The organism is Micromonospora marina (assembly GCF_900091565.1).
Lineage (GTDB): Bacteria > Actinomycetota > Actinomycetes > Mycobacteriales > Micromonosporaceae > Micromonospora > Micromonospora marina.
This window is the reverse complement of the sequence record NZ_FMCV01000015.1, coordinates 1-113,223: the sequence shown is the minus strand read 5'-3', so window position 1 is coordinate 113,223 and position 113,223 is coordinate 1. Positions and strand designations below refer to the sequence as shown.

Here is a 113,223-nt window from a genome sequence, read left to right as displayed (position 1 = left end):
GCTCGGCCGCAGCCGATGCGGGACCGAACCGTCCCGGCTCCGACACCGGACCAGGCCGCCCGGGTTCGGTCCACGCCGGGCCGGGCCGTCCGGACTCCGGCGCCGCCGGACGTGATGCAGTCGGCGGCGCCCCGGGACAGTTGGCGACCGGCTCGGGCGGCACCACGGGCAACCGGGCCGGGGATGACCCGGCCACCGGTGGCCGAGGTGCGGGAAGCCAGGCCGGGGGACCGGCGGGCCGGGCCGGTGCGGGTTCGCCGGACGCCTCGCACCGGCCGGCGGCGACCGCTGCCGCTGACCAGGCCGGCGAGGAGGACTGGCCGGAGCCGGCCCGGCCCGGTGGCGCGGCGACCGGCACGGCACCGGCGACCGGCACCGCCCCGGCCGCGAGCACCGGCGACGGGGAGGACTGGCCGGCGGCGGCCCGTCCGGGCGGGGGCACGGCGACCGCCACCGCGCCTGTCGTCGTACCCAAACCTGCCGCACCTGCGGCGGCGCCGGCGCCTGCCGGTGGGTCGAGGCCGGCGGGCGCGAAGAACAGCGCGATCGCGGCGGCGCGTGCCGCGGCTGCGGCGGCCGCTGCGGGCGGTGGTCCCGGCAAGGGGCCGCGCGCGGCGCAGCCGGCGCGGAAGACGGCCGATGCCGAGTGGGCGGGCGAGCCGCCCTACGACCCGGACTTCGACGGCCCGTTACGGGGCGGGGGCGCGCCGGCGGCGGCGCCCGCCTACGAGGGGTTCGATCCGGGCGACGAGCCGCTGGACGACGTGATCGACGAGCGGACGGCCCGGCAGTCGAGCGAGGAGCAGGCGGTGCAGCTGCTGCGCGAGACGTTCGGGGCGGAGAAGATCGACGAGGTGAACGCGCGCTGAGTGCGCGCCGGCCGCGGATCAGCGGTGCCGTGGCCCGACTAGGCTGGGCGCGGCCGAGCAGACGAGTGGAAGAAGGAGCGGTCCGTGCGCCCAGGTGGACAGCCGAACATGCAGCAGATGCTGAAGCAGGCGCAGAAGATGCAGCAGCAGATCGCCAAGGCCCAGGCCGAGCTGGCCGAGGCGGAGCTGACCGGCACCGCCGGCGGCGGCCTGGTCACCGCTACTGTCGCCGGTACCGGTGAGCTGAAGGCGATCAAGATCGACCCGAAGGCGGTCGACCCGGAGGACGTGGAGACGCTCGAGGACCTGGTGGTCGCGGCCGTGCACAACGCCGCCGAGGCGGCCCGCGAGCTGACCGAGCAGAAGATGGGCCCGGTCGCGGGCGGCATGGGCGGCCTCGGCCTGCCCGGGTTCTGAGCCGGCAGATGTACGAGGGTGCCATCCAGGATCTGATCGACGAGCTGGGCCGGTTGCCGGGCGTGGGCCCGAAGAGCGCCCAGCGGATCGCGTTCCACGTGCTGTCGGCGGATCCGGCCGACGTGAACCGGCTGGCCGGCGCGTTGCGCAAGGTCAAGGACCTGGTCCGGTTCTGCACGACCTGCTACAACGTGGCCGAGTCGGAGCAGTGCCGGATCTGCCGCGACCCACGGCGTACCGACGAGGTGCTCTGTGTGGTCGAGGAGCCGAAGGACGTGGTGGCGATCGAGCGGACCGGCGAGTTCCGTGGGCGCTACCACGTGCTCGGCGGTGCGATCAATCCGTTGGAGGGCATCGGCCCGGACAACCTGCGGATCCGTGAGCTGATGACCCGCCTCGGCGGCGGCGAGGTCCGCGAGTTGATCCTCGCCACCGACCCGAACACCGAGGGCGAGGCCACCGCCACCTATCTGGCGCTGATGGTCAAGCCGATGGGGATCGCGGTGACCCGGCTCGCGAGTGGACTGCCGGTCGGCGGCGATCTGGAGTACGCCGACGAGATCACGCTGGGCCGGGCCTTCGAGGGCCGGCGGGCCGTCTGAATTCAGTGGTGCCGTCTCCGGCGGGTGCCCTTCGGGGTGCCCGCCGGACGTGTCTGCGGGTCGGACCGGGACATCGGTCGATCTGACAGGAGCGTGCGTCCGGGACCGGATCGACGTAATAAATTCGCCCTTCAAACCGACGAAAGCTCGGCAGCGGAAGGGATTCTCCTTCGATTCGTATGCCTCGTTGCGGAACAGACACGATTCGATACCAACCCGCCCCCCGCCCGTTTCCGCGCCGTCCACCCGAGGGCTAAGGTCTGCGCACATCGGTGACCCTGTCACCACGTTGTCCGTACCCCCAAGGACGAGGTGAAGCACCATGCGTGCATCCAGGCCGAAGGTCGCAATCGCGGCCGTCGCGGTCGCGGCCCTCGCGGTTGCAGGCTGCGCCGAGAGCGACCGTGAGAGTGGCTCCGGAGATAGCAAGAAGGACACCCTCGTCTTCGGCGTCGCCGGAGACCCGAAGGTGCTCGACCCCAGCTTCGCCAGCGACGGTGAGTCGCTGCGCGTGGCGCGCCAGGTCTTCGAGACCCTGGTCCGTCCGGAGGAGGGCGGCACCAAGGTGACGCCGGGCCTCGCCGAGTCCTGGACGCCGGATGCGGCGGGCACGACCTGGACCTTCAAGCTCCGCTCGGGCGTCAAGTTCCACGACGGCACCGACTTCAACGCCGAGGCCGTCTGCGCCAACTTCGACCGCTGGTACAACGCCAAGGGCCTCATGCAGAGCCCGGACGTGACCGCGTACTGGCAGGACGTCATGGGCGGGTTCGCCAAGAACGAGAACCCGGACCTGCCGCCGAGCCTCTTCAAGTCCTGCACCGCCAAGGACGCCACCACTGTGGACCTCGCGTTCACGCGGGTCTCCAGCAAGATCCCGGCCGCGCTCATGCTGCCGTCGTTCTCGATCCAGAGCCCGAAGGCGATGGAGCAGTACGACGCCAGCAACGTGACCGGCACCGCCGAGGACATCAAGTACCCGGCGTACGCGATGGAGCACCCGACGGGCACCGGCCCGTTCAAGTTCAAGGCGTGGGACATCGCGAACAAGACGCTCACCATCGAGCGCAACGACGACTACCACGGCGACAAGGCCAAGCTGAAGACCATCATCTTCAAGACGATCTCGGACGAGAACGCCCGCAAGCAGGCGCTCCGCTCGGGTGACATCCAGGGCTACGACCTGGTCGGCCCGGCCGACGTCGAGCCGCTGAAGAAGGAGGGCTTCAACGTCCTCACCCGGCCCGCCTTCAACATCCTCTACCTGGCGATCAACCAGAAGGGGAACCCGAAGCTGGCCGACCTGAAGGTCCGCCAGGCCATCGCGCACGCGCTGAACCGGCAGGCCCTGGTCGACTCGAAGCTGCCCCCGGGCGCCAAGGTCGCGATGAACTTCTTCCCGGACACCGTCGAGGGCTGGAACGGCGACGTCACCAAGTACGACTACAACCCGGAGAAGGCCAAGGCCCTGCTGGCCGAGGCCGGCGCGTCGAACCTGACGCTGAAGTTCCACTACCCGACCGAGGTCACCCGGCCGTACATGCCGAACCCGAAGGACATCTTCGAGCTGCTCTCGGCGGACCTCAAGGCGGTCGGCATCAACGTCCAGGCCATCCCGCTGAAGTGGAGCCCGGACTACCTCAACGCCACCACCTCCGGCAACAAGCACGACCTGCACTTCCTCGGCTGGACCGGTGACTACGGCGACGCGTACAACTTCATCGGCACCTTCTTCGACCGCCCGAAGGACGAGTGGGGCTTCAACAACGCCCCGCTGTTCGAGCAGTTCAAGGACGCCGACACCACCGCCGACGCGGCGGCCCGGACGGAGAAGTACAAGGCACTGAACAAGACGATCATGGACTTCCTGCCGGGTGTGCCGATCTCGCACTCCCCGCCGGCGATCGTGTTCGGCAAGGACGTGACCGGGATCAAGGCGAGCCCGCTCACCGACGAGCGGTACGCGACCGCAGAGTTCAAGTGATCTGAAGGCACCGTACGCGGGCGGGCGCTGTGACCACAGCGCCCGCCCGCACCCCTCCGCACCCCCTCCGAGGCGCCCGTGTTCCGGTTCATCGTCAGACGCCTGCTACAGCTGATACCCACGTTGTTCGGGCTCTCCGTCCTGCTGTTCATCTGGCTCCGCCGCCTACCCGGCGGGCCCGAGACCGCGATCCTCGGCGAACGGGGCACACCTGAGACGCGCGCCGCCATCCGGCGTAACCTCGGCCTCGACGAGCCGATCCTGGTCCAGTACGCCCGCTTCCTGCGACGGATGATCCGGCTCGACCTGGGCACCTCGACCGGTACGAAGCGGGCGGTCACCACGGAGTTCGTGGAGCGGTTCCCCGGCACCGTCGAGCTGACCGTCATGGCCCTGATCCTCGCGGTCGGCATCGGTATCCCGCTCGGCTACCTGGCCGCCCGCCGCCGGGGCCGGTTCCTCGACCACGCCTCGGTCGGCGGATCGCTCGTCGGCATCTGCATCCCGGTCTTCTTCCTGGCCTACGTGCTCAAGGCGATCTTCGCGGAGAACCTGGGCTGGTTCCCCTCCAGCGGCCGGCAGGACCCGACAATCGGGGCGACCCGGGTCACCAACTTCTTCGTCCTCGACGGGATCATGACCCGCGAGTGGGACGCCGCCGCCGACGCGCTCTGGCACCTCGTGCTGCCGGGTGTCGCGCTCGCCAGCATCCCGCTCGCGATCATCGTCCGGATCACCCGGGCCAGCGTGCTGGAGGTGCTCAACGAGGACTTCGTCCGCACCGCCGAGGCCAAGGGCCTGACCGAGCGGACCGTCCGCCGCCGGCACGTCCTGCGCAACGCCATGCTGCCGGTGGCCACCTCGATCGGCCTCCAGGCCGGTCTCCTGCTCTCCGGCGCGGTGCTCACCGAGACCGTGTTCGCGTTCAGCGGCATCGGCGCGTTCGTCGCCGAGTCGATCAGCCAGCGCGACTACCCGGTGCTGATGGGCTTCATCATGATCATTGCGGTGGTGTACGTGCTGGTGAATCTCCTGGTCGACCTCTCCTACAGCGTGATCGACCCGAGGGTGAGGGTGCGATGACCATCACCGGTGGCAAGAAGCGCGAGAAGATCGACCGGCTCGCCGAGCTGTCCGCCCGCGAGGACGAGCAGGGGGTGAGCCTCTGGAAGGAGGCGTTCCGCCGGCTCCGCCGCAACCCGGCGGCCATCGTCGGCGTGGTCATCCTGGCGATCTTCGTCCTGGTAGCGGTCATCGGGCCGTTCCTCGTCCCGTACAGCCCGACAGACTCCATCGGCATCCGCGAAGGGCTGGTGAAGTCCGGCCAGGGCATCATCCCGGGCGCCTCCGCCGACCACTGGCTCGGCTTCGACCACCAGGGCCGCGACGAGTTCAGCCGGCTCGTCGTCGGGGCCCGGCAGACGCTGCTGGTCGGCGTGGTCTCCACGCTGATCGGCCTCGCGGTCGGCGCGCTGATCGGCGGCGTCGCCGGTGCCGCCGCGGGGCTCGGCGGGCGCTGGGGCCGCTGGATCGACACCACCCTGATGCGCTTCATCGACATGCTGCTGGCCATGCCGAGCCTGCTGCTCGCGGTGAGCATCGCGGCGCTGCTCGGCGCGAGCCTCACCACCGTGATGATCGCCGTGGGTGTGGTGTCCGTGCCGATCTTCGCCCGGCTGCTGCGCGGCTCGATGATCGCCCAGGCCAACAGTGACTACGTGCTGGCCGCGACGTCGCTCGGCGTGAAGAAGTCCAAGATCGCCCTCACCCACGTGGTGCCGAACTCGATCGCCCCGGTCATCGTGCAGGCCACGCTGACACTGGCGACAGCGATCATCGAGGCGGCCGCGCTGTCCTTCCTCGGCCTCGGCAACCCCGACTCGGCCATTCCGGAATGGGGCGTCATGCTCGCCGACGCGCAGCCGTACCTGGGCATCCGGCCGGGCCTGGCGATCTATCCGGCGCTCGGCATCATCATCACCGCGCTCGGGTTCACCCTGCTCGGTGAGGCGATGCGCGAGGCCCTCGATCCGAAGCTGCGGAAGTAGGTCAGTCAGTCATGTGTGAGTCGCGAGGAGTGAGCTTGCGAGCCCCGCAGTCGCGAACGGAGGGTCGGTAATGGCACTGCTCGAAGTGGACGACCTCTCCGTCACGTTCGCCCGTCGTGGGCAGCGCACCGTGCACGCGGTGGACGGGGTGTCCTTCTCGGTCGACACCGGCGAGGTGGTCGGCCTGGTCGGCGAGTCCGGCTGCGGCAAGAGCGTCACGTCGCTGGCGATCATGGGCCTGCTGCCGAAGCAGCCGGGCCTGCGGGTCGGCGGCAAGGCCGTCTTCGACGGCAACGACCTGCTCCAGCTCGACGACCGGTCCCGTCGCGACATCCGCGGCCGGGATGTCGCGATGATCTTCCAGGATCCGCTCTCCTCGTTGAACCCGGTCATCCCGATCGGGCTCCAGGTGACCGAGGTGCTCGCCCGGCACCGGGGCATGAAGGGCGAGGCGGCCGCCAAGGAGGCGGCCGACCTGCTGGACCGGGTGGGCATCCCGGACCCGCGCCGGCGCCTCAAGGAGTACCCGCACCAGCTCTCCGGCGGCATGCGGCAGCGGGCGCTGATCGCCATGGCGGTCGCCTGCCAGCCCCGGCTGCTGATCGCCGACGAGCCGACCACCGCGCTCGACGTCACCATCCAGGCGCAGATCCTGGAACTGCTCAAGGACCTGGTCCGGGACTCCGGCACCGCCCTGGTCATGATCACCCACGACCTCGGCGTGGTCGCCGGCATGTGCGACACCATCAACGTGCTGTACGCCGGCCGGGTGGTGGAGACCGCCACCCGCCGTCCGCTGTTCCGCCAGCCCCGGCACCCGTACACCGAGGGGTTGCTCGGTTCGGTGCCCCGCCTCGACGCCGGCCGCGGCGAACGGCTGAATCCCATCCCCGGCTCGGTACGTGACCTGCTGCCCTGGCCGGACGGCTGCGCGTTCGCCCCGCGCTGCGCCCGCCGCGTCGACGCGTGCGTCGGCGAACCGCCGGAACTGGTGCTCACGCACGACGCGCGCAGCTACCGCTGCGTCAACCCGGTGCCGGTTCCCGGCCTGACCCCGGAGGCGGACGCCCGCGCGACCGCGCCGACGACCACCGAACCGGGTGCGGTGCCGGCCCAGGCCGAGCCGGCCGACCCGCCCGCCGTGCCCGGCTCCGGACCGGCTCCGCGCGAGGAGGAGACCCCATGAGCGACAACGACATCCTCGTCGAGGTGCGCGACCTGAAGGTGCACTTCCCGATCCGCCGGGGCGTGCTCTTCGACCGGACCGTCGGGCACGTCAAGGCGGTCGACGGGGTCGACCTGAGCATCCCGCGCGGCAAGACGTACGGGCTGGTCGGCGAGTCGGGCTGCGGCAAGTCCACGCTCGGCCGGGCGCTGCTCCAGCTCACCCCGCCGACGAGCGGTGAGGTGAAGTTCGACGGCGTCGAGCTGACCACGCTGCCCGCCGGCAAGCTGCGCGCGACGCGCCGCCGGATGCAGATGATCTTCCAGGACCCGATGTCCAGCCTGGACCCCCGGCAGAACGTCGAGTCGATCCTGACCGAGGGCCTCCAGGCGCACGGCATCGGCGCGAACCGGGACGACCGGCGGCGGATCATCGGTGAGACGCTCGACGCGGTCGGCCTGCCGAAGTGGGCGCTGTCCCGCTACCCGCACGAGTTCTCCGGCGGCCAGCGCCAGCGCATCGGCATCGCCCGCGCCCTGGTCCTCGGCCCGGAGCTGATCGTCGCCGACGAGCCGGTCTCCGCCCTGGACGTCTCGATCCAGGCGCAGGTGGTGAACCTGCTCGACGAACTCCAGGACAGCCTCGGCCTGACCTACCTGGTCATCGCGCACGACCTGGCCGTGGTGCGGCACATCTCCGACGTGGTCGGCGTGATGTACCTCGGCGCGCTGGTGGAGGAGGCACCGAGCGACCGGCTCTACACCGAGCCGCTGCACCCGTACACCCGGGCGCTGATGTCGGCGGTGCCGGTGCCGGACCCGGACGTGGAGGACCGGCGCGAGCGCATCCTGCTCGCCGGTGACCTGCCGTCGCCCGCCAACCCGCCGTCGGGCTGCCGGTTCCACACCCGCTGCCCGTGGGCGCAGCCGACCCGCTGCGCGGACGAGCGGCCGGAACTGCGCCAGATCGGCGCCAGCCGGGTGGCCTGCCACTGGGCCGAGCAGATCGCCGCCGGTGAGCTGCGCCCGCACGAGGTGACCGCGAAGGTCACCCGGCCGGAGGACGAGGGCGAGGAGCCGGGCGTGGTGTCCGCGCCCAGCGAACCAGGATCGTACGTCTGACGCTGACGAGGCGCGTGCCCACCCGGACCGGGCGGGGACGCGCCTCGTCGTCCGTCAGCCCTCAGGGCGGTCGAGCAGGCCCACCGCGATGGTGTGCACGGCGTCCAGCGCGGCCGGGTCGGCCAGTGGCGCGGAACCGCCGGTGACCGCGTACCACTCGTCGGCGTCCTTGTACTGCACCCGCAGCGTCACCCGGCCGTCGGCGTGCTCGGTGCGCAGCGTCAACTCGCCGGTCACCACGCCCACCTCGTCCGTCATGACCCCGCCCGGACCCGCGGTGACGTCCGAGGTGCGGTCCGCCGGTCCGCCCGGTGCGCCCCCGGCCGGTGCGCCCGGCACCGCGTCGGCGGTCATGCCCGCCCCGGCGACGTCCGCGGACTCCGGCTGCCGGCCGTCCGCAGTCATCCCGGCCGAGGCCGGGCCGGCCGGTGCGGACTCCGGTGCGTCGCCTGCCTCCGGCGCCGGTGTCGCGTCCGGCCCGGTCACGGTTTGCTCGCCCATGTGCAGCCCTCCAGCATTTCGGTGAGAGCGGCCTTCTCGGCACTCGTCACAGCCAGCCGCCAGTAGTGCTTGACCGTCACCCAGTCGGCCGCGTACTGACACCAGGACGACCGGTTCGACGGCTTCCACTGGGACGGATCCTGGTCACCCTTTGCCCGGTTGGACCGCGCCGAAACCGCGATGAGCTGCGGCCGGGTCAGGTCGTTGGCGAAGTCACCGCGCTTCGAGTCGTCCCACTCCGCCGCGCCCGAGCGCCACGCCGCGGCCAACGGCACGGTGTGGTCGATGTCCACGTCCGACGGATCGTTCAGCACCATCCCGTCGTAGACGCTCTCCCACCGGCCACCCACCACGTTGCAGCCGGACAACTTGATGCCCTCGCCGTCGCGTTGCAGCACGCTGTCGCGTACGTCGCAGTTCTTACCGGTGTCCCGCCAGTGCGGGAAACGGGAGCGGCTGTAGCCCTTCATCGACCCGGCGGTCGCCACCGTCAGCTCACCGAGCTGCTTGTTGACGTTGCCGGTGGCACTCGGTGGCACCTCCGGCTCGGTGACCGACACGTCGCAGCCGGCCACGCCGAGGGCGAGCACCGCGCTCAGCGCGGCCGCCAGCCCGGCTCGGGCTCCTGATCTGGTACGCACAGACGACACCTCTCCAGCTTGCGTGCTCCGGGCGAGTCCGCACAGTACCCGGCGGCGGTTTACGTGATTCGTGGCGTCGAGGGTGGGCGGCGGGCAGAGTGGTGAGACGTGACAGCACCCGCTTCCGCGCTGCGTACCGGCTCCGCCGCCGGACGCGGCACGCTGCTCGCCGCGATCCTCGCCTCGGGCATGGTGTTCCTGGACAGCACAGTCGTCAACGTCGCGCTGCCACGCCTCGGCGCCGAACTGGACGCCACAGTCGCCGGTCTGCAGTGGACCATCAACGGCTACCTGCTCATGCTCGCCGCGTTCGTGCTGCTCGGCGGCGCACTCGGGGACCGGTTCGGCCGGCGGCGCGTCTTCCTGCTCGGCGTGGTCTGGTTCGCGGTGGCGTCGGTGCTCTGCGGGCTGGCCCAGGACACCGGATGGCTCGTCGCCGCCCGGTTCCTCCAGGGCGCGGGCGGGGCGCTGCTCACCCCCGGGTCGCTGTCAGTGCTGCAGGCCAGCTTCCACCCGGACGACAGGGGCCGGGCCATCGGCACCTGGTCCGGGCTGTCCGGGGTGTCCACGGCGCTCGGTCCGCTGCTCGGCGGCTGGCTGATCGACACGCTCTCCTGGCGATGGATCTTCTTCGTCAACCTGCCGCTGGCCGTCGGCGTTCTACTCGCCGCGCTGCGCTGGGTGCCGGAGAGCCGGGACGAGGAGGTCTCGCGTACCGGGGGCGGCCGGCGGTTCGACGTGGCCGGGGCGCTGCTCGGCGCGCTCGCGCTCGGCGGCGTCACGTACGCGCTGATCGACGCCCCGGCGCAGGGCGCCTCCCCGGCGGTGCTGGTCGCGGCGGTGCTCGGGGTGGTCGCCGTGGTGGTCTTCGTGCTCGTCGAGCGGCGGCGCGGCGACACCGCGATGCTGCCCACCGGGCTGTTCTCCAGCCGGCTGTTCTCCGTGCTGAACGTCTTCACGGTGGTGGTGTACGCGGCGCTCGGCGGGTTCACCTTCTTCCTCGCCGTCTACCTGCAGAACGTGGTCGGCTGGTCGGCGCTGCTCACCGGCCTGGCCACCGTGCCGATGACGGTGCTGCTGCTGTTCGGCTCGCCGCGGGCAGGCGCGCTGTCGGTCCGTATCGGCCCCCGGCTGCTGCTCGCCGTCGGCCCGGTGATCGCCGCGGCGGGTCTGCTGCTGCTGCGCCGGGTCGGGCCGGGCGCGTCGTACTGGGTGGACGTGCTGCCGGGCGTGGCGTTGTTCGGCGCCGGGCTCACGTTCGTGGTCGCGCCGCTGACCACGTCGGTGCTCGGCGCGGTCTCGGACCGGTTCGCCGGGGTGGCGAGCGGCTTCAACAACGCCGCCTCCCGGGCCGGTGGCCTGCTCGCGGTGGCCGCACTGCCGCTGCTGGTCGGGCTGTCCGGCACCGGGTACGAGCAGAAGGGTGCGCTGGCCGACGCGTACCGGGGGGCGCTGGCGTGGTGCGCCGGTCTGTTGCTGGCCGGGGCGGTGCTCGCCGCCGTGCTGATCCACCGCCCCGCACGGAAGGAAGGGCCCCTTCTTAACGCCTCCGGTAGAGGAAGGGACCCCTGTTAACACTCGGACCATTCGGGCGCGGATGTTAAGAAGGGCCCCTTTCTATGCGTGACGCGTTAAGAAGGGGCCCTTCCTTGCACCTCAGGCGCGGGTGCGGTTCACCGCGCTCGTGACCGCCTTGATCGACGCGGTGACGATGTTGGCGTCCACCCCGACGCCCCACACCGTGCGGCCGTCCACCTCGCACTCCACGTACGCGGCGGCCTGTGCGTCGCCGCCGGAGGACAGCGCGTGCTCGTGGTAGTCGAGCACCCGTACCGCCACGCCCAGCGACTGCAACGCGTTGACGTACGCGTCGATCGGGCCGTTGCCGACGGCGGTGAGCGCGCGCGTCTCGCCGCCGAAGCCGACGCGGGCGTCGATCTCGACCTTGCCGTCGACGGTGCCGATCGTGTAGCCGGCCAGCCTCACGGCCGGGTCGACCTGGTGGTCGACCAGGTAGTTGCGGGCGAAGATCTCCCACATGGTGGCCGGGTCGACCTCGCCGCCGTCGTGGTCGGTGACATGCTGCACCACGCCGGAGAACTCGATCTGGAGGCGGCGCGGCAGGTCGAGCTGGTGCTCGGTCTTCATGATGTACGCGACGCCGCCCTTGCCGGACTGCGAGTTGACCCGGATGACCGCCTCGTAGGTGCGGCCCAGGTCCTTCGGGTCGACCGGCAGGTAGGGCACCGCCCAGGTGAAGTCGTCGACCGGCACCCCGGCCGCCGTGGCGTCGGCGTTCAGCGCGGCGAAGCCCTTGTTGATCGCGTCCTGGTGCGAGCCGGAGAACGCGGTGTAGACCAGGTCGCCCGCGTACGGGTGGCGCTCGTGCACCGGCAGTTGGTTGCAGTACTCGACGGCGCGCTTGATCTCGTCGATGTTGGAGAAGTCGATCATCGGGTCGATGCCCTGGGAGAACATGTTCAGGCCCAGCGTCACCAGGTCGACGTTGCCGGTGCGCTCGCCGTTGCCGAACAGGCAGCCCTCGATCCGGTCGGCGCCGGCCAGCAGGCCCAGCTCGGCGGCGGCCACGCCGGTGCCCCGGTCGTTGTGCGGGTGCAGGCTCAGCACCAGGCTGTCCCGCCGGGGCAGACGCCGGTGCATCCACTCGATCGAGTCGGCGTAGACGTTCGGCATCGCCATCTCGACGGTGGCCGGCAAGTTGATGATCAGCTTCCGGTCCGGCGTCGGGTCGATCACGTCGATCACCGCCGAGCAGACCTCCAGCGCGTACTCCAGCTCGGTGCCCGTGTACGACTCCGGCGAGTACTCGTAGTGGATGTCGGTGTCCGGGGTGTGGATCTCCGCGTACTTCTGGCACAGCCGCGCGCCCTGCGTGGCGATGTCGGTGATGCCGTCGCGGTCCAGGCCGAAGACGACCCGGCGCTGCAGCGTCGAGGTGGAGTTGTAGAAGTGCACGATGGCCCGGTGGGCGCCGCGCAGCGACTCGAAGGTCCGCTCGATCAGGTGCTCCCGGCACTGGGTCAGCACCTGGATGGTGACGTCGGAGGGGATCAGGTCCTGCTCGATCAGCTGCCGGACGAAGTCGTAGTCGGTCTGGCTCGCCGACGGGAAGCCGACCTCGATCTCCTTGTAGCCCATCTGCACCAGGAGCTGGAACATCCGCCGCTTGCGCTCGGGCGACATCGGGTCGATCAGCGCCTGGTTGCCGTCGCGGAGGTCGACCGCGCACCAGCGGGGCGCGGCCTCGACGCGGCGGGTCGGCCAGGAGCGGTCCGGCAGTTCGACGCCGAACTCACGGTCGTACGGAACGTAGCGGTGGACCGGCATCCGGCTGGGGCGCTGGCGGGCGAACGGATCGGTCTCGGTGACAGGTTGAGCCATCTCGGAGTGCTCCCTGGAACATGTGGCGTCAGCAGATCGGAAAGGTGTCGGCGAGATGCCGGGCGACGGTGCGCGGCGGTGCCGAGAGGAAGATCGGATGTGCTGGACGGCGCGTTTCCACTCCGCGACGAGGTGCCGGCCGGTCAGGCCTCGTCGCGGCAGCCAAGGAGAAGGTACGCGTGCCACATGACAGGGTCACCCTACGTGGTGGGACGTGTCGTGGGAAGGCTGGTCCGGACTATGGGACCGGAGTCACCGAGTCGGAGGACTTCACCACGTCTGGTAGCCGGGGCGCGGGTCGGCCCGGCCGGTGGTACGACGTCGCGGACGGCGGTGCGGATGCTCTCTGGCCCCCATGACCGGTGAGCCGAGCCGGGCCGCACGGTACGCGACGTCGGCGTCGAGCAGTGCCCGTGTCCCAGCACCTCTCCGCGCTGCACGCCGCCGGTCTGGTCACCCGGTCCCGGTCCGGGCGGCACGTGCTCTACCGCAACACCGAGGTCGGCGCCGCGTTGCTGCGCGCGGCGCGGGGCGGCTGAGCGGGCCGCGTCACGGCGTTCCCGGGGCGTCCCGTCCGACCGGCTCGCCGTCGGTCACCGCTCCGGCCAGCTCGACGGTGCCCGGCGCGGCACCGGGCTCGCCGGTCAGCGTGAGGGTGCCGAATCCGGCCCGTACCGCCGCGGGTGTGCCGTCCTGGCGGAAGCAGTAGATGCCTACGTCCAGCGGCGCGTTCAGCGACGCGGAGGTGCTGTCGACCGTGTAGCAGGGGCCGTCGGCACCGGGTAGCGGCTCGGCGGGGGAGACCGCGAGCGGCGCGCGCCGGTCGGTCAGCACCTCCAGCCAGTCGGTGAACGGATGCTGCACCCGGGGGTCCAGCCGGCGCGGCACCGCGTCGTCGGCGTCGCCGAGGCGGACGCACGTCGCCGCCTGCGTCCAGCCGGCCGAGGGCAGCGCGCACTGGAACAGCCCGTCGGGGGTGCCGGCGAGCGAGACGTCCACCGTGCCGGCGTGCGCCCAGCCGGGTACGTCGACCCGCCAGCTGCCGTCGTTGGCGCTGGTCACCGACACCGTCCGGGGCGCGCCCTCGGCGGGGGTGAACGCGTACGTGGCGGTGAGGTGCCGGTCCTGCGCCGCGGCGGCCAGCCCGGCCAGTTCGTCGCGGGCGGCGTCGACCTGCACCGGGACCGGGTCGGCGGTGCCGGTGGGCGCCGCCTCGGGAGAGCCGCCGTCGCAGGCGGCCAGCAGTACCGGCAGGGTGAGCGCGAGCACGCCGGTCAGGCGGGCCGCACGTCGATGAGCGTGCACCGGCTCATTCTGCGTGGTGGGTGTGGTCCCGGTCAGCCCACCGTACGGCTGTACCGCTTGGCGTGTCGCGTACTCCCGGGCTGGTGAGCCGCCCCACGGCGGGGCCGGATGGTGGGATCACCCGACCCGGCCTCGCGGCCCGCCCGATAGGCTGAGGCGGTCTGACACGCGCCGCCGGACCGAGAGACCCGGCGGCGTCGGCACGCTCAGGGTCGTCGCTGGGAGGGAGTGCACCGTCGTGGCACTCGTGGTGCAGAAGTACGGCGGGTCCTCCGTCGCCAACGCCGAGCGGATCAAGCGGGTGGCCGAGCGCATCGTGGCCGCGCGCAAGGCCGGCGACGACGTGGTCGTGGTGGTGTCCGCCATGGGCGACACCACCGACGAGCTGCTCGACCTGGCCAACCAGGTCAGCCCGCTGCCGCCGGGCCGTGAGCTGGACATGCTGCTCACCGCCGGGGAGCGGATCTCCATGGCGCTGCTCGCCATGGCGATCCACAACCTGGGGTACGAGGCCCGCTCGTTCACCGGTTCCCAGGCCGGCGTGATCACCACCTCGGTGCACGGCCGGGCCCGGATCATCGACGTGACCCCGGGGCGGCTCAAGGGCGCGCTGGACGAGGGCGCGGTGGTCATCGTGGCCGGCTTCCAGGGCGTCTCGCAGGACACCAAGGACGTGACCACGCTGGGGCGGGGCGGCTCGGACACCACGGCCGTGGCGCTCGCCGCCGCGCTGCAGGCGGACGTCTGCGAGATCTACACCGACGTGGACGGGATCTTCACCGCCGACCCGCGCATCGTGCCGAACGCCCGGCACATCAAGCGGATCACCTACGAGGAGATGCTGGAGCTGGCCGCCTGCGGCGCGAAGGTGCTGCACTTGCGCAGCGTCGAGTACGCGCGGCGCGCGGGGTTGCCGATCCACGTCCGTTCGTCATACTCGACCAACACCGGCACGATGGTCACCGGATCGATGGAGGACCTTCCTGTGGAACAGGCACTGATCACCGGGGTCGCCCACGACCGCAGCGAAGCGAAGATCACGATCGTCGGCGTGCCCGACGAGCCGGGCGCCGCCGCGTCGATCTTCGACACCGTGGCCGGCGCGGAGATCAACATCGACATGATCGTGCAGAACGTGTCCACCGAGGGCACCGGCCGCACGGACATCTCGTTCACGCTGCCCAAGGCCGACGGCCCGACCGCGATGACCGCGCTCAGCAAGATCCAGGAGTCGGTCAAGTTCAAGGGCCTGCTGTACGACGACCACGTCGGCAAGGTCTCCCTGATCGGCGCGGGCATGCGCTCGCACCCGGGCGTCGCCGCCGGCTTCTTCGCCGCGCTCGGCGCGGCCGGTGTGAACATCGAGATGATCTCCACGTCGGAGATCCGGGTCTCCGTGGTCTGCCGCGACACCGACCTCGACAAGGCGGTCCGCGCCATCCACGACGCCTTCGAGCTGGGTGGTGACACCGAAGCCGTCGTCTACGCCGGCACCGGGCGGTAGCGCGTCATGGCGTCGCTGCCCACCCTCGCCGTGGTCGGGGCGACAGGTGCCGTCGGTACGGTGATGTGCCAGATCCTCTCCTCCCGGCGCAACGTGTGGGGTGAGATCCGGCTGCTCGCCTCCGAGCGGTCGGCCGGCAGGCGCCTGCGGTGCCGGGGCGAGGAGCTGACCGTCCAGGCGCTCACCGCCGACGCCCTCGACGGCGTCGACGTGGCGATGTTCGACGTGCCGGACGACGTGTCCGCCCGGTGGGCCCCGGTCGCGGCGGCGCGCGGCGCGGTGGTGGTGGACAACTCCGGCGCCTTCCGGATGGACCGCGACGTGCCGCTCGTGGTTCCCGAGATCAACCCCGAGCAGGTACGAAACCGGCCCAAGGGCATCATCGCCAACGCCAACTGCACCACGCTGGCGATGATCGTCGCGGTCGCGCCGCTGCACCGCGAGTACGGCCTGCGTGAGCTGGTGCTCGCGTCGTACCAGGCGGTCTCCGGTGCGGGGCGGGCCGGCGTGGACGCGCTGCACCTCCAGCTCGGCAAGATCGCGGGCGATCGGGTGCTCGGGTCCCGCGCCGGTGACGTACGGCAGGCCGTCGGCGACGAGCTGGGTCCGTTCCCGGCGCCGCTGGCGCTCAACGTCGTACCGTGGGCGGGCTCGCTCGCCGACGGCGGCTGGTCCTCCGAGGAGATGAAGCTGCGCGACGAGTCGCGCAAGATCCTCGGGCTGCCCGACCTCAAGGTGTCCGCCACCTGCGTACGGGTGCCGGTGGTGACCGGTCACTCGGTCGCCGTGCACGCGGTCTTCGCCACCGAGGTGGACGCCGAGGGCGCCCGCGAGGTGCTGCGCAACGCGCCGGGTGTGATCCTGGTCGACGACCCGGCGGCCGGGGAGTTCCCGATGCCGATCGACGCGGTCGGCACCGATCCCTCCTGGGTGGGCCGGATCCGTCGCGCGGTGGACGACCCCCGGGCGCTGGACCTCTTCGTGACGGGCGACAACCTCCGCAAGGGCGCCGCCCTCAACACGGCCCAGATAGCCGAACTCCTGGCCAAGGAACTCACCCGCCCGTAACCCCCGCCCAGAGTCGGTCGATTCAGGCGGCGGAGAGGTGGACGCCGTCCCGGCCGTGGCGCTTCACGGCGTACAGGGCCTGGTCGGCTCGGTGCAGGGTGCGTTCGAGGGACTCGCCGGGTCTCGGCAGGGCGACGCCGACGCTGATCGTCCGGCCGGTGTGGCGGGCCGCCTCGGTGAGCCGTTCGGCGATGCGGACCGCCTCCTCGGGGCGGCTCACCTCGATCACCGCCACGAACTCGTCGCCGCCGGTCCGGTACAGCTCGTCGCCCTGGCGCAACGCGCCCTCCAGCGCCCGGGCCAGCCCCACCAGCAGCCGGTCACCGGCCTGGTGGCCGTACGTGTCGTTGACGTCCTTGAACCCGTCCACGTCGATCGCCAGCAGCGCGGTACGCCCCGGCGTGGCGGTGGCGATCCGCTTCCCGAACGAGCCGGTGTGCCGCAGCCCGGTGAGCGGGTCCGAGCTGGCCTGCTCGCGCAGCCGGGCGAGCGTACGCAGCCGGTCCAGGCAGGTCCACGCCTGCCCGGCGAGCAGCTCGATCAGGTTGACGGTGGTCGGGTCGGGGCGCAGACGTTGCTCGTCGGCGACGAGCAGCACGCCGCCGGAGACCGGCGTGCCGACCGGCACCGCCACGAGCGTGCGTGCGCCGGCCCGGGTCAGCGGCAGGTACTCCTCGGTGGGCGGGTGGCCCGCCTCACCCAGCGTGTACGCCGAGCCGTACCGGTGGGCCCGGTCGATCATGCGGTCGAGCGCGGCCGGTCCGGCCTCGGCCAGCTCGGCCCGGATCCGCGCCTCCAGCTCGCCCGGGGTGCCGGTGGGTGCGCCGAGGCGGGGGCCCTGCCGGCCGGTGAGCACCAGCACGGCGGCGGAGAGCGCCGACACGTCCCGGGCCGCGGCGAGCGCGGCGGTCATCAGGTCCCAGTCGGTCGGCGCGGCGGTGAACGCGGCGGCGTGCCGGAGCAGCTTCTCGCTGCGGCTCTCGGCCGGCGGCCCGCCGAGCGCGGCGATCCGCCCGCCGAGGCGGTCGGCCACCAGTTCGGCGGTCTCCCGCCACGCCGCGAGCACGACCGGCTCGCTCCACTGGAGGTCGAGCACCCCGATCGGACGGCCGTGCGGGTCGCGTACCGGCACACAGAGTTCGGCGGTGACGTCCGGACGGACCGGGAGGTAGTCGGGGTCGGCGCTGACGTCGGGCACGGCGGCGGTGACGCCGGAGGCGTAGACCCGACGGACCACCGAGGGTTCGGCCCGGTGGCGGCCCGGCGGGGTGCCGTCGGCGGTGGCCGGTACGTGGGAGAACACCTGCCAGGCGCCGGTGGCGGCGACGCAGCGCAGACGGTCGTGGACGCGGAGCAGGACGGTGGCGGTCGCCGGTGTGTGCCGGGCGAGCGCGGCGACGGTCCACTGGCACGCCTCCGGAACGGTCGACGCCGTGGGGAGGCGCACCGTGACGTCGCGGAGGACTCGCTCGTGATCCACGTCGTTCCTGCTCGGAGGGGGTGGGGTCGCGATCAAGCGTACTCAGCGCAACCGCCGCCGACCTTCGTACACATGTGCTATCCACAGGCTGTGGACGGCGCCTGTGGGCGAGATCGGGCCTGCGCGGGGAGGCCGCGCGGCGATAGCGTGAGGGCCCGGGCACCCGAGGAGGCGGCCGATGCTCATCGCCCAGCTCAGCGACCCGCACGTGACCACCGGCCCGCTCGCGGCCGACCCGGCGTCCGGATTGCACCGGGCGCTCGGCACGGTGCTCGCGCTGCGTCCCCGGCCCGACTGTGTGGTGATCACCGGCGACCTCACCGCCAACGGCCGGCCCGACGAATACCTCGCCCTGCGCGAGATCGTCGGCGCGTTCCCGCTGCCGGTGCACCTGGTGACCGGCAACCACGACGACCGTGAGTCGCTGCTCGACACGTTCGGCGGCACGCCCTGCCTGGCCGGCGGTTTCTCGGCGCACTACCACGTCGATCTGCCGGACGCGACGCTCGTGGTGCTCGACTCGCTCACCCCGGGCAGTCCCGGCGGACGCCTCGGCGACGAGCAACTCGCCTGGCTCGACGGGGTGCTCGCCGGGCGTACCGACGCGCCCGCCGTCGTGTGCCTGCACCATCCGCCGGTCGCGGTGGGCGTGCCGGGCATGGACGCGATGGGCCTGGCCGACGCCGAGGCGCTCGCCGCCGTGGTCGGCCGTCACCCCCATGTCGTACGCGTCGCCGCGGGGCACCTGCACCGCCAGGTGACGAGCGCGTTCGCCGGTACGGTGCTGACCACCGCACCGAGCCTGGATCCAGGTGAGCCTGACCATGACCGGCGAGGAGGAGCCGGGGTTCGTCGCCGAGCCGACCGCCTTCCTGCTGCACCGCATCGCCGACGGTGGCTGTGTGACGCACACCGTCCAGGTCAGCCACGCCGCCGGGCGCACCTGCTGGTTCTGAGCCGCCGATGCTCTGGTACGTCGCGTACGGCTCGAATCTGCACGCCGCCCGGCTCGACTGGTATCTGCGGGGCGGGTGCCCACCGGGCGGGCTGCGCACGTACCCCGGGTGCCGGGACCGCCGGCCACCGCGCCGGACGCTTCCGCTGCTGATCCCCGGCGGCGTCTACTTCGCCGGGGAGTCGCGGGCCTGGACCGGCGGCATGGCGTTCTACGACCCGCTGCTGCCCGGCCGGGCGGCGGCGCGCGGCTACCTGGTGACGGTCGAGCAGTTCGCCGACATCGCCGCGCAGGAGATGTACCGGCCACCCGGCGCCGACCTGGCCGGGATCCTCGCCGCGGTCGAGACCGGACGGGCGACGCTCGGGCCGGGTCGCTACGAGACGCTGTTGCGCGTCGGCGTCCACGAGGGTCTGCCGATGCTCACGTTCACCGCGCCGCACCGGGCGGTGGAGGTGCGGTGGACCCGGCCCGCCCCGGTCTACCTCGGGATGCTGGCGCGTGGGCTGTGCGAGGCGCACGGCTGGGACGCCGCGCGGACGGTCGGCTACCTGGCGGGCCGGCCGGGTGTCGCCGGGCGGTGGACACGTCCGGCGTTGCGCAGGCTCGTCGGCACCGCCCACAGCGGATCTCCGACCGGCCCTGCGGGGCGTCAGTCGAGTTCGGACAGTTTGCTCGATATGCCGGGCCGTCGGACATGAACGACCGTTCGGTTCGCGATGGGTGTCCGGCAGGAGGTGATTCCGGCAAGGACGGTTGCCAGCGCAAGGAATTCCGCGTGACATGAGCGTCGGTGCCGGCTCCCTGTCCCTGGGAGCCGGCGCCTTCGACGGTGGCGGGCACCGACAGCGTGCGCCGCGCGGAATTTCATCTGACCGTCATGTCCGACTCGTCCGGCAGACCGGTGTGGGCCGCCCGAGACAGCGACGCTTCCTGATGCCGGCCCGTTCGACCTGGCGGCCGGTGGATGAGAAGCTACCCCGGCGAGGGCGGCGTTCCCCCGAGTACCGCACTCCGCGATCGACACCTGTCACGGCACGGATCAGGGTCGCCGGGCGAACCATCGCCCGGACGCCACGTACCGGCATCTCACGAGGAGTTCCATGTCCGTCACCGGGATGCGACGCCGGGCCGCCGTCGGCCTGGCCGCACTCGCCGCGACCGCCTTCACCGCGGTCGCCGTCACCCCCGACCAGGCCGAGGCCCGCCCGAAGCCGGTCGACGTCCAGTTGCTCGCGATCAACGACTTCCACGGCAACCTGGAGCCGCCCACCGGCTCCAGCGGCACCATCGAGGGTCAGCCGGCCGGTGGCGCGGAATACCTGGCCAGCCACCTGAAGTCGATGCGCGCCGCCGCCAAGCAGCAGGGCAAGGGCACCGTCACGGTCGCCGCGGGTGACCTGATCGGCGCCTCGCCGCTGCTCTCCGCCGCGTTCCACGACGAGCCCACCATCGAGGAGATGAACCTCGTCGGCCTGGAGTTCGCGAGCGTCGGCAACCACGAGTTCGACGAGGGCGCGGCCGAGCTGCTGCGCATGCAGCGCGGCGGCTGCCACCCGGTGGACGGCTGCGCCGACGGCACGCCGTTCGAGGGGGCGAAGTTCCGCTACCTCTCGGCGAACGCGTTCAAGACCTCCACCGGCCTGCCGCTGATGCAGCCGTTCGGCATCAAGATCGTCCAGGGCGTGCCGATCGGCTTCATCGGGATGACCCTGGAGGGCACCCCGAACATCGTCAGCCAGGAGGGCGTCGCCGGCCTGCGGTTCACCGACGAGGCCGACACCGCCAACAAGTACGCCAGGATCCTGCGCCTGCTCGGGGTCAAGAGCATCGTCGTGCTGCTGCACGAGGGCGGTGTGCAGAACGGCGGCGGCATCAACGACTGCACCGGGTTCAGCGGCCCGATCGTCGACATCGCCAACCGGATGGACCCGGCCATCGACGTGATCGTCAGCGGGCACACCCACGCCGCGTACAACTGCAACATCAACAACAAGCTGGTCACCAGCGCCAGCTCGTTCGGCCGCCTGGTCACCCAGATCGACCTGAAGATCGACCCGCGTACCCGCGACGTGGTCACCGCGTCCGCGAACAACGTGGTGGTCACCCGGGACGTCGAGAAGGACCCGGCCTCGACCGAGCTGATCAACCGGTACAAGACCGCGCTCGGCCCGGTGGCCGACCGGGTGGTCGGGGAGACCACCACCGCGATCACCAAGACCCAGGAGAACCTGTACCAGACCGGGGTCGACGCCAACGGCAACCCGACTTACCAGACCGGTGAGTCGCCGCTGGGCAACCTGATCGCCGACGCGCAGCTCGCCGCCACCGACACCGAGCAGAACGCGGTCGCCGCGTTCATGAACCCCGGTGGCGTCCGCGCCGACCTCGACGGCGGCCCGGTCACCTACGCCGAGGCGTTCACCGTGCAGCCGTTCGCCAACAACCTGGTGACGCTCGACCTGACCGGTGCGCAGCTCTACTGCATGCTGGAGCAGCAGTTCACAGTGGCGCGCGTGCTCTACGCGTCCTCGACCGTCAACTACGTCGTGGACGTCGACGGCACCACCGCGCCGGCCGGCACGCCGTGCGCCGGCACCCGCGTCGTCCGGGGCAGCCTCACCATCAACGGCACCCCGGTGACGGACACCGCCACCTACCGGGTCACCGTCAACAACTTCCTCGCCGGCGGCGGCGACGGCTTCAGCGTCCTGACCGGCGGCACCAACGCGGTTACCGGCCAGATCGACCTGGACGCCTTCACCGCGTACCTGACCGAGAAGTCGCCGGTCTCCCCGCCGGCGCTGGACCGGATCCGCACCACCACCGAGGTCGCCGCCGGCTGACGGCCGACCGCGCCGCCGACGGGCCCCGGGAGCGACGCTCCGGGGCCCGTCGGCGTGTCAGGCCCGCGCCGGCTCCGGCGCCTCGGTGGCCGTCAGACGACCGTCCTGCGCGGCGGTGAGCAGCGGGCGTAGCGACAGCGCGAGCACCGAGGCGGCCAGGCAGCCGCCCACCACGACTGCCACCCACACGCGGCCGTTCGCCGCGGCGATCAGCGGACCGGCGGTGACCGGGCCGACCACCCCGCTGATCCCGAAGATCATCGAGCTCATCGCGTTGTACCGGCCGCGCAGCTCGTCGGTGGCGAGCGCGTTGGTGATCGCGGGCATGACCGGCGACAGCATCGTCTCGCCGAACCCGAAGATGGCCGAGCAGGCCACCACGCCGAGCGCCGCGAGCACCGCGTTGGCGCTACCCACCACGCCGGCCGCACCGAGCACCAGCCACGCGCCGGCGAAGACCGCGCCGACTGTGGCGAGTGCACGGGTACGGCTGCGCCCCTCCAGCCGCCGGATCACCAGCAGCTGGGAGAGCACGATCATCACGGTGTTCGCCGCCAGCGCCCACGCCACCACCCGTGGGGTCACCTCGACCACCCGGACCGAGTACGCCGCGAAGCCCACCTCGATCTGCGCGTACCCGCAGGTGGTGAGCACCAGGCCGAAGACGACCAGGCGGCGGAACGGCCGGTCCCGCAGCACCGTGAGATAGCCGCCGGTCCTCCGGTCGTCAGCCTTCGTGCCCGCGGCCACGGCCGGGCGGCGTCCGACGTGCGGCAGCGTGAGCAGGATCAGCGCGGGCGTCAGGTAGCTCACCGCGTCCAGCAGGTAGATCACCTCGAAGGTGATCGGACGGGCCACGTCGACAACCGCGCCGGAGATCAGGCCGCCCATGCCGATACCGAGGTTGAGCAGCGCGAAGTTGAGCCCGAAGACACGCTGCCGCTCGCCTTCGCCGGTCAGCGAGGCGAGGATCGTGTTCTGCCCGGCCCAGATCGCCGAGCTGCCCACGGCGACGAGCGTCATCACGCCGAACGCCGACGCGGTCGAGTCGACCAGCGCCAGCGAGCCGGTACCGATCGCCTCGATCACCAGGCAGGGCAGCACCACGCGGCGCGCGCCGAACCGGTCGATGAACGTGCCGGCCAGCGGCGAGAGAGCGAGTGTGACCGCGCCGAACCAGCCGATCACCAGCCCGGCCCGGGTGTCGGTCAGACCGCGTACGTCGGTGAGATAGATGAACAGGAACGGCAGGGTGAGGCCGCGCCCGACCGCGGAGAACAGCGTGCCGAGCAGGATCCGGCGGGCTTCGGGACGGGCGGGCAGGGCGCGGCGCAGCATGCCAGGGATTCTGTTCGGGGGGTACGACTCTCACGACCCGTTTACTCCTTACACACGCGGTGCCGGGCCGGAAGGTGAGCGATCACACGTGCTCTGCCATGCTGACCCGGTGACGACGACCTGGCGGCACCTGCCCGCCCCGGCCCGCGAGATCGCCGAGACGGCCACCGACGCGGTGAACGCCGCGCAGGCCCACGACGCCGAGGCGTACGCACCGGCCGTCGAGCGGCTGGCCGCCGCCGACCGGGCCGGGCTGGTGCTCGGCGGCGTGGTCCGGCTGCTGATCGAGGAGGGGCATCCGGACGGGCTGGACGGCGACGACGTACGGCAGGTGCTGGAACAGTGCGTCCGGTCGGCGGCGCCGTGGTGGCCCGATGTCGACCCGCACGTGCTGCTGGTGCTGCTGGCCGGCGCGCTCGGCGTCTACGACCCGGGCGACGACGAGAACCCGCCCGGCCCGGCGGCGATCGCACGGCACGCGCCGCTGCTGGTGGCCGATCTGCTGGCGGTCACCGGTCGCCCGTTCGCCGAGTACCTGACCGCCGCGTTCGCCGAGGTGGCGCGTACGGAGACGCACGACTGACGGTCTCTGCCGGCGCAGCGGCTCACGGGCTGGCGGCCAGGAAGACGAACGCGGCGAGCAGCACCAGGTGCACCCCGCCCTGGAGCACTGTCGCCCGCCCCGGCACCACGGTGAGCACCGCCGCCACAGCGGTCAGCGCCAGCAGCGTCATCTGGGTGCCACCCAGGCCCAGCATCAGCGGCCCGTCCAGCCAGATCGAGGCGATCGCGATGGCCGGGATGGTCAGGCCGATGCTGGCCATGGCCGAGCCGAGCGCGAGATTGAGGCTGATCTGCACCCGGTCCCGCCGCGCGGCGCGGGCGGCGGCGAGCGTCTCCGGCAGCAGCACCAGCAGCGCGATGACCACACCGACGAACGCCTGCGGCAGGTTCGCCGCGCTGACCGCGCTCTCGATCGCCGGGGAGATCGTCTTCGCGTCGCCGACCACCGCGACCAGCGCCACCACCAGTAGGGCCAGGCTGGCCAGCGCGGTACGCGTGGACGGCGGCTCGGCGTGCCCGTCACCGTCCTTGTCCTCGGCGAGGATGCTGCCCTCCTGGGTGACCGGGAGGAAGTAGTCGCGGTGCCGGCCGGTCTGCACCATGACGAACAGCAGGTAGAGCGCCAGCGAGGCGACCGCCGCGAAGGCGAGCTGCGCCGGGGAGAACTCCGGCCCCGGCCGGCTCGTGGTGAACGTCGGCACCACCAGACTGAGCGTGGCGAGCGTGGCCACGGTGGCGAGCGCGCCGCCGGTGCCCTCCGGATTGAACACCGCGACCTGCCGCCGCAGCGCGCCGAGCAGCAGCGACAAACCGAGGATGCCGTTGCAGGTGATCATGACGGCGGCGAAGACGGTGTCCCGCGCCAGCGCCTGCGTCTTGTCGCCGCCGCTGATCATCAGCGTGACGATCAGACCGACTTCGATTACGGTGACCGCCACCGCCAGCACGAGTGACCCGTACGGCTCGCCGACCCTGTGCGCGACCACCTCGGCGTGGTGCACCGCGGCGAGCACAGCCGCCGCGAGCAGGGCCGCCACCACGAAGATGAGTGGGCCGGGCAACTCCCGTCCCCAGGTCATCACGAGCACGAGCACGGCGACCAGGGGCGCGACGGTGGTCCAATCGGTCAGGCGGGATCGGATCATCGGCGACATGCGCATACTGTGCCAGGAGACACTGTCAACCGCGCGTGGCGGGGTGCATCCGTCTAGTCGGTCGAGCTGGGAATCGGGGCCGGTTCCTCCAGGCGGGCGGGCAGGTCACGCAGGTTCGCGATCACGGGTCCGGCCCAGCCGGCATCGGTGTCCTGGTGTTCGGTGGTCCGGAGCACCGTCATGCCGACCGCCGCCGCGCCGGCCAGTTCGCCGTCCGCGCCGTCGCCCACGTACACGCAGTCGGCCGGCGCGACACCCAGCCGCTGCGCGGCGGTGCGGTAGATCGCCGGGTCCGGCTTGGCCAGCCCGACCTCGCAGGAGAAGACCGCGACGCCGAAACGCCGCGCGAGCGGGCCACTCGCCCACGCCTCGGCCGTCTCGGACGTGGCGTTGCTGATCAGGGCCAGCCGGTGCCCGCGCCCGCGCAGCGCGTCGAGGACGTCCAGGGTGGCGGGCGAGACACGGCCCAGCACCCGGCGGGCGAGGGCGCGTCGGTGCGCGGCGGCCCGCGCAACCTGCTCGTCGGTCGGCGAGCCGCCCAGGCGTCCGGCGAGGATCCGCACTGTCTCCTCCACGTCCCACCGGACGAGGCGGTCCCGCCAGGTCGCGTGGTACGCGGAGACGAGCGCTGCCGGAGCAACGCCGACGACGAGCGCCATCTCGCCGACCACACGGTCCCGCTCGTCGTCGGCGCCGTGGACCAGGGTGTGGAAGAGGTCGAAGACCACCGGCCGCGGCATGCCGGGATCCTACTGCGACAGTGATCGTCCTGCCGGTTCCGTCGCTACACGTCGCCACCCGCCTTGTCACCTGGCTGCTCCGGGCCTGTCGGCTGCGCGAAGCGCAACACGTTGCCGTACGGGTCGGTCACTTGGAGCGTGGGCCCGCCGGGCGCGTCCGCGTCGATACCGGGGCGCATCGAAACACCAAGAGGGCACATCCGGTGACCGGATGTGCCCTCTTGCCTCTGGTCGGGGTGGCCGGATTCGAACCGACGACCTCTTCGTCCCGAACGAAGCGCGCTACCAAGCTGCGCCACACCCCGAGGCGTGCCGACAAATAGTAGCCCACCCTCCCGCACGGTCAAACTCGGTACCCCCCGCCCCGCCCACCCGGCAGATCTTGGTGCGGATCAGCCCCGGGAGGGGCGGGCGCGTACCAAGATCTGCCGGCCGGGCAAGCCGAACGAGCGGTCAGCGGGGGATCAGGGTGAGGATGCTGGCCTCTGGAGGACAGGCGAAGCGGATCGGTGCGGTGGGGTGGGTGCCGAGGCCGGCAGAGACGTGCAGCCAGGAGTCCGAGCCGGGCCAGCGGTGCAGCCCGCGCGCCATCGAGCGGGGCAGCCCGCAGTTGGTCACCAGCGCGCCGTACCCGGGCACGCACACCTGGCCGCCGTGGGTGTGCCCGGCGAGCAGCAGGCCGAAGCCGTCGGCGGCCATCCGGTCCAGCACCACGGGCTCGGGGGAGTGGGACACCGCGATCGACAGCGCCGCGTCGCCACTGACCGGGCCGGCCTCGGCGTCGTAGTCGTCCCGTTCGATGTGCGGGTCGTCCACGCCGGCCAGCTCGATCTCCCGTCCGCCGGCCTTGAGCGTGGTGCGCGCGTTGTTCAGGTCGGCCCAGCCGGCGCCGGTGAAGATGTCGCGCAGCTCCTCGTACGGCAGCGGCACGCCCTCGGTGTACTCCCGGTCGGGCAGGAAGTAGGTGAAGGGGTTCTTGATGACCGGGCCGGTGTAGTCGTTGGAGCCGAAGACGAACGCCCCGGGCAGGTCGAGCAGCGGTTGCAGGGCGCGCAGCACGCCCGGCACCGACTCCGGGTGCGCCATGTTGTCGCCGGTGACCACGACCAGGTCGGGGTCGAGCGCGACCAGCGACGCCACCCAGTCCTGCTTGCGTCGCTGGTCGGGCATCATGTGCAGGTCGGAGAGGTGCAGCACCCGCAGCGGTTCGGCGTCGGTCGGGAGCACCGGCACGTCGTACCGGCGCAGGGTGAACATGTTGCGCTCGACGAGCGACGCGTACGCCAGGGTGGCCGCGCCGACGGCGACGGTTCCCGCCGCGAGCCGGAATAGTGTGCGCTTTCGCATGGCGTTCAGGGTAGTTTCACCGTCCATGAGCACGCTGAAGGACCGTCTCACCGCCGACATGCGCGCCGCTCTCAAGGCGCGCGACGAGCTGACCACCTCTACACTGCGGATGGCCCTGGCCGCCGTGGGCAACGCCGAGGTCGCCGGCCGGGAAAAGCGCGAGCTCAGCGACGACGAGGTGCTCGCCGTGCTGACCAAGGAGGCGAAGAAGCGCCGCGAGGCGGCGGTGGCGTTCGCCGACGCGGGGCGCGCCGAGCAGGCCGGCAAGGAGACCGCCGAGGGCGAGGTGCTGGAGCGCTACCTGCCCAGGCAGCTCTCCGACGACGAACTCGCCGAGCTGGTCTCGGGGGCGCTCGCCGCGGGCGGCTTCACCGGCAAGGCGCAGATGGGCCCGGCCATGAAGGCGGCCCAGGGCGCGGTGGCCGGTAGGGCCGAGGGTGGCCGGGTCGCCGCCGAGGTACGCCGCCAGCTCGGCCTCTGATCCGGCGCCGAAGTAGCGCGGAAACGACGACGGCCACCTCCCGCGCGGGAGGTGGCCGTCGTCGTACTGGATCAGTTGCCCGGTCGTCCTGGTCGGCCGTTACCCGGGCCGCCCGGCCGGTCCGGTGTCGCGGTGTCGTCCTGCTCCGGGGTGCCCTTACCGGAGCTGACCTCGATCATCACCACGCCGCCCTTGATGGTGCGCCCGTCGGGGCTGGTGCCGGCGGCGGTGCCGGCCGGGCACTCCGACGGCACCTTGTTGCTGGAGACCACCGGCTCGAAGCCGGCACCCTTCAGCCGGGACTTCGCGGTCTCGACGGACTCGCACTTCACGCCCGGGATCGAGCGCTGGTCACCAAGGACGATCTTGCCGCTGGGCGGGGTGAAGTTCTTCCGCTCCTTGCCCTTCATGGCGTCCCGCAGCGTCTGGTAGACCGCCGGGTTGATGCCGGTGGGTGTGTCGTGGCCCATCTTCTGGTTGGTCTGCGGCCAGTCCGGGTCGGCCATGATGCCGGCCACCGCGTACTGCTTGGTCATCGCGACCAGGGAGGAGGTCTTCTCCGAGTCGGTGGTGCCGGACTTGCCGGCCACCGGCGCGTCGACGATGTTGCGGACGTTGCCGGCGGTGGCGGTACCGCACTTCGTGGTGGAGGAGCGGTCACCGACCGGGCAGCGCGCGGCGTCCACGGCGGCGCGGGCCACCTCGGTGCTGACCCGCTGCTCGCAGCGGGGGTTGGCGACGTCCAGCTTCTCGCCGTCCGGGCCGCGGATCTCCTGCACCGGGATCGGCTCGCAGTACGTGCCGTCGGCGGCGAGCGTGGCGTACGCGTTCGCCAGCTCCAGCGGGGTGGTCTGGGAGACGCCGAGGCTGAACGCGCCCCACTGGTGCGGGTTGGCGGCGAGCTGCGCGTCGCTCGACGAGCGGAACGTGATACCGAGCTTCTGTGCGGCCTTCACCACGTTCTCCGCGCCGACCCGCTGCTGCAGGTCGATGAAGAACGTGTTGACCGAGAAGCCGAAGCCGCTCCACATGGTGTGCGGGCCGGCCATCGCCGGGTTGGCGTTGGTCGGGCAGTACTTGCTGGTGCCCTTGCAGGCGGCCGGCGAGTTGAACTCGACCGGGTAGTCCGACTTGAACTGCTGGGGCGCGTTGATGTTGTAGCTGAGCGGGTAGCCCTTCTCCAGCGCGGCCACCAGCGTGAAGATCTTGAAGGTCGAGCCGGCCTGGTAACCGGCGATGCCGGGGCCACCGGTGACCAGCGGGTTGACCGTGTTGGGGTAGTTGCCCCGGATCTTCTTCTTGGCCTTCTTCGGGTCGCTGGAGATCTTGTTCTGCGGGTCGGCCGGGTCGTCGAGCTTGAAGTTCCGGTTCACCGCCACGGCGCGGACCCGGCCGGTGCCCGGCTCGACGGCGGCCACCATCCGGGCCGCCTTGCTGCTCTCGCCCAGCTTGTTGCGGACGGCCTTGTCGGCGCCCTTCTGGGCCTGGACGTCCAGGGTGGACACGATGGTGTAGCCGCCGCTCTTGAGCCGCCGCTCACGGTCGTACGAGGTGGCGCCGAACGTCTCCTGCTGGAGCCACCAGCGGTAGAGGTAGTCGCAGAAGAAGCCCCAGGAGCGGGTGGTGGTCTGGGTGCAGCCGTTCGGGGTGCGCTTGCCCTTGACCTGGAGCTTGATCTTCTTGGCGGCGTCCGCCTCCTGCTGGGTGATCGCGCCGATCTGCACCATGTTGTCGATGACGTAGTCGCGCCGGCCGACCGCCTCCGGGTAACCCGCCTTGGTGGTGGGATCGAACGCGGTGGGGGCCTTCACCATGCCGGCGAGCATCGCCGACTCCTGGATGTCGAGCTTGCTCGGCGGCTTGTTGAAGTAGACCTGGCTGGCCGCCCAGATGCCGTACGCGCTGTTGCCGAACGCGGCGATGTTCAGGTAACGCCGGAGGATCTCGTCCTTGGAGAGTTCCTTGTCGACCTGGAGCGCCAGGCTCATCTCGCGCAGCTTGCGGCCGCTGGTGTCCTCGGTCGCGGCGACGACGTCGGCCGGGTGCGTGGCCGAGTAGGAGATGGCCAGGCGGACGTACTGCATGGTGAGCGTCGACGCGCCCTGCCGGGAGGCGCCGGCGGCCTGGTTGTTGACGAAGGCCCGCGCCACACCGTTGATGTCCACGCCGTTGTGCTTGTAGAAGTCGTGGTCCTCGGCCGCGATGATGGCCTTCTGCATGTACGGCGAGATGTCCTTGAGCTGGACGTCCTTGCGGTTCTCGTCGTACATCGTGGCCAGCACCGTCTTGCCGTCGGCCGCGAGCAGCTTGGTGATCTGGGGTGCCCGGGCGACTGTCAGCTCCTTGGGCAGCGCCTCGAACGTCTCCGCCCCGGCCTTGGCTGCGAGTCCGGACATCGCCGCCACAGGGAAGGCCGCCGCGGCGACCACCACCCCGGCCAGGAGGCCGCAGATCAGCAGCGACGCGGCGTTGGTCAGCACGTTGTGGTCACGTTTCCGCATCCAGGTCACCTCGACAGGGTACGCGAGCAGGAATCGGTGGGCGCGCGGGGAACTTTCCCCATTTCCTGCACGCGCCGGCCTCGTTGTGCTAAACGCACGAGCCCTGGTCCGAGGTTGCGTGGATCCGGCGGAAGTCTCGCCGAACTCCGGGAGTGGCGCAGCGTTTTCACGTAGTCGGGCGGGGTAGTCGCGGGGCGAAAGCCCGGGAAGCCGGGAGTGTCCGGAATGATGGATTTCGCCGACAACGTTGCGTAATCGGGCGACTACACAGCATGATGGTGGCGGCGACCGCAGCCATGAGTCGTTTGTGCCGCCCTGGGGAGGCCGGCGCGAACGACCGGGGGGAAGTACGAGAGCTGCGCGCGCGAAGTCGGTAGGTACTGCAAGGGGGGACGTGTACAGATGGGCATGATCACTGACTGGCCGTCACTGGCGGCGTGTCAGAACGGAGACCCGGACGCGTTGTTCGTACAGGGCGCCGAACAGAACGTGGCGAAGAGGATCTGCCGGAGCTGCCCAGTTCGGTACGAATGCCTCGCCGACGCGCTCGACAACCGGATCGAGTTCGGTGTGTGGGGTGGCATGACCGAGCGCGAGCGCCGGGCGTTGCTGCGCCGTCACCCGCAGGTCGCCAGCTGGCGCAAGATGTTCGAGGCGGCCATGAAGAAGAACGCCAAGGAGAAGGCCGGCAAGGACAAGATCCTGGTCACCACGGCCACCTGACCGGACCGGTCAGCGCCGGCTGATCGCCTCGCCGATCGTCCGCAGCCCGTCGACGTCGTGCACGTCGGCGGGCTGCGCCGTCACCGACACCGCCGGCACCGCCGGGAACGCCTCGGTGAACCGGGCCGCCACCTGCTCCTCGCGTACCGCCTGCTGGGCCAGCGCGGCGTGCGCGCGCAACACCTCGACGGTGTTCTCGTGCCCGCCGACGCCGGACAGCCGCTCCGCGGCGGCCAGGCTCTCCGCGGCGGAGAGGTCCGCCGCCGGACGGTGCACCCGGTTGAGCACCAGCCCGGCCAGCGGCATCCGCTCGGAGCGCAGGCGGCCGGCGAAGTAGGCGGCCTCCCGGACCGCGTCCGGCTCCGGCGCCGCGACCAGCAGGAACGCCGTCTCCCGGGCCTGGAGGATCCGGTACGTCTGCTCGGCGCGCTGCCGGAAACCGCCGAACATCGAGTCGAGGGCGGCCACGAAGCCGGACAGGTCGGTGAGCAGCTGGGCGCCGATCACCTTCTGCACCACCTTGGAGAACATCCCGAAGCTCGCCGTGACCAGGCTGAACATGCTCCGCCCGCCGCTGCGTGCCGGAGCCAGCAGCAGCCGCAGCATCCGGCCGTCGAGGAACCGGGACAGCCGGGCCGGCGCGTCCAGGAAGTCGAGCGCGGAGCGGGACGGCGGCGTGTCCACCACGATCAGGTCCCACTCGCCCCGGGCGTGCAACTGGCCCAGCTTCTCCATCGCCATGTACTCCTGCGTGCCGGCGAAGGTGGAACTCATGGCCTGGTAGAAGGGGTTGGCGAAGATCTCCGCCGCCTTCGCCGGTTCGGTGTGCTGGAGCACCACGTCGTCGAACGTGCGCTTCATGTCGAGCATCATGGCGTGCAGTTCGCCACCGCTGGCCTCGACGTCGATGCCCTTTACCTGCCGGGGCGTGTTGTCCAGCTCGGTCAGGCCGAGCGACTGGGCCAACCGGCGGGCCGGGTCGATGGTGAGCACCACCGTCCGCCGGCCGTGCCGCTCGGCCGCCCGCAACGCCAGCGCCGCCGCCGTGGTCGTCTTGCCCACACCGCCCGCCCCGCAGCAGACCACGATCCGTACGCCGTCGTCGGCGAGGATCTGGTCGACGTCAAGCGGAGGCGCCGCGTCTTCGGAAGGCACCAATCGAGCGTATCGGGCCCGAGGGGCACTCTGCTCCGTGCCGGCCTCAGGTGTGAGTCAATCCGCCCGGACGAGGGTCTGCGCGAGCGTCTCCAGCCCGGCCCGGTCGACCCCCTCGGGCAGCAGGGGCAGCTCGACCAGGGGCAGTCCGAGATCCACCAGGTCAGCCCGGAGGGAGTCCTCCAGTTCACGGCGTACCTGCTGGTCACGCGCCTCCTCGACGAGCCCGGCCACGGTCGGGCCGTCGGCCGGCAGGCCGGCGGCGGCCAGCCCGCGCTTCAGCTCGGCCGCGGTCACCGCCCGCCCGGCCGGCACCGGCGGGCGGACGCCGTTGACGACCACCCGGCCGACCGGGAAACCGAGCTGGGTCAGCTCCGCGACCGCGTCGAGCGTCTCCTGGACCGGCATCTCCTCCAGCAGCGTGACCACGTGCACGGCGGTCATCGGCGACCGGAGCAGCGCGGAGACACCCTCGCTCTGGGTCTTGATCGGGCCGACCTTCGCCAGCCGGGCGGTCTCCGCCGTCACATTGAGGAAGCGGCCGATCCGCCCGGTCGGCGGCGCGTCCAGCACCACCGCGTCGTACGCCCGGCGCGACCCGCTGGTCCGGGTGGTCGCCTCCTTGACCTTGCCGGTGAGCAGCACGTCGCGCAGGCCCGGCGCGATCGTGGTGGCGAAGTCGATCGCGCCGAGCTTGCGCAGCGCCCGGCCGGCGGCGCCGAGCTTGTAGAACATGTCCAGGTATTCGAGGAGCGCCTCCTCGGCGTCGACCGCCAGCGCCCGCACCTCACCGCCGCCGGGCGCGTCGGCGAGGTGCCGTTCCTCGTACGGGAACGGGTCGGTGCCGAAGAGCTGGGCGATGCCCTGCCGGCCCTCCACCTCGACCAGCAGGGTGCGCCGGCCCCCGGCGGCCAGGCCGAGGGCCAGCGCGGCGGCCACGCTCGTCTTTCCCGTGCCGCCCTTGCCGGTCACCACGTGCAGGCGGGCCGGCCATCTGCCGGCGGACTCGGCCGGCTGCTCACTCGCTGCCACCCGTCGAGCCTAACCAGCCGTTGGGACCAGCCCTGTCCGGCCGGTGGGATCAGCCGACCTCGCAGACCCACCAACCCGTCTTCCGCACCACCGTGAAGCGCAGCTCCTGCTCGGCGACCTTCTCGTCGGCGGTGGTCATGGTCACCCGGGCGGAGACGGTGGCCCGGTCCCCGGTCTGGTTGTCGACGGTCGGGGTGGGCCAGCGGAACCGGGGGTTCTGGTACTGCCCGACGTACTTCTGCACCTCGGCGACCTTGGTGGCGATCTTCTCGTCGTCGCGGGCCGCGGAGCAGACGAACGCGGCCGCCTTCTCGGCGTCGCGTTCCTGGTAGACGGCCTTGAGGAAGCCGTCCACCGCGACCTGCGGCTCCTTCGCGCCCTGGCCGTCCTCGCTGTCGCGCAGCGCGAGGAACGCGGCGGTGCCCCCGCCGCCGCAGAGCAGGACGGCGGCGGCCAGCACCAGCGAGACGATCAGCACCGCCGGTCGTCTGCGCGGCTGGGGTTCGGACGGGTACGCCGGCGGCGGGCCGGCGGCGGGTGCGGATCCCGGCGGCGCGCCGCCGGTGGGCGGCGGTAGCGGATTCGGGTCGCCGGGCGTGCCGGTGTCGCCACCGGCGGGCGGTTGGGTCATCTGTCTCCCCCGGGTTGCGGCTCCCGGCGCCGCCCCAGGCGACGGGCACGGGTCGAGGTGTGCGGGCGCGCGTCTGCGCGCGTCCAGTCCGGAAGGGTATCGGTCGGCGGGACGGTTGCCAGCCCCGCGTAGGCGCCCCGCCGGACGGAGACGGCCACCGTGTTCCCGACCAGCCTTGTGTCGCAAATGTGACTGGACGTGACGAGGTGTGCGCGTCCCGTTGCCGGGACTTGTCCCAGGATCTACGTTCTTCCCCGATGCGGAGAGCCGGGCCGCCGGACGGCTCCGAGGCGGATGGCGGTGTTGGTGAACAGGTACGACGCCCGGAGGCGACGGATGCGCGACGTGGATAACAGTCCCCGAGCCCAGTTCCCCGGTGACCGGGCCGGACGGCCGGGCGAGGCCGAGGGTCCGGGCGCGTCGTTGAACGAGCGGTCCTACGGCCCGGCGGCCGAGGCGGTCCGGACGCTCCCCCGCTCCGGCGGGGCGGGGCGGGACGAGGACGAGCCCGCGTACGTCATCCACCTCCAGGTCCGGGTGCCCGACCTGGCGGCGGCCACCGCGCTCGCCGGCACCGTGGCCACCTCGCTGGGCTTCCTGGTGGAGCTGGACGCGGGCGAGACCACCGTCTCCACCGCCGACGACCAGAACAACAGGCACCGGGTCTTCTGCGACCTGCTGCTGCCCGACCGCAGCCGGTGCCCGCAGCGCTTCGAGCACGAGGGCCCGTGCGGCGAGCCGCCGAACCCGCCGGAGCCGCGTCCCGCGTCCTGGTGACGGCGGCGGACCGTAGGCTGTGCCTGACCGAAATCCAAGTCAGGCAAGGGAGCCCTCCTCCGATGCAGAAGTGGGAATACGCCACGGTGCCGCTGCTGGTCCACGCGACCAAGCAGATCCTCGACAACTGGGGCGAGGACGGCTGGGAACTGGTCTCCGTGGTCCCCGGCCCGAACCCGGAGCAGCTCGTCGCGTACCTGAAGCGTCCGAAGGGCTGACCTCCATGAGCAACGGACCCCACGCGAAGCTCGCCGAACTCGGCCTCGAACTGCCCGAGGTGGTGCCGCCGGTGGCCAGCTACGTGCCGGCCGTCCAGTCGGGGCAGCACGTCTACGTGTCCGGCCAGCTGCCGATGGCCGAGGGCAGGCTCCTCGCCACCGGGAAGGTCGGCAACGGCGTCTCGGCCGAGCAGGCGAAGGACCTGGCGCAGCGGTGCGCGCTCAACGCGCTCGCCGCGATCGACGCGCTGGTCGGGCTGGAGAACGTGGTCAAGGTCGTGAAGCTGACCGGCTTCGTGGCCAGCGCATCCGGCTTCACCGGCCAGCCCGGCGTGATCAACGGCGCCTCCGACCTGTTCGGCACCGTGTTCGGCGAGGCCGGCCGCCACGCCCGCAGCGCCGTTGGCGTGGCCGAACTCCCCCTCGACGCCCCGGTAGAGGTAGAGGTCATCGTCGAGGTCGCATGACCCCAACCCGCGATCTTGCGGTTCCCGCCCGGGCAGAAGCCCCAGACGGGGACAAAGCTCGGGCCGGAACTGCAAGATCGCGGGGAGTGGCGGGCGGAGTCGTACGATCGCAGCCATGGGTGGGCGGATGGCCGGTGCGGCGGGGGCGCTCGCGGAGGAGCTGCCGGCGTGGGTGACGTTGCTGCGTGCGCCGAACCCGGGGCCGATGACGCTCGACGGGACGAACACCTGGGTGCTGCGGGCCGGGCCGGACGCCCCCGCCGTGGTGGTCGACCCGGGCCCCGCCGACGAGGGACACCTGGCCGCGATCGCGGCACAGGGGCCCGTCGGATACGTGCTGATCACGCACGGGCACGCCGACCACACCGAGGGCGCGCCCCGGCTCAGCGAGCTGCTCGGCGGCGTGCACGTGCTCGCCGCCGACCCGGCGCACACCATCGGTGGTGAACCGCTGACCGAGCCGGGTGAGGACTTCGGCGGGTTCGGCCTGGAGATCCGGCTGCTGCCCACCCCCGGGCACACCGCCGACTCGGTCTGCTTTCTGGCCGAGCACGCCGGCGAGCGCGTGGTGCTGACCGGTGACACCATCCTCGGCCGTGGCACCACAGTGGTCGCCCACCCGGACGGGCACCTCGGCGACTACCTGTCGAGCCTGGAGCTGCTCTCCACGTACCGGGGGATCCCGGCGCTGCCGGGCCACGGCCCGGCGCTCGCCGACTGCGGTGTGGCGGCCGACTTCTACCTGACCCACCGGCGGGCCCGGCTGGACCAGGTGCGCGCCGCCGTCGCCGCGGGCGCCACCACCGCGGCCGAGGTGGTCGCCGTGGTCTACGCCGACGTCGACAGGTCGCTGTGGTGGGCCGCCGAGTGGTCGGTCCGGGCCCAGCTCGAACACCTCGGAGTGGAGCAGCCGTGACCTGCCCGGTGTGCGGGACCGTCGCCGTGCCCGGGGCGCGGTTCTGCCACAACTGCGGGGCGGCGCTGCCGGCTGCCGCCACGCTGCCCGCCGCCGAGCGCCGCGTGGTGACCGTGCTCTTCGGCGACCTGTCCGACTTCACCTCCTGGTCGGAGGACCTGGACCCGGAACGGGTCGGGGCGGTCACCGACCGGGTGCTGGCCGCCCTCGCGGGCGCGGTCAAGACGTTCGGCGGGCACGTCGACAAGCTCACCGGCGACGGGATCATGGCGGTCTTCGGCGCCCCGGTCGCGCACGAGGACGACGCCGAGCGGGCGGTCCGCGCGGCGCTGTCCATGCAGCGCGCGGTGCGGCGGGTGCTCGACGACGAGCGCGGCGGCGGCGCGCCGCTCGGCCTGCGCGTCGGCCTCAACACCGGGGACGTGATCGCCGGCATCCAGGCGGCGATCGAGTACACGGTCATCGGCGACACGGTGAACACCGCCGCCCGGCTGGCCGACGCCGCCGCGGTCGGCGCGGTCTACGCCGGGGCACGCACCTCCGCCGCCACCCGGCACGTCGCCTCCTGGCGGGCGCTGCGCCCGCTCCGGCTCAAGGGCAAGCGGGAACCGGTCGAGGCGTACGAGCTGCTGGGCCTGCTCGACGCCCCCGGCACCCGGTCCGGCCTCGGCGACGAGGCGCCGTTCGTGGGCCGGGAGACCGAGATCGGCAGGGTCGCCGGCCGGCTCGCCGAGGTGATCGACCGGGGCGAGCCCCGGGTGCTGCTGATGACCGCCGAGGCGGGGATCGGCAAGTCCCGGTTCGCGGCCGAGGTGGAACGCCTCGCCGCCGGCTACGACGTCGGCGCCGGACGGTACGCGGCGCACACCGGCGCCCGGGTGCTCTCGGTGCGCTGCGAGGCGTTCGGCGAGCGCCGCCGGCTGGCCCCGCTGGCCGATCTGGTCCGGGCCGCCGTCGGCCTGCCCGGCGACGCGGCCACCGCCGTCACCCGGCCGGCCGTCGAGGAGCGGCTGCGCCGCCTCGGCCAGCGCCTGGCCCGGCTCCCCGGCGACCCGCCGGCGATCACCGTGGACCAGCTCCTGGCCCTGCTCGGGTACGCCGAACTCCCGCCCGCCGCGGAAAACGGCGAGTGGAACGCGGCCGGACCCCCGCCGGACGACGAAGCGGTGCCCACGGCGGTGGCGGACCTGCTCAGCGCGCTCGCCGGTGAGGCGCCGCTGGTGATCGTGGTGGACGACCTGCACGACGCCACCGCCGAGACGCTCAAGGCGCTGGCGCTGACCCTCAACCGGCTCAGCGGGCCGGTGCTGGTGCTGCTGCTCGGCCGCCCCGAGCTGGTCCGGACCGCGGGCGCGCTGACCCGCGTCGCGGACGCCGAGGTGCACGCGCTGCCGCCGCTGCGCGGCGCGGACGCGTCCCGGCTGCTCACCAGCTACCTGTCCGGTGGCCGCATGCCCCAGACCGACGCGGACCGGCTGCTCGCCACCGCGCAGGGCAACCCGTTCTACCTGGCCGAGCTGGTCACGCTGCTGATGGAGCGGGGAGCGCTCACCGCCGGACCGGGCCGGGGCGCTGACGTCGGCTGGCGACTCGCCCCGGGCTCGCTCGGCAGCCGGCTGCTCTCCCGGGACCTGGCCGCGGTGCTCGCGGCGCGTATCGACGCGCTGCCCCCGGACGCCCGATCGGCGCTGCGCGATGCCGCCGTGGTGGGCGACACGGTGCCGGCGGGCGCGCTGGAGGCGTTGCGGGAGCAGCGGGTCGGACGGGACGGGCGGCCCGCCGCGGTGGCCGCCGTCGAGCTGGACCGGGCCGTGGAGGAGCTGCTGCAACGGCGCATGCTGCACCGCACCCGCGGCGGGTTCGCCTTCGCCACCCCGCTGATGCGGGAGGCCGCGTACGCCGGGGTGAGCAAGGCCGAGCTGGCGGAGCGGCACGCGGCGCTGGCCCGCTGGGCCGCACCGGAGAGCGTCGACGAGGCCGGTGTCGCGCCGGGGGGCGCGTTCACCGAGGCCGCCCGCGACGACTTCGTCGCCGAGCACGTGGAGCGGGCCACGGCGCTCGCCGACGCGGTCAAGCTGCGCCCGGACGCGCCGGCCCGGGCGGTCACCCCGCTGGGCGTGGCCGCGCTGGGCCGGGCCGCCCGCCGGTCGCTGCGGTCGGGGGAGCCGGCGCTGGCGGTCGAGTACGCCGAACGCGCGGCCGAGCTGGCCCGCGACGGGGTGCCGCCGGCCGACCGGGTGGTGCACGCCCGGGCCCTGCTCCAGATCGGCCGCCCGGCCGACGCGCTGGCGTTCGCCGAGAAGATCGCCGCGAACACCGGCGACCCGGCCACCCGGACCGCCGCGCTGCTGCTCGCCGGGCAGGCCCAGCAGACACTCGGCGACGCCGAGCGGGCCGAGTGCAACTGGCAGGAGGCGTTGCAGGTGGCCACCGAGGCCGACCTGCCGACACTGCGGGCCTCGGCGATGCGGCGGCTCGGCATGGCCGACTTCATCGCCGGCCGGCTCGGGCAGGCGAGCAGCCGGCTGGCCGCGTCGTACCAGGTCAGTCTCGCCGCGCGGGATCCCCGGGGGCAGGCCTGGTCGTTGCAGAACCTGGCCTGGGTGACCACCACCCGGGGCGACTTCGCGGGCACCGACGCGGTGCTCGGCCGGGCCGCCCGGCTCTTCGCCGAGCTGAAGGACCCGTACGGGCGGGCCTGGCTGCGCGGCACCACCGCGTTCGCCCGGCTGCTCGCCGGCCGGCTGCGGGAGGCGTGCCGGTTGGCGCGGGTGTTCCTGCCGTTCGGGGAGCGGGTCGGCGAGGCGTGGGCGGTGGGGACGCTGCGCGCGGTCGAGGCGTACGCGACCGCCGAGCTGGGCGATCTGGCCGAGGCGGACCGGGCCGCGCGGCGCGCGTACCGGGACTTCGCCGAGGTGGGCGACGACTGGGGGCAGGGCTTCGCGCTTGTGGTGCGCGGGGTGGTGGCGCGCGGGCTGGGCGAGCCGGAACACGCGGCCGACCTGTTCACCGAGGCGCTCGAATACGCCGACCGGAGCACCCACCCGCTGCTCACCGGCATGGCCGGCACGCTGCGTGGTTTCGTGGCGCTGGACATGGGCGACCACGAGACCGCCGAGCAGGAGGCGCGGTCGGTGCTGAGCCGGGTGGAGCCGCACAACCCGCAGGCACCGGCCCAGGTCGCGCCGCGGGTTCTGCTCGCCATGGCCCGGCTCGCGGCGGGCGACCCGGGTACCGCTGTGGGGCTGCTCGCCCCGGTCGCCACCGGCGCGGCGAACGCGCCCTCGCTGCTGTTCTCCCGGCGGCAGACGATGGCCCGCTACGCCGCCGCCCTGCTCGCTTACGGCCAGCGCGAGCAGGCGCTCGACTGGGCGCGGCGGTCGGTCACCGCCCCGGCCGAGGACGTACGCAGCCAGGTGGTGGCGCTGCTGGTGCTGGCCGAGGCGCTGGACGCCTGCGGTAGCCGGGTCGAGGCACTGACGAACGCGGAGGAGGCGGTACGCCTCGCGTACGCCACCGAGCAGCGCAGTGAGCGGGTCGTCGCGGACGCGTTGCGGGTCCGCCTCTCCGGCGGCTGACCGCTCTTGTTCTGACGGTTCCGGGGATGTGTTCGTCGGTGGAGCCGGTTAGCGTGGGGCGGCGACAGTCGTGGATCGGCCGTCGCCTTCCGGTGCGCGGGTGCGTCACCGGCAGACCACGCTGGGGAGGGACGATGAGGCTGCCGCGCTCGGGCGCCGGCTGGACGATCGCGGTCTTCGGGCTTCTCGCGCTGCTGCTCGGCGCGCTCGGTCTGATCTGGCCGGAGGCGCAGCTCCGCCTGCTCGGCTTCGAGGTGCCGGCCGAGCGTGCTCCGGGCGACTACACCGGCACGTTCCTCACCGCGTCCTCGATGGCCTCGTTCAACATGGGGGTCTACTACCTGCTCGCCGTCGCTACGGAGTGGCGGCCGTTCTACCGGTTCACGGTCTGGTTCCGCCTTGTCACCTTCACCGTGTTCACCATCGCGGTGCTCTCCGACGTCGCCCCGGACCGGTTCTTCGCCGTGGCCGCGTGGGAAGGGCTGGGTGCCGTCGCGACGGCGGTCGGCCTGTGGTGGGACGCCCGCCGGGCGGGTGCCGCCCCCGACGACTCCGTCCCGGGGCCGGTGCCGGCCACCGACGCGGCGCGCTGACGGGTCCGGATCGTTGGGTATTTTCGAGTCGTGACCGAGACCCCGCCCGGCGCCCTGCGGCTGCCCATCGTGCCCGGTCTGACCGATCTCGAGGTGTTCGCCCGGGGCGGGTACGCCACCATCTACCGGGCCACCCAGATCTCGGTGGGGCGCGAGGTCGCGGTCAAGATCGAGAACCGCACGCTGGACAGCGAACGCGACCAGGCGCGCTTCCTGCGCGAGGCCCGTGCCGCCGGGCGGATGTCGTCGCACCCGCACGTGGTGGACCTGTTCGACGTCGGGGTCACCGTCGACCAGCATCCCTACCTCATCATGGAGCTGTGCGACGGCTCGTACGCCGAACGGATGCGCACCTCCCCGTTGGGCCCGGCGGAGACCCGCGACCTCGGCGTGAAGATCGCCGACGCGCTGGCCCACTCGCACGCGGCGGGCGTCCTGCACCGCGACGTCAAGCCGGCGAACATCCTGCACTCCGAGTTCAACCCGGCGGTCCTGGCCGACTTCGGTCTGGCGGTGCTCGCCGAGTTCCGTGACTCCTCGGTGATGCTGGAGGCGCTCACCCCGGCGTACGCGCCCCCGGAGACGTTCAACCACAGCCCGCCCACACCCGCCGTCGACGTCTACTCGCTGTGCGCCACGCTCTACGCGGTCATGTACGGCCGTCCGCCGCGCTGGCACTCGGAACGCAACCCGAGCCTGGTCACCGTGCTGGAGATGTTCCAGCAGCCGATCCCGGGCCTGCCCGGCGTGCCCGGCGAGCTGATCGACGTACTCCGGTTGGGCATGTCGAACGACCCGGGTGCCCGGCCCTCCGCGGTCGAGTTGCGTACCCTGCTCGCCGCGCTGCCGCTGGACGGCGCCCCGGCGACCGGCGGCCGGTACGACACCACCGGCGACCGGTCCCACCACACCGGCGGGCCGAATCCGCGACCGCCGGCCGACGACGACCACCCGACGGCGGCCTCGCGCGCCCGGCGCTGGCCCAGGCGCTGGTTCCTCGGCGGCGCCGGGGTGCTGGCGCTCGCCGCCTCGGCCGGGGGTGGCTGGGTGGCCGCCGGGCACACGCCGCCCGTCGCGCCGACGCCGGCGCCCAGCGGCGTGGCCGGGGCGGCGCCGGTGCCCGGCTGCGCGTCCGCCGACGTGCGGCTGCCCGCCGGTGCGCGCTGCGCGACGGAGCTGGAGTGCTTCGGCCCGGTACGCCTGCGCCGCGACCGGGCCGAGGCGAGCCGGGTGCCGTGCGACGGCCAGCACACCTGGGAGACCTACGCCGCCGGTGACCTGCCGGCCGGTCTCGCCGCGGCCCGGCACGAGACGGTGGCGGCCGACCCGGCCGTGCGGCGGGTGTGCAACGCCGACACGTTCCGGCTGATCAGCGGTGGCAGGTCGGCGAGCGGGTGGAACCTGGAGGTGCTGCCGCCGGAGGCCGAGGCCGATCGCACCTACCGTTGCCTGGCGGGCCGGGGCGTGAACGCGCTCGCCGGCCCCACGCTCACCGGTCGCTGAGCCCGTTCACGGTCCGTCCCTGCCGCACCGACCGCGGGTCGAGCGTCTCCAGCGTGTCGGCGTCCACCGCTGTCGTCGCCCGCATGCCGCGGACGACCCGCGGGTCCAGCGTCTCCAGCGTGTCCGCGTCGATCGGCTGGCCCGCCGGGGTGCGCAGGTTCCGCACCGCGCGCGGATCGATCGCCTCCAGCGTGTCGGCGTCCACGCCGTACCCCTGGTGGGGGGCCGGCCAGCTCTCGGTCTGCGGGGTGGACCCGCCGGTGCCGCCGGGCTGGCGGGCCGCGGTGACCGTCACTCCTGTGATCATGGCGAGCAGGACGCAGACCAGGGCCAGCACGACCGACAGGATGCCGGGCGGACGCCACACGGCGAGGGTCACCACCGCCGCCACCGTCGCCAGGGACGCGACGACGGCCTTCGCCCGCGCATCGGGCTTCGGGAACGATCTCACCCGACAAGCATGGCCCAGCGCGTCCACCTGTCAACCGGCGGGATGAGACGGCTTCCCGTCAGCGACGCTCCGCTTCGGAGTCGCACGTAGCGACGAAGTGGCGGGGTCGAGGTCTCCTCGACGGCACCGTTCCCCGACGGAAGGCAGCCGCATGCCCCGTTCATTCCGATCCCTGGCCGCCGTCTGCGTCGGTGACGCGCAGCCGTTCCGGGCGGACGCGACGGCTGGCCGGGCGGACGCGTCGAAGAGCGAGCTGGCCCGGGCGGGCGAGCCGAGCCGGGGCGAGCCGAAGCGGCTGCCGCCGGTGGCGCCGCCGCGTCCGGCGGTCGGCACGCTGACCGTCCGCTGACGGACCCCCGGGTACGGCGGGTGATCGGGCACCCGCCGTACCCGGGGGCCCACCCCGATCAGTAGGACTTGTCCTGACCGAGTACGTGCTGGGCGACGAAGTTGAGGATCATCTCGCGGCTGACCGGGGCGATCCGGCCCGCACGTACCGCGCCGAGCAACGTCGCCACGCCGTACTCGGTGGTCATGCCCGCCCCGCCGAGCACCTGGACGGCGGTGTCGACGGCGAGCGCGGCGGCCTCGCCCGCCGCGTACTTGGCCATGTTGCCGGAGATGCCGGCTTCCAGGTCGCGGCCCGCGTCGTAGAGCGTGGCCGCCTTGTGGATCATCAAGCGGGCCAGCTCGACCTGCACTGCCGCGTGCGCCAGCGGGTGCGAGACGCCCTGGTGCGAGCCGATCGAACGCCCGCCCCACACCTTGCGGGTGGACGTGTAGTCGCTGGCTCTCTCGATCGCGTACCGGCCGGTGCCGGCGCCCATCGCGGCCACAGTGATGCGCTCCGGGTTGAGCCCGGCGAACAGGGCGGGCAGCCCGGCGTCGAGCGACTCCCCGACGAGCGCGTCGGCGGGGAGCCGGACGTCGTCCAGGAAGAGCAGGAACTGGTTCTCCGGCGACAGGATCTCCATGTCCAGCTTGGACTTCTCCAGGCCCGGCGCGTCGGTCGGCACGATGAACAGCGCCGGCTTCAGCTTCTGCGGAGACGCGTCCCCTGAGTCGGCACTGCCGTCCTCGACGCCGACACGTGCCACCACGAGCACGTGCCCGGCCTCGTCCACGCCGGAGATGTAGATCTTCCGCCCGCTGAGCAGCCAGTCGTCGCCGTCGCGGCGAGCCACGGTGGCGAGGCGGTGGAAGTTCGAGCCCGCGTCCGGCTCGGTGATCGCGAAGACGATCTTCTGGGAGCCGTCGGCGAGACCGGGGAGGTGCTTCTTGCGCTGCTCCTCCGTGCCGTGCTTGTTGATCACGGTGGCGGCGATGGCGGGGGAGACCACCAGGAGCAGCAGCGGGCAGCCCGCCGCGGCCAGTTCCTCGCACACCAGCGCCAGCTCGGTGATGCCGCCGCCCCCGCCGCCGTACTCGGTGGGGATGTTCACGCCCAGGTAGCCCAGCCGGCCGGCCTCGTGCCACAGCTCGTCGGTGTGCCCGCCGGACCTGGCCTTCTCGACGAAGTAGGAGTGGCCGTACTTGCGGCCCAACGCCCGTACGGCGTCGCGGAGCTGGTCCTGTTCGGGGGTCAGGTCGAAGTTCACTGCGCGTCCTCCTCGGGGTCCACCACGGCAAGTACGGCACCCGTCTCGACCTGGCCGCCGGCCGGCACCGGCAGCTCCGTCACCACGCCGTCGGCGGGGGCGAGCACGGGATGTTCGAGCTTCATCGCTTCCAGCGTCAGCAGCAGGTCACCGGCGGCGACCCGCTGACCGACCTCGACGTGCACCCGGGTCACCGCGCCGGGCAGCGGCGCGAGCAGCGACCCGGCTGCCTGCTCCGCGGTGGGCAGGGGCAGGCGGGGCAGCTCGGTGAGGCTCGCCGCCCCGTCCGGGCCGTCCACGAAGACAGACGCCCCCACCCGGTGTACGCGGAAAGCCCGCCGCACCCCGTCCACGTCGAGCACCACGCGGTCCGGGGTGGCCGTCACCAGCTCGACCACCGGCAGGTCGGTGTTAACAGGGGGCCCTTCCTCTACCGAATCCGTTAAGAGGGGGCCCTTCCTTCCCCACTCGGCGAGGCCGCCGGTGCGGTCTAGGCGGTAGTGGATCTCGATCTCCTCGTCACCCGGACCGGTGAAGCGGGTGACCTGCGGGAAGGACGGCACGTTGCGCCAGCCCGACGGCAACCCCGCCAGCACCGGGGCGGCGGCCCGGCGCGCGGCGGCCCCGGACAGCGCCGCCGCCAGTGCCGTCACCGGAAGCTGATCGGCCGGCAGCAGCGGCTCGAACACCTCCGGGTGCCGGTCCAGGAAACCGGTGTCCACGTCCACGGCGGCGAACTCCGCGCTGCGCAGCACCCGGACCAGCAGGTCCCGGTTGGTGGCCACGCCGTGCAGTTCGGCGCGGGCGAGCGCACCGGCCAGGGCGCGGGCCGCCTCGGTGCGGGTGGGCGCCCAGGCGACGAGCTTCGCCAGCATCGAGTCGTAGTGCACGCTCACCGACGAGCCGTCCACCACACCGGAGTCCAGGCGCAGCCCACGGGCCGGGCCGAACTCGGCGGCCACCCCCGGGATCGCGAACCGGTGCAACGTGCCGGTGGCCGGACGGAAACCCTGGGCCGGGTCCTCGGCGCACAGCCGTACCTCGATGGCGTGGCCGTCGGCGGGCGGCGTGGTGGTGACCGGCAGCGGCTCGCCCTCGGCCACGAGCAGTTGCAGCCGGACCAGGTCCAGCCCGGTGGTCAGCTCGGTGACCGGGTGCTCCACCTGGAGGCGGGTGTTCATCTCCAGGAAGTGCACCTGCCCGTCCGGCGCGAGCAGGAACTCCACGGTTCCCGCGCCGACGTAGTCGACAGCCCGCCCGGCCGCCACCGCCGCCTCGTGCAGCGCCGCGCGCACGTCGTCGGGCAGTACACCGGGCGCCTCCTCGACGATCTTCTGGTGGCGGCGCTGGATCGAGCAGTCGCGTACCCCGAGGGCCACGACGGCGCCGTGGGTGTCGCCGAAGATCTGCACCTCGACGTGGCGGCCGCGTTCCACGTACCGCTCGATGAAGACCGTGCCGTCGCCGAACGCCGCCGCCGCCTCGCGGCGCGCACCCGCGACGGCCTCGGCCAGCCCGGCGGCGTCCCGGACGATCCGCATGCCCCGGCCACCGCCGCCCGCCGATGCCTTGACCAGCACCGGGAACGCGGTGACCTCGGCCGGGTCGGTCCAGGTGGGCAGCATCGGCACGCCCGCGTCGGCGAGCAGCGCCTTGGCGGCCATCTTGTCGCCCATCGCGGCGATGGCCTTCGCCGACGGACCCACCCAGGTCAGGCCCGCGTCGGTCACCGCCGCGGCGAACTCGGCGTTCTCGGCCAGGAACCCGTAGCCGGGGTGGACCGCGTCCGCGCCGGAGCGCCGGGCCGCGTCCAGGACGGCGTCGATGCGCAGGTACGTCTCGGCCGGCGTGTTCCCCGGCAGCCGTACGGCCTGGTCGGCGTCGGCCACGAAGGGCGCGCCGGCGTCCGCGTCGGAGTGCACGGCGACGGTGCCCACGCCGAGGGCGCGGCAGGTGGCGAAGACCCGGCGGGCGATCTCCCCCCGGTTCGCAACGAGAAGTCTGTTGATCATGCGCGCTGAGCCTGCCCTTCGTTCGCGACTGCGGGACTCCGCTTCGCTGCGTTCCTCGCGCTCACGGTTGCCCACCTTTCGTTCGCGACTGCGGGACTCCGCTTCGCTGCGTTCCTCGCGCTCACGGGTCACATCCGGAAGACGCCGAAACCATCGGCGCCCTTCACCGGTCCGTTGTGGATCGCCGACAAGCACAGCCCGAGGACGGTACGGGTGTCCCGGGGGTCGATCACCCCGTCGTCGTAGAGCCGCCCGGACAGGAACAGCGCCCCGGACTGCGACTCGATCTGCTGCTCGACCATCATCCGCATGGCGGCGTCGGTGTCCTCGTCGTACTCGCGTCCCCGGGCGGCGGCCGCCTGCCGGGCCACGATGGACAGCACGCCGGCGAGCTGCGCCGGGCCCATCACCGCCGACTTCGCGTTCGGCCAGGTGAACAGGAACCGCGGCTCGTACGCCCGGCCGCACATGCCGTAGTTGCCGGCGCCGTAGGAGGCACCCAGGTTGACGGTCAGGTGCGGCACCTTCGAGTTCGACACCGCGTTGATCATCAGGGCGCCGTGCTTGATGATGCCGCGCTGCTCGTACTCGGTGCCGACCATGTAGCCGGTGGTGTTCTGCAGGAAGACCAGCGGTGTGTCCGCCGCGTTGGCGAGTTGGATGAACTGGGTCGCCTTCTGTGCCTCCTGGCTGAACAGCACGCCCCGGGCGTTCGCCAGCACGCCGACCGGGTAGCCGTGCAGCTCACCCCAGCCGGTGACCAGCGCGGTGCCGTAGCCGGGCTTGAACTCGTCGAACGCGCTGTCGTCGAGCACCCGGGCCAGCACCTCGCGCGGGTCGAACGGCACCTTCAGGTCGGCGCTGGCGATGCCGAGCAGCTCCTCCGGGTCGTACCGGGGTGGCAGCGGGTGCGGGTTGCGGGGCGGCGGGCCGTACTTGCGCCAGTTGAGCCGGCGTACGCACTGCCGGGCCAGCCGGATCCCGTCGCGCTCGTCGGAGGCGAGGAAGTCGGCCAGGCCGGACGTGGTGGCGTGCATCGCCGCGCCGCCGAGCGACTCGTCGTCGGTGACCTCACCGGTGGCCATCTTCACCAGCGGCGGCCCGGCCAGGTAGACCTGCGAGCGGTCGCGGATCATGATGGTGAAGTCCGACATGCCCGGCACGTACGCGCCACCGGCCGTGGCGTTGCCGAAGACCACGCTCACGGTCGGGATCCCCTGCGCGGAGAGCCGGGTCAGGTCACGGAACACCCGGCCGCCGGGAATGAAGATCTCCGCCTGGGTGGGCAGGTCCGCGCCGGCCGACTCGACCAGGTTCACCATCGGCAGCCGGTTGGCCGCCGCGATCTCACCCGCCCGCCGGGTCTTCGCCAGCGACCACGGGTTGATCGCGCCGCCGCGTACCGTCGGGTCGTTCGCCACGATCAGGCACTCGACGCCCTCGACCACACCGATGCCGGTCACGGTGCTGGCGCCGACCGGGAAGTCCGTGCCGTACGCGGCCACCGACGACAGCTCCAGGAACGGGCTGTCCGGATCGAGCAGCAGTTCGATCCGTTCGCGGGGGAGCAGCTTGCCGCGACCGTGGTGCCGGGTCACGTACTTCTCGCCGCCACCGCCCCGGGCCTGGTCGAGCGCCGCCTCCAGTTCGGCGAGGCGCTCCAGCAGTGCCTCCCGGTTGGCGGTGAAGGCGGGCGCGGACGGGTCGACGGTGCTCTGCAGGACAGTCGTGCTCACAGGCCCATGCCCTTCGCGATGATCTCGTTCATGATCTCGGTGGTGCCGCCGCCGATGCCGAGCAGACGGGAGTCCCGGTAGTGCCGCTCCACCTCGGCGTCGCGCATGTAGCCGAAGCCGCCGTGCAGTTGCAGCGCCGCGTCGACCACCCAGTCGCAGGTGGCCACCGCGACGTTCTTCGCCATGGCCACCTCGGTCACCACCGGCTGCCCGGCGGCCACCCGCTCGGCGACGTCGTGCACGTACGCCCGCGCCGCGTCGGTGCGGCTGTGCATCTCGGCCAGCCGGTGCCGGACGACCTGGCGCCCGGCGAGCGGGCGGCCGAACGTGGAGCGGTCCCGGCACCACCGCACGGCCAGGTCCACGCAGCGCTGCGCGGTCGCGTACGCCTGCGTGGCGAGCGACAGCCGCTCGTTGGCGAACTGCTGCATGATGGCGAGGAAGCCGGTGTCCTCCGGGCCGACCCGGTTGCTCACCGGCACCCGGACGTCGACGAAGGACAGCTCGGCGGTGTCCGAGCAGTGCCAGCCCAGCTTCTCCAGCCGCCGCCCCACCGTGAACCCGGGCGAGCCCTTGTCGACGACCAGCAGGCTGACCGAGCCCGATCCGGGGAAGTCGGTGCAGACAGCAGTGGTGACGAAGTCGGCGCGGGCCCCGCTGGTGATGTACGTCTTGGACCCGTTGACGACGTAGTGGTCGCCGTCGCGTACCGCGCAGGTGCGGATGCCCGCCACGTCCGAGCCGCCGTCCGGCTCGGTGATCGCCAGCGCACCGATCATCGTCCCGGCGAGCGCGGGCCGGACGTACCTGTCGATCAGCCCCTCGTCCTGCGTCTCCACAATGTGCGGCAGCGCGATCCCGTGTGTGAACAGCGCGGCGACCAGCCCGGACGACCCGCCCGAGCGGATGATCTCCTCGGTGACCACGATCGAGTCGAGCAGGTCGCCGCCGCTGCCGCCGACCGACTCCGGGAAGCCGATGCCGAGCAGGCCGATCTTCGCGGCGGTCTCGTGCAGCGACCGGGGCACCTCGCCCGCCCGCTCCCAGTCGGCCAGGTGCGGCAGCACCTCACGGCTCACGAACGAGCGGGTCAGCTCGCGCAGTTGCCGGCGTTCCGGTGTGTCCACGATGGTCATTGCGGAACCTCCGCCGGAAGGTCGACCACCCGCGAGCGCAGCAGCTCGCCGAGCGCCTTGGCCTGGGGGTCGAAGCGGGTGGAGGCGGCCACACCCTGCCCGAGGAGTCCCCGGACCACGAAGTTGACGGCGCGCAGGTTCGGCAGCTCGTACCGCTCGACGGTCAGCGCCGCGGTCTCCGGCAGCAGCTCCGCCAGCCGCTCCACGGTGAGCCAGTCGCGCAGCCAGGGCCAGGTCGCGTCGGTACGGGCCCAGACGCCCAGGTTGGCGTCGCCGCCCTTGTCGCCCGACCGTGCCCCGACCAGCTCACCGAGCGCCCCGCGCCGGCTTCCGTGCAAGGAAGGGCCCCTTGTTAACGCCTCGTGTTGTATAGGGGGCCCCTGCAAACCGCTGGCCACCGTCGGCGGCGAGATCGGCACCCGCTCGCCGGAGGGCAGCACCGCGACGTGCTCGACAACGTCCTGCGCGATCGTGTCGGCGGTGAAGACCCCGTACGGCGTCGCGTCACCGGGCAGCGTGGTCAGCGTGCAGCCCGGGTAGGAGGCCAGCGCCAGTTCCACCGCCGCCGCCGAGAACGCCCGCCCGGCCCGCGACTTGTCGCCGTCGCGCAGGTGTACGTGCAGCAGCGCGCTCGCCGCCTCGGTGTCGCCGGTGTCCGGGTGGTCGGTGCGGGCCAGCGTGAACTCCAGCCCCTCCGTGCCGACCGCCTCCTCGATCTGGCTGCGGACCAGTGCCGCCTTGGCCGGGATGTCCAGCCCGCACAGCACGAACGTCATCGAGTTGCGGAAGCCGCCCAGGTTGTTGACACCCACCTTGAGCGTGTCCGGCGGCGGCGTGCCTCGCACCCCGGAGACGCGTACCCGGTCCGGGCCCTCCTGCTCCAGCCGTACCGTGTCCAGCCGGGTCACCACGTCCGGCCCGAGATAGTCCGGCCCGCCCACCTCGTACAGCAGTTGGGCGGTGACCGTCTCGACTGTCACCGCGCCGCCCGTGCCGGGGTGCTTGGTGAGCACCGAGGAGCCGTCCGCGCGCAGTTCGGCGATCGGGAAGCCGGGCCGGTGCCCGCCGTCCGGCAACTCGGTGAAGAAGCTGAAGTTGCCACCGGTGACCTGCGCGCCGCACTCGATCAGGTGACCGGCCACCGTCGCGCCGGCCAGCGCGTCGAGGTCGTCGCGGGTCCACCCGAAGCGGGCGATCGCCGGGCCGACCGCAAGCGAGGCGTCGGTTACCCGCCCGGTGACCACCACGTCCGCGCCCGCGTCCAGGCAGGCCGCGATCCCGAACGCCCCCAGGTAGGCGTTCGCGGTCAGCGCGTCCGGGCGTTGGATCGCGTCGCCCTCGACGTACCCGACCCGGACCTGGAGGCCGAGCCGGTCGGCGAGCGACCGGATCGCGTCGGCCAGCCCCGCCGGGTTCAGGCCACCCGCGTTGGTGACCAGCCTGACGCCGCGCTGCCCTGCGGTGCCGAGCACGCCCTCCATCTGGCGCAGGAACGTCTTGGCGTAACCGAGTGACGGGTCGCGCATCCGGTCCCGGCCGAGGATGAGCATGGTCAGCTCGGCCAGGTAGTCACCGGTCAGCACGTCCAACTCGCCGCCGTCGAGCATCTCCCGCCAGGCGGTGAAGCGGTCGCCGTAGAAGCCCGACGCGTTCCCGATCCGCAGCACGCTCATGAGGGAACTCCGTTCGCCGGCCCGCGCTTGCCGCCGGGCGGGCCGGCGAACGCCTGAGCCACGTCCAGCCACTCGTCGGCCACCGGCCCGGTGGCGGTCAGGGCCAGGTCCGCGCGGTGCCGGCGCTGCGTGACGAGCAGGCAGAAGTCGAGCGCCGGACCGGTCACCCGGTCGGCCGCGTCGACCGGCCCGAACTCCCACACCTCGCCGCCCGCGGGCGCGGCCAGCTCGACCCGCACCGGCGCCGTGGGCACGTCGCGGCCGTGGGCCGAGAAGCCGTGCCCGAGGGTACGGAAGCCGAGGTGCGCTATGTGCCGCAGCCGCGCGGTCGGGGTACGGCTGACGCCCAGCGCGTCGGCCACGTCCCCGCCGTGCGCCCACGTCTCCATCAGCCGGGCCGTCACCATCGAGGTGGGCGACATGCTGGTTCCGTACCAGGGGATCTTCTGCCCGGTCGGGACGGCGGTGAGCGCCCCGGCGAGCGCCGACCGGCCGGAACGCCAGCGGGCCAGCAGCGCGGGCGGGGGCGCGAGGAAGGACTCGGCGCCGTCCTCGACCAGGCGCGACGGGTCCGGCGCGGCCGTGACCGAGGCGAAGAACGCCGACTCGTCGGTGGCCGCCAGGTAGGCGACGTGGTCGGTCCAGGCCAGGTGCGCGACCTGGTGCGCGACGGTCCAGTCCGGGGCCGGTGTCGGCCGCTCCCATCCCTCCGGCGGCAGGTCCGCGACGAGCGCGTCGAGCTGTTCGGACTCGGCGGCCAGGTCCGCGAGCAGGGCTGTCAGGTCGACCATTGTGCCTCCGGGCGGGGGTGGGGCGTCAGGGATCAGTGCCGCTCGCTCTCGGGGGTGAGCAGCGCGGCGAGCTGGCGTTTCCAGGTGTGCAGCAGGGCGGCGCGACGGGGCGAGTCGTCGCTGAGCAGGTTGGCCACGCCGAGACCGCGGAGCAGGTCGAGGGTGGCCTGCACCGACTCGCGTACGCCCGGCCTGCGCTCGTCCACGCCGAGCAGCTCCACGGTGAGCCGGTGCATCTCGCGGCCGATCCGCGCCTCCAGCGGCACCAGCGCGGCGCGCAGCTCGGCGTCGGTGCGGGCGGCCACCCACAGCTCCAGCGCGGCCACGAACAGCGGGCCGGTGAAGGAGGTGGCGAGCAGGTCGACCACCCCGTCGAGCCGCTGCGGGCCGGACGGCAGGGCCGCCGCCTCGGCGCGCAGCTCGGCCGCCCGGCGTTCGGTCAGGTGCGTGACGGCGGCTGTCACCAGCGCGGTCTTGGTGGGGTAGTGGTGCAGCTGGGCGCCCCGGGAGACGCCGGCACGGGCCGCCACCACGGTCGTCGTGGTGCCGGACCAGCCGTGCTCGACCAGGCACTCGACAGTCGCCTCCAGCAGCCGGGCCTGGGTGGCACGGCTGCGCTCCTGCTGCGGAACCCGGGTCGACACGCAGACAGCGTGCCCCGCCCAAAACAAACAGTCAAGCCTGACTTTTTCTTAAGGAGGGGCCCCTTCTTAACGCCTCCGGTAGAGCAAGGGCCCCTTGTTAACGCCTCAGCGGCCGTCGCGCGGACCGAAGACCGTGAGGGCGTCGGCGTCGGAGTGGCGGGAGCGGACGTACTCGTCGGCCCAGGCCGCCGCGTCCGGGAATGTGGACCCGGCGGCGACCCGGGCGCAGGCGGCGTCCACGTCGAAGCGGGTCCGGCGCAACTGGACGCCCGGCCCGAGCAGCGCCCACCAGGCGCCGGTGCCCCCGTACGGCATGCCGACGCTGCCCGGATTCACCACCAGGCGACGGTCGACCAACCGGGTGAACGGCATGTGCGTGTGCCCGCAGACCACGGCGCCGACCTCGGCCGGCAGGCCGGCGAAGACCTCGGCCCAGCGGTCCAGCCGCGAGTCGACGAGCACGACCTCCTCGTCGTCGCGTGGAGTCGCGTGGCAGAACAACACGTCGCCGAGGCCGGTGACCGGCAGCGTGACGGACGGCGGCAGCGCCGCCAACCGGGCCACCTGGTCGTCGCGGAGCTGCCCGGCGGCCCAGTTGGAGACCTCGATCGCCGACGGCTCGCCGGCCCTTGCCTGCACCAGCTCCCGGTCGGCGTTCCCGCCGACCCAGCAGGCCCGGTCACCGAGCGCGGCCAGCCGGTCCAGCACCTCGACCGGCTGCGGGCCGGCCGCCAGGTCACCGGTGAGGACGATCAGGTCGGCGGCTGCCACGTCCGGCTCGGCCAGGACTGCTTCCAGCGCGGGCAGCACACCGTGGATGTCGGAGAGGACGGCGACGCGATCAGGCATCGTCCCAGCCTGGTGACACCGGCCCGGGCGGACAAGGCGATTCTGCGGCGGGCAGAGCCAGGTTGCTCGGAGGCGGCACCGGCCTGGCCTGCGCACGAGAGGCGGCACCGGCCCTGCGCAAGAAGGGCGGCACCGGCCTGGCCCGCGCACGAGAGGCGGCACCGGCCTGCGCCGAAGACGGCATCGGCCCGGTTCCGCGCGGCGGCGGGCCGGGCCGGGAAGCCGGTGCGGGAAGTCAGACCCGCGCGCGGCGGGCCAGGCGCTCCGGGTCGAGGATGATGATGCTCTTGCCGTCCAGCCGCAGCCAGCCGCGCGAGGCGAAGTCGGCCAGCGCCTTGTTGACGGTCTCCCGGGAGGCGCCGACGAGCTGCGCGATCTCCTCCTGGGTGAGGTCGTGCGTCACGCGCAGTACGCCACCGTCGCGGGTGCCGAACCGGCCGGCCATCTGGAGCAGGTTCTTGGCGACCCGGCCCGGCACGTCCGTGAAGATCAGGTCGGCGAGCGAGTCGTTGGTCCGGCGAAGCCGGCGGGCGAGCACCCGCAGCAGCTGCTCGGCGATCTCGGGCCGGTTGTTCAGCCACGGCCGCAGCGCCTGCTTGCGCAGCCGGACCAGGCGGGTGTCGGTGACCGCCGTGGCCGTCGCGGTACGCGGGCCGGGGTCGAACAGCGACAGCTCACCGACCATGTCCGACGGGCCCATCACGGCGATCAGGTTCTGCCGGCCGTCCGCCGCGCGGCGACCCACCTTGATCTTGCCGGACAGGAGGATGTAGAGACTGTCGCCGGGCTCGCCCTCGTTGAACACGATCTCGCCCTTGCGGACCTCGATCGTCTCCATCTCCTTGGCGAGCGCCTCGGCAGCCTCCGGGTCGACACCCTGGAAGATCCCGCTGCGGGCCAGTACCTCGTCCATCGCGCACCTCCGCCTGCGCGTGCCGTCCGTCGGCCGGGTCCGCCGTCCGCTGATCCCTCGCGCGCCGCCAGTCTAGGCGCACATGAGCAGTAATCAGAGGTGCACCCCTGGAATCTTGATCGTTGGGCGTAACCTGCCCGACCTGGAGAGCAGCTAAGATCCCGCCTCCGGCCCGGGCCGGCGCCACCCGTTCCCACCTGTGATCGTAGGGTGACCGGCGTGCTGTGCGAGCCGTTCCTGACCAGCCGGTCCGAATCCGGGTGGAACATCCCGCTGCTGGCCTGGCGGGCCGAGGCGCCGCTGCTGGCGGTCGGCTCCGCGCCGCTGGGCGGGGGGATCGGCGTCCGCCGTTGGGTGCTCAACGCGACGGTCCCCATGTCGTACGACCGGGACGACCCCGCCGCGCACCTGGCCGAGCTGGCGCACGGCCTCGACCTGGACGGCCCCGGGGTCGGACTGCTGACCGGCGTGGACGTGAGCGAGGTGGTCCGCCGCACCGACGGCGGCGTCCGGGTCTGGGCGACCGTCGGTCTGGGCACGCCGGTGTGGGCCGCCGCCGTGCCCGAGCCGGCCCGGCCCGCGCAGCGCGTCGGCACCGTCAACATCGTCGCGTACGTGCCGGTGCGGCTCGGTGACGCCGCCCTGGTAAATGCCGTGGCCACCGCCACCGAGGCGAAGGCGCAGGCGATCTGGGAACTCGGACTGCCGGCCACCGGCACCCCCACCGACGCGGTGACGGTGCTCTGCCCGGCCGACGGTGATCCGGCGCCGTACGGCGGTCCCCGGTCGGCCTGGGGTGCACCGCTGGCCCGGGCCGTGCACGCCGCCGTCCGCTCCGGCGGTGCCGGGACCGTCGTGCCCTGGTCCGACCGGCGGGCGGGCTGACGTGCGCCCGGCATACCCGGCGCGCCGGGTTTTCCGACCGATCGGCCCTCGTCGCGGCGTTCCGGGGACGGTAGCGTCGCCGACGATGTACGCTCCCGCCCGTTCTGTGCCCCGTACCCTCCGCGCCGCCGTCGCCGGACCGCCCGCCGCCGCTCCCGGCCCGCCTCGCGCGGTGCTCGGCCGGCGCCTGGCCGCGTTCGCCGCACTCGTCGCCGTCCTGTTCGTCGCCGGTTGCGGCGGGGACACCGGCGGCTCCGGCGGCGACCCCAGATGGCAGGCGGGACAGGGCGGCGGATCGACCGGCTCGGCCGGGCCCGAGACGGGTGACCAGCCGGCGGCGCCGGACGCGTCGAAGGAACCGTCGATCTCGCTCGCCGCGACCGGCGACGTGATCATGGGTAACGCGCCGAACCGGCTGCCAGCCAACGGCGGCAAGGGCTTCTTCGACGACGTGAAGTCGGCGCTCAAGGGCGACCTGGTCATGGGCAACCTGGAGGAGCCGCTCACCGACGACACCGGAGCCGGCAAGTGCGGCCCGGAGCCGAAGAACTGCTACCAGTTCCGCGCGCCGCCCGACTACGCCGCGCACCTGCGCTCGGCCGGATTCCAGCTGCTCAACCAGGCCAACAACCACGGCTACGACTACGGCCGCCAGGGCTACGAGAACACCCAGTCGGCGCTGGAGGCGCACGGGCTCAAGCACACCGGTGCGCCGGGCGAGATCACCGTGGTGGACGTCAAGGGCATCAAGGTCGCCGTGGTGGGCTTCTCGTCGTACCCGTGGTCCAACAGCCTGGTCGACCTGAACGCCGCCAAGCAGGTGATCGAGATGGCCAAGGAGGCGGCCCAGATCGTGGTGGTGCAGGTGCACATGGGCGCCGAGGGGTCGGACAAGACCCGGGTGAAGCCGGGCACCGAGATGTTCTTCGGCGAGAACCGCGGTGACCCGATCCGCTTCTCCCGCACCGTCATCGACGCCGGCGCCGACCTGGTGATCGGGCACGGTCCGCACGTGCTGCGCGGGATGGAGTTCTACAAGGGGCGGCTGATCGCGTACAGCCTGGGCAACTTCGCCGGCGGCGGGAAGTCGCTGAACAGCTCGGGCCGGCTCGGCTGGGGCGGCGTGCTCAAGGTGTCGCTCACCGCGGACGGGACGTTCGTCGGCGGCACGTTCACCTCCACCGTGATGAACGGCGTGGGCCGGCCGTCGGTGGACCGGCAGAACCGCGGCCTCGGACTGGTCCGCGACCTGAACCGGTCCGACTTCCCGGACACCGGCGCGAAGCTCGACGGGACCGGCAGGATCACCGCACCGGCGGGTGGCTGAGCGCGCCCCGACCGCGCCGAGCCGCCAGAGCGTCGGCCCCGCGACGTAGGCTGGCCGACGTGACCACGCGCTCCCCCGAGACCGACCTCGGCCGTACGCGCCGCGCCCGGCGCATCGGCCGCGTGCTGACCGAGACGCACCCCGACGCGCACTGTGAACTCGACCACTCCAGTGCGCTGGAGCTCGCGGTGGCGACGATCCTGTCCGCCCAGTGCACCGACAAGAAGGTCAACGAGGTCACGCCGAAGCTGTTCGCCCGCTACCGCACCGCTGCCGACTACGCCGCGGCGGACCGCGTCGAGCTGGAGGAGCTGATCCGGCCCACCGGGTTCTACCGCAACAAGACCAGCTCCCTGATCAACCTCGGGCGGGCGCTCTGCGAGCGGTACGACGGCGAGGTGCCCGGCCGGCTCGACGACCTGGTGACCCTGCCGGGGATCGGCCGCAAGACCGCGAACGTCATCCTCGGCAACGCCTTCGGCGTCCCCGGCATCACCGTCGACACCCACTTCCAGCGGCTGGTGCACCGGTGGCAGCTCACCACCGAGACCGACCCGGTGAAGATCGAGCACGCGATCGGCGCGCTCTACCCGAAGCGCGACTGGACGATGTTGTCGCACCGGGTCATCTTCCACGGCCGCCGGGTCTGCCACGCCCGCAAGCCCGCCTGCGGCGCGTGCACGCTGGCGAAGCTGTGCCCCGCGTACGGCACCGGGCCGACCGAGCCGGCCGCCGCGGCCAGGCTGCTCAAGGGCCCCCGGGCCCGTGACCTGGCGGTCGCCGTGGGCCTCGACCCCGACCTGGTGCCGCAGCAGGCGGCCGCGGCGGACGTGCCGTGATGCGCCGGCTCGCGTACCTTCTCGTCCCGCTGCTGCTGGCGGCGGCGGGCTGCACCGCCATCGCCGAGGAGCCGGGGCGTCCCGCGTCCGCGACCCGGGCCGAGCGCCCCTCGCCGTTCGCCGACTGCGCCCCGCTGACCGTCGCGCCCGCCGCCGCGTCCCCGACGTCCCCCGGAAAGGCCGTGTCCCCGACGCTTGCAGGGAAGGCCGGGGAGCAGCTCCCCGATCTGACGCTCAACTGCTTCACCGGCGGTACGCCGGTGAACCTGCGCGACGTCAAGGGCCCGGCGGTGATCAACGTGTGGGCGTCCTGGTGCCCGCCGTGCCGCAAGGAGCTGCCCGCGTTCCAGCGGCTCAGCGACCGCGCCGACGGCCGGTTCCAGGTGATCGGCGTGAACAGCCGGGACAGCCGCGGCGGCGCGCAGTCCATCGGCGAGGACTTCGGCGTCGACTTCCCGATGCTGCTCGACCAGGGCGACGCGTTCCAGCGCGCGCTCGAACGCAACGCGTTCCCGCTCACCGTGCTGGTCGACGCCGACGGCCGGATCCGGCACACCGACGCGACCGGCGCGCTCGACGACGCCCGCCTCGCCGCGCTGGTCGAACGCCACCTCGGGGTGCGGGTATGACCCGACGGCCGCCGCTGTGGTTCGACCCGCTGCTGGGCCGGCTCGGCACCGCGCGGGCGGAGGACTTCACCCGCATCGTCACGCCGGCCAGCGGCGGCCGGGAGAGCGCCGTTCTGGTGCTGCTGGGCGAGGAGCCCGGCGCCGGGCCGGACGTGCTCGTCCTCCAGCGCGCCGCGACGCTGCGCAACCACGCCGGGCAGCCGGCCTTCCCGGGTGGCGCGGCCGACCCGGAGGACGCCGACGTCCGTGCCACCGCGCTGCGCGAGGCGAACGAGGAGGTCGGCCTCGACCCGGGCAGCGTCACGGTGCTGGCCGAGCTGCCCCGGCTCTGGATCCCGGTCAGCGACTTCGTGGTCACCCCGGTGCTCGCCTGGTGGCACGACCCGCACCCGGTGCACCCGCGCGAGCCGGCCGAGGTCGCGCACGTGGCCCGGCTGCCGGTCACCGAGCTGGTCGACCCGGACAACCGCATGCGGGTACGCCACCCGAGCGGCTGGATCGGCCCGGCCTTCTCGGTGCGCGGGATGCTCGTCTGGGGCTTCACCGCAGGCGTGATCGACCGGGTGCTGGAGATGGGCGGCTGGTCCCGGCCCTGGCCGCACTCGCGCGTGGTGGACCTGCCTCCGGTCGGCGCCACGCCCGCTCCGTCGGCGGGCACCGAACCGGCCGACGAGAGCCCGGTGCGGTGATCACCCGCACGCATCCCCGGGTCACGTTCCGCGAGCGCTGAGCCGACCGCGGGCCCGGTGCCCGTACCCTTGGGGCGTGTCCGCCGTGGATCTCGTCCTCCTTCTGCTCATGCTCGTGTTCGCGATCAGCGGATACCGTCAGGGCTTCGTCATCGGGGCCCTGTCGTTCTCCGGCTTCTTCCTGGGCGCCCTGCTCGGCCTCCAGGTCGGGCCGCTGATCGCGCAGCAGTTCGCCACGAGCGGCACACGCGTACTGATCTCGCTGGTGGCGATCTTCGGGCTCGCGGTGCTGGGGCAGGCACTCGCCGGGTGGCTCGGCTCGAACCTGCGGGCCGCGATCACCGGGCCGGCCGGTCGCAAGATCGACGACGTCGGTGGTGCGTTCATCTCGGTCGTCGCGGTCATGCTCGTGGCGTGGCTGGTGGCAGTGCCGCTCGGCTCCTCCTCGGTGCCGTGGCTGGCCTCCTCCGTCCGCAACAGCGCGCTGCTCACCGTCGTCGACCAGGTGCTGCCGGACAAGGCGCAGGACCTGTCCACCGCGCTGCGCGACACGGTCGACACCAACGGCTTCCCGGATGTGTTCGGCGACCTCGCGCCGACCCGGGCCCGGCAGGTCGCGCCGCCCGACCCGGCGCTTGCCAACTCCCAGGTGGTGCAGAACAGCAGCCGGTCGGTGGTGAAGGTGCTGGGCTCCGCGCCGAGCTGCTCGCGCCGCATCGAGGGCTCCGGCTTCGTGTACGCCGACGACCGGGTGATGACCAACGCGCACGTGGTGGCCGGCACCCGCTCGGTGGCTGTGGAACTGCGCGGGGAGCGGTACGACGGCGAGGTCGTCGTCTACGACCCGGACCGCGATCTGGCGGTGCTCCACGTACCCGGGCTGCCCGGACCGTCGCTGCGCTTCGCCGCCGGACCGGCCGCCACCGGTGCCGACGCGATCGTGCTCGGTTTCCCGCTCGACGGCCCGTACGACGCCCGCCCGGCCCGGATCCGGGACGTCGACCGGATCACCGGCCCGGACATCTACTCGGCCGGTGACGTCAACCGGGAGATCTACACGATCCGGGCGCTGGTGCGCAGCGGCAACTCCGGCGGCCCGCTGGTCTCCTCGAACGGCCTGGTGCTCGGCGTGATCTTCGCGGCGGCGGCCGACGACCCGAACACCGGTTTCGCCGTGACCGCCGCCGAGGCGCGACCGGTGGCGCTGGCGGGCGCGGAGCGTACCCGGGGAGTGGCCACCGGCGACTGCACCTGAGCCGGCCGGCGGTGCTCAACCACCCGCCGGTGCTCCCGCCGGTGTCGCCTCGTCGTCGGAGCGGGACAGCGGCAGCCGGGCGCGGCCCCAGCTCAGCGTGCGGTCGAGTACCGCCCGCGCCATGATCGCCACGCAGGTTCCGCCGTTGAGGAACGAGGCGACCACGTCGCTGGGGTGGTGCATGCCCCGGTACATCCGGGTGAGCGCCACGCCGACCGGCACCAGCACCAGCAGGGCCCACCAGCCGACCTTGGCCGGTGTGCTGCGCGCCCGCAGCGCCAGCAGCACCGCGAGGCCGACGTAGAGCGCGGTGGCCGCCGAGGTGTGCCCGGACGGGAAGCTGGACGTGGGCGGGGAGGCGTCCATGTGCGCGACGGCCGGGCGGGTCCGGTCGACGGCCATCGTGGTGAACAGGAAGATCAGCGCCTGCGCGGTCACCGCCGCGCACAGGAACAGCGGTTCCCGCCAGCGGTGCAGCACCAGCCGCAGCACCAGCGCCGCCAGCACCGTCACCACGACGATCATCTGGGTGCTGGCGAGCGTGCTGAAGACCAGCGAGACGTCGTTCCACCCCGGCGTCCGGTCGCCGGCCAGCTCACGGTTGACCGTGTCCTCCACGGTGAACGGCCAGGTGCGGGACAGCACCCGGGTCACCAGCAGGCCCAAGCCGACCATCAGCGCGAAGAGCAGGGCCAGCGGCAGCAGGACGCGCCGGGTGACTCGGATCACGATATCGGACATGGGCTCGCCTGTACCCCGGCGCGGGTCCGGCTACGCCCGGCCGCCCTCCGGCCGCTGGTCGGCCAGCTCCGGCTCGACCCCCTCGCGGAGCGGGTGGGCGGACGGCCGCCCGGATCCGCTGCGCCAGGTGGTGAAGGCGGCCGAGGTCGAGGCCACCACCGCCACCCCGAGCACCCAGCCGCCCACCACGTCGCTGGTCCAGTGCACACCCAGCGCGATCCGGCTGAGCCCGGTCACCACTGTGACCAGCAGGGCTGCGGTCCACAGCGCGACCCGGGCCCGGCCGCTGTACCGCACGAACGGCAGGAACACCAGCAGCAGCACACCCGCCGCCAGCGTGGCGTTGAGCGCGTGACCGGACGGGAAGGAGTAGCCGGCGGCCCGGGCGACCGGGTCGAGCAGGTCCGGCCGGTCCCGGCCGACGAGCAGCTTGAGCAGCGCGCCGAGCAGACCACCGGCGACCATTGTCACCACCACCCAGACCGCGAGCCGGGGCGCCCCGCGCCGGACCAGCCAGACCACCACCACGACCGCTGCCACCCGCAGCGGGCCGGGCCCGCACACGTGCGTCCAGACCGTCATCAGGCCGACCCAGGCGGGGTGGTCCCGCGCGTACCCGTGGAACGAGCCCGCGATCGAGGCGTCCAGCCGCAGCAGGGGCGGCCAGGCGCCGAGCACCAGCAGCGCGAGCAGGGTGAACGGCACCAGCACCAGGAACGCCGCGACGACGGTCAGGGTGAGCCGCAGGCCCAGCGAGCGCTCCGGGTCGAGGCGGCGGCTCCGCCACGACCGGTGCGCGACGGTCGCGCCGGTGCTGGTGTCCATGGGGCTTCCCCTACCCACCGAAGGGCAGGATCAGGCGGTTCAGCGGCGGGTCTGCCGGAACCGGCGAACCATCAACGCGGTGCCGGTGACGAGCGCGACGAACAGGGCCAGGCCGGTCCAGAGCCGCTCCGGGGCGGAGGCGTCCGCCTGCCCGGCCGGCCGGGCGGTCCAGCCGTCCGAGGTACGCCCGACCGGGTCACCGCCCCGGCCCGCCGCGGCAGCCCGGGTGTCCCGCCCGTCTCCGGGCGCCGGGCCGAACCCCACCACGCCGGGAGAGGCGTTGTCGTCGAGCGGGTTGTGGCCCACCGCCGGCACGTCGCCGGTGAGCGCGGCCACCGGGTCGACCAGGCCGTAGCCGAACCGGTCGTCCCGGCCGGTCGGCCCGAGGTCCCGGGCGGTGGTGATCAGCCGGTTGACCACGTCGCCGGCCGGCATCTTCGGATAACGCGCGCGGACCAGGGCGGCCGTCGCGGCGACGAGCGGCGCGGCGAAGCTCGTCCCCTGCACCCGCCAGTAGCCGTGCGGGCGGGCGCCGTAGAGGCCGGTGGCCGGAGCGCTGAGCACTGTCTCGTGACCCGTGATCGAGCCGGACCAGAGATTCTCGCTCGTCCGCTCCAGCCCGGCGACCGCCAGCACGCCCGGCTCGCGGGCCGGGTACCAAACCTCGGTGGTCGTCGAGGTGGCCAGGTTGCCGGTGCAGGCGACCACCACCACGTCCCGGGCGAACGCGTAGTCGAGCGCCGCGGCCAGGGCCGGGTTGTCGCTGCTGCCGCCGAGCGACAGGTTGACCACGCGGGCGCCGTTGTCGACCGCCCAGCGCACCGCCTTCGCGATGATCAGCGCGTCGTCGTAGCGGTTCTCGGCGTCGAGGACCCGCACCGGAAGGATCTTGGCGTCCGGTGCGAGCCCCACCACGCCCCGGTCGTCGTCGGCCCGCCCCGCGATCAGCCCGGCCACAGTGGTGCCGTGCCCCACCGGGTCCGGGTCGTCCGAGCCGTCCGGCGTCACCAGATCCAGGCCGGGCAGCACCTGGCCGGCCAGGTCGGGGTGGGTGCCGTCGACACCGGAGTCGATCACCGCGACCACCACGCCGCGCCCGGTCGAGGTGCGCCACGCGGTCTTCGCCCGCAACTCCTCCAGTTGCCACTGCTCGTCGCGTACCTGACCGGTGCGCGGCAGGCCGTCGGGGGCCAACCAGGGGCGCGCCACTGTGGCCGGAGCGGCGGGCGCGGCATGGGCCGGCGGCGCCAGCGGACCGGCGACGGCGGCCATGGCCGACACGGCGGCGAGCAGCGCGCGTCCGGCGCGACGCCGGGGCGGCCCACCGGGCGGTCCCTGCCGATCCCCTGTCACATTCCCCAGCCGTTCGGTCGCGTCAGACACATGCTGCACGGAGATTACCGGTTGTCCCGACCGTCACGGGGCAACTCCGCGAGGCGGATCACCCGGGCGGGAGATGCGCCAACTGCACCAGGCGCACCCCCTCCCGGCGCGTGACCAGCCGCGCCCGCCCCGGGGGCAGCGGCCCGGCCTTCACCTGACCGACGAGCGCGCCCTCCTCCGGGCCGCCCGACATCACCAGCCCGGCCGTGGACAGCTCGCGCAGCCGCTGCACGATCGGCTCGTACGCGGTCCGCCCGGCGCCGCCGGTACGCCGCGCCAGCACCAGATGCAGCCCGACGTCCCGCGCGTGCGGCAGGTGTTCCTCAAGCGCCCGCAACGGATTCGTCGGCCCGCCCGCCACCAGGTCGTAGTCGTCCACCAGCACGAACAGCTCCGGCCCCGTCCACCACGACCGGCTGCGCAGCTGCGCCGGGGTCACCTCCGGGCCCGGCTGCCGCCCCTGCAGGTAGCCGGCGGCCGACTCGATCAGCTCGGCGGTGTGCGGCGCCGCGGTGCCGTACCCGATCAGGTGCGGCGTCTCGATCACGCCCATCAGGCTGCGCCGGTAGTCCACGAGCATCACCCGGGCCTGCTCCGGGGTGAACCGGTTGACGATCGAGGTGGCGAGCGCCCGCAGGAACGACGACTTGCCGCACTCGGCGTCGCCGAAGACCAGGAAGTTCGGCTCGGTGGCGAAGTCCAGCACCACCTGGGACAGGTCCGCCTCGGCCACGCCGATCGGGAACGCCAGCCCGCTCGTCGCGCTCTGGTCCAGCTCGGCGTACGGCAGCACCGGCGGGAGCAGGCGCACCCGGGGAGCCGGCGGACCGGTCCACGCGCCGGCGACCACCTTGACCAGGTCGGCGGTCTCCGCACCGAGCGTGTCGACGCGGGGTTCGGCGGTGAGGAAGTGCAGTCCGCCCGCGGTGATGCCACGGCCCGGACACTCGTCCGGCACGGTGGCCGCCAGCGCCCGCTTGACCACCACCGAGTCCGCCGGGTCGCCGAGGCGCAACTCCAGCCGGGAGCCGAACAGGTCGCGGATCGCCGGGCGGAAGTCCGACCAGCGCAGCGCGCTCGCCACCACGTGCACGCCGTACGCCAGGCCCCGGGTGGCGAGCTCGGTGACCAGCGGTTCCAGGTCCTCGAACTCGCCGCGTAGCGTGTTCCAGCCGTCCACCACCAGGAACACGTCCCCGAACGGGTCCGGCGCGCCCGTCGCCCGCCGCCGTCGCCACGCGGCCATCGACTCCACGCCGGCCTCGGCGAAACGCCGCTCCCGCTCCGCCAGCAGGCCGGCGACCTCGCCGACGGTACGCCGCACGGCGGTGCCGTCGGTCCGCCCGCTGACGCCGCCCACGTGCGGCAGGTCGCGCAGCGTGCCGAGCGTCCCGCTGCCGAAGTCGAGGCAGTAGATTTGCACCTCGGCCGGGGTGTGGGTGAGCGCGAGCGCGCAGACCAGGGTGCGCAGCAGGCTGGACCGGCCGCTACGGGTGGTGCCGACCACCGCGACGTGCCCGGCCGCGCCGTCCAGCGCCAGCCAGAGCAGGTCACGCCGCTGCTCGAACGGCTTGTCCACCACCGCCACCGGCACCTGCAGCGCCCCGTGCAGCTCCGGATTCGCCACCGTGAGCCCGCGTACCGGGTCGGCGCCGACCGGGCCGAGCAGCTCGTCCAGGGTGGGCGAGGCGTCCAGCGGCGGCAGCCACACCTGGTGCGCGGGCGGGCCCTGCCCGGCCAGCCGGTCCACGAGCAGGTCCAGCAGCGTCTCACCGCCGTCGTCCTCGGCGGGTGGCGCGACCGGCGCGGGCGGCTCCGGCACCGGGACCAGGTGGGTGGAGAACGCGAGCACGCGTGCCTCACCGGCACCGGACGCGCCCGCCGCGCCGCCGCGGCGGCGGACCGCGCCGGAGACGTACGCGGCCTTGAACCGGACCAGCGGATCGGTGCCGGCGCGCAGGTATCCGTGCCCGGGGCTGCGCGGCAGCTCGTGCGCGTCCGGCACACCCAGCACCGTCCGGGACTCCAGCGCCGAGAACGTCCGCAACCCGATCCGGTACGACAGGTGCGTGTCCAGTCCGCGCAGCCGCCCCTCCTCCAGCCGCTGGCTCGCCAGCAGCAGGTGCACACCCAGTGACCGGCCCAGCCGGCCGATCTGCACGAACAGGTCGATGAAGTCCGGCTTGGCGGACAGCAGCTCGGAGAACTCGTCGCAGATCAGCAGCAGCGACGGCAGCGGGGCCAGCGGCGAACCGGCCGCCCGGGCCCGCTCGTAGTCGCGCACGCCGGCGAAGTTGCCGGCCCGGCGCAGCAGCTCCTGCCGGCGCATCAGCTCGCCGTTGATCGCGTCCACCATCCGGTCCACGAGCGGCAGCGCGTCGGCCAGGTTGGTGATCACGGCGGCGGTGTGCGGCAGCCGCTCGAACGGCGCGAACGTGGCGCCGCCTTTGAAGTCGACGAGCACGAAGTTGAGCTGCTCCGAACTGTGCGTGGCGGCCAGGCCGAGCACGAGCGTGCGCAGCAGCTCCGACTTGCCCGAGCCGGTCGCGCCGATCAGCAGGCCGTGCGGACCCATGCCGTCCTGCGCCGACTCCTTCAGGTCGAGGTCGATCGCCCCGCCGTCGGCCCCCACCCCGATCGGCACCCGCAGCCGGTCCCGTGCGGCCCGGGGCGCCCCGCCCTGCTCGGCGGTGAAGCTCTCCGGGTCGCCGAGCCCCAGCAGCTCGGGCAGGCCCAGCTCGGCGCCGGGTGGGGCGTCGGGCCCGCGTACCGTGCCGGCGAGCCGCAGCGGCGCGAGCCGCCGGGCCACCGCCTCGGCGTCGGCGGGCGCCAGCGCGTCGGCGGCGCCCACCTCGGCGTGACCCTCGGCGGAGTGCGAGTGCAGCCGGCCGTCGACCAGGTCGAGCAGGAGCGCGTACCGGTCGAGCAGCCGGGGCGGCGGGGTGTCCAGGTCGAGCACGGTGACCGCGTCGATGCCGCCGTCACCGGCCAGGTCGGTCGCGCCGGTCAGGTCGCCGCCGTCGAGCACCACCACGACGTGCGGGCCGTCGGTAGCGGTGCCGTGCGGGCTGAACCGGGACCGGGCGCCGAGCACGTCGTCGAGCAGCCGTTCCAGGTCGGCGGCGGAGCTGGTGACCAGCCGCACCGGGCCCAGCGCGTCGGTACGCACCGGATGGTGGGCGTGCGGCAGCCACTTCACCCACTCCCAGGCGGTCCGGCGTTCCGGCCCGGCGCAGACCGCGATCAGCAGCTCGTCCGGCGCGTGGAAGACGGCGAGCTGGGTGAGCACCGCCCGGGCCAGCGCCTGCGCGGCGGGCGATCCGCCCCCGCGTACCGGACCGGCCGGTCCGCGCACGAAGACCCGGGCGAAACTACGCAGCGACAGCGCCACCGGCAGATCCGGCACCACCGAGTACGCGTCCAGGAAGCGCCGCAGCGCCCCGGCCGTCATGGGTTCCAGCTCCTCCAGCGGACGGGTGACCGGCGGGACCAAAGGGGTGGCCAGCGTCTGCGGGCCCACACCGACCCGGACCACGGCGAAGTCCGGGTCGCCCGGCCGCCGTTCCCAGACCCGGTGACTGTCGACTGTCGACCAGAGCCGCCCCGGCTCGGGATGACGGTAGGACAGCCCGGCCCGCTGGGCGCCGGCGGTCTCCCGCACCCGGCGGCGGAGCGTGGCCAGGTGGCGCAGGTACTCCCGGCGGGCGGCCATCAGCTCGGACTTCTTCGGCCCGGCGCTGCCCCAGGTGGTCACCAGCATCGCCAGCGAGGAGAGGCCGAACATGCCGCCGACCACGTACGAGTAGGCACCGCCACCGCGACCGAACATCATCGCCATGGCCACCGTCCCGCCGAGCATCGGCAGCACCATCAGCGCCTGCTGCCAGCGCCCACCGGCGGCGGCGGGGATCTCCGGCGGCGCCTCGACGGGCAGCTCACCGACCGGGATCTCCGGCGCCGGGCGGCGTGGTGGCCGCTTGATGACGACAGTGGACACTCACCCTCCCCGGAAGTGGCTCTGGGTAACCCGAGCCTGGCTCATGGTAGGTAAAGTCCTCTCGTCCGTCAGCCCACTCCCTCCGCCGATATGGAGATGCCTCGATGACAAGCGGGCTCGCCCGGGTCACGATCAGCGCGCCCAGGCGGCGAGTCGACGTGGCCCTACCGGAGCAGGTCCCCCTGGCCGAGTTGCTGCCCGAGGTGCTCCGGCACGCGGGCGAGGGACTGGCCGACGACGGGGAGCGGCACGGCGGGTGGGTGCTGCGCCGGACCGACGGCGCCGTGCTCGCCACCGCCCAGGCGCTGCTGCCGCAGGGCGTTCGCGACGGCGAGGTGCTGCATCTGGTGCCGGCTCGCGCCCAGTGGCCCGAACTGGAGTACGACGACGTGGTCGAGGCGATCGTGGACGGCGCCCGGCGCCGGGGCGCCGCCTGGTCGGGCCACGCCACCCGGGCCGCCGCGCTCGCAGGTGCCGCCGTACCCCTGGCGGTCGGGCTGGTCGCCGTCGTCGCGGGCGGGCCGGGCGCGCGTGGCTGGCCGGTCGCCGCGGCGGTCGCCCTGATCCTGGTGCTCACCGCCGTCGCCGCGTCCCGGGCGTACGGGGACGGCCCGGTCGGCGCCACGCTCGGCGGGTACGCCCTGCCGTGGGCCGCGGTGGCCGGAGCGCTGGCCGTCACCTCCGGCGATCCGGTCGGCCCGATCCCCGGCCTGCGCTGGGTGGGTGCCCCCGAACTGCTCGTCGGCTCGGTGGCGCTGCTGCTCGCGGCGGTGCTCGGCCTGCTCGGCGTGGCCAGCCGGTCCCGCGTCTCGGTGGCCGGGGTGACGGTCGGATCGACGGGCGTGGCGGCCGCGTTCGGCGGGATGCTGCTCGACCCGGACGGCACCGCCGCCGTCCTGCTCGCCGTGCTGGTGTTCGCGCTCGGCGGGCTGCCGCTGCTGGCCATCCGGGTCGGCAAGCTGCCGCTGCCGCCGCTCACCCTGCCCAGCCCGGCCGGCACCCGGGACCTGCCGGACCGGGGGCGGGTGCACGCGGCGGTGGCGCGCGCCGAGGAGGTGCTCACCGGGATGCTGCTCGGCCACGCGGTGCTGGCCGTCGGCGCGGTCGCGGTGCTCGTCTCCGTCGGCCGGACCGCCGGGCTGCTGCTCGCCGCCGTCACCGGTGGGGTCCTGCTGCTGCGTTCGCGCCTGTTCGTGGCGGTACGGCACCGGGTGCCCGCGATCGTCGCCGGGCTGACCGGGTTCGCCCTGCTCGGCGTGGTGCTGGCCGACCGTGCCGGTCCGGGTGGCCGTCTCGCGCTGACGGTGGGCGGGCTGGCCCTGGCCCTGACGGCGGTCACCGCCGGGGCCACGTACGCCCGTCGTCCGGTCTCCCCGTACCTCGGCCGGCTGGCCGACCTGACCGACACCGCGCTCGTGGTCGCGGTCGTGCCGGTGGCCTGCGCGGTGCTCGGCCTCTACGACCGGGCCCGCGACCTGCTCGCCTGAACACGCGCGAGGCCCGGGTCGCCAGACGCGACCCGGGCCTGCGGCAGGTGTGCGCGTCAGTGCAGCGTCTCGCCGCGCTCCTCGGCCTCCTTGGCACGCCGGTACGACGCGGCGATCTCCGCCTCGGCCTCGACCCGGCCCACCCAGGTCGCGCCCTCGACCGACTTGCCCGGCTCCAGGTCCTTGTAGACCTCGAAGAAGTGCTGGATCTCCAGCCGGTCGAACTCGCCCAGGTGGTGGATGTCGCGCAGGTGCTCCTGACGCGGGTCCTCGTAGGGCACGCAGAGGACCTTGTCGTCGCCGCCCTTCTCGTCGGTCATCCGGAACATGCCGATCGTGCGGCAGCGGATCAGGCAGCCCGGGAACGTCGGCTCCGGCACCAGCACCAGCGCGTCCAGCGGGTCGCCGTCCTCGCCCAGGGTGCCCTCGATGAACCCGTAGTCGGCCGGGTACTGGGTGGAGGTGAAGAGGGTGCGGTCCAGCCGGATGCGGCCGGTCGCGTGGTCCACCTCGTACTTGTTGCGGTGACCCTTGGGGATCTCAACCGTGACGTCGAAATCCATCTTCCACGCTCCCTCGTCTGCCCACGCTGGCTAACGGAAACCAGCGGCTCACCGCCGGCGCGGGGTGAACGCCCCCCGTCGGCTCCGGCCGCCGCATAGTGTTCGGACCGAAGTAGTGTCGCCCAAGGCGATTTCGAACGGGGAGGAGGGGGCCGTGGGGAGGGAAGATTCACACTACCGCCCCGAGAGGGTTGACGGGCGCGGGTCCGCCGGCTCCGGTTCCGGCGGTGCCACCGGGCGGGTGTCCGTCCCCGGGGCGAACGTGCCTCATCGTCCCTCTCCGCCCGCCGGGTCCGCCCGCGTCGGCCCGGCGCACCACGGCTCCGACCCGGCGAGCGGCTCGGCCCGCGTCGGGCCGCCGCACGACCCGACGGTGCCGCTGAACTGGCCCGGCGCGCCGGCACCGATCCCGGTCAGCCCGCCGGTCCCGCCGGTCGCCGCCGCGCCGCCCGTACCCTCCGGGCCGCCCCCGGGCCGGCCGCGACGCGGCCGGCGGCTCGTCGCGGCGCTCGCCTGCGTGCTCGTGCTGGCCGTGGCGGTGGCCGGGCTCGCGGTGTTGCGTCCCGGCCCGGTCGCCGGGTGGCTGGGCGACGACGACAGCACGGGTCCGGCGGCCGCCACCTCGCCCGAGCCCTCCCCGCAGGCCGTGCTGGCCGGGCCGGACGGCAACGCCCCGCTGCCCACCGGGGCCGGCATCCGCGCCGCCCTGGACCCGCTGGTCCGCGCCGCCGCGCTCGGCGACCGGGTGCACGTGTCGGTGGCCGACGTGAGCACCGGCCAGGCGCTCTACGGCAGCGGTCAGGACACGGCCACCGTGCCCGCCTCGGTGACCAAACTGGCGACCGGCGTGGCGGTGCTCGCGGCCCGCGGCACGGCCCACCGGATCCCGACCCGGGCGGTGGCCGGGGCCAACCCGGGCGAGGTGGTGCTGGTCGGCGGCGGTGACCCCACGCTCGCCGTGGACAAGAACGGCTTCTACCCGGGCGCGGCCCGGCTCGACGACCTCGCCGCCCAGGTGCGCGACGCGCTCGGCGGCACCGCCCCGACCAAGGTGATAGTCGACTCGTCGCTGTTCAGCGGTCCGGTCTTCGAGCCCGGCTGGGACGCCGACATCCCCACCGGCGGATTCGGCGCGGCGATCACCGCGTTGATGACCGACGGCGCCCGGAAGGACCCGGTCCAGGCGCGGCGCACCGCCGAGCAGACCAACCACGCCGCCGAGCGGGTGCCGCAGCCCGACCTGACCGCCGGCCGGCAGTTCGCCAAGCTGCTCGGGCTGAGCGGCGGCGCCGCCCAGGTGGCCCGGGGCACCGCGCCGGCCGCGACCGGCGCCACCGGTACGGCCCCCGGTGCCGAGCTGGGGAAGGTCGAGTCCCTGCCGATGATCCGGCTGGTCGACATCATGATCAGCGACAGCGACAACGTGATCGCCGAGGCGATGGCCCGCCAGGTGGCGCTCGCCAAGGGCAAGCCCGGCTCGTTCGCCGGCGGCGCGGCGGCCACCGACCAGGTGCTGGGCGAGCTGGGCCTGCCCGCGGGCGAGATCAGCCTGGCCGACGGCAGCGGGCTGTCCCGCACCAACCGGATCAGCCCGTCGCTGCTCACCGACCTGATCACGCTCGCCGGCAACGGCAGCCACCCCGAGCTGGCCGCGATCTTCGGCGGCCTGCCGGTCGGCGGCTGGTCCGGCACGCTCGACGAGCGCTACCGGGCGGCGGCGACCCGCGCCGGAGCGGGCGTCGTCCGCGCCAAGACCGGCACGCTCAGCGGCGTCAACGCGATCGCCGGCACGGTGACCACAGCCGACGGCCGGCTGCTCACGTTCGCCGTGCTCACCGACCGGACGCAGGGCTCACTGGACGAGACCCGGGCGGCCCTGGACCGGATCAGCTCCGCGCTGGCCGGGTGCGGCTGCCGCTGACCGACGGGCGTCGATCGGCCCGCGCGAGCCCGGGTGGGGGTGTTCCGGCGCGGGTACGGTGGGTTCATGGCGCAGTTCGTGGACTGGGATCTGGCCGCCGCTACCGCGGGGGCGCTGAGCAAGTCGGGCCCCCGGGTGTCGTACGCCGAGGCCACCGACGTGGTCGGCGACCTGCGCCGGCTGACCGACGAGGCGGCCGGTCACGTCGCCGACTACACCGGCCTGCGCGCGCAGGTCGCCCACCCGCCGGTCCGCGTGGTCGACCGCCGTGACTGGGCGGCGGCCAACATCGCCGGGCTGCGTGAGGTGGTGTCCCCGCTGGTCGAGCGCCTCTCCGGCGACAAGCGGCCGGGCCCGCTCACCGAGGCGATCGGCTCCCGGGTGACAGGCGTGCAGGCCGGCACCGTGCTGGCGTACCTCTCCGGCCGCGTGCTCGGCCAGTACGAGGTGTTCGCCGGCGACCCCGGCCAACTGCTGCTGGTGGCGCCGAACATCCTGGAGGTCGAACGGAAGCTCGGTGCCGACTCGCGCGACTTCCGGCTCTGGGTGTGCCTGCACGAGGTCACCCACCGCACGCAGTTCACCGCCGTGCCGTGGATGCGCGCGTACTTCCTCGGCGAGGTGCAGGCGTTCGTGGACGCCTCCCAGGGCGGCGAGCACCTGCTGGAACGGCTCCGCCGCGGCGTGGCGACGCTCTCCGACGCGGTGAAGGATCCGGAGAGCCGGGCCAGCGTGCTGGACATCGTGCAGACCCCGGCCCAGCGCGCCGTGCTGGACCGGCTGACCGCGCTGATGACGCTGCTGGAGGGGCACGCCGAGTTCGTGATGGACGGCGTGGGTCCGCAGGTCATCCCGAGCGTCGAGTCGATCCGGGCGGCGTTCAACCGGCGCCGCGAGTCCGGCAACCCGCTGGAGAAGGCGATCCGACGGCTGCTCGGCATCGAGGTCAAGATGCGCCAGTACGCCGAGGGCCGCAAGTTCGTGCACGGCGTGGTCGACCGGGTGGGGATGACGGGCTTCAACAAGATCTTCTCCTCCCCGCTGACGCTGCCCCGCCTGGACGAGCTGGGTGACCCGGACGCCTGGGTGTCCCGCGTACACGGGCCGGCCGGTGCCACCCCGTCCGTCGGCTGATCCGCCCGGTCCGGCTGGTTCCGCTGGTTCGGCTGGTTCCGCTGGCCGGGCTGGTTCCGGCACGCGATCGCGCCGCTCTCCGTCGCCCGCTCCCGCCGTCGCCGCGGTGCGGCTCGCTCTCCGCCGGGTGCTGACCGGCCTGCCGGGCACCGGCCCGGTGCTGGTGGCCTGCTCCGGCGGGGCCGACTCGCTCGCGCTCGCCGCCGCCACCGCGTTCGTGGCCCCCCGGCTCGGGCGGCCGGCGGGCCTGGTGACCGTCGACCACGGCCTGCAAGCCGGGTCCGCGGAACGGGCCGAGGCGGTCGCCGGCTGGGCCCGCGCCGAAGGGCTCGACCCGGTCGAGGTGCTTCCGGTACGCGTGGACGGCCGGCCCGGCGGCCCGGAGGCGTCCGCCCGGGAGGCCCGGTACGAGGCGCTGATCGCCGTCGCCCGCCGGTACGACGCCGCCGGGGTGCTGCTCGGGCACACCCGCGACGACCAGGCCGAGACCGTCCTGCTGGCGCTGGCCCGGGGCGCCGGACCGCGCGGACTGTCCGGGATGCCGCAGCGGCGCGACGTCACCGGGGTACCCCTGCTGCGCCCGCTACTCGACGTCCCGCGCGCCGACACCCGGGCCGCCTGCGAAGCGCTCGGACTCGACCCGTGGGCGGATCCGCACAACGCCGATCCCGCGTACGCCCGGGCGCGGGTCCGTACCGGCGCGTTGCCGGCGCTCGTCGAGGCGCTGGGGCCGGCAGTGGTGGCGAACCTCGCCCGTACCGCCGGGTTGCTCGCGGCCGACAACGCCGCGCTCGACGCGCTCGCCGACACCGCGCTCGCCGACGTCCGGACCGAGGCGGGCGGGCTGTCCGTCGCCGGGCTCGCCGGGTTGCCGGCCGCCGTCCGTACCCGGGTGCTGCACGCCTGGGCCCGCGAGCTGGGCGCGACGCCGGCCGCGCTGTCCCACAGTCACGTTGCCGCGCTGGACGCCCTGGTCACGGCGTGGCACGGACAGGGCCCGGTGCACCTACCCGGCAACCACCGGGTACGCCGCCAGGCAGGCCACCTCCTGCCCTAGCTCGGCACGGGCCGACCCCGCCCGCACCGGTTGATCAAGGACTATTGGTCACGCTCCGGCTCTGCCCAGCCCGCACACTCCTTGATCACCGCCGCAGGGGTGGGGGTGTCAGGTGGGTTGGCGGTCCCGGAAGGTCGTGCGGTAGGCCAGCGGGGTGGTGCCGACCCGGCGGGTGAAGTGGTGCCGCAGGGCCGCCGCGTCGCCGAATCCGGCCTGCTCGGCGACGCCCTCCACGCTCAGTGAGGTGTCCTCCAGCAGGTGCCGGGCCAGCAGCACCCGCTGGTTGGTCAACCAGTCGTGCGGGGTGGTGCCGGTCTCGGCGCGGAACCGGCGGGCGAACGTACGCGGGGCCATCCCGGCCCGGGCCGCCAGCTCGTCCACTGTCACCTGCCGGCGCAGGTGCCCCATCAGCCACTCCAGCACGGGTTCCAGTGTGGGTGCCTCCGGCGCCTTCGGGATCGGTGCCTCGACGTACTGCGACTGGCCGCCGTCGCGGTGCGGCGGCACGACCATCCGGCGGGCCAGCCGGGTCGCCACCGCCGAGCCGTGCTCCTGGCGCACCAGATGCAGGCAGGCGTCGATGCCGGCGGCGGTGCCGGCGCTGGTGAGCAGCCGGTCGTCCTGCACGTAGAGCGAGTCGCACTGGACCCGGGCGGCCGGGAAGCGCTGCTGGAGTTCGTCGGTGTACCGCCAGTGGGTGGTGCAGTCGCGCCCGTCGAGCACGCCCGCCTCGCCGAGGACGAACGCGCCGGCGCAGACGCTCAGCAGCCAGGCACCCCGGTCGGCGGCGCGGCGCAGGGCGGCGAGCACCGGCTCGGGGATCGGGCTGCCGTCGGCGTGCGCGGGCACCGCCACCAGGTCGGCGTCCTCGACCGGGCCGAGGTCGGCGGTGGGGGTGAGCAGGAAGCCGGAGCGGCTGCGGACCGCGCTGCCGTCGGCGGTGCAGACGTCGAACCGGTATCCGGGGAAGCCGTCGGCGGTGCGGTCGGTGCCGAAGACCTCGGCGAGCACGCCGAGTTCGAACGCGGCGACCTGGTCCATGGCGATGACGGCGACCGAGCGGAGCATGTGACGAGGGTAACCCGGCAGGTGGCAGGAAATCGATGTTCAATGACATTCCTGCCACTGTTCGGGTGGGCGGGTGGCCCGCAGAATCATTTGTGTCCGGTGCGCACCGGCGGCGGAAACAGTCCCCACCATGCGAAAGCGAGCGCCGCCATGACCGTTCTGCTGCTCCTGCTCTTCCTGCTTCTGCTCGTGGGCGCCAGCGCCTTCGGGTTCACCGCCGACACCCGCGACTCGGCCGACTGGAAGCCGAGCGACGACGGGCAGCGCTGGCGCTCCCGTACCTGCTGAGGTGATTTAATCGGTTCGCGCTAAAAAATCCCCGGCGGGACCGCGCCGAAAGGGGCGGCCCCGCCGACGGCGGCACCGGGGCGTACGGCAGGCTAGGAGCATGGCTGACGGCTCCTGGTACGACGCCGACATCGACCACGTGATCATCTCGGAGGCGCAGATCCGCGACAAGACCGCGGAACTGGCCAAGCAGGTCTCGGCGGACTACGCCCACGTCGAGGACGGCCTGCTGCTCGTGTGTGTACTCAAGGGAGCGGTCATGTTCATGGCCGACTTCGCCCGTGCGCTGGGCCGCCAGGGCCCGCCCGCCGAGCTGGAGTTCATGGCCGTCTCGTCCTACGGCCAGGGCACCACCTCGTCCGGCGTGGTCCGCATCCTCAAGGACCTGGACCGGGACATCGCGGGCCGCCACGTGGTGGTCGTCGAGGACATCGTCGACTCCGGCCTGACGCTGTCCTGGCTGCTGCGCTACCTGGAGTCGCGCTCCGCGGCGAGCGTCGAGGTGGTCGCGCTGTTCCGCAAGCCGGACGCGGTCAAGGTGCAGGTCCCGGTCAAGTACGTCGGGTTCGACATCCCCACCGAGTTCGTCGTGGGCTACGGGCTCGACTTCGGCGAGCGTTACCGCGAGGTGCCCTACGTCGGGGTGCTCAAGCCCGAGGTGTACGCGCGGGCCTGAGAGGTCTGCCGAGCCCGTCGTCAGCTGACATTCAGCGGGCTCTCAGTCTTCCGGTCTACGGTAGGACCGGTGACGTGGAGGCACCCTCCACGCCCGGCCCCTCGAACCGCGTGACCGTGCGGTGTGGGCGGGCCGGGTGGGAGCTCCCCGCCACGCCGGCGCCAAACCCGGGTTCGCCCTACGCGTAAGTGCCGGGCTCGCAAGCTCACGCGTCGCCCGAACGGTGTACCGTCGAATGACCGTGGTGCGGCAGTTTGCGTGCCCCGGGGGTCGGGCCGGCCCGCACGGCGGCCCCGGCCGCCGCTCAAGGCGGCGACACCATTCAGACGGTCAGGACGTCGATCAGGAGGATGCGGGCGCCTCGGCACCCGACTACAGCATGGAACGTACGCGTTTCTTCCGCCGACCGGTGGTCTGGATCATCCTGGTCATCCTCGGCGCCGTTGTGCTCAGTCAACTGTTCACCGCTGGTCCCAGCTACCACCGGGTGGACACGTCCGTCGCGCTCGACCAGCTCAACAAGGGCGGCATCGAGAAGGTCGTCTTCCAGGACAAGGAGCAGACGCTCCAGCTCGACCTGAAGGACAAGGCCAAGTTCGACGGCGACACCACCACTGACAAGATCGAGGCGCAGTTCCCGTACGAGGTCGGCGGCCAGGTCTGGAACCAGGTACGCGAGGCCGAGGCGGCGGACCGCATCACCGGCCCGGTCGACACCAAGGTGTCGTCGGACAGCATCTGGGTCAGCCTGCTGGTCAACCTGCTTCCCATCGCGCTGCTCGTGCTCCTGCTGCTGTTCTTCATGTCGCAGATGCAGGGCGGCGGCTCCCGGGTGCTCAACTTCGGCAAGTCCAAGGCGAAGATGATCACCAAGGACACGCCGAAGACCACCTTCGCGGACGTCGCGGGGGCGGAGGAGGCCGTCGAGGAACTGCACGAGATCAAGGACTTCCTGCAGAACCCGGCGAAATACCAGGCCCTGGGCGCCAAGATCCCGAAGGGCGTGCTGCTGTTCGGCCCGCCCGGTACCGGTAAGACGCTGCTGGCCCGCGCGGTCGCCGGCGAGGCCGGCGTGCCCTTCTACTCCATCTCCGGTTCCGACTTCGTCGAGATGTTCGTCGGTGTCGGCGCCAGCCGTGTCCGCGACCTGTTCGAGCAGGCCAAGTCGAACGCCCCGGCGATCGTCTTCGTCGACGAGATCGACGCGGTCGGCCGCCACCGCGGCGCCGGCATGGGCGGCGGCCACGACGAGCGGGAGCAGACGCTCAACCAGCTCCTGGTCGAGATGGACGGCTTCGACACCAAGGGCGGCGTCATCCTGATCGCCGCCACCAACCGGCCGGACATCCTCGACCCGGCGCTGCTGCGCCCGGGCCGGTTCGACCGGCAGATCCCGGTCGACGCCCCCGACATGGAGGGCCGCAAGGCCATCCTGCGGGTGCACGCCAAGGGCAAGCCGTTCACGCCCGACGTCGACCTCGACGCGGTCGCCCGGCGTACCCCGGGCTTCAGCGGTGCCGACCTGGCCAACGTGATCAACGAGGCCGCGCTGCTCACCGCTCGTAAGGAGCAGCGGGCGATCACCAACGACTCCCTGGAGGAGTCGATCGACCGGGTGATCGCCGGCCCGCAGCGCCGGACCCGTGTGATGAGCGACCAGGAGAAGAAGATCACCGCGTACCACGAGGGTGGGCACGCGCTGGTCGCCTGGGCGCTGCCGCACGCCGCCCCGGTGCACAAGGTGACCATCCTGTCCCGGGGTCGCTCGCTGGGTCACACGCTCGTCCTCCCGACCGAGGACAAGTACACCCAGACCCGGGCCGAGATGATCGACACCCTGGCGTACGCGCTGGGTGGTCGGGCGGCCGAGGAGCTGGTCTTCCACGAGCCCACCACCGGCGCCGGCAACGACATCGAGAAGGCCACGCAGCTGGCCCGCGCGATGATCACGCAGTACGGCATGAGCTCCAAGCTCGGTGCGATCAAGTACGGCACCAGCGGCGACGAGCCGTTCCTCGGCCGCAACATGGGCCACGAGCGGGACTACTCCGACGCGGTGGCCGCCGAGATCGACGGTGAGATGCGCGCGCTGATCGAGCTGGCCCACGACGAGGCCTGGGAGATCCTGGTGGAATACCGGGACGTCCTGGACAACATGGTCCTGGAGCTAATGGAGAAGGAGACTCTCTCCACCGCCGACATGGCCCGGATCTGCGCACGCGTGGTCAAGCGCCCGCCGATGGCGCCGTACCACGGCTTCGGCAAGCGTCAGCCCTCCACCGAGCCGCCGGTGCTCACCCCGGCCGAGAAGGAGGCGCTGGCCACGCAGGCCCGCGCCGACGCCGCCGCATCGATCGGTGGTTCCAGCAACAACTCGGACGGTACGCACTGAACAGCGATCCGACGACGGCCGGCTCCCACCACAGGGAGTCGGCCGTCTCCGCGACCGAGCCGGACGGCGACGACGCGCTCGACTACGTGGCCGCGCGCCTGATCAGCGGCAAACTCACCGGTGGCCCGGTGGAGGACAGCGTCGACCTCGCCCGGATCGAGAAGGCGGTCCGCGAGATCCTCATCGCGGTCGGCGAGGATCCGGACCGCGACGGCCTCCAGCAGACGCCGGCCCGGGTCGCCCGCGCGTACGCCGAACTCTTCGCCGGCCTGCGGGTCGACCCGGCGCAGGTGCTCCGCACCACGTTCGAGGCCAACCACGAGGAGCTGGTGCTCGTTCGGGACATCGACGTGATGAGCCTCTGCGAGCACCACCTGCTGCCGTTCCGGGGCAGCGCGCACATCGGCTACATCCCGGGCCCGGACGGCCGGATCACCGGCCTGTCCAAGCTGGCCCGGCTGGTCGAGGTGTTCGCCCGCCGGCCGCAGGTGCAGGAACGGCTCACCTCGCAGATCGCCGACCTCCTGATGTCCAGCCTCGCCCCGCGCGGCGTGATCGTGGTGCTGGAGTGCGAGCACATGTGCATGGCGATGCGCGGCATCCAGAAGTCGGGCGCGAAGACCATCACCTCCGCAGTGCGCGGCGGCCTCCAGAACGACGCGAAGTCGCGGGCCGAGGCGATGACGCTGATCATGGCCCGCTGACCCCACCGGCACCGGCGGCCGCGTACTCCCCGGGAGGCGCGGCCGTCGTCAGACGGGCAGCATGGCCAGCAGCAGACCGGCGGCGGTGAGCACCGCCGGGACCAGGCAGACCAGCGCACCGAAGCGGGGCGTCCGGTCCACCCGGTCGGTGGGCCGCGGGCGGAAGACCCGCCCCACCGCGAGCCAGCCCAGCATGAACGCCACAGCCGGCAGCGGCAACCCCACCAGCAGCGCCAGCACCGTCACCGGTCCCGGACCGGCGACCGCGTACAGCACCAGCTGCAGCAGCGGCACCACGAGCGCCAGCGGTCCGTACACCAGCAGGTTGCGGGGCCGGGCCGGCCACCGGGCCAGCCGCGGCAGGCCACGCGCGCTCATCGTGTCGTCCGCCGCGTCCGCCCAGTCCCCGGCCGCGCGCAGCGCCGCCAGCACCGCCGACGGCCCACCCGTCATCGACCGGGCCGCCTCGGTCACCTCCGGCGGCGTCGGGACCAGCGACATCGCCGGTACGCCCAGATCACGCAGCCGGGACTGCTGTGGCGCCAGCCGTTCGCGTACCGCGGTCAGCTCCTCGCGGGCCGCGGCCACCGACCGCGCCTGCTCCCCGGCGGCGGTGGCCGCAGCCCGGCGTACCCCGTCGAGCGCCCGTGCGGCCGCGACGTACTCCGCCCAGGCCGACTCGGCGGGGTCCGCCACAGTGGTCGGCCCACCCGAGCGGGGCCCTGGTACGGCCGTGCCGGTCTCGCTCATGCCGCCCCCTCCCCGGCGCGGTCGGTCGCCCGTGGATCCGGCTCGATCCGCGCGGTCGCCGTCTCGGCCGCGCCGAACGGCACGAAGACGGTGCCCTGCTCGTCCGGGCCGTCCCAGAGCACCGCGCGTCCCGGCTGGGGCCGCCACCAGACCGGGCGGTCGAAGAGCTGCTCCAGCCGACCACCCGGTACGTCGGTGACCGCTACGGCGGTGAGCTTGTCCACCTCGCCCTCCGGGCCGAGCAGCCCGGCCAGCGGAGCCGGTGTACGCCACCAGCCGAGCAGGTGCCGGCCGGTGGGCGGACCCTCCAGCAGCAGCGTCCGCAGCAGGTCCGGCGGCAGCTCGGTGGCGTCCGGCACGTCCAGCCCGAAGACCACGAGGTAGCCCGGCTCGTCCGACTCCATTGCGGTCCGCAGCCCGGCCACGTCGACGGTCTCCACCCGGTGACGTCCCGCCAGCTCGGCGGCGAGCACCCCGGCCGGCTCGGCCGACCCGTTCGCCAGCGGTGCCAGCACGAACCGGGCCGCGGCCGGATGCGCCGCCGCCGCGCTGCGAACCGCCGTGACCAGCAGCCGCTCGGCCTCCTCATCCCGACCCAGGACGGCCAGGTTCCGCCCCGCGCCCGGCCCCAGCGGCACCGTCACAGTGGACCGCCGCACGTCCACCGCCCGGCCCAGCAACACGGCGGGCGCGTGGGCCCGTCCCGCGAGCGCCGCCCGGTGCCGCGGATCGTTCGCCAGCAGCGGGCGTGCGAACCCGGCGAAGACCACCGGCGGTGCCGACTCGCCCCGCGCCTCCCAGAGCCGTCGCCGCAGGCCGGCCAGGAAGTCGGGATCCTCGTACGGATCAGGGAAACGGATCATCCGTTCGTGTCCCCGGGTCGCGCCGCGCGGACCGCCCAGACCACCCGCCGTGTTCACCACCGCGCTGCCCACCGGCAGCCCGGCCGCCGAGTCGTTCGCCGGCTCCAGCACCGCCGAACCGCCGGGCAGCGCGACCCGCACCGGGAACCGGCCGAGCAGCGGATCACGCGGCCCGCCGATGCCCAGGTCACCCTCGCCCGCCAGCACCAGGTGGATCCCGTACGACCGGCCGGCGCGGGCCACCGCGTCCAACCGGGCCAGCAGGTCGGCGGCGAGCCGGTCCCGCTCGCGCAGCGCCAGCGGGAAGTTGTCGACCACGCAGACGATCCGGGGCAGCGGCTGGTGCTGCCGCAGCTCGGCGTAGCGCTGCCCACCCGCCCGCCGGGACGCCTCCTCGCGGCGGCGCAGCTCCGCCTCCAGCTCGCCGAACAGGTCGGCCACGTACTCCCGGTCGGCCGCCATCCCGGCGGCGCGCACCTGCGGCACCCAGGAGCGGTCCCGCTCGGTCTGCAGGAACTCCACGAAGGACTCGCCGTCGGCCAGGTCGGCCAGATAGAGCACCAGTTCGTCCGGGCCGTACCGGGCGGCGAGGCCGAACAGCGCGGCGGTCAGGAACGCCGACCGGCCCGCCTGGCCCCGGCCGCTGACCAGCCAGTGCGGGGTCAGCTCGGTGAAGCCCAGGCTGACCGGGCGCCCCGCGGCGTCACCAACAGTGGTGCTCAGCCCGTCCGCCGAGCCGGCCGCCCAGAAACCGTCGGCCGGCAGCAGATCGCCCAGGGACAGGCGGGAGCCGTCCTCGATCTGCCGGACCAGCCGGGCGCACACCTCCGCGACCAGGTCGGCGGGCGGATCCTCGTCGAGGAACACGGGCGAGTTCAACCCGCCCGGCGGTTCGGCGCCGGGACTGCCGAAGCCCACGCCGGGCGGGTCAGCGACCAGCGCGTACGCGGTGCGGACCGTGACCGCCGTGGCGCGTGGCAGAGGACTGCCGTCCGGCCAGCCGGCGAGCACCAGATGCAGCCCGGCACGTGGCCCGCCCTCGGCCAGCCCGGCGAGCCGGTCCAGGTCCGCGGTGGTCGTACCGTCCGGCAGCGCGGCGACCACGAGCAGCAGCGTCCGGTCGTGCCCGCGCTGCCGGGCCGTCCCGGCAGCCACCCACTGCTCCGCCTCGGCCAGCACCGCACGCATCCCGGTGAGATCGGTGGCGGGCGGCGGCAGCAGGCCGGCGTCGGCGAGCGGCGCGTACCCGGCGAAGGTCTCACCGGAACCGCCGTCGACCGCACGCGCCAGCAGCGCGCCCGCCGGCGTGGCGGCGAAGACGCGCAGCAGCAGCGCGCGGAGCAGCCCGGCCACCCGGGCGTCGGAGGCGTCCGCATCGAGAGTCACATGGCAGCTGCCGAGCAGCGGCACCAGCGCGGGGAAGCGGGCGTCGTCGAGCGGCGCGGCGGTGCCCACCCGGACCAGCGGCGGCAGGCCGTCACCGGGCGGCGTCGTCGCGGTCAGCGACTCCAGCGACCCGCCGGCCCAACCCGGCGCCGCCACGTCGGCTGCCGTCCGCAGGCGCTCGGCCAGCTCGTACTGCCGGTGATGGTCGGCCGGCGCGGGCCGGATCTCGTCGAGGATGCCCGCCGCGGCTGTGGCGGCGGCCTCGGCCCGACGGTGCAGCGCGGCGGCCCGGCCGGCGCGCGCCTTCGGAGTCGCCACCGCGTCCACCTCTCTTTCCGAGGCCGACATGTCCTCCCCGAGGAGAGACGGTAACCCAGGCGGCGGCCCTCCACCGGGATGTCGGTCGGCGCGGTGAACTGGTCGGCGGTGAGCAGCCTCACCCCGCCGCCGGTCGGCGCCCGCCCGGCGGTTCGCCACGATCCACCGCTTCCAGGCATTGGGTACGCGAGGCGCAGCCGATAGCCTCAGGAGGTGGAATCAGTGCAGCCCCCCGCCGGTTCCCAGGTGTCCCGAGTACCGGCGCAGCGGACCCCGCCGGAGCAGTTGGCGCCCCCCGCGCCCGCTCCCGCCCCGGTACGCCCCAAGCGCCCGGTCCGCACGGTGCTCGCGGTCGTCGCGGGAGTGCTGGCGGTGCTGTGCACTGTCGGCGGGGTGGCCGGGTTCGTGCTGTACGACCGCGCTACCGCCCCGGACCGAAGCGCCCCCGACGTCGTCGTTGCCAGCTACATCCAAGCCTTCCTAGACGATCGTAATGACACGAAAGCGCAGGAGTTCACCTGCGCAAGGCAGGCCAGCCTGGACGCAGTGCGAGCGCTTCGCGACGACCTTTTAGCCCGGGAGCAGCGCTTCAACACGACGATCTCGGTGAGCTGGGGCCCGCTGGCCGTCCAGCAGTCCGGCGACTCCGCGGTGATCGAGGTCGAACTCATCATCTCCGCCTCCGTCGAGGGCATCGCACAGAGCGATCGACAGCGGTGGCGTTTCGAGACGAGACGCGAGGACGGGTGGGGCGTCTGCTCGGCACAACGCGCTGCTTGACACGACTACTCGAGCCAGAGCAGGTGCACCGGCACCTCCAACGTGGTCGGCGCCTGCCCGCGCCAGGCCCACCGGTACCACTCCAGCTCGGGGGCCACCCGCACACAGATGTCGCCGTCCGCGCCGGAGTAGGTCTCGGTGACGGCGCGCAGGTCGCGTCGCTCCACGCCGTCGTCCACGTGCACCACGCGTCGCCCGGTCACCGCGTCCGCCTCGAACACCGGCGTGGGCGGCCGGCGTTCCGGCACGTCCAGCGAGACCAGCCGGAGTCCCGAGGTGGTCGTCGATTCAGTCGCCGGACGCCGTTCGCCGATGGTCTCCACCCAGACCCGTTCCACGGGCACCAGCGGCGCGAACACCTCCACCTGCTCGGCCTCGGCCCGGTACCACTCGTGTTCCGGGATCACCGGTACGTAGGTGCGGCTGCCCTGCACCACCCGCTCGTCGGCCCGCAGGTCGCCACGCCAGCCGAGACCGGGCAGGCCGACCAGCACGCGGCGGCCGCGCAGTTCGGTCCCGCCGGTGGCGGGCACGGTCTCCACCGGCCGGGGCGGCAGCGGCGCCCAGTCCGGCCGGTCGGCGAACGGGTCGGGCAGGGGGTTGCTCATCCGCGCGGCCTCACTCGGTCTCGCCGAGGGGCGCGCCCCGCTTGCGCATGAAGGGAACCGGGTTCTCCGCCCCGTTGCTGGACCGGTCGCCGTCCTTGTGCACCTCGAAGTGCAGGTGGGGACCGGACGAGTTGCCGCTGCTGCCGGCGAACCCGATGACCTCGCCCGCCTCGACCGCCTGCCCCGGCACCACGCGGGGTCGTTCGACCATGTGGCAGTAGCGGGTGATGAACCCGCCGGCGTGCAGGATGTCCACGAACCATCCGCAGCCACCCTTGTTCGGCCAGCCGTCCCGGTCGCAGTCCCGCCGCCCGGAGCGGTCGGGGTCGCAGCGGGCCACCAGTACCCGGCCCGCCGAGGCGGCGTGGATCGGGGTGCCCTTCGAGGCGGCCAGGTCCACGCCGTGATGGCTGGGACGGGCCGTGGTGCGGAAGCCGGAGACCACGCCGCCTGGCAGCGGCGCGGTCCAGCCGGAGGCTGCGATCCGGTCGCCGGCGGCGGCGTCGCACACCGCCTTGCCGGCGATCTCCACGGTCCGGGCGGCACCGCCGGCCAGCGCGTCGACGATGCGCCCGGCCAGTTCCTCGTGCTTGGCGTAGGCGTCGGGGTAGGCGCTGACCTGGACCTGTTGGGCGACCACTGTGAGCGGGCGCTGCTGCCAGTTCGGCACCTTCTCCATCTTCTGGTAGAACTTGCGGGCCGCGTACGAGGGCGTCATCCGCTGCTCGACACTGCCCCACCCGGGCCGCTGCTGGAACAGGCCGAGCGAGTCGTGGTCGGCGCCCACTCCCTCGTGCGGCAGCGCGAGCGACGCCGGGACGGTGCTGTTCGCGAGGTTGCGCAGCGCTGATTCCTGCATCGCGGTGGCCAGCGCGATCACCCAGCCGCGAGCGGGGAGCTTCATGTCCTGGCCGACCTTGATGATGACCGCGGCGTTGCGCAGCTGGCGTTCGCCGTACTCGGCGAAGCGCGGCATGTCGCCGGTCAGGTCAACCTGGTAGGCCGGGTCGCAGTTCAGGGCCGCGAGCTTCGGGTCGTCCTCGTCGCCGCCCAGTTCGGTGAGGAGGAAGGCACCGGCCCCGCCGACGCAGCAGAGCAGGGCGAGCACGCTCGTGACGGCGGTGGCGATCATGCCCAGCCGCAGCTTCCGCCGGATCTGTCCGGAGACGGCCGGACCGGCGGTCACGACCGCTCCCAGTCGATCGCGTCCACCAGCCAGGGCCCGTCCGGTGCGACGAGTTCGAGCCGGAGCGTGCCGTTGTCCAGCGGAACCAGCGCTTCCACGAAGGACTCGGTGCGGGGCCGGAGCGTCGGGGCGCCCGTCGTCCTCCGTGCGGGCACGGTCTCCGGGTCGGCGCCTGTCATCTTCTCGGCCAGCGCCGGGGTGGAGAGCGGCCGCAGGCGGGCCTGCCAGACGTCGCCGCTGCTGCCCGGGCCGCTCAACCACGCGGTGGTGAACCGCCCGGCGACCTGCTCCGGCGTGTCCTCGCCCGGCCGGGTCCTCGGGGCGACAGCGGCCGGTGGGCTGGCCAGCACGCCGTCGTCGCCGGCCTCCGGGTCCGCGGTGCTGATCGGCTGGGTGGGGCGGCTGGTGAGGCCGAGACCGGATTCGCCAGGGCCGGCGACGAGGCGGGCCGCGCCGATCACGCCGAAGACCAGCACGGCGATCACGAGAGCGACACCGATCCGGGACCGGAGAACCCGGGTGAAGAGGAATTCCAGCGCGCGTCGCACCGGACTCACCGGGCCTCGGAGCGGATGCGCGGCGCCGGCCGCGCCGGGGAGGCGCTGCGGCCCGCCGAGTCCGGCCGGTAGACGGCGTAGGAGGGCGTCTCCTCCGGCACGTCCGGATCGGTCCAGGTCGACGGTGCGCGCCGGGGGCGGGGCGTGCCGGCGGGGCGTGCGGTCGCGGGCGTCTCCTCCGGCCGTTCCCGCCCGTCCGGCCGTTCCCGTTCGGCGGGAGTGGCGCTGTGCGCCGGATCCTCGTGCCGGGCCTCCGGCCGGAGGCTGCGCTGGTCCGCAGTCACGGTGCGACGCTTGCCGATCGCCGGTTCGTTGGTGCCGCCGGGCTCGGCCACGTCCAGCCGGGCGGCGATCCGCATGTCCCTGAAGAACCGCCGGTGCCAGGAACCGGCCGAGCTGACCGCTTCGCTGCTGTCCTTGCCGCCGAGCTGGGTGATCCGGCGGTACGGCCGCAGCAGCAACCAGCCGACCACCCCGCAGAGCCAGACCAGCACCACCTGGAGCCAGCCGGGAAGCGTGGCGGTGTTCATGATCAGGTCGACGGCGAAGAGGTAGATGGCCGCTCCGGTACCGAAGATGGCGATGTTGAAGACCGCGGCGACCACCGCGTTCGCCAACCGCCGGAGGCCGGCGCTGGCCGGGCGCATCAGGCCGACCGTGCCGAGAATCGGCGCGGCGATCACCGCCCAGCGGAAGATCAGGAAGCCGAGCAGCACCAGCAGCGAGGCGGTGAGGTCGAACATCGCGAACAGCACCGAGGCCAGCACCGCGATGAACCCGGCGCCGATCCGGTCCATGTCCCGGGTGCCCTGGAGATACTCGTAAGCCTCCGGGTCCTCGGTCTTGATCTGCTCGGCGACCTTGGCCCACTGCTGCTGCTTGGCCTTGATGACCACGTCCCGAGTGGCCGGGTTCGACCGGATCGACTCGGCCTCGTCCCAGGTCAGCGACTTCGCGTCGTAGAGTGCTTGGCCGTACTTCTTCGCGGTCTCGCTGTCCGCCGAGCCGAGCACACCACGCAGCCAGTTCCGGTAGAGCATCGTCTCGGTGGCGGTGTCGCTCGCGCGCACAGCGGGTAGCCGCTTGTCGACACAGGCGCTCGGGTTCGGCAGTGCGCACTTGTCCGGCGGGATGGTCTTGGACGAGGGACCGACCGCGTCGTGCACGACGCCGAGCGTGGTGATCAGCGTGCTGTCGGCGATGTTCGCGGACTTGACCGGCCAGGCGGCCAGCGCGGTCACCGCCACCATCACCAGCAGCGCCCACCCGGCCGTGGTCATCGCGTTGCTCATGTCCGACTGGCGGGACCGCCAGAGCAGGTAGAGACCGACCACGCAGACGGTGACGATGCCGAAGACGCTGAACACCTTCTGGTAGACGGCCTTCGTGGCCTGCTCCACGAGCGGGTCGGCCCAGCTCCACATCGTCCGCGGATCCCAGGCCCGCTCACGCAGCGCGTTCGAGGCGCCGATCACCGCGTTGGCGAACATGAACTCGCCGTTGGCGACCATCGTGGTGAAGCGGTAGTCCGGATGCAGGACCGAGGAGGCGCAGCCGCCGTCGATGTCGTACGTGTTGTAGCTGTATCCGGCGTACCCGTAGTCGCTGTAGAGACCCTTCGGGCCGGGCTCCTTCGCCGAGTCGGGCCGGGACGCGAACCAGCCGGCCAGGCCCGAGTCCGGTGCGGCGGGCACCGGCGCGTTGCGGCACTCGACCTGGTCCTCGCTGACGGCCTTGAGCCTGCCGACGCAGGACCGGAAGTCGGCCTGCCACTCCTTGGTGGTGCACAGCTCGGCGCGCGCCTGGGTGACCGGCGCGGCGGCGTACGCGGGTGTGGCCGCCCCGATCACCGGCCAGGAGATCGTGGCCCCGGCGAGTACGCCGAGCGCGAGGAGGAGCGCCGCGATCCGTGCCCGGGCCCTCACCATGTCACGCCTCCAGGTCAGCCAGGACGGTCGGCAGTATCCCGGCGGCCTGGGCGACCGCGGCGGGGGTGGTGTCCAGGTGCTCCAGCAGCCCGTCGACGTACGACACGTCGACCCGGACCTTCTGCACGCGCCCGTCGACGTCGCGCATGACGAACTCGCGGAAGCCGAGCCGGTTGGCCGATCCGCTGTCCGCCTGGGAGAGCGAGGCGAGTGTGGCCTCGTACCCGTCGTCGACGGGCACCCGCAGCAGGCGCAGCGCCTCGGAGGCGATCTCGCTGTCCTCGGCGATCCGGCCGACGAAGACGGTGGAGACGAGGTTCTGCACGTCGAGGCCGAGGATGTCCTTCGGGTTCTGTGAGGCGACGAGCGCCGCGAGGTTCCACTTACGGGAGTCGCGGGCGAGCCGGACCAGGAACGACCGCCCGGACCGCCAGCCCTCCATGAAGTGCGCCTCGTCGAGGCCGACGAGTTTCCGGGAGGACATCGACCCGCCGTAGCAGCGGCGCACGGCGAGCCGGTGCGCGGTGTGCAGCATCGGCAGCGCGAGCGCCTCCTCGGCCGACCAGTACTCCCGCTCGATCTTCAGGTCGGGGAGCCGCAGACCGGCCATGGTGATGACGGTGAGCGCGGCGTCGGCGCCGAGCAGCCCGTCCGGCGGCCGGCCGAAGAAGAGCATGGCCAGCGGCATCTCGGCGGTGTCGAGCAGTAGGTGGGCCAGTTCGCGACCGGCGTCGTCGTCGAGCCCCTGGAGGCAGGTGACCACGTCGTCGAGCGTGGAGGTCTCCTCGGCCGGCACCTGGCGTACGGCGTGCCGGAACAGCGTGGCGGTGGACGCCTCCCGGGCGACCTGCGGCGGCACCAGCATCATGCAGATGTCCTGCACCAGCATCCGGCGCTCGGCGCGGGCGTTCGACACGCCGATCTCGAATTCGCGGTCGCCCGCCGCCCCGGCGCCGAACTCGCTGCGCAGCGGCGTCGGGATCAGCGCGTACGGCGCGAGTGTGCCCTGTTCCGAGCCAGTCAGGTTGAGCACCCGCGAGTACGGGGCCAACTCGGGCATGGCGCAGAGCCGGGCCAGCGGGCCGGACGGGTCGAGCAGCGTCACCTGCACGCCGCGGCGTGCGGCCAGGTAGCCGAGCGCGCCGAGCAGCGTCGACTTGCCACCGCCCGGTTCGGCGACGAAGACGGCGAGGCCGGAGCGCTCGCGTACCTCCATCGGGAAGTGCAGGTCGAGGAAGACGGGGCGGCGGCAGGTGCCGGCGGTCCGTCCGATCAGGTCGCCGCGCCGGTCACCCACTGTGGACGCGGCCTGCGGCAGCGCGGCGGCGAGCAGGTTGACGGGCATCCGCCGGACGTAGCCGGTGTTGGCGATCGGCTCGCCGGGGATGAACTCGCGGGCCAGCCAGTCCTGGTTCTTCGGGTGCTGGAGCGAGATGCGCAGCTCGCGGGAGTAGAGCTGGATGAGCCGCCGGGCCCGTTCCAGGCACTCATCCCGGGTACGGCCGCCGACCGCGATCCGGTGCCAGCCGTGTGCCCGGGCCGAGTCGACGGGCAGGCCGGTGGTCATCTCGTCGCCGATCACCAGCGCGCGTTTGGCCAGTCGTTCCAGCTCCGGCGGCGCGTCGATGCCGTGCTCGGCGTAGTCGAGCTGCTGCGAGCGGATCATCCGCAGCCGGTGTTCGAGGTTCCGGAAGGAGTCGTTGGGGCCGAGGATGTCGACCCGGGTGGACAGCTCCATCGGCCACGGCAGCCGCTCGTGGAAGTGCAGCCAGGGCTCGTGCCGCTCGGGGATCTCCAGCGGTTCCATCCGGCCGACCGCGAGCACTGCGACGTGGCGTTCCTCGCCGGTCATCCGGTTGACCAGTTTCACCGTCGAGCCGTACGGGGTGCGGTAGCGCTCGACCTGCTCGGTGAGGGCGAGCAGGTCGCCGCGTTCCCACCGGCCGTCGGTGATCGGGGACAGGACGCCGGGCGGCGCCATGCACAGCGCCACCGAGCGGTAGAGCAGCCACTCCAGTTCGGGCGCGGTGACCCGCCGCCCGCGCATGCCGAACGCGCCGAGGACCTCGTCGAACTGCTCGACGGTGCGGCTCAGCCGGCGCCGCTCGCCGTCGGCGGTGCCCCGGCCGAACGTGCGCAGCAGGCGTTCGGTGAGCGAGTCGCCGAGTGACCGGCGGGCGAACGTGACACCGAGGTAGGTCTGGCCCTCGGCGTGGTTGACCGCCATCAGGTGCCGCTGGGCGGCGACCAGGTGGTCGGCCCAGCCGGTGGTGCCGGGTACGTCGGGCAGTGGGGCGGTGGTGTGCGCGTCGATGGTGCGGGCCCACTCGTCGGCGGGGAAGGGCCGGGTGGTGCGGCGCAGGTGCAGCCGGAACCCGGCGAGCCCGGCGTACTGCTCGGAGATCGCCGAGAGCAGTGCCTCGCGTTCGGCGTCCGGCCGGAACGCCCACCGCACCTCGGGCAGCCAGTACCAGGCGGTGACCGTGTTCGGGGTGAAGGTGAGGTGGCCGGCGATCTCGGTGACGGCCAGCTCGACCGACGGATCCCGGTCGCCGAACTTGATTTTCGGGGCGCGGACCCGGACCGGCTTGGTGGGCCGGTTCCGGCGCTCCGGCGTGCGCTGCCGGGGCGGCGCCACCTCACGGTGGGCCGGACGGCCGACCTCGCGCGACGGCGCCGCTCCGGCCGCGGGCGGGTCGGCCGGAGCGGGATCCGGCTCCCGGTTGTCGGTGGGAGCAGGCGGGGGCGCGGGGGCGTGGATCGGCGGGGGCGGCGGTAGCGCCGGCTCGGGCTCGGCCGGGGGCCGGAGCGCGGGCAGCCGGTCACCGGCCTGCTGCGGCACCCGGCTGCGCGACGGCGGCGGGGCGAGCGCGGCGGGCGGGTCGGGCAGGGGCGGCTCGACCGGCAGCGGCGCGGCGTGCACGGGCTCGGGCCGGGGACGCCCGACCGCGCGTACCCCGGGGGCCTGCTCGCGGGCCGGTGGTTCCGGTTCGGCCCGGGGCGCCGGCTCGACCGGCACGGCGGGCTGGTGCGGGATCGGCAGGGGTTCGCGGCCGACCCCGCGGCGGGGCGGCGCCACCACCGGCTCGACCGGTGCCGGCGGCGTGGACGCGGCGGGACGCCGCCGGGGCTGCGCGCCGCCGAACAGGTCGAGGAAGGGCGAGTCGATGTCGCCGTCGGGGCGTACCGGTTCACGCGGGCTGAGCGGTCGCGGCGGCTGGAAGACGCCGACGCGACCGTGCCCGGGGCTGGTGACGAGCGCACTGTCCAGGACGACCTCGTCCAGGTCCTCGTCCGGTGGGTAGTCGAACGATCGCGCACGGTTACCGGTCGGCCCGGCCGGACGCCCGGCCGGGGAACCCGGCGTGGAAGAGCGACTCATGCGACCGCCTCACCCGCGTCGTTCGTCTGCACGGTTGTCGTACGCCCGGTCATGCCAGTTCCTCCCGGATCCTGATCCGGCTCGCGACGAGCCGCGGATCCCGCTGCTCGGTGGCCGGTTCCCGGGTGCGTCGCCAGTCGGTCAGCGCGGTCCGGATGACCATGCGCGCGGGCCGGTCCGGGTCGACGTACCGGAAGATGAACGAGGTCGTCACGATCGCCAGCGAGATCTCCCAGGCGGGGAACAGTTCGACCTGGAGCGTGAACAACCAGTGGATGAACATGTAGAGGGGTACGAGCAGCATGAACAGGCCGTACTGGGCGTACGGCAGGTGAACGGGAAGGGTGTACCCGGGCGGCCCCAGGTAGACGAGGCGTGCCCGGTAGATGTCGTCGTCGGTGCGCAGCCGCATCGTCGCCCAGCGCCCTACTCGAAGATCAGGTTGATCAGGTAGTCGCCGACGAAGAAGAGTGTTGCCGCTCCGGCGATGAAGGCCAGGCCGATGATGGCGATGGCCGAGCTGGTCAGCACCTTCGAGATCTCGCCCCGGCTGGCCCGGCCGATGAAGATCACCCCGAGGACCGCGAGCAGGATCGGTGCGATCTTGCTGGCGAAGAAGGTGACGACGTTGTCGGTGTCGATGCCCTTCGGGGCCGGCTCGGCGAGTGGAGTCGACGCCAGGGTGTGGAGCGCGTGGTCCACGGCACTGGACGCCGTTGCCATGAGCTCGATGGCGATCACTGGAAACCTCCCCAAGGTCGCGGCCGGCGGCGCCGCGTTGGTGCAAGTAGGCAAGCCTGGCGGGATGGTGCTCGTCAGAGACAGCGCCGTCGACGCTGAGTCAGTCACCCACCACGTAGAGTGGTGAGTTTTGGGGGGATTCTTCCCGCTTCGGCCCTCCCTCCAGGCTTCGCCATCTCGATGCTGGGCAATTCCAAAGCGTACGGCCCGGCCACCTTTGCGACAAGCCGTGAAGAGTCGACCCCCGACGGCCCGGATGACCGATCGTACACCTGTTCCAATGCGCACGTCAGGGGTGCCGCGTCGCGCGCTCGCCCGGTGGCCGGAAGCCCGGCCGGCGAACGGTACTGTCGGGTCCGTGACCGATCTGGTACGGGCGGAGACCCCGGTGGTGATGGGCGTCCTCAACGTCACGCCCGACTCCTTCTCCGACGGCGGCAGATACGCCGATCTGGACGCGGCCGTCGCACACGGGGTGCGACTGCGCGCCGACGGCGCCGATCTGATCGACGTGGGTGGCGAGTCCACCCGGCCCGGCGCCGACCGGGTCGACGCGGAGACGGAGACCGCCCGGGTGCTGCCGGTGGTCCGCGAGCTGAGCGCCGCCGGCATCCGGGTCAGCATCGACACCAGCCGCGCCCGGGTCGCCGCGGCCGTCCTCGCCGCCGGCGCGTACGTGGTCAACGACGTCTCCGGCGGCCTCGCCGACCCGGACATGGCCCAGGTGGTCCGCGACGCCGGCTGCCCCTGGGTGCTCATGCACTGGCGGGGGCACTCGCGGGGGATGCGTGAGCTGGCCACGTACACCGACGTGGTGGCCGAGGTCCGGGACGAGCTGAGCCGGCGCGTCGACGCCGCGCTCGCCGCCGGGGTGGCCGCCGACCGGATCATCGTCGACCCGGGCCTGGGTTTCGCGAAGACCGCCGCGCACAACTGGGCGCTGAGCGCCCGCCTGCCCGAGCTGGTCGCCCTTGGCTTCCCGGTGCTGTTCGGCGCCAGCCGCAAGTCCTATCTGGGCAGGCTGCTCGCCGACCCGGCCGGCGAACCCCGGCCCACCGCCGGACGGGAGGCCGCGACCGTCGCGACGAGCGTGCTCGCCGTCGCGGCCGGCGCCTGGGGGGTACGCGTGCACGAGGTCCGCGACACCGCCGACGCGCTCGCCGTCTGGCGCGCCACCGGCAGCCCCCGGCTCGCCGCCGCGACCGGCGCGCGGCCCGCGACCGCGCCGCGGACAGAAACGCCGACCGGCGGCAGACGGCCGACGGAAGCGGCCACCGGCACGAGCGGAGGCGACCGATGACCGACCGGATCGAGCTGACCGGCCTGCGCGCGCACGGCCGGCACGGCGTCTACGACTTCGAGCGCGCCCAGGGGCAGGAGTTCGTGGTCGACGCGGTGCTCGAACTGGACCTGGGACCGGCCGCGCGCTCGGACGAGGTGACCGACACCGTCCACTACGGCGAACTGGCCGAACGCCTGGTCGCGGTGATCACCGGCGAGCCGGTGAACCTGATCGAGACGCTCGCCGACCGGCTGCTCGCGGTCTGCCTGGCCGAGCCGCTGGTGGCCGCCGCGGCGGTGACGGTGCACAAGCCGGAGGCCCCGATTCCGCACGCCTTTCGGGACGTCGCGGTCACGATGCGGCGTACCCGATGACCCGGGCCGTGCTGTCGATCGGCAGCAACCTGGGCGACCGCCTCGGCCACCTGCGCGGCGTGGTGGCCGCGCTCGGCGACCGGGTGCTGGTGGTCTCCGGCGTCTACGAGACTCCACCATGGGGGGACGCCGACCAGCCCGCGTACCTGAACGCGGCGGTGATGGCCGCGGACCCGGCGGCGACGCCGGAGGACTGGCTGGCCCGCGCCCGGACCGCGGAGGCGGCGGCCGGGCGCGCCCGCGACCCGCGACGACGGTACGGGCCGCGCACGCTGGACGTGGACGTGATCGCGGTCTGGGACTCCGAGGGTGAGCCGGTGCTGCGCGACGATCCCGAGCTGACGCTGCCGCACCCCCGGGCCCACCTGCGCGCCTTCGTGCTGCGCCCGTGGATCGACATCGAGCCGCACGGCCGGCTGCCCGGGCACGGCTGGCTGACCGACCTGCTCAACGCCGAGCCGCTCGCCGGGGACGCCCTGGAACTGAGCCCGCGGCCCGAACTGACGCTAGAGTCGGACACATGACCCGGAGGATCGTGGCCCGGCAGCGGCTAGTGGAGGAGGTGCGGTGAGCACCGATCGCTCCCCGCAGGGGCCCGACCGCTTCCGGATGGGGCCGACCCGGGCCTCCACGCTCGTCGTGGCCGGCCTGGCCGCCGCCGCAGTGGCCTGGCTGCTGATCAGCGGCTTCTACTACGACTTCGCGCCCGATCTGCCCTGGCTGCCGGTGATCACGCTGGCCGGCCTCGCCGTGCTGGAAGGCTACGCGGCGGTGAACACCCGGAGCCGGATCGAACGGCGGCCCGGCCGGGAGCCGGTGAACCCGCTGCTGGTCGCCCGGTTCGTGGTGCTGGCCAAGGCGTCCGCGCTGGCCGGAGCCATCTTCGCCGGCTTCTACGCCGGGCTGACCGGCTGGCTCTTCGTGGAGCGGACGAACGCGGCGGCGGGTGACCGCCCCGCCGCGCTCGGCGGCCTGATCGCCGCGCTGGCGCTGGTCGCGGCCGCGCTCTGGCTGGAACGCTCCTGCCGCGTCCCCGAGCAGGAGGACGACGAGGACCGCGCGCCGGGCGACCGGGAGACGCCCCACGGCCGTCTCTGAGGGTTCCCCCCACCCCGGCCCGGCGGTACCGTCCCTGGCTACCGGAGAGCGACGGCCGCCACCGGTCCGCCCGCCCGTGGGCCGGTCGCGGCCACCTGGGGAGGCGCGAGCCAATGGCGTACGACGATGCGGGCCGGACAGCGCCGCCGGAGACGTCGTCCGGGGTGCCCGCTGCCGTACTGGAGAACGTCTTCGACGACCCGGCGCATGGCGAACCCGGCCGGGACCGGATCGCGGTGCACGTGATCTGGGAGTTCGTGCTGCTCGCCGGGCTGGTGACGATGGCCTGGCTGCTGTGGCGGGAGGACGCGGACGCGCTGCGCGGCGGTGCGCTGAAGGCCCTGCTCGTCGACGTGGCCGCGCTGGGCCTGCTCACGCTCGCCGCCGGCCTGAGCCTGCGGGCCGGCGCGGTGAACCTGGCGATCGGCCCGGTGGCGCTGGCCGCCGCGCTGCACTTCGCCGAGCAGGGCGACCGGGGCATGCGGGAGGCGCTGCTGCCGGCGCTGGCGGTGGCGGCGGCGGCCGGGCTGGCGCTCGCCCTGGCCGTGGTGGTGCTGCACGTACCAGGCTGGGCGGCGAGCCTGGCCGGGGCGGCCGGCGTGATCGTCCACCTGGAACAGCGGACTGGTCCGGTGACGGTGCAGGGTTACTACGACCCGAGCCGCAGTGCGCTCTACTTCTTCGTCGGCTTCGCCGCGATCGCAGTCCTCGGTGGCCTGTTCGCCGCGATGAAACCGGTACGCCGGATGATCGGCCGGTTCCGCCCGGTCGCCGACCCGGCCCGGCGGCGCGGCGCGGTGGCCGCCACGGTGACCGCGCTGGCGCTCGCCGGGTCCACGGTGCTGGCGATGCTCGGCGGCGTGCTGATCGCGGCGAACGGGGACGGCGAGGTCGCGCCCGGCACCGGCCTGGACTGGACCGTGCTGGCGGTCGGCACGGTCATGCTCGCCGGCACCAGCGCGTACGGGCGGCGCGGCGGGATCTTCGGCACGCTGTTCGCGGTCTGCCTCGTGGTGGTGTTCCTGGCGTGGACCGTGCCGTACGGCTGGACGGTCAGCCGGTGGGCGCTCGGCGGCACCGTGCTCGGCGCCGGGCTGCTCGTCACCCGGCTGGTCGAGACGTTCGGCCGTCCCCGTCCGGCGCCGGCGGGCGAAACCGCCCCGATCCGCCCGACCCGGGACGGCGCGTTGAGCGGCGGCTGGACGATGACTCCGCCGCCCGAGCCGGCCGACGCCTGGCCGTCGGTCCTGCCGGTACGCCAGGACGACTCCCCGGTCCAGGCGTGGGAGGCCCCGCGCTGGGACAGCGAGCCCCGGCGCTGGGACGCCGACGAGCGCTGACCATGGTGGCGGCCGTGCGTCGGGCGCGCCGAAGCTGATCTCGCCGGTTAGGCTCGGCGGCATGAGCGAGACTCCTGCCCCCGGCGGCCGCACCTTCGACGAGCTCGACAAGCTCTCCACCGAGGAGTTGCGCGAGCAGGCGTTCGACCTGGCGCGCGAGCGCCGCGACGTGAAGTTCTTCTGGTCGGTCCTGCGGCACCTGCCCAACGCCGACGAGGCCGCCGCGCTGGACGGCGCGCCGAACTCGATCGGCCCGACCATCGACGAGGCGAACGCGCTCTGGCGTGAGCTGACCGGGCACGGCTACGACGAGTCCGCGCCGCTGCTGCGCGCCGCCTTCATCGACTACCTGATGAAGCACTGAGGTCGATGACGGCCCGCCGGGGGGCGGCGGCCGACCGGTTACGCAGGTTTGCCCGGCGGGACCGGCCGGGAACTGACCGCCGCATGGCCTTGAGCAACCGCCCCCGCACCGTCTCCCGGTACGGCACGGCCGCCGGCACCGGCACGCTCGCCGCGTTCCTGCTCGTCGCCGTCGGCGGCAGTCCGATGTACGTGGACTGGGCGCAGCGCGGCACCGACCCGACCGGTGCCGGCGGCTGGTTCCTGCGGCTGCTCGCCTGGCCGTCCTGGCGGTGGCAGGCCGACGAGGGCGTGTTCGCCACCAACCTACGGGCGATCCTGCTGCTCGTGCTGGCCGCGGCGCTGCTGTACCTGCTGCCCGGCCCGCAGGTCGACCGGGTGACGTCCTCCGGCAGCCAGTTCCTCTCCGGCTGGGGCGCGTACGCGCTCGCGGGCGGGCTCAGTGCCCTGCTCGCCACGCTCCTCGGTCCGCACGGCTCGCTGTTCGCCGCGTTCCAGGCGGCCAGCACCGGCGTCACGTACGGGTTCTTCGCCGGCTGGATCGTCGGCCTGGCCAGCCTCGGCGGCCGGGCCTGACCTCAGTCCACGGCACCCAGCGTCAGCAGCCGGGTCCGGGCGAGCAGTCCCACCGCCCGGCCCTCCTCGGTGACCACCGCGTGCTCCGCGCCGGAGGCGAGCAGCGCGCCGAGCGCGTCGTACGCCGAGTCGCCGAGCGCCACAGTGGGCAGGCCGCTGCCGCCGCCGGCCGGGAGCGGGTCGAGCACCGCGCGGGTCACCGGGGTCACGGCGAGACGCCGGATGCCCCGGTCGGCGCCGACGAACTCGCGGACGAAGTCCGAGGCGGGCGAGCCGAGCAGCGCGGCGGGTGCGTCGTACTGCTCCAGCCGGCCGCCCTCGGACAGCACCGCGATCCGGTCGCCCAGCCGGACCGCCTCGTCGAGGTCGTGGGTGACCAGCACGATCGTCTTGCGCACCTCGGCCTGCAACCGCAGGAACTCCTCCTGCAGGCGGGTCCGGACGATCGGGTCCACCGCGGAGAACGGCTCGTCCATCAGCAGCACCACCGGGTCGGCGGCGAGCGCGCGGGCCACACCCACCCGTTGCCGCTGCCCGCCGGACAGCTCGTGCGGGTAGCGCCGACCGAACTGGGCCGGATCGAGACCGACGAGTTCCAGCAGTTCGCCGACCCGGTCCCGGGTCCGCTGCTTCGGCCAGCCCAGCAGCCCCGGCACTGTCGCGACGTTCGCGGCGACGGTCTGGTGCGGGAACAGGCCGACGTTCTGGATGACGTAGCCGATGCGGCGGCGCAACGCCACCGGATCGACGCGGGTCACGTCGTCGTCGCCGAGCAGGATGCGCCCGTCGGTCGGCTCGATCAGCCGGTTGATCATCCGCAGCACCGTCGACTTGCCGCAGCCGGACGGGCCGATCAGCACCACCAGCTCACCGGCGGCGACCTCCAGGCTCAGCTCGCGTACCGCCTCGGTGCCGTCCGGGTAGCGCTTGCGGATGCGCTCCAGCGTGATCGACGCCGCGCCGCCTCCGGCGGCGCTTCCCGGGGTACCGTCCACGTGTGTCCCTCCACCTGAGCTACCGGGCCGACCCGGGTAATCCGTGGTTCTCCTGGCAGTACGTGCGGGACAACTCTGACACGATCCTCGCCGCGCTGCGGGAGCACACCTCGCTCACCGCCCGCGCCGTGGTGATCGCCGCGCTGGTGGCGCTGCCGCTCGCGGTGCTCGCGTACTGGTTCCGGTCGCTGTCGGCGCCCATCCTGGCGGTGACCGGGGTGCTCTACACCGTCCCGTCGCTGGCGTTGTTCGCGTTCCTCGCGCCCTACCTGGGCATCGGCGCGATCACCGTGCTCACCGTGGTGGCGCTGTACGCGTTGCTGGTGATCGTGCGCAACGCGCTGGCCGGGCTGAACCAGGTGCCGCCGGAGGTGCGCGAGGCCGCCGAGGGCATGGGGTACGGCAGGTGGGGCCGGCTGTTCCGGATCGAACTGCCGCTGGCGCTACCCGGCATCCTCACCGGCGTACGGCTCGCGACCGTGTCGACTGTCGCGCTCGTCACCGTCGGGGTGGTGGTCGGCCGGGGCGGGCTCGGCCAGCTCATCTTCGCGGGCTTCCAGAACAACTTCTACAAGGCGCAGATCATGGCCGGCACGGTGCTGTGCGTTCTGTTGGCGCTGGTGCTCGACCTGGTGCTGGCGGGCGCCGGACGCCTGCTCACCCCCTGGCTGCGCGGGAGGTCCGCCCGGTGAACCCCGTCGAACAGGCAGTGGTCTGGCTGAACGACCCGCTGAACTGGACCAACCCCGGCGGCGTGCTGGACCGCCTCGGCGAGCACCTCAGCATGTCGGCGCTGGCGGTGCTGCTGGGCTGCCTGGTGGCCTGGCCGATCGGGCTCTGGCTCGGGCACAGCGGCCGGGGCGGCGGGCTGGTCCTGCTGGTCTCCAACGTCACTCTGGCGATCCCGACGCTGGCGCTGCTGACCATCCTGCCGCTGACGTTCCTCGGCTTCGGCCGTCCGGCCGTGGTGGTGGCGCTCGCGGTCTTCGCGGTCCCGCCGCTGCTGGCGAACGCGTACACCGGGGTGCGGCAGGCCGACCCGGAGGCCCGGGACGCGGCCCGGGGGATGGGTCTGTCCGGCGGGCAGGTGCTGCGCCGGGTGGAACTGCCGCTCGCCGTGCCCTACCTGGCGGCCGGCTTCCGCACCGCGGCGGTGCAGGTGGTGGCCACCGCCGCGCTCGCCTCGTTCGTCAACGGCGGCGGGCTGGGCCAGATCATCCGGGCCGGATTCGGGCTCGACATCGCCGCCGGCGGCGGTCAGATCATCGCCGGCGGGGTCCTGGTGGCCGGGTTGGCGCTGCTCGTCGAGGGGGTCCTCGCCCTGGTGGAGCGGGCGGTGACGCCGCGCCCGCTGCGTCGCGTACGCAGGCGGGCGAACCGCCGCGCGACGGCTGCGACGACCGGCGGTTGAGCCGCCGGTGACGATCGGGTGACGAAAACCGCTCCGAGTTTGTCGGTCGGGTGCGGAGGATATTGGCTGGAGTCGCGGGTGGCCGTCCGGATCGCCCGTCGGACACGCGGCCGGCCCGAGAGGGCCGCGCCGGGACACGGAAGGCGGGCACTGAATGCGCGCGCGTACGACATTGGCCGCGGGGGCGCTCGGCGCACTCACCGCTGCTGTTCTCCTCACCGGCTGCGGCGACGCCGGCTCGTCCGGCACCGACGCGCCCGAGCAGGGCGCCTCGGGGGCGGGCTGTGCTCCGGTGGCTGGAGACCAGCTCGTCGTCCTGACCGACGACAAGAAGCTCCAGAACACCGACAACGTCATCCCGGCGATCAACGCGAAGGCGGCCACGCCGCAGCTCGTCGCCGCGCTGGACAAGGTCTCCGCGAAGCTCGACACCCCGAAGCTGATCCAGCTGAACCGGGCGGTCGACGTCGACCGCAAGACGCCCCAGGTCGCGGCGCAGGAGTTCGCCTCCGCCAACGGCGTGACCGACGGGATCGAGAAGGGCCCGGGCGGCCAGATCACTGTCGGCGCCGGCAACTTCAGCGAGAGCCAGACCCTCGCCGAGCTCTACAAGATCGCGCTCACCGCGGCCGGCTACGAGGTCGAGGTGCAGACCATCGGCAACCGTGAGCTCTACGAGCCGGCCCTGGAGAAGGGGCAGATCCAAGTCGTCCCGGAGTACGCCGCCACCATGGCGGAGTTCCTCAACACCAAGGCCAACGGCAAGGACGCCCAGCCCGTCTCCTCGCCGGAGCTGGACAAGACGGTCGCGGCGCTGAAGACCGAGGGTGACAAGGCCGGCCTGGTCTTCGGCCAGCCGTCCCAGGCGCAGGACCAGAACGCGTTCGCGGTGACCAAGGCGTTCGCCGACAAGTACGACGTGTCCACGCTCTCCGAGCTGGCGGCGAAGTGTTCCGGGCAGGCCACCGTGCTGGCCGGGCCGCCGGAGTGCCCGCAGCGGCCCAAGTGCCAGGCCGGCCTGGTCGAGGTCTACGACTTCAAGGCCGGTTCGTTCAGCTCGCTGGACGCGGGCGGCCCGCAGACCAAGAACGCTCTGAAGACCGGCTCGGCGAGCGTCGGCCTGGTCTTCTCCTCCGACGCGGCGCTGGCCACCAGCTGACGCACCACCGCCGGCCGGCGCCACGCGTGCCGGCCGGCGGCACGGCCGCCCGGTTCGACGGGCCGCTGATCGAGTGGCGCCGACCCGTTCCCCTCGGGTGGAACTCTCGGTACTCTGCTCAGCCATGCCCGCCTCGGTCGCGCCCGCCGACAAGAGCACGCCCACTCTGCTCACCGTCCTGTTCTGGGTCGGTGTGGGGCTGGCGCCCCTGGCCGCGCTCATTCTGCTGATCGCCGACGGCAACGGCTCGCTCCGGTTCGGCGCCGTCCTGGCGATCCTCGCCGTCGTGCTCATCGGTCTGTCCATCGCGCTGCGCCCGGAGAGCGGTTCCGGGGGCGTGGCGTCCGAGGAACTGCGCGAGGAGTTGGCGCAGCTCCGGCGGGAGCTGCGAGCCGAGATCGTGGCCGCCGCCCAGCGCGGCAACCAGGCGCTCGACCAGGCACGCCGGGCCGAGGAGATGGCCGGCGCGATCAGGCACCGGCTCGACGCGGCCGCGGCCGGACTGGCCTCCGCGCCCGTCTCGGCGTCGACCTCCGCGTCGGCGCCGGAGCGCCCCAGTGGTGCGGCGCGGGTGCCGGTGACCGGCACGTCCGACGCCGGCCGGGCGCACCCGGCCGGCCGGGACGACGACGAACCGCCCCGGCCGGCGTACTCCGGCGGACGCTACGGAACCGACCACGACACGGACCCGCCCCGGACCGGCCACCACGACGCCGACCCGCCCCGTACCGGCCGCTACGACGCCGAGCCGCCCTGGACCGGCCGCCACGACGCCGAGCCGCCCGGAGTCGGCCGCTACGACTCCGAGCCGTCCCGGGCGGGCCACCACGACTCGGAACCGGCGCGGACCGGCCGGCTCGACGCCGAGCCGGCGCGGGCCACCGCACGTCCGGACCGGCCGGTGAGCGGGGTCTACGGCGCGGCGCGGGTGTCCGAGCCGGCCGACCGGCCGGAGAGCCGCCCGGTCGGCGTGGTGCACCACACCGAGACGGTGCACGTCACCACCCGGCACACGATCGTCGGCGGCGGTGAACCGACCGGCACCCGGTACGGCGGATTCCGCGGCGGCTGGCCGGACGAGGACCGGTCCCGCGGCGCGGAGGCGGCCGACCACTGGCGCGCGGGACACCGCGACCCGGGCCGGGACGACCGGTCCGGCCGCCGGGCCGGGTCCGACCAGGGCGGCCGGGGTGCCGACGACGACGGGCACTCGTGGACCGACCCCGGGCGTCCCGGTGCCGAGCATCCGTGGGCGGGTGTCGGCCGGGCCGCCGCCGGGGAGCACGGCTGGTCGGGGCGTAGCGCCGGGGACCAGGGCTGGTCGGGGCGTACCGCGGGGGGCGGCTGGTCGAGCGACCAGGGGCGGACGGATGCGGAGGAGCAGCGGCACTGGTCCGGCGGCGGCGACGACCGGGCCGGCCGCTCGGCGAGCGACTGGCCCTCAGCCGCATCGGGCGTACCGGACGGCCGGGCGGGCACCGACGGCGACCAGTGGTCCGAGATGCGTGCCGGCAACCGGTGGGCCGCGGTCCGCGACGACGGTGCGGGCCGGGAGATCCGGCTCGGGGAACGGCGGGCCGCCGTGCACGCCGACGGCGGCGGCACGGAGTACCGGGTCGAGGACCGGTGGGCCTCGGTACGCGGCGGCGGACCGGACGCGGGCGGGCCGGACGCCCGCTGGTCCGGGGAGAGCCACCCGGCGCTGCCGGCCGGTGGGGTGCCGGTGCCGGACGAGTGGCGGCCGCCGACGCAGCGCAGCGGCCAGGCGGAATGGCGCCAGCCACCTCCGGAGTGGCGCCGGCCCGAATCGCAGTGGCGTCAGCCCGAGCCGGAGCAGTGGCGTCAGCCCGAGCCGGAGTGGCGTCCACCGGAGCCGGAGTGGCGCGACCCGGAGCACGGTGGACACGGCCGGCCGTACCGGGACACCGGCGACCGCTGGCACTGACCGTGCCCCGCTGAGCACGGCCGCCGCGACTACTTGTCGATGTCGCCCACGACGAAGAACATCGAGCCGAGAATGGCGATCAGGTCCGGCACCAGACAGCCGGGCAGCAGCGACGACAGCGCCTGCACGTTCGCGTACGAGGCGGTGCGCAGCTTGAGCCGCCACGGTGTCTTCTCGCCCCGGGACACCAGGTAGTAGCCGTTGATGCCGAGCGGGTTCTCGGTCCAGGCGTACGTGTGCCCCTCGGGCGCCTTCAACACCTTCGGCAGCCGTGTGTTCACCGGCCCGCTGATCCGGTCCACCCGGTCCAGGCACTGCTCGGCGAGGTCGAGCGAGACGTACACCTGGTCGAGCAGCACCTCGAAGCGGGCGTGGCAGTCACCGGCGGTCTTCGTCACCACCGGCACGTCGAGCTGGTCGTAGGCCAGGTACGGCTCGTCGCGGCGCAGGTCGAGGTCGAGCCCGGAGGCGCGGGCGACCGGCCCGGACGCGCCGAACGCGGCGGCGTCGGCGGCGGAGAGCACACCGACCCCGACGGTACGGGCCAGGAAGATCTCGTTGCGCCGGATCAGGTTGTCCAGGTCGGGCATCCGGCGGCGTACCTCGGCGATGGCGGCGCGGGCGCGCCCGGTCCAGCCCGCCGGCACCTCCTCCTTGAGGCCCCCGACCCGGTTGAACATGTAGTGGATCCGGCCGCCGGAGACCTCCTCCATCACGGCCTGGATGGTCTCCCGTTCCCGGAACGCGTAGAACATCGGCGTGATCGCGCCGATCTCCAGCGGGTACGAGCCGAGGAACATCAGGTGGTTGAGCACCCGGTTCAGCTCGGCCAGCGCCATCCGCAGCCAGGTGGCGCGCTCCGGCACCTCCATGCCCAGCAGCCGCTCGACCGCGAGCACCACGCCCAGCTCGTTGGAGAACGCCGACAGCCAGTCGTGCCGGTTCGCCAGCACGATGATCTGCCGGTAGTCGCGTACCTCGAAGAGCTTCTCCGCCCCCCGGTGCATGTAGCCGACGATCGGCTCGGCGGCGACCACCCGCTCCCCGTCGAGCACCAGCTTCAGCCGGAGCACGCCGTGCGTCGAGGGGTGTTGCGGCCCGATGTTGAGCACCATGTCGGTGCCGAGCTGCTCACCGCCGGCGCCGGTGCCGACTGTCAGCTCGCGGAGGTCGGCGGCGTCCGTGGTCATGCCCGTCATCGTGCCACGACCGCGTCGAGCGCGACGCCGACCGGCTGCCGCAGCCACAGGTGCCCGCCGAGCCCGGCCGCGTCGGTCAGCTCGGCCGCCGCCGACGCCGCTGCGAGCGCCCGCAGGTAGCCGGCCGGGTCACGGGAGGCCAGGCTCAGCGGCGGTCGCCCGCCGTCGGCCCCGAGCGCCCGCAGCGCCTCCCGCTGCGAGACCAGGGAGTACGCGCACCGCGCGACCCGTTCACCGGCGGAGGCGACCGAGTCCATGGCGACGTGCGCCGTCACGTCGCACGACCCGTCCGGGACCGGTGGCACCTGCCGCCCACCCCGATACCCGGTCAGCGTCCCGTCAGCCGGACGCGACTCCCGCAGATGCCCGTAGTCCACCGCCAGCGCCAGCCCGCGCGCAACCTTCCCCACAGCCTCCGCCCAGGCCAGATCCCGTCCCACCCCGATCTCCGCCCGCCCTCCGACCTCACCCCCGCCCTCACCGACGCCGTTGATCAAGGAGTTCGTGTCCGGATCCGGGCCCTCCGCCGCCGCAAACTCCTTGATCATCGGGGCGTTGGGCGGGGTGGGAGCCGGGGGCCACCAGTGGGTCAGCCAAGTCGTGTCGGTGGGGGACGGGGGCGGGCCCGGGGTTTCCTCGCCGGTTCTCGGGTTCACCAGGAGGAGGCGCCAGCCTGACTGGGCGTGGATTGCCACGTCCAGGGGGACGTTGTCCAGCCATTCGGTGGCCAGGAGCAGGCCTGTTATTCCGTCGGGGATGTCGGCCTGCCAGTCGATCTCCGGCGGCAGGTCCGGTGGGCGGGCCGACCGTTCCACGGCTACCGGGTGGAGCCGGGCGGCCAGCTCCGGTGCCGCCTGTGCCAGCAGCGCCCGGAGCAGTTCGCCCCGTCCCGCGCCCACGTCCACCACGTCCAGCCGGGCCGGGTGCCCCAGCGCCGCGTCCACCGCTTCGAGCTGCCGCATCAGGCAGGCGGCGAAGACGGGCGAGGCGTGCACGCTCGTCCGGAAGTGCGCGGCGGGCCCGGCACCGGAGACGAAGAAGCCGTCCGGCCCGTACAGCGCCCGCTCCATCGCGTCGCGCCAGCGCAGCGGGGAGGTCACCGTGCCGACCCTACGGGACGTACCCGATCGGGCGGTTTGCCCGCCACCGCAGCGGCCGCTTCGGTGGCCGGTGAAGGTTTTCACACCTTCTTGTTTCAGGTCTGTCACCCGGGCGCATACTTGCCATCGACCGGTACCCCCTTCGAGGACTGGATCGCTGCCATGAGCGCACCGCTGCGCCCCCGGGCCACCGCTGCCCCGCCCGTCTTCCCGCGTACCCTCACCGTCGGCGTCCTCGGCGCCGGCCGGGTCGGCGCCGTGCTGGGCGCGGCCCTCGCCGCCGCCGGTCACCGGATGGTCGCCGCGTCCGGCGCCTCGGGCGCGACAGCGGCCCGGCTGGCGCTGCTGCTGCCGCAGACCCCGCACCGTTCCGCGCCCGCCGTGGCGCGCGCCGCCGCAGACCTGCTGATCGTCGCGGTCCCGGACGACGCGCTCGCGGGCGTGGTCGCGGACCTGGCCGCGAGCGGCGCGCTGCGCCCCGGCCAGGTGGTGGCGCACACGTCCGGCGCGCACGGGCTCGCCGCGCTGGCCCCGGCCGTCGAGGCGGGTGCCCGGCCGCTCGCGCTGCACCCGGCGATGACCTTCACCGGTACGCCGGACGACCTGTCCCGCCTGCCCGGCATCTCCTACGGGGTGACCGCCCCGACCGAGCTGCGCCCGTTCGCGGCCCGGCTGGTGGCCGACCTGGGTGGCGTACCGGAGTGGGTCGGTGAGCACGACCGGCCGCTCTACCACGCCGCGCTCGCGCACGGCGCGAACCATCTGGTGACGCTCGTCAACGAGGCGGCCGACCGGCTGCGCGACGCCGGGGTGGAACGGCCGGAGAAAGTGCTCGCCCCGCTGCTGCGGGCCGCGCTGGAGAACGCGCTGCGGCTGGGCGACGACGCGCTGACCGGCCCGGTGTCGCGGGGCGACGCGGGCACCGTACGCCGGCATCTGGACCGGCTGGCGCGGACCGCGCCGGAATCAGTACCCGCGTATCTGGCGTTGGCACGACGGACGGCGGACCGTGCCGTCGCGGTCGGCCGCCTCCGCCCGGCGGACGCGGCCGCACTGCGCAACGCGCTCGACGGAATCGAGGTGGCGGCCTGATGGCCGAGGTGCTGCACACGCGCAAGGAGCTGGCGGCGGCCCGCGAGGCGACGGCCGGCCCGGTCGGCGTGGTGATGACCATGGGCGCGCTGCACGCCGGGCACGAGGCGCTGCTGCGGGCCGCCCGCGAGCGCGCCGGCCACGTCATCGTCACGATCTTCGTGAACCCGCTGCAGTTCGGCCCGAACGAGGACTTCGACCGCTATCCGCGCACGCTCGACTCCGACCTGGAGATCTGCCGGCGGGCCGGGGTGGACGTGGTGTTCGCGCCGTCGGTGAGCGAGATGTACCCGGAGGGCCGCCCGGCGGTGCGGCTCGACCCGGGTCCGCTCGGCGAGGACCTGGAGGGCCTGAGCCGTCCCGGCTTCTTCCACGGCGTGCTCACCGTGGTCATGAAGCTGCTCCAGCTCACCCGCCCCGACCTGGCCTTCTTCGGCGAGAAGGACTTCCAGCAGCTCACCCTGGTCCGCCGGATGGTCCGCGACCTCGACGTGCCGACCGAGGTCGTCGGCGTGCCGACCGTACGGGAGCCGGACGGGCTGGCCATGTCCAGCCGTAACCGGTACCTGTCGGCGGAGCAGCGGCGGGCCGCGCTGAGCCTGTCGGCCGCGTTGCGGGCCGGCGCGGCGGCGGCCGAGCGGGGTGAGGACGCGGGTACCGTGCTGGCCGCCGCGCACCGGGCCTTCGACGTACCGGACGCCCGCCTGGACTACCTGGTGCTCACCGACACCGAGCTGGAACCCGGCCCGGTGGCCGGTCCGGCCCGGCTGCTGATCGCGGCCTGGGTCGGCGCCACCCGCCTGATCGACAACACGGCGATCCACCTCGCGCCGCGTCCCTGAACCCCACCACGAATGCGGAAAGGCACCCCGATGCTGCGGACCATGCTCAAGTCGAAGATCCATCGGGCCACCGTGACCCAGGCCGACCTGCACTACGTCGGCTCGGTGACGGTGGACGAGGACCTGCTCGACGCGGCGGACCTGCTTCCCGGCGAGCAGGTCGCGATCGTGGACATCACAAACGGCGCCCGGCTGGAGACGTACGTGATCCCGGGCCGGCGAGGCAGCGGCGTGATCGGTATCAACGGCGCCGCCGCGCACCTGGTGCACCCGGGTGACCTGGTCATCCTGATCTCGTACGGGCAGATGGACGACGCCGAGGCCCGCGCGTACCACCCGAAGGTGGTGCACGTGGACGCCGACAACAAGGTCGTCGACCTCTCGGCCGACCCGGCGACCGCGGCCCCCGGCACCGCCGGAACCCCGGTCCCCAACCCCCTCGCCGCCGCGTCCCGCCGTTGATCTTGCAGTTTCGGCCCCCTTGTCGCCTCTGTTGTCAGGTCCGCGGGGGCGGTTAGGGCAAGATCGGCGGGGCGGACGGGCGGGAAAGCGGTCTGTCACCGGAAGGTCATTTTCGGCTACCCTGGGCGGACCGTCGGGGATCGACGGTCGTCGGCTGGGGGAGGCCGCGATGCGCCGTGCGATGAGCTTCCTGGTCGCCGCGATGGTCGCGAGCGCCGCCCTGACCGGCTGTGCCGACGCCGGCGGGCTGGACGGCGACCTCACCGACGACTGGGCCGCGATGGCGGCCCCCGGGCCGTTCACCCCGGCCGCCGGAGTCTGCCAGGTCGCCGACTTCACAGCGAGCGTCGGCCTGAACGCGTACGCGCCGGTCGACTGCGAGCTGCCGCACCGGGTGGAGACCGTGCATGTCGGTGCGTTCGCCGCCGACCGGTCCACGCCGCCGCCGCTCACCTCACCCGAGCTGCGTACCGCGTTCGCCGACTGCGACAAGCGGGCCACCGGGTACGTGGGTGACGACTGGCGTGCCGGGCGACTCCGGCTGGCGGTGGCGGTGCCGACGGGCGCGGGCTGGACGGCCGGCTCCCGCTGGTACCGGTGTGACCTGACCGAGCTGACCACTGTCGAGGCGGCGGCCACCGTGGTCACCCGGACGGGCAGCCTGCGCGACGCGCTCAAGTCGCCGTCCCCGCTCCGGCTCGGCTGCCAGCGCACCGGGCGGGACGCGGGCCGCGTGCAGCGGCTCACCCCGGTCGACTGCACAGTGGCGCACGACGCCGAGTTCGTCGGGGTGTGGGCCGCGCCGGACCGCCCGTATCCGAAGAAGCCGGAGGACTGGGTGCCGCTCTACGACGGTTGCTTCGGCGTGATCGCCCGGTACGCGGGAGTGCCCGCCGACGCTTCCGTGCGCTACCGCAGCGACGTGGTGGTCCGCCCGCCCGCGGCGGGTCGCTGGGCGGTCGGCGACCGGGGCGTGCGCTGCTACCTGTGGCTCAGCGACCGGACGGTGACCACCTCGCTCAAGGGCGGCGGACCGGCCGCCCTCCCGCGCCGGACGAGGTAGCCGGGCGCACTCGTCACGCCCCCCGCGCCCGAGCCGAGTTCGCTTCGGGTTGACTGTGCTCATGGACCTACCGACCGTCGACCTGCCGGCGCTGCCCCGGCTGCTCGCCGCACCGGCCCCCGGCTGGGTGGAGACGACAGACGTGATCGTGGTCGGCTCCGGCGTGGCCGGGCTGACCGCCGCGCTGCACCTGCGCGAGGCGGGCCTGCACGTCACGGTGGTCACCAAGGTCGACATGGACGAGGGCTCCACCCGCTGGGCGCAGGGCGGGATCGCCGCCGTACTTGATCCGGCGGACACCCCGGACGCGCACGCGTACGACACGCAGGTCGCCGGCGTCGGCCTGTGCGACCCGGCGGCGGTCCGCGCGCTCGTGGCCGAGGGCCCGACCCGGCTGCGCGAGCTGATGCGGATCGGGGCGGAGTTCGACCGCAACCCGGACGGGTCGCTGATGCTGACCCGGGAGGGCGGCCACCGGGCCGACCGGATCGTGCACGCCGGCGGCGACGCCACCGGCGCGGAGGTGCAGCGGGCGCTGCACGACGCGGTCCGCCGCGACCCGTGGATCCGGCTGGTCGAGCACGCCCTCGTACTGGACCTGCTGCGCGCTCCCGGCGACGGTCCGGGCGGGCTCGGCCCGGCCTGCGGCATCACGCTGCACGTGCTCGGCGAGGGCAGCGAGGACGGCGTCGGCGCGATCCTCGGCCGGGCGGTGGTGCTTGCCACCGGCGGGATGGGGCAGGTCTTCGCCGCCACCACCAACCCGGCGGTCTCCACCGGGGACGGGGTGGCGCTGGCGTTGCGCGCCGGCGCGGCGGTCACCGACGTGGAGTTCGTCCAGTTCCACCCGACCGCGCTGATCGTGCCGCCCGGCGGACCGGGGGCGGGGCTGGCCCAGCAGCCGCTGGTCTCCGAGGCGCTGCGCGGCGAGGGCGCGCACCTAGTCGACGGCGACGGCAAGCGGTTCATGGTCGGTCAGCACGAGCTGGCCGAGCTGGCTCCCCGGGACGTGGTCGCGAAGGGCATCCACCGGGTGCTGCTCGCGTCCGGCGCCGAGCACGTGTTCCTGGACGCCCGGCACCTGGGCGGCGACTTCCTGGCCCGGCGGTTTCCCACCATCGTGGCGTCCTGCCTGGCCATCGGCGTGGACCCGGCGACCGACCTGATCCCGGTCGCGCCGGCCGCGCACTACGCCTCCGGCGGCGTCCGGACCGACCTGCGCGGCCGTACCTCCATCCCCGGCCTGTACGCGTGCGGCGAGGTCGCCTGCACCGGCGTGCACGGCGCCAACCGGCTCGCCAGCAACTCGCTGCTGGAGGGGCTGGTCTTCTCCCGCCGGATCGCCGAGGACATCGCCGCCGGGCTGCCCGAGCAGGCCCGCCCGGCAGAGACCGGTGCCTGGGTGGGTGGTCCGGGCGCGCTGGTGCCGGCGACGGGCACGGCGGAGCTGCAACGGGCGATGACCCGGGGCGCGGGCGTGCTCCGGTCGGCGCGGACGCTGGAGGCCACCGCCGCCACGCTCACCGGGCTGGGTGCGGGCCGGGGCGTGCCGCGTACCGCCGACTGGGAGGCGACGAACCTGCTGACAGTGGCGTCGACGCTGGTCGCGGCCGCGTACGCGCGCCAGGAGACGCGGGGCTGCCACTGGCGGGAGGACTTCCCTACGGCCGACGAGAGGTGGCTGGGCCACCTGGTGGCCGAGGTGGGCACGGACGGGCTTGTGGCCGAGCGCTGGGAATCCCGTGAGCGCGAGGAGTGAGCCGGTCTTGCGAGCCCCGCAGTCGCGAACAAAGGAGGCACAGCTGATGAGGGAGCCGACGGAGCGGGCGCTGCGGGACGGCGGCCTGGACCCGGAGCGGGTCCGGCAGGTCGTCGTCGACACGCTGCACGAGGATCTGGGGCCCGGCTTCCTCGACGTCACGAGCGTGGCCACCATCCCGGACGAGCAGCACGACACGGGCGACCTGGTGGCGCGCGCCGACGGCGTGGTGGCCGGGCTGCCCGTCGCCGCCGCCGTGTTCGAGCTGGTCGGCGAGGTGACCGGCGCGGGGCGTACGGTCGAGGTCTCATTTGTCGCGCACGACGGGCAGCGGGTGGCGCGCGGCGACGTGCTGGCCACCGTGACCGGGCCGACCCGGCTGCTGCTGACCGCCGAGCGGACGGCGCTGAACCTGCTGTCCCGCATGTCCGGGGTGGCGACGCACGCCCGGGCCTGGGCCGACGCGCTGGCCGGCACGAAGGCGACGGTGCTGGACACCCGCAAGACCACGCCCGGCCTGCGGGCGCTGGAGAAGTACGCGGTCCGGGCCGGTGGCGGCACCAACAAGCGGATGGGCCTGTACGACGTCGCCATGATCAAGGACAACCACAAGGTCGCCGCGGGCGGGATCGCTGCCGCGTTCCGCCGGGTCCGGGAGGCGTTCCCCGACGTCGCGGTGCAGGTCGAGGTGGACACGCCGGCCGAGGCGGTGGAGGCGGTCGAGGCGGGCGCCCGGTTCCTGCTGCTGGACAACATGACCCCGGCGCAGCTGCGCGAGGTGGTGGCGTCGGTGGGTGACCGGGCGGAGCTGGAGGCCACCGGCGGGCTGACGCTGCCCATGGCCGCCGAGTACGGCGCGACGGGCGTCGACTTCCTCTCGGTCGGCGCGCTCACGCACTCGTCGCCGATCCTGGACATCGCCCTCGACCTGCGCGACGTCTAGGCTGCCGCTGTGCTGCTCTGCATCGACATCGGAAACACGAACACCGTGCTGGCGACCTTCGACGGCGACAAGCTGGTGCATTCGTGGCGGATCAAGACCGATGCCCGTTCCACTGCGGACGAGCTGGGCCTGATGTTCCGCGGACTGCTCGCCGGGGACGCCGTGGAGATCACCGGCGTGGCCGCCTGCTCGACGGTGCCGGCCGCGCTGCGCTCGTTGCGCACCATGCTCGACAGGTACTACGCCGACCTGCCCAGCGTGATCGTCGAGCCGGGCGTCCGGACCGGCGTGCAGCTCGCCATCGACAACCCGAAGGAGGTGGGCGCCGACCGGGTCGTCAACACGCTCGCCGCGTACACGCTCTACGGCGGGCCGTCGATCGTCGTGGACTTCGGCACCACCACCAACTTCGACCTGGTCAGCAGCCGGGGGGAGTTCCTCGGCGGGGCGTTCGCGCCCGGCATCGAGATCTCCTTCGACGCGCTGGCCGCCCGCGCCGCCCAGCTGCGCAAGGTGGAGGCGACCCGCCCGCGCTCGGTGATCGGCAAGAACACGGTCGAGTGCCTCCAGGCCGGGCTCTACTTCGGCTTCGCCGGCCAGGTGGACCGGATCGTCGAGCGGATGTCCGAGGAGTTGGGCGGCGTGAAGGCGGTCATCGCGACCGGCGGCCTGGCCTCGCTGGTGCTCGGCGAGTGCCACACCATCACCCACCACGAGCCGATGATCACGTTGATCGGCCTGCGGATGGTCTACGACCGCAACGTCTGAGGTGTAAGGAAGGGCCCCCTATTAACGCCTCCGGTAGAGGAAGGGCCCCTTCTTAACAGCTCGGTCAGCTCCGCGTCGACCCGCCGCTGCTCGCCCGCGTCGGCGGTCAGCCAGTACGAACAGGGTGTGCAGCACGCCCACCACCTCGTCCTTCGTGAGCGTGGTGGCGTGCGCGAACTCGGTGAAGGCGGCGCCGAAGTCCGCGTACCGCTGGGTCATGTCGCCGGCGTCGTCACCGAGGTGGGCGATCCGGCTCAGCTCGGCCACCCAGCCGACCCGCCCGTCCCTGATGTTCCAGACCGGCGCGAACGTGCCGCCCGGGCGCAGCACGCGGCCCACCTCGGCGTGCGCCCGCTCCCGGTCGAACCAGTGGTAGGCCTGCCCGACCAGCACCGCGTCCGCCGACGCGTCCGGCAGCGGCACCGCCTCGGCGCTGCCGGCGAGCGCCGTCGTGCCAGGCGTGGCGGGGCCCGTGGTGAGCGTCAACCTGGCCGCCCGGCAGATCACCGCGACCGACACCACCGCGTAGAACGCCACCGGAATGGGCCAGTTGCGCCCGCATCCCCGGATCCGGTTCCACGGGTGCGACGTACGCCACCGGCCCGGTCGGCGCCAGCAGTCCCCGGGTCAGGATGCCGGTGCCGGCGCCGAGGTCCACCACCCGCGCGGCGTGCAGCCCGTCCAGCGCAGCGCCGCCTCCGGATAGCGGGGACGGAAACGGTCGTACTCGGCCGCGGCCACGCCGAACGAGAGCGCCGCAGTGGGGTCGGTCATGGCGGGCAGTTATCCCGTAACGCCCGCCACGGCGCTTGAGTACGCTCATGTGCTGACCCCGCGATGTCCCCAAGGCCTGAGGAAGCGTGCCGTGACCGAGCAGAACGCCCTGCCAACAGATCCCGCCGACGACCTTCCCGAGCAGATGAAGGTCCGCCGGGAGAAGCGGGACCGGATGCTCGCCGAGGGAGTCGAGCCGTACCCGGTGGGTTTCCCGCGGACCACCACGCTCGCGCGGTTGCGGGAGCGCTACGGCGACCTGCCGACCGACACCGCCACCGGCGACCGGGTGTCGGTCACCGGGCGGGTGATCTTCATCCGCAACACCGGCAAGCTCTGCTTCGCGACGCTCCGGGACGGTGACGGCACCGAGGTCCAGGCGATGCTTTCGCTGGACCGGGTCGGCGCCGAGCGGCTGGCGGACTGGAAGCGCCTGGTCGACCTCGGCGACCACGTCGGCGTGACCGGCGAGGTGATCACCAGCCGGCGCGGCGAGCTGTCCGTTCTCGCCGAGGAGTGGGCGGTGACCGCCAAGGCGCTGCGTCCGCTGCCGGTGGCGCACAAGCCGCTCAGCGAGGAGGCCCGGGTCCGCCAGCGCTACGTGGACCTGGTGGTCCGCCCGCAGGCCCGGCAGATGGTCCGCACCCGGGCCACCGCCGTTCGCAGCCTCCGCGACACCCTGCACGGTCAGGACTTCCTCGAGGTCGAGACGCCGATGCTGCAACTGCTGCACGGTGGCGCGGCGGCCCGCCCATTCGTGACCCACAGCAATGCGCTCGACACGGATCTGTATCTGCGAATCGCGCCGGAACTGTTTCTCAAGCGCGCCGTGGTCGGTGGCGTGGACCGCGTCTTCGAGATCAACCGCAACTTCCGTAATGAGGGCATCGACTCTTCGCACTCGCCCGAGTTCGCGATGCTGGAGGCGTACCAGGCGTACGGCGACTACCAGACGATGGCCGAGCTGACCCGAAATCTCGTACAGCGGGCCGCAGTGGCGGTCTCCGGCTCGACGGTGGTGACCCACGCCGACGGGCGTGAGTTCGATCTCGGCGGCGAGTGGCGGTCGGTGACGCTGTTCGGTGTTCTTTCCGAAGCGCTCGGTGAGGAGGTCACCGTCCGCACCGAAAGGGCGCGCCTGGTCGAGTACGCGGACAAGGTCGGTCTCTCCGTCGACCCGAAGTGGGGACCGGGCAAGCTGGCCGAGGAGTTGTTCGAGGAGCTGGTCGTGCCGTCCCTTCAGGCGCCCACGTTCGTCATGGACTACCCGGAGGAGACCAGCCCGTTGACCCGGGCTCACCGCAGCGAGCCGGGCCTGGCCGAGAAGTGGGACCTCTACGTGCTGGGATTCGAGCTGGGTACCGCGTACTCGGAGCTGGTCGACCCGGTCGTGCAGCGGGAGCGGCTGGTGGCCCAGGCGCAGCTCGCGGCGCGCGGCGACGACGAGGCGATGCGACTGGACGAGGACTTTCTCCGGGCCATGGAGTACGGAATGCCGCCGTCCGGCGGCATGGGAATGGGAATCGACCGGCTGCTGATGGCACTGACGGGCCTCGGAATTCGGGAAACGATCCTGTTCCCGTTGGTCCGGCCCGAGTAGGCGCTCCCCGCAAACCTTCTCCGGCTCGTTACCCCGTCCTATTGACGCGGCAAGCGCCGGTCGGGTTATCGTGCTCGGTGTATTGCAGGAGTGCAACCCTGCTCGAAAGGAATGTGGGACGTGGCCAAGCAGATCATTCACAAGCTGGTCGATGACCTGGACGGCGGGGACGCTGACGAGACCGTCAAGTTCGCGCTCGACGGCGTGCAGTACGAGATCGACCTCTCCGCATCCAACGCCGGCAAATTGCGCGACGTATTCGCGCCGTACGTCGCGAACGGAACGAAGGTCGGTCGCGGGGGTGTGGTCGTCGGTGGCCGGGCCGCTCGGGGCCGAGGCGGCGCGACCGCCGACCGTGAGCAGAACCGGGCCATCCGCGAGTGGGCCAAGAAGGCCGGCAAGGACATCTCCGATCGGGGCCGGATCCCGCAGGAGATCGTGGACGAGTACCACGCGAAGGCGGGGCACTGACCCCACCCTCGTCACTGGCGACGCGACGCCGGCCCGGAGTGCCACTCCGGGCCGGCGTCGCCGCTTCCGTTCGGGGTCACGAATGCGCCCCGCCGTCCCTTTGGTGCCGGATGTCCGGTCCGGCCCATCCGGCGAAGGAGGCGCCCCGGCCGGGAAGAAATCCCCGCCCGGGGCGGTTGTCCACAGGTGGTGGAGATTTCATCCACAGGCTGTGGACGGCCCCGGCGGACGCATCGGCGCCGCCTCCGGGCCACTCGACCGACCGTTCGGGCGCCGGTCGAATTTCGCTCTGCGCGTACAGGCAGGGGCCCCGGAACACCTCCTGAGCGTGGACGGTTGGCAGAAACGACGTCGGAACGGTCATTCGCGGAGGCACACGACCTCAGCGGAGACGGTCCGCGGCGATAGAGTAAGGAGGCACGGACGCCCGTCCCGGACGTCCGCGCACCGGCCCCGCCGAGATCTGACCATCAAGGCGCACGGCACGTGAGGAGCACGAGGGCATGTTCGAGCGGTTCACCGACCGAGCGCGACGGGTTGTCGTCCTGGCCCAGGAAGAGGCCCGGATGCTCAACCACAACTACATCGGTACGGAACACATCCTGCTGGGCCTGATCCATGAGGGTGAGGGTGTTGCGGCTAAGGCCCTGGAGAGTCTTGGTATCTCTTTGGAGGGCGTGCGTCAGCAGGTTGAGGAGATCATCGGTCAGGGTCAGCAGGCGCCGAGCGGGCATATCCCGTTCACGCCGCGGGCCAAGAAGGTGCTGGAGTTGTCGCTGCGTGAGGCGTTGCAGCTGGGCCACAACTACATCGGTACCG

At 73.3% G+C, this 113,223-nt stretch carries 105 protein-coding genes, 1 tRNA gene and 1 pseudogene (1 of these 107 only partly in view); 62 read left to right on the top strand and 45 right to left on the bottom strand.

The window, feature by feature from the left end:
• The 8 genes from GA0070215_RS18400 to GA0070215_RS18365 all read left to right on the top strand — a co-directional run.
• Positions 1-869, top strand: the 3' end of a protein-coding gene (locus tag GA0070215_RS18400; protein WP_091047846.1) for a DNA polymerase III subunit gamma and tau. Its footprint begins 2,152 nt before the window's first position; only the last 869 of its 3,021 coding nucleotides appear in the window; its start codon lies off the left edge, out of view; it ends in the stop codon at positions 867-869.
• 108 nt (positions 870-977) lie between these two features.
• Positions 978-1,286 carry a YbaB/EbfC family nucleoid-associated protein gene (locus GA0070215_RS18395; protein ID WP_018786541.1) on the top strand — a complete coding sequence of 103 codons (309 nt, stop codon included), beginning with the start codon at positions 978-980 and terminating at the stop codon, positions 1,284-1,286.
• 8 nt (positions 1,287-1,294) lie between these two features.
• Entirely contained in the window at positions 1,295-1,888 is a 594-nt protein-coding gene (gene recR, locus GA0070215_RS18390) for a recombination mediator RecR (protein WP_013289050.1), read from the top strand.
• A gap of 322 nt (positions 1,889-2,210) precedes the next feature.
• Positions 2,211-3,872 (top strand): ABC transporter substrate-binding protein, encoded by a 1,662-nt coding sequence (locus GA0070215_RS18385; RefSeq protein WP_018786543.1) that lies wholly within the window; start codon positions 2,211-2,213, stop codon positions 3,870-3,872.
• A gap of 78 nt (positions 3,873-3,950) precedes the next feature.
• Positions 3,951-4,955 (top strand): ABC transporter permease, encoded by a 1,005-nt coding sequence (locus tag GA0070215_RS18380; RefSeq protein WP_091047842.1) that lies wholly within the window; start codon positions 3,951-3,953, stop codon positions 4,953-4,955.
• The gene (locus tag GA0070215_RS18375) at positions 4,952-5,920 is read left to right on the top strand and encodes an ABC transporter permease (protein ID WP_018786545.1); all 969 of its coding nucleotides are present in this window, start codon (positions 4,952-4,954) and stop codon (positions 5,918-5,920) included. The genes GA0070215_RS18380 and GA0070215_RS18375 overlap by 4 nt, the downstream gene beginning before the upstream one ends.
• A gap of 70 nt (positions 5,921-5,990) precedes the next feature.
• Positions 5,991-7,106, top strand: coding sequence for an ABC transporter ATP-binding protein (locus GA0070215_RS18370; protein ID WP_091047838.1), 1,116 nt, complete (start codon positions 5,991-5,993; stop codon positions 7,104-7,106).
• Positions 7,103-8,206: an ABC transporter ATP-binding protein gene (locus tag GA0070215_RS18365; protein WP_091047835.1), complete on the top strand. Its 1,104-nt coding sequence runs from the start codon at positions 7,103-7,105 to the stop codon at positions 8,204-8,206. Before GA0070215_RS18370 ends, GA0070215_RS18365 begins: the two co-directional genes overlap by 4 nt.
• Before the next feature lie 54 nt (positions 8,207-8,260).
• On the opposite strand, the gene GA0070215_RS18360 is transcribed toward GA0070215_RS18365, so the two are convergent.
• A complete protein-coding gene (locus tag GA0070215_RS18360) occupies positions 8,261-8,707 on the bottom strand; it encodes a hypothetical protein (protein ID WP_026268167.1) in 447 nt (148 codons plus the stop codon).
• Positions 8,689-9,348 (bottom strand): HNH endonuclease family protein, encoded by a 660-nt coding sequence (locus GA0070215_RS18355; RefSeq protein WP_091047831.1) that lies wholly within the window; start codon positions 9,346-9,348, stop codon positions 8,689-8,691. Before GA0070215_RS18355 ends, GA0070215_RS18360 begins: the two co-directional genes overlap by 19 nt.
• 108 nt (positions 9,349-9,456) lie before the next feature.
• On the opposite strand from GA0070215_RS18355, the gene GA0070215_RS18350 reads away from it, so the two are divergent.
• Positions 9,457-10,923 (top strand): MFS transporter, encoded by a 1,467-nt coding sequence (locus GA0070215_RS18350; RefSeq protein ID WP_091047828.1) that lies wholly within the window; start codon positions 9,457-9,459, stop codon positions 10,921-10,923.
• Positions 10,924-11,004: 81 nt separating this feature from the next.
• Here GA0070215_RS18350 and leuA read toward each other — a convergent pair whose 3' ends face one another.
• Positions 11,005-12,750, bottom strand: coding sequence for a 2-isopropylmalate synthase (gene leuA, locus GA0070215_RS18345; protein WP_091047824.1), 1,746 nt, complete (start codon positions 12,748-12,750; stop codon positions 11,005-11,007).
• A gap of 413 nt (positions 12,751-13,163) precedes the next feature.
• Between leuA and GA0070215_RS29565 the strand changes: the two genes are divergently transcribed.
• Positions 13,164-13,289, top strand: coding sequence for a helix-turn-helix domain-containing protein (locus GA0070215_RS29565; protein ID WP_018786552.1), 126 nt, complete (start codon positions 13,164-13,166; stop codon positions 13,287-13,289).
• 10 nt (positions 13,290-13,299) lie between these two features.
• Here the strand turns inward: GA0070215_RS29565 and GA0070215_RS18340 are convergent, their stop codons facing one another.
• The gene (locus tag GA0070215_RS18340; protein ID WP_377469365.1) at positions 13,300-14,055 is read right to left on the bottom strand and encodes a hypothetical protein; all 756 of its coding nucleotides are present in this window, start codon (positions 14,053-14,055) and stop codon (positions 13,300-13,302) included.
• Positions 14,056-14,293: 238 nt separating this feature from the next.
• On the opposite strand from GA0070215_RS18340, the gene GA0070215_RS18335 reads away from it, so the two are divergent.
• Complete coding sequence (locus tag GA0070215_RS18335; protein WP_091047818.1) at positions 14,294-15,559, top strand: aspartate kinase; 1,266 nt, start codon at positions 14,294-14,296, stop codon at positions 15,557-15,559.
• A gap of 6 nt (positions 15,560-15,565) precedes the next feature.
• Positions 15,566-16,627, top strand: a complete 1,062-nt coding sequence (locus GA0070215_RS18330) for an aspartate-semialdehyde dehydrogenase (protein WP_091047812.1) — start codon at positions 15,566-15,568, stop codon at positions 16,625-16,627.
• Positions 16,628-16,649: 22 nt separating this feature from the next.
• Here GA0070215_RS18330 and GA0070215_RS18325 read toward each other — a convergent pair whose 3' ends face one another.
• Positions 16,650-18,107: a GGDEF domain-containing protein gene (locus GA0070215_RS18325; protein WP_091047809.1), complete on the bottom strand. Its 1,458-nt coding sequence runs from the start codon at positions 18,105-18,107 to the stop codon at positions 16,650-16,652.
• A 178-nt stretch (positions 18,108-18,285) separates the two neighbouring features.
• Here GA0070215_RS18325 and GA0070215_RS18320 point away from each other — a divergent pair, with 178 nt between their 5' ends.
• From GA0070215_RS18320 to GA0070215_RS18310, 3 genes are all read left to right on the top strand, one after another.
• Entirely contained in the window at positions 18,286-19,215 is a 930-nt protein-coding gene (locus GA0070215_RS18320) for a phosphodiesterase (protein ID WP_244167041.1), read from the top strand.
• Positions 19,101-19,763, top strand: a complete 663-nt coding sequence (locus tag GA0070215_RS18315) for a histone deacetylase (protein ID WP_244167045.1) — start codon at positions 19,101-19,103, stop codon at positions 19,761-19,763. Before GA0070215_RS18320 ends, GA0070215_RS18315 begins: the two co-directional genes overlap by 115 nt.
• A gap of 402 nt (positions 19,764-20,165) precedes the next feature.
• Positions 20,166-21,908 carry a bifunctional metallophosphatase/5'-nucleotidase gene (locus tag GA0070215_RS18310; protein ID WP_091047802.1) on the top strand — a complete coding sequence of 581 codons (1,743 nt, stop codon included), beginning with the start codon at positions 20,166-20,168 and terminating at the stop codon, positions 21,906-21,908.
• Between the two features lie 57 nt (positions 21,909-21,965).
• Here GA0070215_RS18310 and GA0070215_RS18305 read toward each other — a convergent pair whose 3' ends face one another.
• A complete protein-coding gene (locus tag GA0070215_RS18305) occupies positions 21,966-23,246 on the bottom strand; it encodes an MFS transporter (RefSeq protein ID WP_018786560.1) in 1,281 nt (426 codons plus the stop codon).
• A gap of 109 nt (positions 23,247-23,355) precedes the next feature.
• Between GA0070215_RS18305 and GA0070215_RS18300 the strand changes: the two genes are divergently transcribed.
• A complete protein-coding gene (locus GA0070215_RS18300) occupies positions 23,356-23,829 on the top strand; it encodes a hypothetical protein (RefSeq protein ID WP_018786561.1) in 474 nt (157 codons plus the stop codon).
• Positions 23,830-23,851: 22 nt separating this feature from the next.
• Here GA0070215_RS18300 and GA0070215_RS18295 read toward each other — a convergent pair whose 3' ends face one another.
• From GA0070215_RS18295 to GA0070215_RS18280, 5 genes are all read right to left on the bottom strand, one after another.
• Positions 23,852-24,955 (bottom strand): calcium:cation antiporter, encoded by a 1,104-nt coding sequence (locus GA0070215_RS18295; protein WP_036345927.1) that lies wholly within the window; start codon positions 24,953-24,955, stop codon positions 23,852-23,854.
• A 62-nt stretch (positions 24,956-25,017) separates the two neighbouring features.
• Positions 25,018-25,704: an HAD family hydrolase gene (locus GA0070215_RS18290; RefSeq protein ID WP_091047798.1), complete on the bottom strand. Its 687-nt coding sequence runs from the start codon at positions 25,702-25,704 to the stop codon at positions 25,018-25,020.
• Between the two features lie 44 nt (positions 25,705-25,748).
• On the bottom strand, positions 25,749-25,883 hold the full coding sequence (locus GA0070215_RS29560) for a hypothetical protein (RefSeq protein WP_255327272.1): 135 nt from the start codon (positions 25,881-25,883) through the stop codon (positions 25,749-25,751).
• A gap of 49 nt (positions 25,884-25,932) precedes the next feature.
• Positions 25,933-26,009 (bottom strand) — tRNA-Pro (locus tag GA0070215_RS18285).
• 148 nt (positions 26,010-26,157) lie between these two features.
• Positions 26,158-27,051, bottom strand: a complete 894-nt coding sequence (locus tag GA0070215_RS18280; RefSeq protein WP_091047795.1) for a metallophosphoesterase — start codon at positions 27,049-27,051, stop codon at positions 26,158-26,160.
• A gap of 25 nt (positions 27,052-27,076) precedes the next feature.
• Here GA0070215_RS18280 and GA0070215_RS18275 point away from each other — a divergent pair, with 25 nt between their 5' ends.
• Entirely contained in the window at positions 27,077-27,532 is a 456-nt protein-coding gene (locus tag GA0070215_RS18275) for a GatB/YqeY domain-containing protein (protein ID WP_018786565.1), read from the top strand.
• Positions 27,533-27,603: 71 nt separating this feature from the next.
• On the opposite strand, the gene GA0070215_RS18270 is transcribed toward GA0070215_RS18275, so the two are convergent.
• A complete protein-coding gene (locus GA0070215_RS18270; RefSeq protein WP_036345908.1) occupies positions 27,604-30,033 on the bottom strand; it encodes a transglycosylase domain-containing protein in 2,430 nt (809 codons plus the stop codon).
• A 402-nt stretch (positions 30,034-30,435) separates the two neighbouring features.
• Between GA0070215_RS18270 and GA0070215_RS18265 the strand changes: the two genes are divergently transcribed.
• Positions 30,436-30,756, top strand: a complete 321-nt coding sequence (locus GA0070215_RS18265) for a WhiB family transcriptional regulator (RefSeq protein WP_018786567.1) — start codon at positions 30,436-30,438, stop codon at positions 30,754-30,756.
• Between the two features lie 9 nt (positions 30,757-30,765).
• Here GA0070215_RS18265 and bagB read toward each other — a convergent pair whose 3' ends face one another.
• The 3 genes from bagB to GA0070215_RS18250 are packed head-to-tail and all read right to left on the bottom strand — an operon-like array spanning position 30,766 to position 33,574.
• On the bottom strand, positions 30,766-31,914 hold the full coding sequence (bagB, locus tag GA0070215_RS18260) for an ArsA family ATPase (protein WP_026268170.1): 1,149 nt from the start codon (positions 31,912-31,914) through the stop codon (positions 30,766-30,768).
• A gap of 54 nt (positions 31,915-31,968) precedes the next feature.
• The gene (gene bagA / locus GA0070215_RS18255) at positions 31,969-32,943 is read right to left on the bottom strand and encodes an ATPase BagA (RefSeq protein ID WP_091047791.1); all 975 of its coding nucleotides are present in this window, start codon (positions 32,941-32,943) and stop codon (positions 31,969-31,971) included.
• 49 nt (positions 32,944-32,992) lie between these two features.
• Positions 32,993-33,574, bottom strand: a complete 582-nt coding sequence (locus GA0070215_RS18250; RefSeq protein ID WP_091047788.1) for an Rv0361 family membrane protein — start codon at positions 33,572-33,574, stop codon at positions 32,993-32,995.
• A gap of 336 nt (positions 33,575-33,910) precedes the next feature.
• Between GA0070215_RS18250 and GA0070215_RS18245 the strand changes: the two genes are divergently transcribed.
• The 7 genes from GA0070215_RS18245 (at position 33,911) to GA0070215_RS18215 (ending at position 41,626) form a co-directional block, all read left to right on the top strand.
• Positions 33,911-34,351 carry a hypothetical protein gene (locus GA0070215_RS18245; RefSeq protein ID WP_091047784.1) on the top strand — a complete coding sequence of 147 codons (441 nt, stop codon included), beginning with the start codon at positions 33,911-33,913 and terminating at the stop codon, positions 34,349-34,351.
• A 62-nt stretch (positions 34,352-34,413) separates the two neighbouring features.
• Positions 34,414-34,569, top strand: a complete 156-nt coding sequence (gene sp36 / locus GA0070215_RS18240) for a Sp36 family protein (protein WP_013289021.1) — start codon at positions 34,414-34,416, stop codon at positions 34,567-34,569.
• Between the two features lie 5 nt (positions 34,570-34,574).
• On the top strand, positions 34,575-35,036 hold the full coding sequence (locus tag GA0070215_RS18235) for a RidA family protein (protein ID WP_018786572.1): 462 nt from the start codon (positions 34,575-34,577) through the stop codon (positions 35,034-35,036).
• Between the two features lie 115 nt (positions 35,037-35,151).
• The gene (locus GA0070215_RS18230; protein WP_026268171.1) at positions 35,152-35,952 is read left to right on the top strand and encodes an MBL fold metallo-hydrolase; all 801 of its coding nucleotides are present in this window, start codon (positions 35,152-35,154) and stop codon (positions 35,950-35,952) included.
• The gene (locus tag GA0070215_RS18225) at positions 35,949-39,530 is read left to right on the top strand and encodes an adenylate/guanylate cyclase domain-containing protein (protein ID WP_091047780.1); all 3,582 of its coding nucleotides are present in this window, start codon (positions 35,949-35,951) and stop codon (positions 39,528-39,530) included. The genes GA0070215_RS18230 and GA0070215_RS18225 overlap by 4 nt, the downstream gene beginning before the upstream one ends.
• A 134-nt stretch (positions 39,531-39,664) precedes the next feature.
• Positions 39,665-40,123: a hypothetical protein gene (locus GA0070215_RS18220; protein ID WP_018786575.1), complete on the top strand. Its 459-nt coding sequence runs from the start codon at positions 39,665-39,667 to the stop codon at positions 40,121-40,123.
• A 30-nt stretch (positions 40,124-40,153) separates the two neighbouring features.
• Positions 40,154-41,626, top strand: coding sequence for a serine/threonine-protein kinase (locus GA0070215_RS18215; protein WP_091047774.1), 1,473 nt, complete (start codon positions 40,154-40,156; stop codon positions 41,624-41,626).
• Here GA0070215_RS18215 and GA0070215_RS18210 read toward each other — a convergent pair.
• Positions 41,613-42,077 carry a hypothetical protein gene (locus GA0070215_RS18210; protein WP_018786577.1) on the bottom strand — a complete coding sequence of 155 codons (465 nt, stop codon included), beginning with the start codon at positions 42,075-42,077 and terminating at the stop codon, positions 41,613-41,615. The two genes, GA0070215_RS18215 and GA0070215_RS18210, sit on opposite strands and share 14 nt — an antisense overlap.
• 151 nt (positions 42,078-42,228) lie before the next feature.
• On the opposite strand from GA0070215_RS18210, the gene GA0070215_RS18205 reads away from it, so the two are divergent.
• On the top strand, positions 42,229-42,426 hold the full coding sequence (locus GA0070215_RS18205; RefSeq protein WP_091047770.1) for a hypothetical protein: 198 nt from the start codon (positions 42,229-42,231) through the stop codon (positions 42,424-42,426).
• 58 nt (positions 42,427-42,484) lie between these two features.
• Here the strand turns inward: GA0070215_RS18205 and GA0070215_RS18200 are convergent, their stop codons facing one another.
• The 9 genes from GA0070215_RS18200 to GA0070215_RS18160 form a co-directional block, all read right to left on the bottom strand.
• A complete protein-coding gene (locus GA0070215_RS18200; RefSeq protein ID WP_091047766.1) occupies positions 42,485-43,675 on the bottom strand; it encodes an acyl-CoA dehydrogenase family protein in 1,191 nt (396 codons plus the stop codon).
• Entirely contained in the window at positions 43,672-45,687 is a 2,016-nt protein-coding gene (locus GA0070215_RS18195) for an ATP-binding protein (RefSeq protein WP_091047762.1), read from the bottom strand. The genes GA0070215_RS18200 and GA0070215_RS18195 overlap by 4 nt, the downstream gene beginning before the upstream one ends.
• 128 nt (positions 45,688-45,815) lie before the next feature.
• Positions 45,816-47,423, bottom strand: a complete 1,608-nt coding sequence (locus tag GA0070215_RS18190; protein ID WP_091047758.1) for an acyl-CoA carboxylase subunit beta — start codon at positions 47,421-47,423, stop codon at positions 45,816-45,818.
• Positions 47,420-48,559: an acyl-CoA dehydrogenase family protein gene (locus tag GA0070215_RS18185; protein WP_091047755.1), complete on the bottom strand. Its 1,140-nt coding sequence runs from the start codon at positions 48,557-48,559 to the stop codon at positions 47,420-47,422. The genes GA0070215_RS18190 and GA0070215_RS18185 overlap by 4 nt, the downstream gene beginning before the upstream one ends.
• Positions 48,556-50,232, bottom strand: coding sequence for an acyclic terpene utilization AtuA family protein (locus tag GA0070215_RS18180; RefSeq protein WP_091047752.1), 1,677 nt, complete (start codon positions 50,230-50,232; stop codon positions 48,556-48,558). The genes GA0070215_RS18185 and GA0070215_RS18180 overlap by 4 nt, the downstream gene beginning before the upstream one ends.
• Positions 50,229-51,023: a TIGR03084 family metal-binding protein gene (locus GA0070215_RS18175; protein WP_091047748.1), complete on the bottom strand. Its 795-nt coding sequence runs from the start codon at positions 51,021-51,023 to the stop codon at positions 50,229-50,231. The genes GA0070215_RS18180 and GA0070215_RS18175 overlap by 4 nt, the downstream gene beginning before the upstream one ends.
• A 32-nt stretch (positions 51,024-51,055) precedes the next feature.
• Positions 51,056-51,667, bottom strand: a complete 612-nt coding sequence (locus tag GA0070215_RS18170; protein WP_091047746.1) for a TetR/AcrR family transcriptional regulator — start codon at positions 51,665-51,667, stop codon at positions 51,056-51,058.
• A gap of 105 nt (positions 51,668-51,772) precedes the next feature.
• Positions 51,773-52,516: a metallophosphoesterase family protein gene (locus GA0070215_RS18165; protein WP_091047742.1), complete on the bottom strand. Its 744-nt coding sequence runs from the start codon at positions 52,514-52,516 to the stop codon at positions 51,773-51,775.
• Between the two features lie 235 nt (positions 52,517-52,751).
• Entirely contained in the window at positions 52,752-53,429 is a 678-nt protein-coding gene (locus GA0070215_RS18160) for a Crp/Fnr family transcriptional regulator (protein ID WP_007466162.1), read from the bottom strand.
• Between the two features lie 219 nt (positions 53,430-53,648).
• Here GA0070215_RS18160 and GA0070215_RS18155 point away from each other — a divergent pair, with 219 nt between their 5' ends.
• From GA0070215_RS18155 to GA0070215_RS18130, 6 genes are all read left to right on the top strand, one after another.
• The gene (locus GA0070215_RS18155) at positions 53,649-54,314 is read left to right on the top strand and encodes an adenosylcobinamide amidohydrolase (protein WP_091047912.1); all 666 of its coding nucleotides are present in this window, start codon (positions 53,649-53,651) and stop codon (positions 54,312-54,314) included.
• A gap of 172 nt (positions 54,315-54,486) precedes the next feature.
• Positions 54,487-55,641, top strand: a complete 1,155-nt coding sequence (locus tag GA0070215_RS18150; protein ID WP_091047908.1) for a CapA family protein — start codon at positions 54,487-54,489, stop codon at positions 55,639-55,641.
• A gap of 59 nt (positions 55,642-55,700) precedes the next feature.
• A complete protein-coding gene (nth, locus tag GA0070215_RS18145; RefSeq protein WP_018786589.1) occupies positions 55,701-56,480 on the top strand; it encodes an endonuclease III in 780 nt (259 codons plus the stop codon).
• Positions 56,480-57,109, top strand: a complete 630-nt coding sequence (locus GA0070215_RS18140) for a TlpA family protein disulfide reductase (RefSeq protein ID WP_091047738.1) — start codon at positions 56,480-56,482, stop codon at positions 57,107-57,109. The genes nth and GA0070215_RS18140 overlap by 1 nt, the downstream gene beginning before the upstream one ends.
• Positions 57,106-57,798, top strand: a complete 693-nt coding sequence (locus GA0070215_RS18135; protein ID WP_018786591.1) for an NUDIX hydrolase — start codon at positions 57,106-57,108, stop codon at positions 57,796-57,798. The genes GA0070215_RS18140 and GA0070215_RS18135 overlap by 4 nt, the downstream gene beginning before the upstream one ends.
• 76 nt (positions 57,799-57,874) lie before the next feature.
• Positions 57,875-59,053, top strand: coding sequence for a MarP family serine protease (locus GA0070215_RS18130; protein WP_018786592.1), 1,179 nt, complete (start codon positions 57,875-57,877; stop codon positions 59,051-59,053).
• 15 nt (positions 59,054-59,068) lie between these two features.
• On the opposite strand, the gene GA0070215_RS18125 is transcribed toward GA0070215_RS18130, so the two are convergent.
• The 4 genes from GA0070215_RS18125 to eccCa form a co-directional block, all read right to left on the bottom strand.
• Positions 59,069-59,794, bottom strand: a complete 726-nt coding sequence (locus GA0070215_RS18125; protein ID WP_026268176.1) for a phosphatase PAP2 family protein — start codon at positions 59,792-59,794, stop codon at positions 59,069-59,071.
• 30 nt (positions 59,795-59,824) lie between these two features.
• Positions 59,825-60,619 carry a phosphatase PAP2 family protein gene (locus tag GA0070215_RS18120; RefSeq protein ID WP_091047736.1) on the bottom strand — a complete coding sequence of 265 codons (795 nt, stop codon included), beginning with the start codon at positions 60,617-60,619 and terminating at the stop codon, positions 59,825-59,827.
• Between the two features lie 39 nt (positions 60,620-60,658).
• Positions 60,659-61,891, bottom strand: a complete 1,233-nt coding sequence (mycP, locus tag GA0070215_RS18115; RefSeq protein ID WP_377469396.1) for a type VII secretion-associated serine protease mycosin — start codon at positions 61,889-61,891, stop codon at positions 60,659-60,661.
• A 169-nt stretch (positions 61,892-62,060) separates the two neighbouring features.
• Positions 62,061-65,999 carry a type VII secretion protein EccCa gene (gene eccCa, locus GA0070215_RS18110; protein ID WP_091047730.1) on the bottom strand — a complete coding sequence of 1,313 codons (3,939 nt, stop codon included), beginning with the start codon at positions 65,997-65,999 and terminating at the stop codon, positions 62,061-62,063.
• A gap of 104 nt (positions 66,000-66,103) precedes the next feature.
• Here eccCa and eccD point away from each other — a divergent pair, with 104 nt between their 5' ends.
• On the top strand, positions 66,104-67,486 hold the full coding sequence (gene eccD / locus GA0070215_RS18105) for a type VII secretion integral membrane protein EccD (protein WP_091047726.1): 1,383 nt from the start codon (positions 66,104-66,106) through the stop codon (positions 67,484-67,486).
• Between the two features lie 56 nt (positions 67,487-67,542).
• Here eccD and GA0070215_RS18100 read toward each other — a convergent pair whose 3' ends face one another.
• The gene (locus GA0070215_RS18100) at positions 67,543-68,049 is read right to left on the bottom strand and encodes an inorganic diphosphatase (RefSeq protein ID WP_013288994.1); all 507 of its coding nucleotides are present in this window, start codon (positions 68,047-68,049) and stop codon (positions 67,543-67,545) included.
• A gap of 517 nt (positions 68,050-68,566) precedes the next feature.
• Here GA0070215_RS18100 and dacB point away from each other — a divergent pair.
• The 3 genes from dacB (at position 68,567) to tilS (ending at position 72,161) form a co-directional block, all read left to right on the top strand.
• Positions 68,567-69,970 carry a D-alanyl-D-alanine carboxypeptidase/D-alanyl-D-alanine endopeptidase gene (dacB, locus tag GA0070215_RS18095; protein ID WP_196806735.1) on the top strand — a complete coding sequence of 468 codons (1,404 nt, stop codon included), beginning with the start codon at positions 68,567-68,569 and terminating at the stop codon, positions 69,968-69,970.
• Positions 69,971-70,036: 66 nt separating this feature from the next.
• Entirely contained in the window at positions 70,037-71,104 is a 1,068-nt protein-coding gene (locus GA0070215_RS18090; protein ID WP_026268179.1) for a zinc-dependent metalloprotease, read from the top strand.
• A gap of 106 nt (positions 71,105-71,210) precedes the next feature.
• Positions 71,211-72,161, top strand: a complete 951-nt coding sequence (gene tilS / locus GA0070215_RS18085; protein WP_091047719.1) for a tRNA lysidine(34) synthetase TilS — start codon at positions 71,211-71,213, stop codon at positions 72,159-72,161.
• Positions 72,162-72,269: 108 nt separating this feature from the next.
• On the opposite strand, the gene GA0070215_RS18080 is transcribed toward tilS, so the two are convergent.
• Positions 72,270-73,229, bottom strand: coding sequence for a GlxA family transcriptional regulator (locus GA0070215_RS18080; RefSeq protein ID WP_018786601.1), 960 nt, complete (start codon positions 73,227-73,229; stop codon positions 72,270-72,272).
• 150 nt (positions 73,230-73,379) lie between these two features.
• Between GA0070215_RS18080 and GA0070215_RS28480 the strand changes: the two genes are divergently transcribed.
• The 4 genes from GA0070215_RS28480 to folE all read left to right on the top strand — a co-directional run bounded on the left by GA0070215_RS28480 (position 73,380) and on the right by folE (position 77,289).
• The gene (locus GA0070215_RS28480; protein ID WP_018786602.1) at positions 73,380-73,517 is read left to right on the top strand and encodes a hypothetical protein; all 138 of its coding nucleotides are present in this window, start codon (positions 73,380-73,382) and stop codon (positions 73,515-73,517) included.
• Positions 73,518-73,617: 100 nt separating this feature from the next.
• A complete protein-coding gene (hpt, locus tag GA0070215_RS18075; protein WP_013288988.1) occupies positions 73,618-74,193 on the top strand; it encodes a hypoxanthine phosphoribosyltransferase in 576 nt (191 codons plus the stop codon).
• Between the two features lie 379 nt (positions 74,194-74,572).
• A complete protein-coding gene (gene ftsH, locus GA0070215_RS18070) occupies positions 74,573-76,585 on the top strand; it encodes an ATP-dependent zinc metalloprotease FtsH (RefSeq protein ID WP_018786603.1) in 2,013 nt (670 codons plus the stop codon).
• 86 nt (positions 76,586-76,671) lie between these two features.
• Positions 76,672-77,289 (top strand): GTP cyclohydrolase I FolE, encoded by a 618-nt coding sequence (gene folE / locus GA0070215_RS18065; protein ID WP_018786604.1) that lies wholly within the window; start codon positions 76,672-76,674, stop codon positions 77,287-77,289.
• A gap of 48 nt (positions 77,290-77,337) precedes the next feature.
• On the opposite strand, the gene GA0070215_RS18060 is transcribed toward folE, so the two are convergent.
• Together GA0070215_RS18060 and GA0070215_RS18055 are read right to left on the bottom strand one after the other, a co-directional pair.
• Entirely contained in the window at positions 77,338-78,039 is a 702-nt protein-coding gene (locus GA0070215_RS18060; RefSeq protein ID WP_091047716.1) for a hypothetical protein, read from the bottom strand.
• Positions 78,036-80,615 carry an FtsK/SpoIIIE domain-containing protein gene (locus GA0070215_RS18055; RefSeq protein ID WP_208600373.1) on the bottom strand — a complete coding sequence of 860 codons (2,580 nt, stop codon included), beginning with the start codon at positions 80,613-80,615 and terminating at the stop codon, positions 78,036-78,038. The genes GA0070215_RS18060 and GA0070215_RS18055 overlap by 4 nt, the downstream gene beginning before the upstream one ends.
• Before the next feature lie 213 nt (positions 80,616-80,828).
• Between GA0070215_RS18055 and GA0070215_RS18050 the strand changes: the two genes are divergently transcribed.
• Positions 80,829-81,386, top strand: a complete 558-nt coding sequence (locus GA0070215_RS18050; RefSeq protein ID WP_091047710.1) for a hypothetical protein — start codon at positions 80,829-80,831, stop codon at positions 81,384-81,386.
• Positions 81,387-81,391: 5 nt separating this feature from the next.
• On the opposite strand, the gene GA0070215_RS18045 is transcribed toward GA0070215_RS18050, so the two are convergent.
• From GA0070215_RS18045 to GA0070215_RS18015, 7 genes and pseudogenes are all read right to left on the bottom strand, one after another.
• Positions 81,392-81,994 (bottom strand): hypothetical protein, encoded by a 603-nt coding sequence (locus tag GA0070215_RS18045; protein ID WP_018786608.1) that lies wholly within the window; start codon positions 81,992-81,994, stop codon positions 81,392-81,394.
• Positions 81,995-82,004: 10 nt separating this feature from the next.
• A complete protein-coding gene (locus GA0070215_RS18040) occupies positions 82,005-83,126 on the bottom strand; it encodes a M23 family metallopeptidase (RefSeq protein WP_051090491.1) in 1,122 nt (373 codons plus the stop codon).
• A 50-nt stretch (positions 83,127-83,176) separates the two neighbouring features.
• Positions 83,177-83,737, bottom strand: a complete 561-nt coding sequence (locus GA0070215_RS18035) for a hypothetical protein (protein WP_091047706.1) — start codon at positions 83,735-83,737, stop codon at positions 83,177-83,179.
• The gene (locus GA0070215_RS18030; RefSeq protein WP_091047701.1) at positions 83,734-85,665 is read right to left on the bottom strand and encodes an MraY family glycosyltransferase; all 1,932 of its coding nucleotides are present in this window, start codon (positions 85,663-85,665) and stop codon (positions 83,734-83,736) included. The genes GA0070215_RS18035 and GA0070215_RS18030 overlap by 4 nt, the downstream gene beginning before the upstream one ends.
• A gap of 1 nt (position 85,666) precedes the next feature.
• Positions 85,667-88,513 (bottom strand): annotated as a pseudogene (locus GA0070215_RS18025) (ATP-binding protein); the annotation flags it as partial.
• Between the two features lie 583 nt (positions 88,514-89,096).
• The gene (locus GA0070215_RS18020; RefSeq protein WP_013288977.1) at positions 89,097-89,459 is read right to left on the bottom strand and encodes a hypothetical protein; all 363 of its coding nucleotides are present in this window, start codon (positions 89,457-89,459) and stop codon (positions 89,097-89,099) included.
• A gap of 14 nt (positions 89,460-89,473) precedes the next feature.
• The gene (locus GA0070215_RS18015; RefSeq protein ID WP_013288976.1) at positions 89,474-89,788 is read right to left on the bottom strand and encodes a hypothetical protein; all 315 of its coding nucleotides are present in this window, start codon (positions 89,786-89,788) and stop codon (positions 89,474-89,476) included.
• A gap of 358 nt (positions 89,789-90,146) precedes the next feature.
• Here GA0070215_RS18015 and folP point away from each other — a divergent pair, with 358 nt between their 5' ends.
• From folP to GA0070215_RS17980, 7 genes are all read left to right on the top strand, one after another.
• Positions 90,147-91,088, top strand: coding sequence for a dihydropteroate synthase (gene folP, locus GA0070215_RS18010; protein ID WP_244167040.1), 942 nt, complete (start codon positions 90,147-90,149; stop codon positions 91,086-91,088).
• Complete coding sequence (gene folB / locus GA0070215_RS18005; RefSeq protein ID WP_018786616.1) at positions 91,085-91,444, top strand: dihydroneopterin aldolase; 360 nt, start codon at positions 91,085-91,087, stop codon at positions 91,442-91,444. The genes folP and folB overlap by 4 nt, the downstream gene beginning before the upstream one ends.
• The gene (gene folK, locus GA0070215_RS18000; RefSeq protein ID WP_018786617.1) at positions 91,441-91,968 is read left to right on the top strand and encodes a 2-amino-4-hydroxy-6-hydroxymethyldihydropteridine diphosphokinase; all 528 of its coding nucleotides are present in this window, start codon (positions 91,441-91,443) and stop codon (positions 91,966-91,968) included. Before folB ends, folK begins: the two co-directional genes overlap by 4 nt.
• Positions 91,969-92,053: 85 nt before the next feature.
• A complete protein-coding gene (locus GA0070215_RS17995; protein ID WP_091047903.1) occupies positions 92,054-92,542 on the top strand; it encodes a DUF3180 domain-containing protein in 489 nt (162 codons plus the stop codon).
• Between the two features lie 113 nt (positions 92,543-92,655).
• Entirely contained in the window at positions 92,656-93,882 is a 1,227-nt protein-coding gene (locus GA0070215_RS17990) for an ABC transporter permease (RefSeq protein WP_091047691.1), read from the top strand.
• Positions 93,883-93,943: 61 nt separating this feature from the next.
• Positions 93,944-94,246: a hypothetical protein gene (locus tag GA0070215_RS17985; protein WP_018786620.1), complete on the top strand. Its 303-nt coding sequence runs from the start codon at positions 93,944-93,946 to the stop codon at positions 94,244-94,246.
• An 83-nt stretch (positions 94,247-94,329) separates the two neighbouring features.
• Positions 94,330-94,821: a hypothetical protein gene (locus GA0070215_RS17980; RefSeq protein WP_018786621.1), complete on the top strand. Its 492-nt coding sequence runs from the start codon at positions 94,330-94,332 to the stop codon at positions 94,819-94,821.
• A 2-nt stretch (positions 94,822-94,823) separates the two neighbouring features.
• On the opposite strand, the gene GA0070215_RS17975 is transcribed toward GA0070215_RS17980, so the two are convergent.
• Positions 94,824-95,816, bottom strand: coding sequence for an ABC transporter ATP-binding protein (locus GA0070215_RS17975; protein WP_091047688.1), 993 nt, complete (start codon positions 95,814-95,816; stop codon positions 94,824-94,826).
• A gap of 2 nt (positions 95,817-95,818) precedes the next feature.
• On the opposite strand from GA0070215_RS17975, the gene GA0070215_RS17970 reads away from it, so the two are divergent.
• From GA0070215_RS17970 to GA0070215_RS17955, 4 genes are all read left to right on the top strand, one after another.
• The gene (locus GA0070215_RS17970) at positions 95,819-96,508 is read left to right on the top strand and encodes an ABC transporter permease (protein ID WP_018786623.1); all 690 of its coding nucleotides are present in this window, start codon (positions 95,819-95,821) and stop codon (positions 96,506-96,508) included.
• Positions 96,505-97,227: an ABC transporter permease gene (locus tag GA0070215_RS17965; RefSeq protein ID WP_091047687.1), complete on the top strand. Its 723-nt coding sequence runs from the start codon at positions 96,505-96,507 to the stop codon at positions 97,225-97,227. Before GA0070215_RS17970 ends, GA0070215_RS17965 begins: the two co-directional genes overlap by 4 nt.
• Before the next feature lie 154 nt (positions 97,228-97,381).
• Positions 97,382-98,386, top strand: a complete 1,005-nt coding sequence (locus tag GA0070215_RS17960) for a glycine betaine ABC transporter substrate-binding protein (protein ID WP_026268183.1) — start codon at positions 97,382-97,384, stop codon at positions 98,384-98,386.
• A gap of 124 nt (positions 98,387-98,510) precedes the next feature.
• Entirely contained in the window at positions 98,511-100,331 is a 1,821-nt protein-coding gene (locus tag GA0070215_RS17955) for a hypothetical protein (RefSeq protein WP_091047685.1), read from the top strand.
• A gap of 29 nt (positions 100,332-100,360) precedes the next feature.
• On the opposite strand, the gene GA0070215_RS17950 is transcribed toward GA0070215_RS17955, so the two are convergent.
• On the bottom strand, positions 100,361-101,530 hold the full coding sequence (locus GA0070215_RS17950; protein WP_196806732.1) for an NADH-quinone oxidoreductase subunit D: 1,170 nt from the start codon (positions 101,528-101,530) through the stop codon (positions 100,361-100,363).
• On the bottom strand, positions 101,527-102,600 hold the full coding sequence (locus GA0070215_RS17945; RefSeq protein ID WP_208600372.1) for an SAM-dependent methyltransferase: 1,074 nt from the start codon (positions 102,598-102,600) through the stop codon (positions 101,527-101,529). The genes GA0070215_RS17950 and GA0070215_RS17945 overlap by 4 nt, the downstream gene beginning before the upstream one ends.
• A 192-nt stretch (positions 102,601-102,792) precedes the next feature.
• Between GA0070215_RS17945 and GA0070215_RS17940 the strand changes: the two genes are divergently transcribed.
• From GA0070215_RS17940 to GA0070215_RS17910, 7 genes are all read left to right on the top strand, one after another.
• Positions 102,793-103,722, top strand: a complete 930-nt coding sequence (locus GA0070215_RS17940; protein WP_091047679.1) for a Rossmann-like and DUF2520 domain-containing protein — start codon at positions 102,793-102,795, stop codon at positions 103,720-103,722.
• On the top strand, positions 103,722-104,564 hold the full coding sequence (panC, locus tag GA0070215_RS17935) for a pantoate--beta-alanine ligase (RefSeq protein ID WP_018786629.1): 843 nt from the start codon (positions 103,722-103,724) through the stop codon (positions 104,562-104,564). Before GA0070215_RS17940 ends, panC begins: the two co-directional genes overlap by 1 nt.
• A 30-nt stretch (positions 104,565-104,594) precedes the next feature.
• Entirely contained in the window at positions 104,595-105,026 is a 432-nt protein-coding gene (panD, locus tag GA0070215_RS17930) for an aspartate 1-decarboxylase (protein ID WP_018786630.1), read from the top strand.
• A gap of 169 nt (positions 105,027-105,195) precedes the next feature.
• On the top strand, positions 105,196-106,089 hold the full coding sequence (locus GA0070215_RS17925) for a septum formation family protein (RefSeq protein WP_091047676.1): 894 nt from the start codon (positions 105,196-105,198) through the stop codon (positions 106,087-106,089).
• 61 nt (positions 106,090-106,150) lie between these two features.
• Positions 106,151-107,848, top strand: coding sequence for an L-aspartate oxidase (locus GA0070215_RS17920; protein ID WP_091047673.1), 1,698 nt, complete (start codon positions 106,151-106,153; stop codon positions 107,846-107,848).
• Between the two features lie 46 nt (positions 107,849-107,894).
• On the top strand, positions 107,895-108,791 hold the full coding sequence (nadC, locus tag GA0070215_RS17915) for a carboxylating nicotinate-nucleotide diphosphorylase (protein ID WP_091047670.1): 897 nt from the start codon (positions 107,895-107,897) through the stop codon (positions 108,789-108,791).
• A gap of 9 nt (positions 108,792-108,800) precedes the next feature.
• A complete protein-coding gene (locus tag GA0070215_RS17910) occupies positions 108,801-109,559 on the top strand; it encodes a type III pantothenate kinase (RefSeq protein ID WP_013288955.1) in 759 nt (252 codons plus the stop codon).
• 21 nt (positions 109,560-109,580) lie between these two features.
• Here the strand turns inward: GA0070215_RS17910 and GA0070215_RS17905 are convergent, their stop codons facing one another.
• Together GA0070215_RS17905 and GA0070215_RS29165 are read right to left on the bottom strand one after the other, a co-directional pair.
• Positions 109,581-110,096, bottom strand: a complete 516-nt coding sequence (locus tag GA0070215_RS17905; RefSeq protein WP_244167039.1) for a class I SAM-dependent methyltransferase — start codon at positions 110,094-110,096, stop codon at positions 109,581-109,583.
• Between the two features lie 90 nt (positions 110,097-110,186).
• Positions 110,187-110,333 carry a hypothetical protein gene (locus GA0070215_RS29165; RefSeq protein WP_244167038.1) on the bottom strand — a complete coding sequence of 49 codons (147 nt, stop codon included), beginning with the start codon at positions 110,331-110,333 and terminating at the stop codon, positions 110,187-110,189.
• 91 nt (positions 110,334-110,424) lie between these two features.
• Here GA0070215_RS29165 and lysS point away from each other — a divergent pair, with 91 nt between their 5' ends.
• The 3 genes from lysS to GA0070215_RS17890 all read left to right on the top strand — a co-directional run.
• Positions 110,425-111,933, top strand: a complete 1,509-nt coding sequence (gene lysS, locus GA0070215_RS17900; protein ID WP_018786634.1) for a lysine--tRNA ligase — start codon at positions 110,425-110,427, stop codon at positions 111,931-111,933.
• A gap of 120 nt (positions 111,934-112,053) precedes the next feature.
• Positions 112,054-112,404 carry a histone-like nucleoid-structuring protein Lsr2 gene (locus GA0070215_RS17895; protein ID WP_167361528.1) on the top strand — a complete coding sequence of 117 codons (351 nt, stop codon included), beginning with the start codon at positions 112,054-112,056 and terminating at the stop codon, positions 112,402-112,404.
• A gap of 503 nt (positions 112,405-112,907) precedes the next feature.
• On the top strand, positions 112,908-113,223 hold a 316-nt coding region (locus GA0070215_RS17890), incomplete at its 3' end, for a Clp protease N-terminal domain-containing protein (protein ID WP_018745220.1).

Excerpts from the sequence above, each read along its gene's own strand:
- GA0070215_RS18370 (WP_091047838.1), top strand. The coding sequence starts at position 5,991 with ATGGCACTGCTCGAAGTGGACGACCTCTCCGTCACGTTCGCCCGTCGT.
- GA0070215_RS29560 (WP_255327272.1), bottom strand. The coding sequence starts at position 25,883 with ATGCGCCCCGGTATCGACGCGGACGCGCCCGGCGGGCCCACGCTCCAA.
- GA0070215_RS18250 (WP_091047788.1), bottom strand. The coding sequence starts at position 33,574 with ATGACCCAACCGCCCGCCGGTGGCGACACCGGCACGCCCGGCGACCCG.
- GA0070215_RS17940 (WP_091047679.1), top strand. The coding sequence starts at position 102,793 with ATGAGCGCACCGCTGCGCCCCCGGGCCACCGCTGCCCCGCCCGTCTTC.
- GA0070215_RS18120 (WP_091047736.1), bottom strand. The coding sequence starts at position 60,619 with ATGGACACCAGCACCGGCGCGACCGTCGCGCACCGGTCGTGGCGGAGC.
- GA0070215_RS18045 (WP_018786608.1), bottom strand. The coding sequence starts at position 81,994 with ATGAGCAACCCCCTGCCCGACCCGTTCGCCGACCGGCCGGACTGGGCG.
- GA0070215_RS29165 (WP_244167038.1), bottom strand. The coding sequence starts at position 110,333 with ATGACCGACCCCACTGCGGCGCTCTCGTTCGGCGTGGCCGCGGCCGAG.
- GA0070215_RS18140 (WP_091047738.1), top strand. The coding sequence starts at position 56,480 with ATGCGCCGGCTCGCGTACCTTCTCGTCCCGCTGCTGCTGGCGGCGGCG.
- GA0070215_RS18135 (WP_018786591.1), top strand. The coding sequence starts at position 57,106 with ATGACCCGACGGCCGCCGCTGTGGTTCGACCCGCTGCTGGGCCGGCTC.
- folB (WP_018786616.1), top strand. The coding sequence starts at position 91,085 with ATGACCGACCGGATCGAGCTGACCGGCCTGCGCGCGCACGGCCGGCAC.
- GA0070215_RS18125 (WP_026268176.1), bottom strand. The coding sequence starts at position 59,794 with ATGTCCGATATCGTGATCCGAGTCACCCGGCGCGTCCTGCTGCCGCTG.
- GA0070215_RS17980 (WP_018786621.1), top strand. The coding sequence starts at position 94,330 with ATGGCCTTGAGCAACCGCCCCCGCACCGTCTCCCGGTACGGCACGGCC.
- GA0070215_RS17945 (WP_208600372.1), bottom strand. The coding sequence starts at position 102,600 with ATGGAGCGGGCGCTGTACGGGCCGGACGGCTTCTTCGTCTCCGGTGCC.
- GA0070215_RS18395 (WP_018786541.1), top strand. The coding sequence starts at position 978 with ATGCAGCAGATGCTGAAGCAGGCGCAGAAGATGCAGCAGCAGATCGCC.
- GA0070215_RS18080 (WP_018786601.1), bottom strand. The coding sequence starts at position 73,229 with ATGCTCCGCTCGGTCGCCGTCATCGCCATGGACCAGGTCGCCGCGTTC.
- GA0070215_RS17920 (WP_091047673.1), top strand. The coding sequence starts at position 106,151 with ATGGACCTACCGACCGTCGACCTGCCGGCGCTGCCCCGGCTGCTCGCC.
- GA0070215_RS18060 (WP_091047716.1), bottom strand. The coding sequence starts at position 78,039 with ATGAGCGAGACCGGCACGGCCGTACCAGGGCCCCGCTCGGGTGGGCCG.
- GA0070215_RS18220 (WP_018786575.1), top strand. The coding sequence starts at position 39,665 with ATGAGGCTGCCGCGCTCGGGCGCCGGCTGGACGATCGCGGTCTTCGGG.
- GA0070215_RS18040 (WP_051090491.1), bottom strand. The coding sequence starts at position 83,126 with ATGATCGCCACCGCCGTCACGAGCGTGCTCGCCCTGCTCTGCTGCGTC.
- GA0070215_RS18235 (WP_018786572.1), top strand. The coding sequence starts at position 34,575 with ATGAGCAACGGACCCCACGCGAAGCTCGCCGAACTCGGCCTCGAACTG.
- GA0070215_RS18100 (WP_013288994.1), bottom strand. The coding sequence starts at position 68,049 with ATGGATTTCGACGTCACGGTTGAGATCCCCAAGGGTCACCGCAACAAG.
- GA0070215_RS18195 (WP_091047762.1), bottom strand. The coding sequence starts at position 45,687 with ATGATCAACAGACTTCTCGTTGCGAACCGGGGGGAGATCGCCCGCCGG.
- GA0070215_RS18205 (WP_091047770.1), top strand. The coding sequence starts at position 42,229 with ATGCCCCGTTCATTCCGATCCCTGGCCGCCGTCTGCGTCGGTGACGCG.
- GA0070215_RS18020 (WP_013288977.1), bottom strand. The coding sequence starts at position 89,459 with ATGCGGCTGCGCACCGACGACGACATCTACCGGGCACGCCTCGTCTAC.
- GA0070215_RS17955 (WP_091047685.1), top strand. The coding sequence starts at position 98,511 with ATGCCCGCCTCGGTCGCGCCCGCCGACAAGAGCACGCCCACTCTGCTC.
- GA0070215_RS17995 (WP_091047903.1), top strand. The coding sequence starts at position 92,054 with ATGGGGCCGACCCGGGCCTCCACGCTCGTCGTGGCCGGCCTGGCCGCC.
- GA0070215_RS18375 (WP_018786545.1), top strand. The coding sequence starts at position 4,952 with ATGACCATCACCGGTGGCAAGAAGCGCGAGAAGATCGACCGGCTCGCC.
- leuA (WP_091047824.1), bottom strand. The coding sequence starts at position 12,750 with ATGGCTCAACCTGTCACCGAGACCGATCCGTTCGCCCGCCAGCGCCCC.
- mycP (WP_377469396.1), bottom strand. The coding sequence starts at position 61,891 with ATGGCCGCCGTCGCCGGTCCGCTGGCGCCGCCGGCCCATGCCGCGCCC.
- GA0070215_RS28480 (WP_018786602.1), top strand. The coding sequence starts at position 73,380 with ATGACCGTTCTGCTGCTCCTGCTCTTCCTGCTTCTGCTCGTGGGCGCC.
- eccD (WP_091047726.1), top strand. The coding sequence starts at position 66,104 with ATGACAAGCGGGCTCGCCCGGGTCACGATCAGCGCGCCCAGGCGGCGA.
- GA0070215_RS18280 (WP_091047795.1), bottom strand. The coding sequence starts at position 27,051 with ATGCGAAAGCGCACACTATTCCGGCTCGCGGCGGGAACCGTCGCCGTC.
- GA0070215_RS18275 (WP_018786565.1), top strand. The coding sequence starts at position 27,077 with ATGAGCACGCTGAAGGACCGTCTCACCGCCGACATGCGCGCCGCTCTC.
- GA0070215_RS17960 (WP_026268183.1), top strand. The coding sequence starts at position 97,382 with ATGCGCGCGCGTACGACATTGGCCGCGGGGGCGCTCGGCGCACTCACC.
- recR (WP_013289050.1), top strand. The coding sequence starts at position 1,295 with ATGTACGAGGGTGCCATCCAGGATCTGATCGACGAGCTGGGCCGGTTG.
- folK (WP_018786617.1), top strand. The coding sequence starts at position 91,441 with ATGACCCGGGCCGTGCTGTCGATCGGCAGCAACCTGGGCGACCGCCTC.
- sp36 (WP_013289021.1), top strand. The coding sequence starts at position 34,414 with ATGCAGAAGTGGGAATACGCCACGGTGCCGCTGCTGGTCCACGCGACC.
- GA0070215_RS18360 (WP_026268167.1), bottom strand. The coding sequence starts at position 8,707 with ATGGGCGAGCAAACCGTGACCGGGCCGGACGCGACACCGGCGCCGGAG.
- GA0070215_RS18185 (WP_091047755.1), bottom strand. The coding sequence starts at position 48,559 with ATGACCATCGTGGACACACCGGAACGCCGGCAACTGCGCGAGCTGACC.
- GA0070215_RS18245 (WP_091047784.1), top strand. The coding sequence starts at position 33,911 with ATGCGCGACGTGGATAACAGTCCCCGAGCCCAGTTCCCCGGTGACCGG.
- GA0070215_RS18365 (WP_091047835.1), top strand. The coding sequence starts at position 7,103 with ATGAGCGACAACGACATCCTCGTCGAGGTGCGCGACCTGAAGGTGCAC.
- GA0070215_RS18175 (WP_091047748.1), bottom strand. The coding sequence starts at position 51,023 with ATGGTCGACCTGACAGCCCTGCTCGCGGACCTGGCCGCCGAGTCCGAA.
- GA0070215_RS18090 (WP_026268179.1), top strand. The coding sequence starts at position 70,037 with ATGGCGCAGTTCGTGGACTGGGATCTGGCCGCCGCTACCGCGGGGGCG.
- ftsH (WP_018786603.1), top strand. The coding sequence starts at position 74,573 with ATGGAACGTACGCGTTTCTTCCGCCGACCGGTGGTCTGGATCATCCTG.
- nadC (WP_091047670.1), top strand. The coding sequence starts at position 107,895 with ATGAGGGAGCCGACGGAGCGGGCGCTGCGGGACGGCGGCCTGGACCCG.
- panC (WP_018786629.1), top strand. The coding sequence starts at position 103,722 with ATGGCCGAGGTGCTGCACACGCGCAAGGAGCTGGCGGCGGCCCGCGAG.
- GA0070215_RS18305 (WP_018786560.1), bottom strand. The coding sequence starts at position 23,246 with ATGCTGCGCCGCGCCCTGCCCGCCCGTCCCGAAGCCCGCCGGATCCTG.
- GA0070215_RS18265 (WP_018786567.1), top strand. The coding sequence starts at position 30,436 with ATGGGCATGATCACTGACTGGCCGTCACTGGCGGCGTGTCAGAACGGA.
- GA0070215_RS18290 (WP_091047798.1), bottom strand. The coding sequence starts at position 25,704 with ATGCCGCGGCCGGTGGTCTTCGACCTCTTCCACACCCTGGTCCACGGC.
- GA0070215_RS17990 (WP_091047691.1), top strand. The coding sequence starts at position 92,656 with ATGGCGTACGACGATGCGGGCCGGACAGCGCCGCCGGAGACGTCGTCC.
- GA0070215_RS18165 (WP_091047742.1), bottom strand. The coding sequence starts at position 52,516 with ATGCCTGATCGCGTCGCCGTCCTCTCCGACATCCACGGTGTGCTGCCC.
- GA0070215_RS18385 (WP_018786543.1), top strand. The coding sequence starts at position 2,211 with ATGCGTGCATCCAGGCCGAAGGTCGCAATCGCGGCCGTCGCGGTCGCG.
- GA0070215_RS18230 (WP_026268171.1), top strand. The coding sequence starts at position 35,152 with ATGGGTGGGCGGATGGCCGGTGCGGCGGGGGCGCTCGCGGAGGAGCTG.
- panD (WP_018786630.1), top strand. The coding sequence starts at position 104,595 with ATGCTGCGGACCATGCTCAAGTCGAAGATCCATCGGGCCACCGTGACC.
- GA0070215_RS18030 (WP_091047701.1), bottom strand. The coding sequence starts at position 85,665 with ATGGTGAGGGCCCGGGCACGGATCGCGGCGCTCCTCCTCGCGCTCGGC.
- GA0070215_RS18270 (WP_036345908.1), bottom strand. The coding sequence starts at position 30,033 with ATGCGGAAACGTGACCACAACGTGCTGACCAACGCCGCGTCGCTGCTG.
- GA0070215_RS17985 (WP_018786620.1), top strand. The coding sequence starts at position 93,944 with ATGAGCGAGACTCCTGCCCCCGGCGGCCGCACCTTCGACGAGCTCGAC.
- GA0070215_RS18295 (WP_036345927.1), bottom strand. The coding sequence starts at position 24,955 with ATGATCCGATCCCGCCTGACCGATTGGACCACCGTCGCGCCCCTGGTC.
- hpt (WP_013288988.1), top strand. The coding sequence starts at position 73,618 with ATGGCTGACGGCTCCTGGTACGACGCCGACATCGACCACGTGATCATC.
- GA0070215_RS17950 (WP_196806732.1), bottom strand. The coding sequence starts at position 101,530 with ATGACGGGCATGACCACGGACGCCGCCGACCTCCGCGAGCTGACAGTC.
- GA0070215_RS18160 (WP_007466162.1), bottom strand. The coding sequence starts at position 53,429 with ATGGACGAGGTACTGGCCCGCAGCGGGATCTTCCAGGGTGTCGACCCG.
- GA0070215_RS18330 (WP_091047812.1), top strand. The coding sequence starts at position 15,566 with ATGGCGTCGCTGCCCACCCTCGCCGTGGTCGGGGCGACAGGTGCCGTC.
- GA0070215_RS18180 (WP_091047752.1), bottom strand. The coding sequence starts at position 50,232 with ATGAGCGTGCTGCGGATCGGGAACGCGTCGGGCTTCTACGGCGACCGC.
- GA0070215_RS17925 (WP_091047676.1), top strand. The coding sequence starts at position 105,196 with ATGCGCCGTGCGATGAGCTTCCTGGTCGCCGCGATGGTCGCGAGCGCC.
- GA0070215_RS18320 (WP_244167041.1), top strand. The coding sequence starts at position 18,286 with ATGCTCATCGCCCAGCTCAGCGACCCGCACGTGACCACCGGCCCGCTC.
- GA0070215_RS18310 (WP_091047802.1), top strand. The coding sequence starts at position 20,166 with ATGTCCGTCACCGGGATGCGACGCCGGGCCGCCGTCGGCCTGGCCGCA.